The organism is Campylobacter concisus, assembly GCF_003049735.1.
GTDB classification, from domain to species: Bacteria; Campylobacterota; Campylobacteria; order Campylobacterales; family Campylobacteraceae; genus Campylobacter_A; species Campylobacter_A concisus_AN.
Window position 1 is genome coordinate 519,045 of record NZ_PIRM01000001.1, and the last position, 115,343, is coordinate 634,387.

Consider the following 115,343-nt stretch of genomic DNA (forward strand, 5'->3'; position numbering starts at 1 on the left):
ATAGGCTTTTAAAAAAATTATTTTTCTTAAAACTAATTGGCTATAAGTTTATTGATAAAAATTTTCTTAGTCTAAGCAATTATCATGATTACAACAATATTGATGAGCTAAACCGCGAAGTAAAAAAATGCTCTCTTTGCTCTTTGCGAAATAGCTCAAAAGGCGTAACAGCCGGTATCGGCAATGAAAATAGCAAAATCATGTTTATATTATTTTCTAAAAAAAATGATTCTTATGAAAATAACAGTAAAAAATTTTTAGAAAATGCCATAAAAAATAGTTTGAATTTAGATATAAAAGAAATTTATATAAGTTCTCTACTTCGGTGTGAAATTTCACAAAATGATGATAAAAGTCCGATTTTAAGCCGTTCTATTGAACTTTGTCGTCCTTATTTGCTTGAAGAGATTAGGCTGATAAAGCCAAAGATAATCGTGACTTTAGGAGAGAAAGCTTTTATGCATTTATATCCAAATTTATTATTAAAAGGCGGATTTGCAAGCATAAGAGGTAGTATTTTAAAAAATGAAAATAGCCTTATTTTGCCAACGTTTTCGCCAGAGTGGATCAGCAAAAATCCTAGTTTTGAAAATATTTTTATAGATGATTTAAGAAAGATCAAAGGAGTGATATGAGAAAAATTTTACTTTTTTTAGCCATTTTTTCGACTATTTTTGCATCGCAAGATGAGATAAATTTTGAGAGTAATATTACAAAAAACCAAAGTCTATCAAGCATACCTCCAGCAAAGATTACTTATATAAATTTAGAACCAGAATTTTGTGATAATGCCTGCTTAAATGAGCTTATCAAGGCTGATTTACTGGCTAGTTTTATGGCGAGATTTGAGCCAGCAAAAATAGACGATAACACTCTTTTAGAGCTTTATATCTCTCTTGGTGGTGAAGCTATTTTAAAAGTTAATAAAAGCGGCAAAATCGCTGTAATCATTCCGCAAAAGATTATAAAATCTTATGCAAATGTTGTATCAAATGCAGTCTTAAGCTATGTCTTAAAGCAAGACGCAGATATCGAGATCAAATTTATAAATAGCAACGATGAAAGCCCACAAAGTCTTACAAATGCTATGCAAACGGCTAGAGCCCAAGGTTTTAATTATTTTATCGCGGCCCTTACATCAAATGGTGCAAACATTATAAATTCGCTAGTTCTATCAAATGAGCTTATCTACATTCCAAGCGTTCATAGCTCTTTTATCATAAATCCAAAGCCAAATTTGATCTTTGGTGGCATTGATTATAAAGACCAAATTTCAGCTTTGCTAGCTTACTCGAACGAAAAAATAGTTGCATTTGATGATGGTAGTTCATTAGGGCAAAAGCTAAATGAATATGTCCGCATGCAAAGTAGCGATTATCATGAAGCCTCTATCGTAGGCAAAGATATAAATTTAAACGACACTTTAAGTAAAAAATCCAAATTTGATAATGCAAGTATATTTTTAAACATCCCAATCGTCAAAGCTTCTCTTGTAGCAACGCAGATGAGGGGCTTTGAGATAAAGCCATACGCACTTTTAAGCACACAGATAAATTTTTTACCAAATATCTTTAATGCCATCGCACAAAGAGATAGACAAAATCTTTTCATTGCAAACTCACTAAATCCTGTTAACGACTTATTTTTGGGGCTTGGTGATCTTTTTGATGTAGATTTTAGATATTCACAAATCGGCTATTCAAGTGCTTTTGGTGCCGAGTATATATATACAAATTTTATAGATAAAAGTGCTGATAGAATTTTTACCGAAAGAGTTGAAAACTCTCAAGTCTTATATGGAGTTAAAATTTATAACGCAAAAGGCGACCACTTTGACGAAGCAAATCAAGAAATTTTGCTCGATCAAAATAGCTCAATGTAAAGGCACAAAGTGGCTAAAGTCAAATTTCTAAACTTAGCCACGATCTAAAATTTAGAATTCTCCAAAAATTTCTTTATCTCGTCATTTATCTTAGCAAGCTTCTCTTCTTTCATAAAGGCTAACGTAATCGTCGCTCTAAAAAGTAGCTTTTCGTCATTTTTGTCATCAAATTTATAAATTTCTTGCTCCAAAACAAGGCTAGCTTTTTTAAGCTCTAAAATTTTGGTTCTAACAAATACTTCATCGCCAAGCACAGCAGAAGCTATAAATTTAGCCTCCAGCGACGAAACTACAAAGCATCCACCCTCTTTTGTGAAATTTAATCCAGCCTGAAAAAATGCTTCACTTCTAGCTCGCTCGCAAAATTTAATGTAGTTTGTATGATAGACTATGCCGCCCACATCGGTATCTTCGTAGTAGATTCGTATTTTCACAGTATTTCCTTAGACTTTTACATTAAGCCCAATTTTACTGAATTTTCTTAAAAGCCCCATTATATCCGCCTCTTTTTTTCCTCATGTGTTTTTAAATTTTGCCCGCGCGCACCGCTAAAATCGAAATTTGCATTCGCGTTAAATTCGTTTAAGCCGCTTATCATATTAATCCTTTTAAGCCTTTATATCCACGCTCTTATCGTTAAATTTCATCATCGCCCGAAGTTCTTCTAAATTTTTTCTAGTATTTTGCTCTAGCTCTTTGTCGTATTTTCTGTTTTTACCCAGCATCTTTTGCGTTCGCTTTTCTTGCTCTATTAGCTTTTCTAGACGTTTTTGCGCCTCTTTCATATCCTCTTGCATTATTTCAAAGAGGCTTTTTGATTCTTTGCCGTCGGAAGTTATGTTAGAGTTGCCGCTTAAGGCAGTGCTACCGGGTAAAAGCGACTCTTGCATTTTTTGAAACGTTAGTACATATTCTCGGTAATCCTTGCTAAGCCCGTCAAGCTCGCTTCCTTTGATGCCGTAGATATTGCGCGAATCAATAAAGGCGTCCAGCTTTTGTCTGTATTCTTTGCCGCTTATGCTTTTGTCATAACCTTGCATCTTGCCCCAAACCGTAGTTTCGCCCTCTCGTACGTCTAAATTTGAGTTTATTACGGCTGCTATCAAGCCTCCTTTGGTTATACTACCGTCAGAGTTAGTGTATCTTTCGCCGTGAGGATTTATAAACACGCTCACATTTTCGCTCTCTTTGCCGCCGTTATTGTTATCAAAGATATTGGTTGACGGCTTATATTGCGGCGTCGTTGTTAACTCATGATATGAACTATTAAAAAATAGTGTTTCCATGTTGGTTTTCCCAGACTTATCGTCAAAGGCGCTACGTGCCGACGCATAGTCGTAGATGTTTTTATTTACTTTAGTTACTTTTAGACTTGATTTCTCGTACTCGTATCCTTGAGGAAATTTGGCAAGGTCTTCTTTAGTAAAGCTCTCTTTTGAGTTTAGTAGCTCGTCGCCCGCTACTTGGGAGAGAATTTTATATGCATTATGGGCGGTTTTTGCTATGTCGATTTTTGAAAACATTTTATTAAATGCAATAGCCTTATCATTTACGTTCACGAGCGATTTTAAGGTATCTGAGTGGATTTTGTAGTCCTTTGGGATACCTGCGGCTTCATTAAATTCGGACGTAAAATATCCGTCCTCATCGACTTTATAGCCTAAAACTTCGTTAAATTTGTGCTCGACCGTATCCGGCTGCGAGATTTCATTTTTATATATGATTTGACTCTTTATGCTATGTTTTTCATTTAACTGAAAATTTTTAGCAACACTAGAAAATCCACCGATACCGCTTAGCATCATAAATCCTTTTAAAATTTAGTTTTAAGCTATATCGGCTAAATTGAGAAAATATCTAGTAAAAATAATAAAAACTATCAAAAAGCCATACAAAATTTCTATGCCGAAAGTTAAAATTACTCGCGCGTCTTCCTCGCCGCTAGATCACACTTGGCGCCGCGAGTAATCATCAGTGACTGATCGTAAAATAAAATAAGCACCACAGAGACCCCGACGCCAAGGGCTAGCGAGACCGTCGTAGTCGTGATCGCGTTATCGAAAAATATGATTAGGTATTCGTTTTTCTTAGCGATATCAGGCTCGTTTAGAAACGAAAATAGCGCCAAAATGCCCTTATACGCGTAAACTCCAGGTACCATCGGCAAAAGCGCGGGAAATGCGATGATCTCGGCGGGCACTTTTAGCCGTTTGGCAAAGAGCATACCTAAAATCCCGCTTAAAAATGAGACGATAAGAGTAGCGACGCTGATGTTAAAAAATCCCATCTGCATGATCCAAAAGCGGCTAGCGTGCGCAAATGCCGCAAGCAGCGCGCAAAATACGAGAGTTCTTTTAGGCGGCGAACTAGCATAGGCAAAGCCAAGCCCCGCTACCGCCGCAAAAGCGCCGTCTATGAGAGTCGCGGTAAAAAGCTCAAACATGTAAAATCTCCGCATTGCTAAGCGAGAGCGTGATATAGACGCCCACTGCGATGCAAAGTATCAGGATGCCCGTGCTCACGGCCCTGCTGATGCCTACGAGCGTGTTGTCGTTTATGATATCAAAGACCGAGTTTATGAGAAAAACGCCCGGCATCAAAAATAGTATCGACGAGCCGATCGCCACGTCGCTAGTGTGCGTAAAGCCGTAAAATACGCCAAGATAAGCGATAAACGAGACTACGAACGAAACTAGGACGTACTGGATTTTTAAATTTACGCCCATTTTAGCAAGCGCAAATCTAAGGCTATAGCCCACGAGCGTCGCAAAAAATACGCAAGCTACCGAGCCCGCATCGCCGCCAAAAAGCCTGCAAAACGCCGCATTTGCAAGGCTTATTAAAATAAGCGAGCTTGTAAATTTATTTGCCCCGATGCGCATGACGCCCTCAAACTGCTCTTTAGCCTCGTCTAGACTCAAATTTTCATCCAAGATCCGCCAGCTAAGCGACGAAAGCTCGGAAATACGGTTAAAGCTCACCTGCCCCAGAGGGATCTTCTTCACGTAGGTTCGGCGCAGGGAGTTGTCGGCCGAGTCCATGACGCTAATGGTAAAATACTTCACAAAAATCGTCACGCTAACGTCGTAGCCGTAGTGTTTAGCTATGCGATCTACGCACTTTTCTACGCGTGCGGTGTAGGTGCCAGCACTAACCATTGCTGTCGTGTATTCGGCCAAAAAATTTGTTAAGACTTGAATATCAGGCTTTGCGTTCATTTTGACTAATCTTAAATTTCACAAAAAATAAAATAATTTGTAAAACAAGCATGATTTTCATCACATATTCACTCGCACTATGCATTTTGGCAAATTCAGCCGTCTGTGTCGCGTCAACACCCAAATTTTGAGCGTAAACTATAAAAGGTGTAAAGAAAAATACAAAGCTAAAAGCTAAAGCCAAATTTAAAAAAGCAAGCATTAACATGCTAAATTTTAGTGAAAAAATAAGCTTTTTTCTAAGATCAAATAGCTCGCTAATCATTATAACTATGCTTATAAAAAGCAAAATATAATTAAATTTCAAAAATATCTTTGTCATCATTTGACCGCTCATAAAATGCGTAAGTATGCCATCTCCTATGATGTTTTGCGGGAAAAATATGACTGGCGCCACCAAGATACCAAGCGTTAGCTCAGCTCCCATAAGTACTGCCAAAAGCAAAAAATAAACTCCTCTCAAATTCTCTCCTTTATATTTTTAACTTCGCGCAAAAGCCTCTATCAAAGCCGGCTAAATCTTTGTAAAAACTATACTCAAAACCATTGGCCTCTAAGAATTTTTGCATACTTGCTTTTTGATCGTATCCCATCTCACAAGCAACGTTTTTGATATTGCGATCTTTGGCTATGAGAATAATGTCTTTTAAGATTTCATCTCCTACTTCGCCTCCAAAGAGCGCACTTTCTGGCTCATTTAGTACAAATTTACTAAGTTTATAGCCTCTTGCAATATATGGAGGATTTGAAACCAAAATATCAATATCTTCTAAAATTTCATCCACATAAGAGCAGTTTAAAAATTTGATACTCCCACCTACATCAAATTTATCTGCATTTTTTTTAGCAAGCATCAAAGCTTTTTCGTTGATGTCTGTCGCTACGATATTTGCCTTTGTTTTTAGAGCTAGCATGATACTAATAATTCCGCTTCCTGTGCCTATTTCTGCGATCTTTGGCTCTTTATATTCACTTGAAATTTCTATTACTTTATCTACCAAAATTTCTGTTTCAGGTCTTGGGATCAGCACTCCACTTTCCACGTAAAAATCAAGCCCATAAAAGCTAACTTTACCAGTTATATATTCAAGAGGCTCGTAGTTTTCATACCTTTTAACTAGAGCAAAATAGCCACTCTCATCAAATTCTTTTTTTTGATTTAAGAATACCCATTCAATACTTACGTCAAGATAGTTCATAAGCAAAATTTTAGCAACTCTGCTTGGATTTTGACAAAGTGAGCTTAGCCTTAAACTAGCCTCATTAAGAGCTTCTTCAATTTTCATTTTCCAGCTCGTTTATACGCTCAAAAAGGCTTGGGTGCGAGTGATAGACGAACGCGTAGATCGGATGAGCCTTCGGAAAGGCCTTGTTTTCGCTGCCTAGTTTTTTTAGCGCGCTTATCATATCGGTTTTGTTTGAGACCTCGCTAGCGAATCTATCGGCGCCAAATTCATTCGCGCGGCTAAAATACGAGCTAACCGGCGAAAATAAAAATCCGAAAATCGGCGAAAAAAGTAGCAAAAACACGATCGTTCCGCCGCCTCCGCTATGAAGCCCCAACGCTTGATACACCGCGTCAGGGATGTTGCCGAATATAAAAAACATCGCAAAAAGCATAACCGCGCTTAGAGCTATCATTTTTAGGATATCTTTGTGCTTAAAGTGCCCGAGCTCATGCCCCAAAACGGCGATTATCTCCTCTAGGCTTAGTTTTTTAACGAGCGTGTCGAAAAGCACCACGCGTTTAGTTGCGCCAAGGCCACCGAAATAGGCGTTTAAGCGGTTATCGCGCTTGCTGGCGTCTATCGTAAAAACGCCGCTACTTTTAAACCCGCACTGCGCTAAAAGTCCTTCTATACGGCTTTTTAGCTCTCCCTCTTCTAGCGGCTGCATTTTGTTAAAGATAGGCGCGATGAGCGTCGGGTAAATTAAATTTATCACGAGCGCGACGCCAAAGCTGAGAAAAAACGCCCAAAACCACCAAAAATCGCCCAAAAATCTAATGCAAAGCAGCACCAACCACACAAATAGCGTGCCAAACACCAGCGTTAGTGCGAGCGTTTTAAGCAGATCAAGCGTAAAAATTTTAGGCGTTACGTTTGAAAAGCCGAGCTTTTTATCTTTGACGAAGGTTTCGTAGATATTTAGCGGCAGTTCTAGCAGCGACGAAACGAGCAAAAATACCATAACCATAAAGACGTTGTCGCCTATATCTCCCGTTTTATAAGCATGCCCCGATATCGCGCCAAGCCCCCAGCACGCCCACATCATAAATATCGCGGCGTGATAAAAAAGGCTTGCTATCTCAAATTTTTGATTCGTTATCGCTGCAGCGGCGGCGGTTTCGTATTCATTCTGCTCTAGCACGACGGCTGGCTTTTTAGCCTCTGCGCGGATAAAGTTTATCTGCAAAATCGCCAAAATTGCCTTTGCGGCAACGTAAAAAAAGTAAATACCGAGTAAAAAATAAAACATATTTTTACGCCCTATTTTAAAAAATTATCGTAAAACGAGCTGATAAAAAGCACCAAAATGATAAACGGTACGACAAATTTGATATACCAAAACCAGACATTTATTAGTTTTGCATGTTTTTCACTACCTTGCAAAATTTCTTTTTTTGCATCATCTTTTAGCACCCAGCCTACGAATATTGCACAACCAAATGATGTAAATACAAAAAATATTGTTGCGCTTATTGCATCATATGCATCAAAAATATTCTTACCAAAAATGCTTACGTGACTTAGTATGTTTGTAGCCATCAGCGAAGGCAAATTTCCTAAAATAAATATACCTCCAAGGACTAAAAATATTGCTTTCTTGCGTTTTATTTTAAATTTTTCTTGAAGTGTTGTGATTATTACTTCATATATTGGTAGCGATGTTGTAAGTGCAGCGATCATTAATAGTGCAAAAAACGCAACCGCGAAAAAACCACCAAATGGCATGTGTGAAAAAACGATCGGCAGGCTCTTAAACACGAGGCTTGGGCCGCTATCTGGCGATACGCCGTAGCTAAAAAGAGAAGGAAAAATCATAAATCCTGCAAGCACGGCGATTACCGTATTTAAAATGCCCGTGATGATAGAAATTTTAACCAAACCCTCATCCTTTTTCACAAAGCTAGAAAGAGTGATCATCACACCAAATCCAAGCGAGAGCGCAAAAAATACCTGTCCCAAAACATCAACGAAAAGCTTTAAATTTATCTTTGAGAAATTAGGCGTTAAGTAAAATTTTACGCCTTCTATTGCACCATCAAGTGTGATATTTTTAGCAATCATAATAAGCATTAAAATAAAAAGTAGTGGCATTAAAAATTTCGCTGATCGCTCGATACCGCCGACCGCACCCTGCACCAAAATAGCGTAATTAACCAGCACAAAAACAAGAGTCGCAAAGCTGATAGCAAGTGGATTGCTTACGATATTTTGCTCATAAAACGCACTTGTCTCCTCAAAACTAACCACATGCGAGAGATCAAGCAAACCAAATGAAATTTGGGCGATGTAGTTTAGCACCCAGCCACCAATAACCATGTAGTAAGCCATAATGCCAAATGCACCAACAAGCCCCATCCAGCCAACGATCTGCCACTTTTTGCTGATCTTTTTGCCATTTATCGATCCACCAAAAGCATCCACAGCGTTGCATTTTAGGCGTCTGCCGATCGCGTTTTCAGCCAAAATCATCGGTATGCCAATCACGATCATCGCGATACAAAACACGAGTACATAGGCACCACCGCCGTTTTGCCCGACTAAATACGGAAAACGCCACGTCGCACCAAAGCCAACCGTAGCTCCTGCAACAGCTAAAATATATGTGAGCCTTGAACTCCAAGATTTTCTATCCATCTTTTTGCCTTTGTGAAAAATAGGGATTATATAAAAAAATTGATTAAATTTTGCTAGCAACAAGCGGTGTTAGGATGCAAGCTCAGTTTTTTGTTAATTCTAAGAATTTTTACGAATAATTTTTATTTCACGTTTTGTTTTTATTGACAATTTTAGACAACTGCTTAAAAATAAATTTATTAGCGCAAAACACCAAATTCTACATATCCCTCTGTTGCAATAAACAATATCCAGCCCTCCTTGGGACTACAAAAATAGTGATGTTCTGGGATATTTTCAACTATAAATTTTAAAAAATCATAAAAATACTCGGGTGCAAATTTAACCTCTATGCTTGTTATATTGTCGCCGATGTAGCTTATCTCGCCACTTAAAATTTTACTTTTGACGCTTGGATCTGAGCTGAGAAATTTTTTAATGTCGGCAATTTTTTTATATTCAGCCGTTTTGTAACCTTTTAAATTTTGCAAAACTGGCTTTGAGCCGATAAAGGTCAAATTTTGTTCTATAAACTCCGTTCCATCGTTACTCACGCACCACTTATTGCTAAAATTTGATAAAAAAGCGAGCATCTCATCGTCAGCTGAGATAAAATTTGAAATAGGATTTTTCTGGCTCATTTGCCTCCTTTTTATAAAATCTAGCAAAACTACCCATAATCCTTTAAAAACAAAGATTGCATAAAAATTAATGTAGGATTGTGGATAATTTTTTATCGCTAATTCGCACACAAAACTGGTTCAGGTTTTAGCTTCACGCTTGGAGCTGTTTTACTAAAGCTTATGAGATCCTCTGTCGTTTGGATACTAAAAGGTAGACGTGTGAGGCAGACTTTAAAAATTTCAGCTGCTGCTATTGCGTCATTTAACGCTCTGTGGTGGGTATTGTTTATGCCAAGAAGCTCTTTTAGCGAGCCAAGTCCGTATTTTTGAGAAGCGATAGTGCGGCGACTAAGATCGATGGTGCAAAGCTTTCTATTTAGCAACATACCAAGACCGATCTCATTTAGGCTGTGAGAGATAAAGCCATAGTCAAAATTTACGTTATGAGCGATAAAGACGCTAGTTCCTAGAAAAATTTTAAACCGCTCAAGCACATTTAGTAAATTTGGCGCGCCAACTAAATCGCTAGCCTTTATGCCGGTTAGCTCGGTGATATTTTCAGGTACCACAGGAGCTGCCACAAAGCTTTCAAAGCGCCCTATCTCAATGCCATTTTTCATTTTGATCGCACCGATTTCAATGATCTGTCCGCTCGTTGTACCACCAGTCGTTTCGATATCAACCACACAAAATTCCTGCTCGCTAATATCTCTAAACCTTGTGCCAAGCTCTATCTCATTCTCTTCATTTCTGGTGATATCAAGCCCAAGGGTTCGCCACATATCAAGGTCGCGCACGTCAATTAGCAACGAAATTTCTTCTATATCGCCAAATCTTAAAATAAACTCATGATAGCTTAAATTTTGCCTAGCTAAAATTTCTATGCTATTTTCTAAACGCTGTTTTTTTGGTTTCAAAACTCAAGCTTTATGGCGCGGATGGCTTGTTCGTAAGAATTTGATGAGAAGATGTAGTTGCCAGCCACCAAAATATCAGCTCCGGCCTCTTCAAGATCAGGTGCATTTAGTCCATTTACGCCGCCGTCCACTTCAATGAGACACTTGGCGTTTTTACGCTCTATTAGCTCTCTTAGCGCCCTTGTTTTTTCAAGCACAACTGGCATAAATTTCTGACCGCCAAAGCCAGGATTTACACTCATCAAAAGCACCATATCGACTTCATCAATGATATGCTCAATCGCACTAACTGGCGTGTGTGGATTTAGCACGATGCCAGGGCTAACGTCATTTTTCCTGATGTGATCAATGAGTCTCATTGGGTGCTTCTCTTCTTCGATGTGAAAGGTTAGAAATTTTGGCTTTAGCGGTAAGAAAAGGTCAGCAAAAAATGAGTTATTTTCAACCATCAAATGTATATCAAGCGGCTTTGTAGCGGCCTTTGCAACGGCATTTACCACAACTGGTCCGATGGTTAGATTTGGCACAAAATGCCCATCCATAACATCAACATGCACCAGATCGCACCCAGCCTCGCAAATGGCTCTTATCTCAGCTGCCAAATTTCCAAAATCAGCCGATAAAATACTAGGTGCAACGTACATTTCTTCTCCTCACTTGGTTACAAATACAAAGCCTATTTCATCATCTTTTACATCTAGTCTATTCATGATGCCTACACTATTGTGATCGAAAAAAACATCATCAGATAAAATTTTAGGCAAGCTAACTTTTACTTTTATGCCTTTTTGCCAAAGATGAGTCAAAAATTTATCTGTAATGATACTAAAAATTTGAGAATATCCACTTAAATAATCATTTGAATCATTGCCTTCAGGCATAAAAATAGAGCAAATTTTATCTAACTTATCTTTTTTTACACCAAATAGCACTCTTGCGTAAATATCACCATAATACTGAACACAAATACGCAAATAATCGCACTCGTCCTCTATGTCAAGCGCACTAACTTTGGTATCAACACACAAAATTTCTTCTTCTGCTAACTGTGAGATAATTTTGCTCGCAATTTGCGTCACATAAGATGAAATTTGAGCAACGCTCTTGTTGATATCTACTGGCTCTGCATCAAACTCTCTTTTTTTAAGATAAAAAATAGTGTCGTCTTTGTAAAAGTCATTTAAATTTTTATAGATAAATATATTTGCATCTTTAAGGTATGTTACTAATTCGATAGATAAATTTGATTCGTTTATGCCACAAAGCGAAATAAATGCACCTGATCTTTTGCTAATGCTAGCAAGTTTGATTAGAAATTTTGCACCCCTTATATTTAAAGCACCAGAAATATTTACCCATAAAATAAAAAATTTATATCCGATTTTTAGCATAATGTCATGAGCTGACATATCAAAATCTTCAATAAAATCTGAGTCCATAAAACTTTTTATGGCATAAATAACGACACCATCTTTTATAAAAGTATCTATCTGATTTTGCTTTAATCTCACATGATTTAGCTGCGATACTGCATGACTATATAAATTCTTTTTTTTATTAAACTCGGTCGCATCTCTAGCCTCAACCACATCAAATGAGCGATTTTTGAGATAATTAGCCAAATAGTGCTTATACTGCTCAGTTGAGTTGTAAATGAAAACTTTGTCATTTGCGTTATTTAGAAATTTATTTAAAAACAAGCTTGCGATATTTTCACTTTCAAACATCGAGATATTTAAAATATTCTTAACTGTTTTCATCATCAATTCATAAAAAATTTCATTGTAATCGCAAATCGCAAATACCACGCCAAGCTTTTGTGCTTCTTCGCTTAAATTTTCAATTATTCTACCAAGCCAAATAGGACTAAAAAATGTAACATTTTTTAGTGAAAGCAGTATAGCGCTGATGTCACGCGATGAAATTTGGTTTATGTATTTTTCACTTAATTTTAATGGAACATTCTCTGCTTCCAAAAAACCAAAAGGCCTTATAATAGCCATTGAACCATTAAAAGTTAATTTCATTTTTGTAGAGCTTTTTTAATAAATATAATGGTTTGCATCTCTGGATAAACATTGATATCTAAAATTTTATCAACTCCAAAATCATAAAATTCAGGCCTACTGGACTCATAAGAGAGTAAAATCTCAAAAAAGCAAAGCATCTCTTTATCAATCTTGCTTAATGATTGCTTATTCATATTCATTGCTTTTAAAAAAATATCCCAAAGACTAAAGCCATATTTTTTTTGCAAAATTTTATTATAGCTTACATCAGAATACGAAATAACATCTGACATGCAAGATGGATATTTTGAAAATAAATTCTCACACACTATAATACAGGCCATAGAATATGGAGCAAGCGATAAATAGTTATAGTGCTTTTCTTTAAAAGAATTTAATACCTTTAGCCAATCTGATAAAATTTTGGCATTAAGCTCGATCAAATCAACGATTTTAAAATTAAATACCTTATAAATTTTTGGAGATTTTAAAAATATAAAATAAGAAAGCACTATCGCTTTAAAAGTATCAATGCCAAGCATATTTGCTATTACTACCAAATCGTTGCCATCATAAGGAATATCAAATTTTGCACGTTTAAAAATGGAGCTAAAATAAGTTTTAAAAGATGCTATATTTTGTAAAGTAGCAACTGCTTCAGTTACATTACCAGCTAGCAAAAAATGCTCGACTTTTTCAAAAAGAGTTGGCATCTGTAAAACAAAATCAACATTTTTTTCGATCAACTCTTTACTAAGCATTTTGTATCACTCAAGATTTCTAAATATTTTTGCTATTTATAATTATAGGCAAAAGCGTCATTTTATCTAGATTATTAATAAAAATCAATTCTTTTAAAAAAGAATCTATTTAAGCATTACTTTTGTTTGTTTTAGATAAAATCAGCAGAAATTTTTGTTTATAAGGAAAAAAAATGTCAAAAAGATGTGCGATAACAGGCAAAGGACCGATGATAGGCAACAATGTGAGCCACGCTAACAATAAAACTAAAAGAAGATTCTTGCCAAATCTTAGAACGATTCGTGTTACACTAGAAGATGGTACTACAAGAAAGATAAAAGTTGCTGCTTCTACTCTAAGAACGATGAAAAAACAATCAAACTAAGAATATAAAATGAAGAGGAATTTATGTCTTTTCTCTCAAGACTTTTAAAATTCCTCAACTGGTCAAACTCTACAAAACCAGAAATAAGCCTAGATACTGAGCTTTACGAACAATTAAAACCTTTTAGATTTCCACTAATTTCAGTCGTATTGCTGTTACTTTTTGGAACATTAGGTTATGTCTTAATAGATAATTTCTCGCTAATAGATGCCTTTTACCAAGCTGGCATGACTTTTACAACAGTTGGTTTTACCGAAGTTGCTCCAATAACTCCAAAGGGCAGAATTTTTACTATCACTTTTATACTTATTGGTTTTATTATATTTACACTATCGATTGGTATTGTGGTTGAGGTTTTAAAAAGAGGTACATTAATTAGCATTTTAAAGGAACGACGCATGCTTTATAGGATCGCAAGACTAAAGAATCACTTCGTTATTTGTTATCACAATCTATACACAATCGAACTTAGTGCTCAATTTCGCGAAAATCATATACCTTTTGTAGTGGTCGATGATAGAGAAGATATCGCAGAGCTGGCTCAAATTTATAAATACCCATATTTCATAAAAGCTCAGCCACACACACAAATTGCCTTTTTAAAAACACATCTATCAAGCGCAAAAGGACTTATAACTCTTAGCTCAAATATTGCTGATAACATCGCCCTTATAGCATCTGTAAGACTTTATGAAAAAGAGATAGGTCGCAGAAAGCCTTATCATATCATCACAAACGCAGAGACAGAAGACGATACGCAAAGATTAAAAAAATTAGGCGCTGACAATGTGGTAAGCCCATCTCGCTTAGTCGCGCAACGGTTAAGTGCCATGAGCGTAAGGCCGGACATGGAAAATTTATTAGAGCAGTTTTTGTATACAAAAAATTCACCCATCGATATAGAAGAAATTCTTGTTCCTGATTACTCTTGGATAAGATTTAAAAGACTAAAAGAGACTCATCTACGAAATATCACGAATGCGGACATAGTAGGTATTAGAGATATAAATAATAATTTTGTACCAATGCCAAATGGTGACACATTAGTAGGGACAGGATCAAAGCTTCTAGTCATCGGTACCGTTGATGGAATACGTCTAACCAAGCGTGTTGTAAAAAGCAAACACAAACCTGAAGAATTCAAATACGTATAAAATAAATTTTCTATTCGCTCTTTTTAAAAATTTAAGCAATGGCTTGGTACCTTTTTTATATCCAAGCATTTACAAAGTCTTGATAAAATTTCTCAAATTTTTATAGGAGCCGATATGTTACATGAATATACAGACCTTATAAATGAGCTAAAGAAAACCGATGCTCGTTTTGCTGCTCTTTGCAAAAAGCATGATGAACTAAATAAAAAAATAGACGACAATCTAGCAAAACCATCTGAAATTGATAATTTAAAGAAAGAGAAGTTAAAGCTAAAAGACGAAATTTACGCTCAAATTTTAAAGCATAAAAAGTAAGAATAAATTTATCTAATCTTTGAGATTAGATAATAAATTCTGGCTCAAATTTTGTCCCATTTACTCGAACTATTCTTGCTGGTATACCAACGACTGTCGCGTTTGCTGGGACATTTTTTAGCACGACCGAGTTTGCGCCGATCTTAGCATTTTCGCCAATCGTTATGGCACCTAGTATCTTTGAGCCAGCTGCAATAGTCACACCATTTTTTACAGTTGGGTGCCTTTTGCCACACTCTTTTCCGGTGCCTCCAAGTGTTACTTGATGATACATCATTACATCATCGCCTATCTCAGCTGTCTCACCGATAACCACACCCATGCCATGATCTATAAAAAATCTCCTACCGATCTTTGCTCCAGGGTGTATCTCGATACCAGTTAAAAATCTTGCAATCTGCGAGATGAGTCTAGCTAGAAAAAAATGTTCTTTTTTATATAAAAAATGAGAAATTTTATGAAACAAAACCGCATGGATGCCAGGAGTGTTTATAAGTATTGCCAAAAAGCAACACTTATGTACCGATGGGTCTTTTTCACGAACAGTTTGAACTAGCTCCTTTAGACTCTCCCACATATTTTTATGCTCCGTAAAGCTCTGTGCTTAAGTATCTTTCGCCATTATCTGGAGCTATGAAAAGTACTTTTTTGCCAGTGCCAAGTCTTTTAGCCACTCTTTTTGCAGCCACGTAAGCGGCACCACCGCTTATACCTATCATCAAGCCATCGCTTTTTGCGATTGATCTAGCTGCGTTTAGTGCGTCATCGTTGCTTACTTTTTCTACTTCGCCAACTAAGCTCATATTCATAGTATTTGGTAAAAATCCGGCTCCAATGCCTTGAATTTTATGTGGTCCTGGGTTGCCACCACTTAAAACCGGCGATGCTTCAGGCTCTACTGCGATGATCTTAGTGTCATAGCCCTTTTCTTTTAAAATTTTTGCTACGCCACTTATTGTGCCGCCTGTGCCAACACCAGCTACAAATGCATCAAGCTTGCTAAAATCAGCCACAATTTCAGCAGCTGTTGTTAGCTCGTGAGCTTGTGGGTTATACTTGTTTTCAAACTGGCTTAACATTACGTGATTTGGCTGAGCTGCTAGCTCTGTAGCTCTTGCGATCGCTGCTTTCATACCACCAGACGCTGGAGTAAGCTCAAGCTGTGCACCATAAGCAGCTACTATTTTGCGTCTTTCTATACTCATGCTCTCTGGCATGCAAAGTATCACTTTAAAACCAAGTGCAGCACCGCACATCGCTACACCAATGCCAGTATTTCCGCTCGTTGGCTCAACGATAGTATCACCATGTTTTAGCGTACCGTCAGCTAGCATTTTGGTTATCATATTAAATGCGATCCTATCTTTTACAGAGCCACCTGGGTTAAAAAACTCTAGTTTTACGTAAATTTCGGCTTCATCAGCATCTGTTTTTACCTTTACGATAGGTGTATTACCAATCGTTTTAACGATGTTATCGTAGATCATCACTCCTCCTAAATTAAATAAGATAAATTTTGTGTAAATTTAGCACAGAATTTTAAAATAGATTATAAAAAGCCCCGATCTTTGGCAAATTTATAAATAGTTGTTACATATTAGTAGTTTAATTTTTAATGCTGCTTAATATTTTTTGACCATTTTGGCTTAAAATTTTACCTTTGAAATTTTCTTTACAAAACTCCAAAATAAGAGCATGATAGAGTTTTAAAATTTCAACCTCATCAAATTCCTCACTATCAAGAAATTTATAAATTTCATCATAATCAAGCGAGCTAAACCACTCAGCAGCCTCATCGTAGCTCTCAAAAGTATAGTCAAAATACGCCATTATCCTAAGTGCGTAAGCATCAACGACCATGTAAGGCTTGCCGCAAGCATATGCCAGTATCGCGTCGCAAGTCTCGGCTCCAACACCTTTTACGCTTATGAGCCACTCACGGCTGGTATTTTCTTTAAAATTTTCAAAGCTCTCGAATTCATTTTTTATAGCTAGGCAAAGCGTTTTTAGCCGTTTTGCCTTTGTGTTATAAAAGCCACTTGGCTTTATAAGCGTGGCAAGCTCGCTGTTTTCAAGAGAACAGATGCCTTCTAAACTATCTTTGCCAGCATTTTTTAGATTATTTAATGCTTTTTCTACGTTTTTCCAGTTGGTATTTTGCACCAAGATAGCACCCAAAATAACCTCAAAAGTACCATCACCTGGCCATTTTAGCTCGTCTAAATTTCTACTTTTGTGATTTAGCAGGGCTAAAAACAGATCAGTTGATCTCATTTTAAATTTTCTTTAAAAGTTAGATAAAACTGCTTTGCTGTCCTGCCACTTCTACTAGCTCTTAACGTGGCAAAATTTTTAGCAAGCGTGTGAAGCTCCTCTTTGTCGCCTATGTAATCCTTAAAGTAAAAATCAACCATTTTTAGGTACTCATCGTAGTTGCCTTGATAAAAGCTGATCCAAAGGCCAAAGCGATCTGAGAGAGAAATTTTCTCCTGGGCTGCGTCGCTGTAGTGGATTTCGCCGTCAATTAGCTCTGAGTTTTCATTTTCACTTTTAAACTCGCTTATTAGATGTCTGCGGTTTGACGTAGCGTATAAAAGTACGTTTTTTGGCGGCTTTTGGATAGAGCCGTCCATTATAGGCTTTAGAAATTTATACTCATTACTGCCATTTTCAAAGCTTAGATCATCGCAGAAAATGATAAATTTAAACTCACTCTTTCTGATCTCATCAATGATGTCACCAAGGTATTTTAGATCCTCGCAGCCGATCTCAATAATGCGAAGCCCAGCTTTATAAAATTTAGTAAAAACAGCCCTTACAAGGCTTGATTTGCCACATCCTCTCTCGCCCCAAAGAAGCACGTGATTTGCGTCTTTACCTTCTATAAAATTTAGAGTATTTTTTAGCAAAATTTCTTTTTGTTTATCTAGCCCGTAAAGTGAGTCGATATCTACAAAATCAATATCATCAACTGGTTTTAGCATGCCTTTTGTGCTTCTATATATCGCTGCATACTTCACGCCCCAATCTATCATTTCTTATCCTTTCTTAGATAGACCAAAATTTCAGCCAAAACATCGTCATCGTCCTTGCTACGTAACTTTAGCCTGATCTTTTCATCATCATTTTTTGTTATTAGTATGTTTTGCTCGCTATTTGAGATCATTTTTATGCCAGCTTTTAGAGCTAAAATTTTAATGATAATGACATCTAAAAACTGCTTTGTAAATGTATCCATCTTGCCAAATCTATCCTCAAGCTCGCTTTGTATCTCATAGACCTCGCTAACCTCTTTGCACTTGCTAAGGCGCCTGTAAATTTCAAGCCTTAGTCTATCTTCTCTTATAAATTCTTGATTTAAAAAGGCGCTCACACTAAGCTTTAGATCTATTTTGTCAAGCTTTGCGGAATCTTGATTAAGAAGCTTATTTATCTCATCTTCTAGCATCTTTAGATATAGCGAGTAGCCAATAGCCTCGATGTGGCCGCTTTGTGCCTCTCCGATGATGTTACCACCACCTCTTATCTCAAGGTCGTGATATGCTAACACCGAGCCAGCGCCCAAAAATGAGTTGCCCTCAAGTGCAACAAGTCGTTTTAGCGCGTCTTTACTAATGGCATCTTTATCTTCCACCAAAAAGTAGCAGTATGCCTGCTTGTCACTTCTGCCCACGCGACCGCGGAGCTGATGCAGGTCAGCCATGCCAAATTTATTGGCATTTTCTACGATTATGGTGTTTGCATTTGGCAAGTGGATGCCGCTTTCAACGATGCTGGTACAAAGCAGCAAGTCGTACTCGCCCCGCTCAAATTTCATCATCTCATCTTCAGTAACTTTCGCATTTACCTTTGAGTGAAGTATCAAAATTCTAAGCTTTGGCAAAATTTTTCTTAGATCATTTGCTGTCTGCTCTATGTCTGCGATGTGGTTGTGGATGTAAAAGGTCTGCCCACCACGTCTTAGCTCACGCATGATCGCCTCTTTGATGACCTTCTCGTCCCACTCTCTCACGCTTGTTCTCACATCCAGCCTTGAGCTTGGCGGAGTGGCTAAAATACTATATGTTTTTATCTTGCTAAGCGCCATATTTAGGCTTCTTGGTATCGGCGTAGCGCTCATGCTTAAGATGTGCGAGTGCTGAGAAATTTCTTTTAGCTGCTCTTTTTGCTTAACGCCAAATTTATGCTCCTCATCAACGACGATAAGCCCCAAATTTTCAGCCTTTACACCAAGAAGTGCATGTGTACCCACGCAAACTATGGGCTCATTTTCTTTTAGCGCTTTTTGTAGGCTCGCCTTTTCTTTAGCACTTGAGAAGCGATCTAGTCTAAAGACCTTTATGCCAAATTTGCTAAATCTTTGGCTTAGCGTCTTGTAGTGCTGCGAGCTAAGAAGCGTTGTTGGCACGAAGAAAAACGCACTAAAGCCTGATTTTATGCAGGTAAATATGGCGTTCATCGCAACTTCAGTCTTGCCAAAGCCAACATCACCGCTAAGCAGCCTATCCATCACCTTGCCGCTTTTTAGCTCATCTTTTATATCATTTACCGCTTTTTGCTGATCGCTCGTGTATGAAAAGCCAGCGTCTTGGACGAAATTTAGATAAGAGATATCCTCTTTTTGTAAAATTTTGCCTGCGATTAGCTCCCTTTTTGCAGCCATTGCTACGATCTTTGAGGCGATCGCGAATAGTTTTTCTCTAACCTTCTCTTTTATCTTGGCAAAATTTGCCTTACCTAAGCGATCAAGCACCGCCATAGAGCCATTTTGAGCGATGTAGCGGTCTATCAAATTTAGATGTTCAACCGGCAAAAGAAGCTTGTCGTCATTTTGGTAGGCGATAACCACAAATTCTTTCGTCGCGCCCAAAACCTTGATCTTTTCAAGGCCCAAAAAACGTCCTATACCATAATCTTCATGCACGACGTAGTCATTTACTTTTAACTCGTCCACCACAAGACTTGAGCGTTTAACTCGCCTTTTTTTCTCAAATTTATTTAGTGAGACTACGATCTTATCACTTGAGTTTAAATTTACTACAAGGGGCGAAATTTCAAGCTTTACGTTGGCAAAGCCATCAAGCTCATAGCCCTTAAAAAGCCCTTCATTTCTTGAAAGAACGGTTATGCTTTTGCTCTTATTTAGCTCAAAAAAGTCAAAATTTAAAGTAACCTCAAGATCTTTATAAACCTTTGGCTCGGGTAAAATTTCAATACCCTTAAATTTATCTTCAGGCACATCATAAATTTCAAAATCGATCTTTTTAACAAGCTTTGAGTCAAATTCTTTTAAATAGTCACTAAAGCTATCTATCGCCCAAAATCCAAGCGAATTTAGGTCATTCACCAAGGCATCGCTTTGCATATCCTCGATCTTTTGGCTAACTTTTTCAAACTCATCTTTGCTCAAATTTGCGATAAAAGGAACTATCTCGGCCTCGCTTAGCTCGGCTTTGTTGCTAATTTGCGTGGCGGTGTTATAATTTCTTATGCTCTCCACCTCATCGCCAAAGAGCAAAATCCTAACAGGATCATCCATATTTACGCCGTAAATGTCAACCACTTCGCCACGAATGCTAAACTCGCCAACGCTCTCAACGATATCGACGCACTCGTAGCCAAAGCGTATGAGTAAGTCGGCAAATTCGCTTAAATTTAGATTATCTTTTAGCTTGATCGTTGAGCTTTTTAGGTTTTTTTGCGTTGGAAGCGGGTTTAAAAGTGTGCTAAATGGACTTATGATGATCTTTTTGCCATCAAATTTATAGTATTTGCTAAGCACGGATGAAATTTCAAAAAGCTCTTCGTTAAAGCTTCTTAGATCATCGCCCTTTTTAGCTCTAAAATCAGGTAGTTTAAAAGCGCTAAAGCCAGCAAAACTGGCCGCATCAGCGCAGAGCGCCGCCTCTTTATCATCTTCACAGATGAGAATTTGTGGGGCGTGTGTTAAAAGATACTCATAGACCTTTGCTTGCATAGTACTCTTTTAAAAAGGCTTCGGCCAGGTGAAACGAGCCAAATGCTAGGTAAATTTTGCCGTTTTTTGCCTCTTTTATATCGTTCATATCGCTTGGCTCAAACTCTCTATGCGAAATTTCAAGCTCGTTTAACGCTTTATTTATAAGCTCTCCGCCAAGCTCCCTGCCCTCGCAGTGGTAGTGATAAAGCAGCACATCCTCAACGACTGGCTTTAGAGCTGCCAAAACCGCCTTGAAATCTTTATCTAAAAATGAGTTATAAACTAGAGTTAGCTTCTTGTCACTAAACTCTTCTTGGCTAAATTTCTTAGCCACAGCCTTTGCGCCAAGCTCGTTATGACCGACATCAACGTATAAATTTGAAGCGATCTTTTCACATCTGCCACGAAGTGATAAAGCGCCAAGCTTTTTGATATCTATGCTGCTATCTAAAATTTTAGCCGCAGCGTAGGCTAGAGTTAAATTTGATCGTAAAAACTCTGGCAGATTAAATTTATCTGCATAGTTTGAGATCTCGTTTAAATTTTCTTTTGTTAAAATTTCTCTTGGAAAGCTCAGAGTTGCGCCTTTCTCGCTTGCGATCTCTTTTGCGATAGCCACACTTATCTCGTTCATCTCATCATTTAAAATAGCTCTTTTCCCCATGGCTTCAAATTTGGTGCGTGAAATTTCTTCTAAGCTATTGCCTAATATCGCTGTGTGATCAAAGCCGATCGGAGTAAAGATGCTTAGCTCTTTTTCAAAGACATTCGTCGCATCCAGCACGCCGCCCATGCCAGCCTCGCAGACAAAGTAGTCACAACCCTCAAAAAGCACCGCAGAAAGCAGTGTCATATACTCAAAATAGCTTGTTTTTATCTTGTACTCGTCACTTAAAAGAGCTTGCAAACGCTCGTGAGCTGCTTCTAAAATTTCATCGCTAGCAACCTCACCATTTAGCCAAAATCGCTCGTTAAATTTAAATATATGTGGGCTCGTGTAGTGCCCTACTTTTGCACCATTTTGGCTTAAAATTTGCGCTAAAAAGCGTCCAGTACTTCCTTTGCCATTTGTGCCTATTATGTGAATAATCTTAAATGGCTTTATGTGCTCTTTTATAGTCGCATACGCTCTAATAATTCTGCCATAATCAATCTCTTTGTAGTAAAGTGGTTTGCCATCAAGAAATTTAGCTAGGCTCATTTTTCCTCGATTATCTTTGGCATTACTTGATTTCTACCATTTTCTTTTGAGAGATAAAGCATCTTATCAGCAGCTTCAAGCGTCATCGTCTCGCTTAAATTTGCACTTCTTGTCGCTATGCCAGAACTAATAGTAACTTTAATGCGTTCATTTTTATAGATAAATTTAAAATTTTCTATCATACTTCTTAGCTTATCCCCAAATTTAACACTATCTTTTAAGCCAGTACTTGGAAGTAAGATTACAAATTCTTCACCGCCATATCTACCAACAAAATCAACCTTTCTAGCATTTTTCTTAAGTACTTGAGCCACTGCTGAAAGAATAACATCTCCAGCCTCATGCCCATAAGTATCGTTTATGCTTTTGAAATAATCAATATCAACAAAGCATATAGAGTAATCAGTCCCATAGCGTTTATATGCCTCTTCGATACGTTGAATCTCATTCATCAAAGCACGCTTAGTAGATACTTTTGTCAAAAAGTCTTCTTTGCTCTCCAGTTTAGCTTCTTCAAGCTCTTTTTCAAGACTATTCACTCTATTTTGAAGCTCTAAAATGTTAGCTTGCCTATTGTGCATCTCGATACCAAGCTCTTTGCTCTCGATCTCCAAAGCACCAGCGATCTCAATAAGCATGCTTTTTACTTGATCAATACTGTTTGTATTTAAATTTACATTTTTAAGATCATTTTTAATGCTTTTTACTTTATCAGAACTACTTTGCGAACTAACCGCAATATCAGAAATTCTCTCGCTTATATTTTGCAAGACATTATTTAGCGAACCAACTTTTTCTATGATCTCTGTTCTATCTTCTTCTATTCTGCGATCAACAAATGCCTTTACCTTTTCTTGAAATTCTTTGCTATTTAAGGTTTTAGGATTTTGCTTCAAAGTACTTCTTATCGTGCTAAGCTCTTCATCAAGATCCTTTGTAATAGAAGGCTCAAGAGTAAGGCTTAAAAGCTGAATCAAAACATCCTCTTCGCCATCTTCATCTTTTTGTGTAAGAAATTTTTCAAGTTCAGAACTCATTGTCTTTAAATCATCAAAATTTCTAACACCATAATATTTCAAAAATTCTAAAAATTCAGTGTCATACGAGCTAACAAAATCAAACCATCTAAGGCACATTTCTTCAAGATTTTTCTCATCATATCTTCTAGCAAGTAGCTGCATACTTTGCTCTGCTAAGCTTTTTGCGTCTTTATTGTGAAGCATTGAGATAGCTTGGAGAATTCTTCTAGCAAATGCGCTTAGTGATTGTAGTTTTTTATCATCAGCCGCAAGTCCTGCTCCTTGTTGAGCACCTCTAGAGAGCCTAGCAGTCATAAAAGCAACAAGCTCATCGACCGTCTTTATATGAAGACTAAAGGCTTGATTTTTATATTCATCACCAAGCCTTGAGATATATTTTTCTATCTTTTTACTCTCTTCTGTTGTAAAGCCATGTTTTTTAGAAATTTCATTATAGACTTCAGTGTAATTCTCTGGCGTTAGCATCAAATGGCGATCTTTGATCTCATTTAAGGCTTCCTTGACTATTTGACTAACGGTTACTGCTGCCATTTCTATATCCTTTTACCGCTAAACTTGCGATATACTCATCAAAGGCCTCTTTTGATGCCTCTTTGATAGCTTCGTATTTTTGAGTATCACTAAGAACGCTATCAGCAAATCTTACATCTTTTTGACGTCTTGCGACACTAAAGTCATACTCGCCAGTGGCTGGAATATCAACCACGCTACCATCTTTAAATTTAGTCTTATAATTTAAGCTTAAATGTGCTTTATATGACGTAATGTAGCCAAATTCATCATAAATGATCGCTTCATAGCTTAAATTATTAACTGAAACTATTATCAAAGTATCAGCACTCTCTTTACTTGATAAATCTTTATTTAGCCTTGCGACCATACCCTCTTTTACGGCGTCTTTTATCCAGACACTATTTTTTGGCTCTTCTTTGCTGATAATCACATCAACGTAAATTTTATCGCCAACTAGATCATGTGTGATCTTTGAAACTGGCTTATAACCACACCCGCAGATAAATATCGCAATAAAAAATGCTAAAAAATATCTCAAAATTTATCCTTTAATGACAAAATTTACTAATTTGCCTTTTATATAAATCTCTTTTAAAATTTCTTTTCCTTCAAGCCATTTAGCTACGTTTTGCTTAGCTAGTTTTAAAATTTCACCCTCGCTCTCGCTTGCTGCCACTTCAAACTCAGCCCTTTTTTTGCCATTTACCGTAACTGCAAGAGCGATGCTATCTTTTACAAAAACCTCTTCTTTTACGGCTATCTTTGTGAAATTTTTTCTGCCAAAAAGCTCTTCGCTAAGCTCATTTGCGATATGCGGTACGATAGGCTCAATTAAATTTAAGATGATAAAAAAGCCCTCAGCATTTACATCTTCGTTATCTTGTGCATTTATGGCGTTTAGCGCCTCCATGCAAGCAGCGATTAGCGTGTTAAAAGCAAATGTATCACCAAAGACCTCAGTTGATTTTTTAAGCGCTTCATAAATTTTTAGCCTTGCAAATTTCTCATCTTTGTTTAAGCTTTCATGGTCTATCTCAGGCAATTTATCTATCTTTTTAATAGTTTGTGCCTTCTCCCAAAGCCTATTTAAAAACCTAAACGCGCCTTCAACTGCGCTGTCATTCCACTCAAGCTCTTTTTGAGGAGGCGCTGCAAAAAGGATAAAGAGCCTTGCCGTATCGGCGCCATATTTATTGATAATATCGTCAGGATCTACGACATTGCCCTTACTTTTGCTCATCTTTTTGCCATCTTTTAAGACCATGCCTTGAGTTAGTAAATTTTCAAACGGCTCATCATCTCTTAGATAGCCTAGATCTCTTAAGACCTTTTGAAAAAATCTAGCGTATAAAAGGTGCAAGATCGCATGCTCGATACCGCCGATATACTGATCTACATTCATCCAGTAATTCACGCTCTTTTCATCAAGCGCTTTTTGCTCCCACGTCTTCTCATCGCTTGCAAATCTAGCAAAATACCAGCTACTCTCCACAAACGTATCCATCGTATCAGTCTCTCTGATCGCATCCTGTCCGCATTTTGGACACTTTGTAAATTTCCAAGTTGGATGTTTATCTAAAGGATTGCCCTCGCCTGTGATCTCGACATCTTCAGGTAGCGCGATAGGCAAATTTTCCTCTTTTTCAGGCACTACGCCGCAGCATTTGCAGTGCACTACTGGTATTGGCGCACCCCAATATCTTTGACGAGAAATTCCCCAGTCTCTTAATTTGTAGTTTGTGATCCTTTTGCCCAAACCATCTTTTTCAAATTTTTCTATTATGAAATTTTTAGCTTCTTCAGAAGTAAGTCCATTTATAAGCTCAGAATTTATAGAAATTCCATACTCAGAATATGCTTTTGAGCCATCACTTTCACCCTCGAGTGGCTTTACGACTGGTTTTATAGGAAGATTAAATTTACTTGCAAACTCGAAGTCTCTTTGATCGTGCGCAGGCACAGCCATGATAGCGCCACTGCCGTAGTCAGCTAGGATGAAATTTGCAACCCAAACTGGGATCTTTTCATTTGTGAGTGGATGAACGACATAAATTCCTAAAAATTCTCCGTCTTTTTCGCTCGCTTGACGCTCTCTTGGGCTTTGATTTAGGATTGTTTTTATCTTTGTCTTTTTATTTTCATCAATTTTATCACTCTCAAGCAATGCTTTTACGATAGGATGCTCAGGTGCAAGGGCTGTGTAGCTAACGCCGTAAATCGTATCAGCTCTTGTAGTAAACACTTCAAAGCTATCAATTTTACCATCTAAAGCCTCTTTTGAAGCTTCATCAAGATAAAATTTAAACTCCAAGCCGTAGCTTCTGCCGATCCAGTTTTCTTGCATTGTGATTACTTGATTTGGCCATTTACCTTCAAGAAGCTTCAGATCATCAAGTAGCTCACTAGCGTATTTTGTGATGTTAAAGTAATATCCTGGAAGCTCTTTTTGCACCACTTCATTACCACATCTCCAGCATTTGCCATCCTCCACCTGCTCGTTTGCAAGTACGGTTTGATCGTATTCGCACCAATTTATAATTGCATTTTTTCTATAAACAAGCCCTTTTTCAAACATCTTTATAAAAAAGCTTTGCTCCCACTTAGTGTAAAGTGGATCAGACGTGGCTAAAATTCTCTTTTTAGAAAACGAAAAGCCAAGACTTGCAAGCTCTTTTTTCATATAGTCGATGTTTTCGTAAGTCCAAATTTTAGGGTGAATTTTATGTTTTATGGCTGCGTTTTCAGCTGGCATACCAAAGCTATCAAAGCCGATAGGATGAAGCACATTATATCCGCTTTTTCTATATGACCTAGCCAGCGCATCGCCGATAGAGTAGTTTCTCACATGCCCCATATGTATGCGTCCGCTTGGATAAGGAAACATACTTAGGATATATTTTTTTGGCAAGCTTAGGTCATCTTTTGGTTCAAATTCTTCATTTTTATCCCAAATTTCTTGCCATTTTTTTTCTATCTTTAAAGGCTCATATTTTCTCTTTTCAGCCATTTTTTCTCCTAAAATTCTTCTTGAGCTTTGCTTGATTCTATTAAAACCAAGGCTAGTGAAAATATATTTGCGATGACTGCACCGATAGCTAACGAATAGCTAAGTGTTATATTTTCAGAGACTTGCAAAATAACAAAAGCTGGTATAAGGTGTAAATCAGCAACCAGCGAGCTTGCAAAAAGCTCAGCTGAGAGTAAATTTTTAACACCGATCTTAAGTAGCGTTGAAACCAAATTTATACTAGCTGCCACAAAAAGGGCAATCTCGTTTTTATCATATAAAAATTCTGCCGTAGTCGTAAGACTCATCAATGCAAAAAATATGTAGATAACTTTTCCCCAGTTCATTATCCCTCCTTACACAACGCCTTTCTCAAACATAGCACGCTCTTTTTCGCGCTCTTTTTTTATCTTTTGCTTTTCAGTTTCTCTACTTCTAAAATGCTCGATGCTAAATTTAAACCAGATAAGAAACGGCGAAGAGATGTAGATCGAACTGATCGTTCCTATGACAATACCAACGATAAGAATAAATGAAAATCCATGTATCATATCTCCACCAAATAAAAATAACACAAGAACTGTCATCATCGTAGTTGCTGAAGTTAAGATAGTTCTTGAAAGCGTAGCAGAAACTGACTCATTTATAACACCTTCAATATCAGTTCGCTTGCTCTCTTTGATACCCTCTCTGATCCTATCAAAGATAATAATCGTATCATTTAGAGAGTAGCCAAGCACCGTTAAAACAGCCGCTAGCGTGTCCAAATTTACATCGATATCAAATAGCGAAATAGCACCAACAGTTATAACGATATCATGAATTTCAGTTGCAATCGCAGCTAGCGCAAAACGCCACTCAAATCTAAATGTGATGTAGATTAATATACCAATTAGTGAAATTCCAAGAGCCATCAAACCTTTTTCTCTAAGCTCATCACCAACTTTTGGTCCAACGATATCAACACGTCTTACTTCAAAATTTCCAGTATCTTTTAAAATTTGCTTTATCTCAGTGCCGATGTCACCAGTTAAATTTGAGCTTGAACCTGAAAATCTAATAACAGCCTCATCTTCACTTCCAAACTCAGTAACAGAGGCGTTTTTAAGCACTTCATTTGTGCCAAAAGCGTCGCGGATTTTATCAAGTGGCGCTTTGGTGTCGTATTTTAGCTGAATAAGCGTACCACCAGAGAAATCAATGCCGTAGTTTAACCCCTTTGTAGCAAGTAAAACAATAGAGCCAACAAATAAAAATATAGAAAATGCTAGTGAAGCAAATCTAAAACGCATAAAATCATAAACTTTTGCTTTAGTAAAAATTTGCATCATTAGCTCCTTTTATAACCAAACCAAAGTTTGGTATTTCCACTTTTTTCTATCTTATCCATAGCAGCATCAAACATGCCATGAGTACCAAGTATAGCTGTTAGCATCGAAGCCATGATACCTATCGCCATTGTTACTGCAAAGCCTTTAACTGGGCCAGTGCCATAAGCGTAAAGCACCGCAACTGTAATGATAGTAGTTAAGTTTGAGTCAATAATCGCGCTCATAGCGTGCTCATAGCCCTTTTGCACAGCTGTCCTTATCGCTACACCTTCACGCAAAAGCTCACGTATACGTTCATTTATGATGACGTTTGCATCAACAGCCATACCGATCGTTAGCACGATACCAGCCATACCAGGAAGTGTAAGTGTTGCTCCAAAAAGCGCCATAACAGCTACCAATATAACGACGTCGGCAACTAGTGCGATATTTGCAAAAATTCCAGAAATTCCATAATAAACTAGCATAAATAGTACGACTAAGATAGATCCGGCAGCAAGTGCTACCATGCTTTGATTGATACTCTCTTGTCCTAAAGATGGACCGACACTTCTTTTTTCCAGCATCTTAACAGGAGCTAAAAGTGCACCGCTTCTAAGAGCGATCGCTACGTCGTGAGCCTCATCAAGGGTAAAGCCGCCACTAATCTGACCGCTGCCACCACCTATTCTTTCATTTATAACAGGAGCTGAATAGACCTTGCCATCAAGCACGATAGCAAGTCTTTTGCCAACATTTGCGCCAGTAAAATCACCAAAAATTCTAGCGCCTTCTGAGTTAAGAGTGAAATTTATAATAGGCAAGTTATTTTGCTGAGAAAATGCAACCTTTGCGTCAGTTAGCATCGAGCCGTCAAGCACTGGGATATTTTTAACGACATATTTCACGCGGTCATTTTTAGCATCTTTAAAGATCACATCGCCGTAGCTTTCAGCTTCAGCCTCGCTCATCGTATTAGCCTGATCTTGCCTTTTATCATCAACTGCCATAAGCTGTAAGTGAGCAGCCTTTGCGATAAGATCTCTTGCTCTTTGCTCATCCTCTTCAGTCTTTATACCAGGAAGCTCAACTAGGATATTGTCTTTGCCTTGTCTGGCAACAGTTGGCTCAGCTAGACCAAACTGATCGAGTCTATTTCTAATAGTTTCAACAGCTTGCGAGATCGCATACTCGATCGTATCCGTTCTTTCTTGCTCGGTTAAAGATATGCTGTAATTTAAACCATCTTTTTTAATATCAAGCCCCTTTATCTCGGCTAGTGCTTTATCTACTTTTGGAGCCTCGTCGCCATCAAGGAGAGTAAAGTCAATGTTCTCTTCTTTAATCTTAAATTTATCAATTAACACATCTTCTTTTTTAGCATAATAATTTATACTTCCGGCTATTGATTTTATTTTTGAGTGAATAGCTTCGCTCGTTTCAACACCAAGCAGCATATGAAGGCCGCCTTGAAGATCAAGGCCAAGTGAAATTTTAGCCCCATTTTGAGTTTGAAAAAAAGATGGCACCGAAAAGCCAAAACCAAAAATCAAGGCTAATATTAAGATAACTAGCCTATATGTGACTCTTGCGTTACGCATTATTTATCTTCGATCTTTTTAGCTACAAACTCGCGAGCTATACGAACGATTACATCATCGTTAAGTTTAACTTTGATAAAATCATTTTCGGCTTTAATCACTTCGCAGATAAGTCCGCCATTAGTTATTATCTTATCACCTTTATCAAGAGCTGCGAGCATTGCTGCATGGGCTTTTTGTTGTTTTTGTTGAGGTCTAATAACCAAAAAGTAAAATATGGCGAAAAGCACAACAAGAGGTAGTAATGATGTTAAAAAATCAGCGTTTTGCATGGATTTCCTTATTTGTAAGATTTTTAAATGGGCATTTTAGCACTAAAATTATAATAAAAGCCTTTGTCGGTGCTTTTTTGCTTTCCAACTTTATTTTTTTAAGCCTCTTCGAAAATTTACTCTTAAATTTCATCTCACCGTTTCTAACTTTGACTGGAATTTACATCATCATAAATTTAAGCAGAGCTGGTTTTTTTGCGGCTGGATTTTTCACAGGAATTTTGTGGTTTTATTGGATCAGCTTTAGTTTTATCTACTATGATTTGATCTGGCTTATACCATTTGTCATCCTCTTTGTAGCCATTGTTTACGGATTTATGTTTTGGGTGGCTTCTTTTCCCAGTTTTGTCGTGCTAAGAGCTGTTTTACTATTTTTAGTAAGTTACGTTCATCCATTTGGCTTTAACTGGTTTAATCTTGAAGCAACGCTTGCTTTAGGTGCTTTTGAGCCAAATATTAGAGGGCTTATATTTATATTTTTAGCAGCCATTTCTTTGGGTTTAAAAGGTAAAATTTTAAAATTTATCCTAGCTTTTATCTGCCTCATCGCCGCTTTGCAGTTTAAAAGTAACGAGGCGAAAACTCTACCATTTGACATGGAGCTAGTAAATACTAATGTCGCCCAAAGGGTGCGCTGGGATAAAAGCTTGCGCATGAAATTTACAAATGAAAATTTAGACTTGATAAATAGCGCCATAGCCGAGCAAAAACGCCTTATCGTGCTGCCAGAGAGCGCGTTTCCATTATTTATGACAAATGAGCCACTACTTGTCGATGAGCTAAAAGAGCTTTCAAAACAGATAACTATCGTAGCTGGCGCGCTTGCTTATGAAAATAAGCAAATTTACAACTCCGCCTTTTTGTTTCAAGATGGCAATCTTAGGCGAATGGATAAGAAATTTTTAGTACCATTTGGAGAAGAAATTCCTCTGCCAAATTTTATGCAAGATGCAGTAAATAAGCTATTTTTTGGCGGAGCTAGTGACTTTAAAATGGCTGAAAATTTTAGCGACTATGAAATAGACGGAGTAAAAATTAGAAACGCTATCTGCTATGAAGCGACAAAAGAGGAGCTTTATAAGGGCGAATTTGACGTGGTCGTAGCTATCACAAACAATGGCTGGTTTGTGCCAAGTAGCGAACCTGTGCTTCAAAGGCTGCTTATAAAACACCTTGCTACAAAATATAATAAAGCAGTCTATCACAGCGTAAATGGCTCAAAAAGCGAGATCATAAAACCTAAAAAAGTATTTTGGGATGAGTTTTAGAAAGAGAAATTTAAAGTGGCTTTTTAGATAAAGCCACTTTTTTGATTATTTTTTTAGTAAAGCCTTGAAAGTATCAACCGCATCAAGCTTTTCCCAAGGGTATTTTGCATTTCCCACTTGACCTTTTGCAGCTACTTTTGCGTATAAAAAGGTCTCTTTACTTGGTTTATCAAGACCAAATTTATTTGTTATCCAGCGAGGTGTCAGAGAAAAATGCTCGCTTACAAAATTTGAAAGCATATCGTCATTTACGCCATTTGCATGAGTTCCCATGGTATCAACGCTAACTGAAGTTGGCTTTGCAACACCGATCGCGTAGCTTATCTGGACGATACATTTTTTAGCAAGTCCAGCTGCGACGATATTTTTAGCTATCCAGCGCGCCGCATAAAGTCCGCTGCGATCAACCTTTGTGTAGTCCTTACTTGACTGAGCACCGCCGCCTATTGGACTATATCCACCAAAGCTATCAACGATTAGTTTTCTACCTGTTAGGCCGCTATCGTGAAGTGAGCTGTGATTTACATATCTGCCTGTTGGGTTTATATAGATGATCGTTTTTTCTTTATTATATAGCTCTTTTGGAAGGCCAGTTTCGTCTATTAATTTTTGTATTAGTGCGCGAAGCTCTTCTATCTTCATGCTCTCCACGCAAGGGGCAGAAACGACGATAGTGTGGATACTTTGAGGTTTGCAGTTTTCAAAGTTGTCTTTGCTACCGTAATCAATCGTAACTTGCGTTTTAATATCAACGCCAAGCTTATCAGGGTTTGCTTTGGCAAATTTATATACTTTTTCACAAAGCATTCTTGCGTAAGTTATAGCTGCTGGCATAAATTCTTTTGCTTCGCAGCTTGCAAAACCAAACATAATACCTTGATCGCCTGCTCCGATCTCACCACTACTTTGATCAACACCTTGATTTATATCTGGGCTTTGTTGATTTAGGCAGACTTTGACCTCGATATCATCTGGGTGCAAGCACTGCTCTTTTGTAAAGTTGCTCTTTCCATCATATCCGATATGCGCAAGAGCGTCTTTCACGATCTTTTCGTAGTCCTTATATGAGAGTTTTACCTTTGAGTTTATCTCTCCGCCTATTACTATGTTTTTTCCAGCCACAAAAACTTCGCTTGCAACACGACCATTTGGATCTTGTGTCAAAATAGTATCCACTATGCTATCAGCGATTATATCAGCACATTTATCTGGATGACCTGGACTTACAACTTCAGAGGTAAATAGATACATTTTAATCCTTTTTTCTTGACTAAATTTTGTGCAATTGTAACAAATCTATTTAAAAAGCTTATTAATCTTTATCAAATTCTTTATATTTAAAAATTGTTTAGCTAAAATCAACAAAAAACTAATTTATTAAGGTGTCAAATGAATATGCTTAAAAACATAGCAAGAAGATACGCCGATGGAAATTTGATAGTTCAAATTTTGGTTGGTATCATCCTAGGTGCCCTAGTTGGCTTTTACACACACTATGAAGTAGCTCCTTATAACAAGATCTCAGCTAAAATTCAAACTATTCAAAACGAAAGTGGTTTGAGCGTAGATGAAGTTATAAAAACTCGCCTTAGTCAAGATGAAGCCAAGCAGCTAAATGAAGCCAAAGAAAAAGCTAGTTCAGCCGATTCTATCGCAGCTTCAGCTTCAGTTTTAGGCGATTTATTCAAAGGTGCTTTAAAAGCTATCGCACCAATTCTTGTCTTTGTTTTAGTGGCAACATCCATCATTTTAAGAGATTTTGGTCATACAAAAGGTATGCAAAAGATCATTACACTCTATCTAATTGGTACGTTTTTAGCAGCCGTTGTTGCAGTTATTGCTAGTTTCTTATTCCCAGTGGAGCTTTCTTTAAAAGGTCTTGCAAGTGCTGATATGTCAGCACCTCAAGGAATTACCAATGTCTTAAAAGATCTCATTTATAAAATGGTCGAAAATCCGATAAACGCCCTTGCAAATGGTAACTATATAGGCATCATCACCTGGGCAGTTGGTAGCGGTATAGCACTTAGAAATTCCACAGCTGAGACCAAAAAAGTATTTAAAGACATAAGCGATGGCGTGACTCATATCGTTAAATTTATCATTAGACTAGCTCCATTTGGTATTTTTGGCATGGTAGCTATTAGCATTCATGAAACTGGATTTGAGGTACTTGCAGGATATCTAAAACTAATTTTAGTTCTTGTTGGGGCAATGCTTGTTGTCGCATTTATCATCTACCCAGCCATGGTTTTTGTATTAACTAGAAAAAATCCTTATCCACTTGTCATGATCTGCCTAAAAGAGAGCGCTATTTCAGCATTTTTTACAAGAAGCTCGGCCGCAAATATCCCTGTAAATATGGCACTTTGCAAAAAGCTTGGTCTAAAAGAGGAGCTTTACTCGATCTCGATCCCACTTGGAGCTACCATAAACATGGGCGGTGCGGCAGTTACCATTAGTATCCTAGCGCTTACTGCGGTAAATTCTATCCCATCTATCACAGTTACATTTGGCGATGCGCTACTTCTTTGCTTTATCTCAGCTCTTGGTGCGTGTGGTGCTTCGGGCGTGGCTGGTGGCTCACTTCTTTTAGTGCCATTAGCGTGCGGTCTTTTTGGTATCAGCAATGACATAGCAATGCAGTTTGTAACAGTTGGCTTTACTATTGGTGTTATCCAAGACTCAGTTGAAACCGCGTTAAATAGCTCATCTGATGTACTTTTTACAGCAGTAGCTTCAGAGACTTCAAACTAATCTTCATAAAATTTCAGCTAAATTTTGGCTGAAATTTTACTTTTATCCATTTTTTTGTAAAATGTCCCAAAAATTTAAAGGATAAATATGCAAATTTGGGATCTAAAAGCACTTTTTGCAAACGAAAAAGAGTGCGAGCAAAACGCACTAAATTTACAAAAAGAGTGCAAAAAATTTAAAGATAAATACCTTGAAAATTATGAAAATTTAAAAACAGACGAGTTTTTAAAGGCATTTTCTGAATATGAAAATTTGATAGCTAAAATTTCAAAAGTAATGACTTACGCATTTTTAAATTTTGCCAAAGATACAAGCAAGGGTGCATTTTATGCAAAGATCGATGAGATAGCGACAAAAGCAAATGAAAATTTAATATTTTTTGAGATCAAATTTAATGAGTTTAGTTCTAAAAAACAAGAAGAGATCATCAAAAGCTCTAAAAAATATGGCTACTATCTAAGCAATCTCGCTAAAGCAAAACCACACCAACTAAGCGTTGCCGAAGAAAGAGTCTTGCTTCGCACTGCAAGCACTGGGGCTGAGGGCTTTTCAAGGCTTTTTGATGAGAGCATGAGCAAAATGAGGTTTAAATTTAAAGGCGAACTTTTAAACGAAGAGGAAATTTTAGCCAAGCTTCATGATAACGACCAAAACGTGCGAAAACTAGCTGCCAAAAGCCTCTCAAACGAGCTTAGCAAGCACCAGCACCTTCTTGGCTACATATATAATATGATAAAAACTGATCTAAAAACAAGTTGCGAGCTTAGAAATTTCAAGCTTCCTGAAGAGCCAAGACACCTTGAAAATCAAATCACCAAAAAAAGCGTTGATTCGCTCATTGCTGTAACTGAGAAAAATTTTGATCTAGTTGCTAAATTTTACGAGCGTAAAAGAGAAATTTTAGGCCTTAAAAAGCTTTATGACTACGATAGATACGCGCCTCTTAGCAGCGAGAGCGAGTATAAATTTGATGAGTGCAAAAAGATAGTTTTAAAGGCGTTCGGGGCGTTTTCACCTAAATTTGGCGAGATAGCTAAAAGTGCCTTTAATGACGGCTGGATCGACGTTTATCCAGCGCCAAACAAGCGAGGTGGCGCGTTTTCTCACTCAGGATCAAGTGACACACACCCTTATGTTTTGCTAAATCACACCAATCAACGAAGAGACCTTTTCACGCTAGCTCACGAGCTTGGCCACGCCGTGCATCAAAAGCTCTCATATAGTGTAAGCTACCTAAACTCAGATACGCCACTAACCACGGCTGAGACAGCTTCAGTATTTTGCGAGATGCTAGTTTTTGATCACATTAAAGACGGTCTTAGCAAAAAAGAGAAAATTTCACTGCTTGCTGGCAAGATCGAGGATATATTTGCCACGCTTTACCGCCAGATAAATTTCACCACCTTTGAAAGGGCCGTGCACGCACATGAAGGTGAGATCAGCCTAGATGAGCTAAATGAAATTTGGCTAAGAGAGAGCAAAAAGATGTTTGGCAAAAGTGTCACGCTAAATGACTACTACAAAATTTGGTGGAGCTACATCCCGCACTTCATTCACACGCCATTTTACTGCTACGCTTACTCTTACGCGCAGCTTCTTGTGCTTGCACTTTTTGGTCTTTATAAAAGCGGCAAATGCAAAAATTTTGTCGAAATTTACACCGAGTTTTTGAGCCTTGGTGGGAGCCTTAGCCCAAGGGAGCTTGTAGGTAAATTTGGCTTTGACATAGATGATAAAAATTTCTGGCAGATTGGTATAAATGAGGTTAAAAAGCTAGTAGATGAGTTTTTAGAAATTTCAAAGGATTAAGATGTTAGACGAAATTTTAGATGATGAGAAATTTTCGCTCTTGATGAAGATGCACGTCTATGAGTGCATTGATTTTTTGCTTGAAAAAGGGGTAAATTTCTCAGTTATGGCAAATTTACCGCTAGTTAGCTTTGAGCCAAGCTTACCAGATGAGATAAGTAGAAGCTTTAGCATGCCTGTCATTATGTTTTCACTTGGTGGCTATACGCTTGAGAGTGCAAAGTTAACGCAAGATGAGCTTAGTTTTGAGGCTGGCTTTGGTAGTGAAAATTTTGCCTCTGTGGTCTCCTTTCCGCTCGGTGCGGTGGTTCAAATTTTGGTTGAAAATAGCCCGATCCTTGTAAATTTTTCTATTCATAAGCCAAAAGAGAAGCAAGCGGACCACACAAAAAAATCGGTTTCAGTCTTTTTACAAAATCCTAAAAATAAAGATATATTTAAGAAAAAATAGTAATTTTAAGCATTTTTGGCTAAAATCAAAAGAAAATTTAAAAAGCAAAAAATGGAAAATTTACTATCAAATTTAAACAAAGCCCAGCGCGAAGCAGCTACCCACATAGACGGTGCGATGCTCATACTAGCAGGAGCTGGCAGTGGCAAGACAAAGACCATCACAACTAGACTTGCCTACCTCATCGGCGAGGTCGGCATAGACGCAGCAAATACACTAACTCTTACTTTTACAAACAAAGCCGCCAACGAGATGCGTAGTAGAGCCATGGCGATGCTAAGCCAAAGTGGCAAAAACTACTCGCCACTGCTTTGTACATTTCACAAATTTGGACTTTTGTTTTTAAAACTATATATTGAAAAGCTTGGTAGAAAAAATAACTTCGTCATAATAGACACAGACGATAAAAAACGTATCATCAAAAGCTTTGAAAGTCCAGTTGCCACGGCGATTTTGTCAAGCGAAATTTCAAACTACAAAAACTCACTTTTAAGCGTCGAAGAGGTCTATAAAAACGCAAATTTCTCTTCATTTGACAAGAGCAAGGATAACTTTTACAAACAAGCTGCTCAAATTTATGAAAAATATGAAGATTATCTCAAAACTAATAATCTTGTTGATTTTGACGATTTATTGGGGCTTACATATAAAATTTTAGACGAAAACGAAGAGCTAGCTAGAGAAATTTCAAACCGCTACAAATACATAATGGTCGATGAGTATCAAGACACAAACGATCTTCAGTATAAACTGCTAAAAAAACTCTGTCTATGCCACGAAAACATCTGCGTCGTAGGCGATGATGATCAAAGCATCTACGGCTGGCGTGGCGCAAAGATAGATAATATCTTAAATTTCAAAGATCAATTTAAAGACGTAAAGATCATAAGACTTGAGAAAAACTACCGCTCAAGCGAGGCGATACTAAAGGCTGCAAACGAACTAATAGATCATAACCGCAACCGCCTTGGTAAGAAGCTTGTGGGCACAAAAGGCGAAGGCGAGGCCGTAAATTTGATAGAGAGCTTTGATGAGAGCGTTGAGGCTGGTAAGATCGCAAAATGTATAAAAGAGCTTTTAAGCAAAGGCGTGCAGGCAAAAGATATCGCGATCTTATACCGCATAAATGCGCTCTCTCGCTCACTTGAAGATGGACTAAATAAAGAGCAGATCGCTTATAAAATGGTCGGCGGAGTTAAATTTTACGAAAGAGCAGAGATCAAAGATATCATAAGCTACTTAAGACTGATAAACAATCCAAATGATGACTTTTCAATAAGACGCATCATCAATCGCCCAAAACGCGGCCTTGGCAAAGTTAGTCTTGATAAGCTTGAAAAGATGGCCTTTGAAGGCAAAATTTCCATTTACGAGGCAATCTCAAACATCTCTGATAACGACGAAGCCTTTAGCAAAAAGGTAAAATCAGCCCTTGTTGAGTTTGCAAACAACCTAAAAGAGCTTCAAGAAAGCAGCTCGGTTTTTGACCTAATAGATAAATTTGAAGCTAAATTTGGCGTGAAAAAATACTACGAGAGCTTGCCAGATGGTGCTGAAAGAGCGGCGAACATCGACGAGTTTTACGCTGTTTTAAAAGATCAGATCAAGCAAAATCCAAGCTTTGATCTAGAGGAATTTCTAAACGAGATCACGCTAACAAGCGAGCAAGACGGCATCAGTGACGAGGCTATTAGCATTATGAGCGTGCATGCGAGCAAGGGGCTTGAGTTTGAGCACCTTTTTGTGATCGGCCTTGAAGAAGGATTTTTCCCGCTCATTGGCGATGGAAGCGACATCGAAGAGGAGCGCAGGCTTGCGTACGTGGCGATAACAAGAGCTAAGAAGACACTTAGCCTAAGCTTTGCAAACTCACGCTTTTACAAGGGTCAGCGAACAAGACTAAATAAAAGTAGATTTTTAAGCGAAAGTGGCATAACACATGGCTCGCTAGTTATCGAGCAGAGTAATGAATTTAAAAAAGGTGACCTCGTTAAACATAAAATTTTTGGTATCGGCAGGGTAAGCGCGGTTAGCAAGATCAAAAAAGAGTTTAAACTGACCATAAATTTTGGTGGCAATGTAAGAGAGATAATGTCAAGCTTCGTGGAAAAGGCCGTATGAACGCCATCTTCGTGGCAAACAAGCCAGCTAGCATGAGTTCAAACCACTTTTTAGGGCGACTAAAGAGAAAATACGGCGTTAAAAAGGCTGGATTTTCAGGCACACTTGATCCATTTGCAAGCGGTTGTTTAATAGTCGCTTTTGGCTCGTATACGAAATTTTTTAGATTTTTAGACAAAAGTCCAAAAATCTATGAGGCGACTATTTGGCTTGGGGCGAGTAGTCCTAGCATGGATAATGAAAATATCACTGAAATTTCAAATGTAAAAGAGCTAAATTTAGAAAAACTTGAAGCCATTAGAGGCGAGCTAATGGGCAAGATAAGCTATGTCCCGCCAAAATTTAGCGCCAAGCATGTAAATGGCATAAGAGCTTACAAGTTAGCAAGAAGCGGCGAGGAATTTGAGCTAAAGACAGAAACGATGGAAATTTTTGATAGCCAAATTTTAAACTATTCTCACCCATTTTTAACCATTCGTCTAAGCGTAAGCGAAGGAAGTTATATCCGTTCGTATGCAGAAATTTTTGGAAAAAGGCTTGGTTATAATGTAACTTTAAGCTCATTAAAAAGGATAAGTGAAGGCAAATTTTGCTACGAAAATGAAAAATTTTTGAATATTTGTGATTTTTTAAACATTCAGGAAAATATATACTTTGGGGATATAAACGATATTCTTGATGGTAAGAAATTAAAAATTAACGATTTTGAAACACAAAAGCAAGGAATTTATTTGCTAAATTATGATAAATTTATGAGCGTAATCCAAATCACGGATGATACTATAAATTACACTCTAAATAAGGTTGAAAAATGTTAATCCTAGCAAGAAAAGAAAATGAAGAAATTTTAATAGGAAATGACATAAAAGTTGTCATAGTAAATATTTCAAAAAATACTGTTAAACTCGGTATCGAAGCACCACGAAATACAATGATACTAAGAAGTGAACTAGCAAATGATATCAAAAACGAAAATATCCATGCCACAAAAACTGCAAGTGAAGCCGATATCCACGAGCTAGCTAAAAAAATCGAGAAATGAAAAGCTTTGCAAAGATAAATATATTTTTAAAGATAGTTGGCACTAGAGGCAGCTACCACGAAATTTTATCGCGCTTTATCCTCTGTGAGCAGCTTTTTGACGAAATTTATTTTAAAAAGTCAGATTCATTTGCCATAGAATGCAGCAACTGCGATATAAAAGAAAACATCATCCAAAAAGCGATAGATGAGCTAAAAAAAGCCGGCTTTTCAAACGAGCTCGATGAGTTTTTTAGCTCCCATAAAATCATCATCAACAAAAATATCCCAATTGGTGCTGGTCTAGGAGGAGGTAGTTCAAACGCTGCCACCTTTTTGCTAATGGTAAATGACGAACTAAATTTAAATATAAAACGCGAGAATTTGATACAAATAGCCTCCAAAATCGGTGCAGATGTGGCTTTTTTCGTAAGTGGCTACAAGGCAGCAAATGTAAGCGGTATAGGCGAGATCATAGAAGAATTTGATGACGAAGTGCCAAATTTAAATATTTTCACGCCAAATGTTTTTTGCTCCACGCCGATGGTTTATCAAGAATTTAGAAGCAATTTCTTACAATACATAGACGTTAATGCTGCAAAAAAAATGCAAAATTTAAAGAGCAAAGAGCTACTTGAAATTTATAAAAACGGGGAGTTAAACGATCTTTTTGCCCCATGCTTTAAGCTCTATCCACAGATGAATGAGTTTAAAGATAAATTTCTAAGTGGTAGTGGCAGTAGCGTATTTAGCGTAAAATAAAAGGTAAAATTTTGATAAAAGATCTAGCAAAAAACAAGAAAGCTCTGCACGACTTTAGCATACTTGAAACCTTCGAGGCTGGCATCGTTTTAAAAGGCAGCGAAGTCAAGGCTCTAAGGGCTGGTAGAGCAAATCTAAAAGATAGCTTTGTACGTGTCATAAAGGGCGAGCTTTTCTTACTAAACGCCCATATCAGCTATCTTGAGACCACACATAGCGCATTTCGTCCAAATGAGCGAGCAGCCAGAAAACTTTTGATGCATAGAAAGCAGATTGATAAAATTTTCGGTCAGGTTTCACAAGATGGACTAGCGTTAGTTGTTTTGGCGCTTTATCTAAGCGATAAAAATATCGTAAAAGCAAGGCTTGCCCTTGCAAAAGGTAAAAATTTACACGATAAACGCGAGACTCTAAAAAGACGCGAGGCAGACAAAGAGGCAAGAGCTGCCATAAAAAGATATGTTTAAGGGATAAGATGAAAAATTTACTTGTTTTAATAATCGCTTTATTTTCTTTTTTTGGTTGTGGAGAAGATGAGAGCAGTAGTGTAAATTTTAAAGAATTTAGCCCAAATGAAGAGATTAAACTTGTAGACGTAAGCGGCAAGGAGCTTACTTTAGTTCGGAAAGATCACGGCTTTGCTATCAAAAATGATGAAAATAAAGTTTTTATGATCGACATTTTTGGTACATTTTGCCCACCTTGTCAAAAAGAGGCAGCTGAGCTTACAAAATATCAGCTTGAAAACAAAGATAAATTTACACTAATTGGGCTAACTCATTTTGAAAATGTCACAAATGAGTATGTTTTACACGAATTTATGCAAAAATTTAACGCCTACTACTTCATAACAAACGATCAAAAGATAAATGATAGACTTGCCGAGCAGATCGTAAGAGACATCGAATATAAACACGAGATTGCACTACCTTTTAAAGTAGTGATAGAAAATGGCGAATATCAAATTTTAACAGACGTAGATAGCGGACAATACGGGGTAAAATACTATCTTGGTGGTATAAAAGTCACAAAAATGAAAGAAGATCTGGCAAAAATTTATGAGACAAAATAAATTTGCCCTATATTTGGAACATCGTTTGCTTATAAAAATGTGAAATTTCATAAGGATTTTAAATGTTTGTTTTAGATAAATCAAAATCTAGCCCACTTGTTGAATCAGCCCTTGCAGGTAGAGAGTTACGTCAAAAACTAATCTCTGGCAATCTTGCAAACGTTGATACACCATTTTATAAAGCTAGAGATATAAGATTTGAAGATGTTTTAAAAGAAAAAGCGAATGAAATTTATAACGTTTCAGAGAGCAAAAAACTAAATTTAGCTAAAACAAACGAAGCGCATATGGCTGCGGTTGATTTTCCAAAAAGCGACACAGCTCAAATTTTCTTGCGTGACGGTCACATGGCTAGAAACGACGCAAATACAGTCGACCTTGACGTGGAAACAACAGAAATGGGCAAAAATACAGTTATGATAAACGCCCTTGATAACGCCTACAAGGCTCAAAGCAATATCTTTAAAAGCGTAATAGACGCAAGTGCTAAGAACTAGGAGAGATAATGTCATACTTAAATGATTTTGATATTAGCGGATATGGACTAAGCGCACAACGTTTCAGAATGAATGTCATCAGCTCAAACATAGCAAATGCTCAAACCACAAGAACAGCTGAAGGTGGCCCTTATAGAAGGCAAGAGGTCATCTTTAAAGAGATGAATTTTGATAAAATTTTAAACGATCAACTTAAAAGCTCACAAAGTCTACTCGAGTATGAAAATCCGCTTGACGATCCAAGCTCACCAAAAAACGCTCACCCTACCCTAACTAGCGTGATCGTGGATAAAGTGGTGCGCGACGATAAGGACTTTCAGCTAAAATATGACCCGAGCCATCCAGACGCAAATGCAAATGGCTACGTCGCATTTCCAAATATAAATCCGGTTATTGAGATGTCTGACCTACTTGAAGCAACAAGGGCATACCAAGCAAACGTGGCAGCCTTTCAAAATGCAAAAACAATAGCACAGAGTGCGATATCACTTATTTCAGGACAAGCATAATGATAAATAGTATAAATTTAGACAAAATAAATAAAAATGAAAATTCAAATAAAATAGCAAAAGCAGGCGAAGAAGGCGGCTTTGAAAATGCTCTAAACGACTCTTTAAAAGAGCTAAATAAAATCCAAATCAATGCAGATAAAGCCATAGCTGACCTTGCAACTGGCGAGGTAAAAGATCTTCACCAAGCTGCTATTGCGATAGGTAAAGCAGAGACTAGCATGAAGCTTATGCTAGAAATTCGCAACAAAGCGCTAAGCGCATACAAAGAAATTTCAAGAACGCAAATTTAAGCCATTGAATGAATTCCAGAAAATCAAAAATAACCATACTTTTTTTATTAATTACTTTTGGAATTTCAATATTTGTGCTTGTCATATTTTATAGAGCAAGTATCGAGCGAAAGCTTCCTAGGCTTCAAACAAGCGATATAAACACAGCAATTCGTGGCAATATAATCACAAAAGATGGCTTTAGCATCTCTTCAAGCCAAAAACTCTACAAAGTGATGCTTGATACTAGAAATATTGATCCTAATAAAAAAGAGATGTTTATCAAACTATATTCGCTTTACAGCGGCGACGATCCAAACAAAGTAAGAAAGATCATAAATGGCACAAAAGGTATTGTTACGCTCTCATATAGCATTGATGCAAAGGGCGCTACCTACCTTCAAGAGCTCTCAAGAAAGCTAAATCGTAAGAGCATTTTGGTTTCATATCTTGACCCAAAAACAGGCCTTGCTTCATTTCAGGGCATGAGAGTAATGGAGAGCGGCCAAAATCGTAAATTTATGTCAAAAGATGCTCTCACACCAGCTATTGGCTACGTGAGCAAAACTGAAAGTGACGCACTTACAAAAAGTAAAGGCGTAAAAGGTCTTGAGAGATATTATGAAGATTATTTAGCTCCTATACAAAATGCAAAAATTTTAGGGCCTCGCGATATTGGAAATAATATTATTTTAACAAGTGACTCAAATTTAGCAACAAGAGTAGATGGCTACAATGCGGTGCTCTCTATACCATTAAAATTTCAAACCAAACTAGAGCAAATTCTAGATGAAAAGCGTGAATTTCTAGATGCAAAAGAGTTAGTTATATGCATAATGAATAGCAAAAATGGAGAAATTTTAGCCCTAGCTTCTAGCTCAAGATATGATCCTTCAAACATAAGAAAGCAAGATTATAGCGCTCTAAATTCGACCGTTAGTGAATATGCTTATGAAGTTGGCTCAGTTTTTAAGCCATTTATATTTTCCATCTTGCTTCAAGAGAAGAAAGTAAATCCATTCGAGCTTGTAAATACCTATAATGGCCGATATCAACTTGGCAAAAGGATAATCAAAGATACCCATCCAGAGCCTTTTATGAGCGCTGAAGATATAATCGTGCACAGTTCAAACATCGGCATGATTCAGCTTGTTGAGCGTTTAAATGGGCCACAAATTTATCAAGGACTTTTAAATTTTGGATTTTCAAGAAAAACTGGCATAGATCTACCTTACGAACAAGTAGGAATGATGCCAACAGTTACAAAGCTAAATTCATCGACATATAAGGCGACTGTGAGCTACGGATACGGCTTGCAAGCTACATTTATGCAGCTTTTAAAAGCCTATAATACATTTAACAATAAAGGCATTGAAGTTACTCCTCACATGGTTGCCTACTTAGAGAGAAATGGAAAAAGATATGATTTGCCAAAGTCCGAGCCAGCTCAAGTTATATCACAAGAGACCGCAAAGATAATGAAGAGAATTTTAATAAAAACGGTTGAGAAAGGTACTGGACTAAAAGCCTTTACGCCAGGACTTGAGATAGGTGGAAAGACTGGAACTGCACACATTGCCTCAGGTAGTGGTGGATACAGCAATACCTACAATGGCTCATTTTTTGGCTTTGTAAATGATACAAGAGGCAATAGCTACACAATAGGCGTTTTAGCAAGGGATCCTAAAAGACCTTACTACTACTTCGGTGCTCAAAGTGCCTTGCCTATGTTTAAAAAAGCAGTTGATCTGATGGTTGAGGATGGATATTTATTTCCTGATGCAAATGTAATAGCTGAGTTTGAAGCCAAAAAAGATAAGCTTAAAAACGATAAGACAAAACAAAAGCCTGCTTTGGACTAAAATTTTAAAGACAAAAAGGACCTAAAAACCAAGCAAAAGCTAAATATAAAAATTTCTCTTGCTTTTTTGGCATTTTCTCTAATTGCAAAACCTTTAATGCTCTTAAAATACTTTTACTTTCTAATAGCAATTAAATTATAAATAGAAAATCTAAACTGATCGAAAAGATTTAAGTCTTTAATATTTTTAGAAGTTATCTCTTTGTCATCTTTGTAGTTTTTTCCACCTAAAAAGAGCAGATAAATAAGCGGGGTAACATAATTAAATCTTAAGAAAAGCGCTACGATACAATGAAAAAAGCCGTAGTTATATCTGATACAAACATAAAAACCATAAATTATATAAGCTATCATTAGAATCAAAAAAGCATAGAATATAAAGCCTAAACCAACATAATCTGAAATATTTAAAAAGCTACAAACTAAAATAAAAGTACCTACCAAAACAGGTAATATAATGATTGGAAAAATTAGATGAAGTCCGATTAGATCAAATTTACTCGCATAAACCTTTATGTTATATCTACCTGCAGGAATTATCAAAAATATAGGCAATACGATTGAAAAGAGAATAAGAAATATCACATACATAGAATCAATATCATAAGAACTCATTTTTTATCCCAAGCTTGATTTTAAGATATTTCAACTACACTTTTTTGAATAAATTTATCTACGATTTTTGCGATTTTCTATGCCGATTTTTTCACTCTCTTCTATTTCGACAATGTAGCTTGGATTTTTCTTTTTAGCCTCTTTGTCTAAAAAACTAATGAGCTTCGCATCAGAATTTTTATGAGAGCAGATTAAAATTATGAAATTTATATAGTTATTTGCTTCTTTTGGCATGATTTGGTTATTTTTGGCTGGTATACTAAAATTTCCTACAAAGATTTGAATAAGTTCGAAAAGCTCGTTTTTACTTAGGCTATTATCACCGGCAAGCTTTTCAAGCTTTTCGATCGTTATCTCTTCTTTTTCTAATGCAAGCTCCTTTATTTCGGCGCTATAATCTCTATTTCTTAAAAGTAGATAGATTAATACGCAAATTGCAATTAATAGCAATACAATAAAGAAAACTATTAGACCTTTTATTAGCATCTAAAGCCTTGAGCAAAGTGATCGCTTTGTAAATGCCAAAACACTCATAAGCACCATTATCACAATACTAATCCAGACAAAATCAGGCACTGGCAATGGATCTCCTGCTGCATATGAGTGCATGCCAGCTAAATAAAAATTTACACCAAAATAAGTCATAATAATCGACCAATAAGCAAAGAATGAAGCCACTGCAAACGCATATTGATTGTTTAGCTTTGGAATAAATCTTATATGAAGAACTGCGGCATAAACAAGTATCGAAACTAATGCCCAAGTCTCCTTACTATCCCAGCCCCAATATCTGCCCCAGCTCTCGTTCGCCCAGACACCGCCTAGGAAATTTCCAAGAGTAAGCAAGCTAAGTCCTAGTATCATAGCCATCTCATTTATACGGGTAGCTTCAAGAATATTACGAGAAATTTCTAGATTTGGCTTTTTCTTATTTTGTAAAATGATAAGCAATAGTGTAAAGCCACCAAGTAACGCGCAAAGCCCTAAAAATCCATAACTTGCAGTAATGACAGAGACATGTATTGTTAGCCAGTAGCTTTGAAGCACTGGCACAAGTGTAGTGATCTGCGGATCCATCCAGCTAAGGTGCGCAACAAATAATGTAACGCCAGCCAATATAGACGTAAGAGCAAGAGCGATAGGGCTACGTTTTGCAAAGACGATACCAGAAAACCCTAGAGCCCAAGCGATATAGACCATCGATTCATAAGCGTTACTCCAAGGCGCATGTTCAGCAATGTACCAACGAAGCCCAAGCCCAACAGTATGAGCAAGAAAAGCCAGCAAATTTACGATGTATGCAACTCTTACAATGCCATTTATCTGGACCTTTGGGGCTAGCATTTTGACAAAAACAAAAAATAAAAGTGCAAGGCCAGCCAAAAGATAAACCGGCGTCAATCGCTCAAAAATTTGAATTTTATTAAACAAAATTTCTATATTTATCTTTTCTTCACTTGGCATTACAGCAGAGCCATACTTTTGCTGATAGGCTGAAATTTTATCAAGTGCAGCATCAGCCTTGCTCCAATCATTATCTTTTGTTGCCGCATCAACTGCTGCAAAATACTCTCTCATCATATTAATGACTAGATCGGCCTCTTTAGGCGGAAAGTACATCATTGCACTAGCAGGCGAATACCAAGAGTTTGATGGATCATCTTGTTTTGGAAAAATTTTAAAAATTTCACCAATAAATATCATATAAAAAACATTCAATCTCTCATCGATCTTGATTACGTCTTTATCAAACGTATTGCGCGATCCAGGATGCTTGCGATTAGCAATTTCGGCAAATTTTGTGAGTTTATATTCACTTCCGCCATCTTTTGTGGCTCTAAAAAAATCATTAAAACTTGCATACTTTGCATTTTCATCTATGCCAAGCTCTTTTTTTAGCTCCTTACTTTGTCCAAGTGAGATAATTTTTTCACTTCGCCAAAAATCAGGCGTTACCATTATTGAAAGCGTCGCTTGGTTTGAATTTAGACCGCCTATACTCTCGCCTCTGTGAATTTTGTTTAAAACCTCTTTACTAAGCGTATCAAATGGCTTCATTCTACCATCTGAGCTTTGCACAATAAGCCTAGAAAGCTTTTGTGTGTGCTCTTTGCTGATATTAGGTAAAAAGTCTTCAGCCTTTAATGAGCTAAAATTCAAACTTAAAAGCATAATGGCAATGATAGCAACAACCTTTTTACCACCTTTTGTTGATTCATTGTCGATTAACTTAGCTAGCTTTCTAAAACGACTACCAGGATTTACAACATTTAACACAAAGCCAAATCCAAGCAAAAAGTAGCCAATATAAGTTGGTATCTTGCCTGGATCTTTATTGACAGAGAGAATGGTTCCTTTTTCATCTGTATCGTATGAACTCTGGAAGAATCTATAGCCATCATAGTCAAGCACATGATTCATATAAATTTTATAGTCAAGCCCCGACATGTTTGTATCATCTTTTACAATAACTTCACTTGAATAGCTCATAGGCGAATTTGAGCCAGGATATCTTTTAAGCTCAAAGTCTTTTAAGTATAAGCTAAACGGAAGTTTAACTTGCTGTGCGCCCCATGAAGCATTAAATTTTTGTCCAGCCACAGCCAAGCGTGAAGGCTCTGTTAGGTTATAAAAAATATGCATCTCTTTACTCTCGCCTTTATAATTTAATTCAGCTATCAAGGCGTTAAATTCGCTATCTTTTGTGCTAACTAGCTTTCTTAAAGCATGAGTCGAAACTAATCTTGGAGCAAAATTTATATTTGAAATAGTATAAAGACTGCCCATGCCAAAATCATTTACACTACCAGCTTTTAACTCAGTTTTTGAGCTATCACTCATTGTAAATTTTGAAAGATCAGTATTTGAAGTAACTGTGAAATTTCCGTCCACTAATTTAAAAAGCACATATTTTTTACTCTCATCTGGCTTAGCATTAAAGATAAAACTAATATCTGCAACCCTTGCCTCCTCCTCTTCTAATAAGAAAATTTCTTCACTTTCACTCTCGTTTGAAACCACAAATTCCACTACTGGTTGCCCGTTTTTATCATCCACAAACTTATAGCTTGCATTTGGCACAAATTCTTTAAATTTTAAATTAGCTTCATTATCTGCTATTTTTAGCTTTAGATCAAAACCTTTTTTTGCATCAGAAAGTCCTAGTGGTAAAGCAGCGCTTATCTCTTCTCCATTATCGTTTAATGCGGTTAAATTTAAATAGGATATTTTTGTCGTAACGATATTTGACTGAGTTTTTTCTCTTATATGCATGTCAGCCTCAAAGCCAAGATATCTTGTTATTCCAGCACCGATTAAGATAACGATAAAACCAAGGTGGAAGATAAGCGAAGGGAGTTTTTTTGGATCTATTAAGTTATATCTAAAGATATTATAGGTCAAATTTATGCCAAGAAGTAGTTGAATGAGTGCAAACCAGCTGGCACCATAAACATAGTACCATGCAGCTTCTGTGCTAGTTTTACTTTCTATTATCGTAGCGGCTCCGCTAGCTATGGCAAAGATTATCATCAAAATGATAGCTGAGCCCATACTTAAAAATAATGATTTTGGATTTAACATCTGCTTCCTTTTATTTATATTATGACAAAGCTATCAAAGTGAAACTTATCTTAAATAACTGCCTTGCTTTGTTTGAGTAGAGACTGGTTTGTTTTCATTTGCATCTTGTTCAGCAAATGCATCTTTACCTTTTAGATAGGCGAGAATCGCGCCAAGATCATTATTTGAAAGAATTTTAGCTTGGTTTTGCATTACATTTTTACCGCTTCCGCCAAAACTTGAGTCACTTCTATAAGAGATGATGCTATCTTCAATATCTTTAGCATCCATATTTTTTAGAGGTGTTGAACCAAATGGCCTTTTATCAGCATTCTCGCCATGACAGCTAGCACATTGCTTTTCATAAAGCTCCTTACCTAAAGAAACACTATATCTGCCCTTTCTATCAACGCCTAATTTTAAAATTCTATTATCTTTATAACGTCTTGGATCTTCATCAACATAGACATTTACTTTTTCATTTCTATCATTAGCCTGCTTTTTTGCCATTTCGGCAAGTTCTTTACCAAACTCACCACGAGCTTCTATATAGTAGACTTGTGAAGCTGCAAAGGCATTTGCCACCAAAAAACACGCCAAAAAAGAAATTTTAATACTTTTCATAATTTTCCTTGAAATTTTGCTCTAAATTTAAAAATCCCGGATCAGATTGCTTCCGACCCGGGATTATATCATAAGTTGATTAATTAGCTACGATTAAAATGAGTATTTAGCTTCAAATCTGAATTTATCTTCTTTTGCTTTAACATCATTAGCAAATTTATGTGTTTGGAAAGAGTAGAATGAGCTAAATTTCAACTTCTTGCTGTATTGATAAGCAAATCTTGGAACAAATTCTTCTATTTTCTCTTTTACATCTTGATTATTTGCTCCTGCAGTTTTTATATTGCCTTTTACATAATCCAAGCCAACTGTAAATTTATCAAATGCATATGCACTTGTTGCATAGAAGAAGTTACCTTTGCCTTCTGCATGTGTCCAGTCAAATACATCTTCGCCTGCATCAATTAAGCTTCCTTGATCTTCAAATGAAAAAGCTGATATGCCTTTATCTTGAGATTTCCAACCGATATAACCACCAGCTAAATCAAAACCAAATAGTGAAGTTGAAAGTTCTCCAGCATAGAAGTTACCATCATTATATCCTAGCTTGCTTTTAGCGCTAGCATCAGCCGTACTATTTACATAGTTAAGTCTTGCGCCCAAAGAAACATCATCAGTAATAGCAAAATTTGCTGAAACATCAGCTGCAAGTAAGTCAGCTAAATTTGTTAAGCTAGCATACCATAGTTGGAAGTTAATAGGATCATATGCTCCAGCAATACCAGCTGCATATAGATTACCAACATCATACTTATTCAATTGATCAGTTACACTCGCATCATATAGATCACCATCGCTCTCACCACTGCCTTCAAGTGCATCAAATGCTAAAGCTGTAAGTGTAAGACCTTCGATGTCTTCATTTACTACTCTTACGCCTGTGCCAACAGCATCATCAGTAAAGTATGAACCTATAACTTGTTTACCAGCTGTTATAGTAGTAGCACCTACTTTGTATCCTAGGTAAAATTGGTAAACTCTGAATGGATCAGTTGTATTTGTTTTATCTGTACCATCTGTATTAGCTGTTCCAGCATTATCGCCTGAACCGTCATTTGCATTATATCTTAGGCCAACAACACCAAAAAAGTTATCATCGATAGCAGCTTTAAAATTTGTGATCATTTTAAAGTTATGTTTTGCATCATTAGCTTTTTTGACATTTTCTTGTTGTTTGTCATACTCATGAGTGTGAGTATATCTATATCTTGCAAATCCTGAAAGATCTACATTTTTTATAGCTTCTTCAAGTGGAGTAGCACTTGCTACGCTTGAAAATGCACCTAAAGCAACCAAAGCGGCTAAACTAATTTTTGTTAGTTTCATTTTTTCTCCTTTTAAGGTTTTGTGCTGACGATTATAATCAATAAAATTTAACATGAAGCTTAAATTTTTAATTTCAGTTACCGATCGTTTACCGTAATTAATCAAAAATAGATAAAAGTTGATAATTTTAAATAAAACAAGGACAAAATTTTAAAGAAGTAAAAAGAAAAAGGGGCTGTTGCTTTGCCCCTTAAAAGGAGTTCTAGTTTTGATTGCTGTTGAAATTATATAAGCAAGCAGTAAATCAACGGTAATTAAAAAGAAATTTTTTCCTCTTTTGGCACTTCGATATTTGTTTTTACATTTTTTCTTTTAATAATCACTTCATTTTGCGGCTTTTTTATACCATTATATAAGCCACTAGAGCCGCCCTCTTTTATAAGAAGCATATCTATAAGCTTATCTGCATAAAAGGTCGCATAGACCAAGTCGCCTTTATCATAATAGTATCTATTTGCACAAAAATTTGCTTTATTGAGTTTGTGATTTTTTGTATCGCTCGCCACTATTTCATAGCAGTATTTTGAATCTTTATATGTAACCTCTTTTATAAAACCTTTGATCGAGCTTTTTACTGGTGTATTTTGCATGACCTGTCTTGGCTGTTTTCGCACTGGTGGGTTATCCTCAAAAAATGAGCAACCCAAAAACATGATGGTAGTTGCCAGTGGAAGTAAAATTTTAGCTTTCATCTCTTCTCCTTAGTGTAAAACGGCGAAGTATAACTTTTAAGATTAAATAAATTTTGCGGGAAATTAAAGGCTCGTATCTAAATTTATATACACGATCATATAAATTTATCTTAGGCGAGCCTGCTTAAGATAGTTAAGCTGAAACATTTAAAACGTTACCGCCAAGCTCGGCGATCTTTTTATCAAGTGTCTCAAGGGTCTTTTCAATAGTCTTTTGTGAAATTTCAGGAAGCTCACCTCCCCAAATTTTCTTCGCATCCTCAAAACCCTTTGCCACACCCTCTCTACCAGCTTTTAGTTTTTCCACGTCATCGCCTGCACCATTTAGCACAAAGCTAGCTATCCTATCAGCCGTATTTGCGATACCAAAAAATCCATTCTCACTAATAAGATCATTTGCCTCGTCACTAGTTAGCTCGTTTAAAGATTTACCATTATAGCCGATACTTGCAAGATCAAGTCCTGATAAAATTTCTGATAAATTTTTAGGCACATTAAAGCTTAAGCCACCTTGGGCTAATAAATTTGAACTACTACTTTGAGCGATCTCTTTTTGATACTGCAAAAAATAGCTATTTGAAATGTCTTTGGCCGTTAAATTTGTAATTTTAGACTCTTTTTTAGAGATATCCTTTTCATCTTTATGAAGTGAAATTTCTGATTTTACATTTTCTTTTAGACTTGAACTATTATATGAGTTTGCGATTTGAGAAATTTTCATTTTGGCTCCTTAAATTTTATAAAATCAATATCGCCAAAAAGTAGAATTTATTTAGATAGAGCGGGAAAACTCCCGCTAGTAGTTATTTGCTAAGTGTTGCGTTTAGCATCCAGATCGCTTTTTCAAATTTTGCGATTTGATCTTGTGCATACATTTGAGTTGTTGTATCGCCTTCTGCAAGCTCGTCAAGCTTTTTAAACTCACCCAAAAGGTGTTTATAATCAGCCAAGACAATCTCTAAAACCTCAGTTGGAGTGTAAATTTCTTTTGGCTCGTGTTTAATATGAGTAACTTTTGCTAGCTCCTCAGCCTTAACTATAGGTCTGCCACCAAGCATAAGAGCTCTCTCAGCTGCATCGTCAAATATCTCACTCATATCTTCATAAGCTTTTTCTGTATATTCATGAACGCTAAAAAATTGAATACCTTTTACATTCCAGTGAAGATCGTGAAATTTAATATAAAGTGCATTTGCATCAGCCTGAATAACATTTAATTGTAAAATAACTTTTGACATTTTGTCTCCTTCTTTATTATAAATATGATGAAATTATATATAGTTAGAGTTAATCAGTGGTTAATTAAATAATAAATTTTATTATTTAATATAAAATTTGACTACAAAATAAATTTATCTTATAGTCAAATGTAGGATTACAAAATTTGTTTATTTTTTATAAGGCGTAGTTTTATAGCCTTGCTCGATCAAGCTACTCATACCTCCATCTAAATTTATTATCTTAAGATCTGAGCTATCTATCGCTGCGGCTGCTGCCGTACTTCTTCTGCCGCTTCTGCAAACAAGAGCAATAGGTTTTTTAATATCAACTGCCTTTGAAAGCTTCTCCAAAAATGCACTCTTATCGTTTGGATTAAAAGTTATAGTCTTTGCACCTGCGATAACGCCAGTCTCTTGCCACTCAGATGGAGTTCTTATATCGATAATCTGATCATATTTTTTGATCTCATCTGGGCTTATATTAACGGTTTTAACATCAGCTGACAACATACAACAAACAGCTCCTAAAAGTAAAATTTTTTTCATCTACTCTCCTTAAATAAATTTTTGAAATGTTAGCACGGATTATTAAATATATAAAAATTTTTGTTGATAAAATTTATTAGTTTAGATAAAAATTAATAATATAACGTGTTGATAAAAAACTAAACCCACTACGAATGCATATATAGATAAACCGACTAGATTAATGAAAATATAGTCATTTACCATTACGCTTTTTATAAAATTTTCTTTGATATTAGTGATCTTGTTTGCATATAACTTATAATCTTTTTTATAAAGTCCATTCTTTGTATTTTCTCTTTTACTCTATTTGCTGATCAGTATAAGAGCATTTTTATAAATTGTTATATCTTATTATACGTTTTAGTATATTTAAAAAACACTTGTTTGAGCACTTTGTATTTTATAAAGGCGATTGTATGATGGTGTCCCCAACAGGATTCGAACCTGTGACCTTAGAATTAGGAATTCTACGCTCTATCCAGCTGAGCTATGAGGACAATTCATATATTTTGTAGATAGATTTTATAAGAATTTAATTTTTGAAGGACAGATTACTCTGCCCTTCTTTGGTTAATTAGCCATTTCTCTTTTTAATGATCTCATCACTTACGTTTTTAGGAACTTCTTCGTAGTGATCGAATTCCATTGAATAAGTTGCACGCCCTTGAGTCATTGAGCGAAGATCTGTTGAATAGCCAAACATTTGAGCTAATGGACAATAAGCTGCAATGATCTTCACACCATTTCTATCATCCATTGAATTTACTTGGCCACGGCGTTTATTAAGGTCGCCTATAACATCACCCATATACTCTTCTGGAGTTTCTACTTCAACTTTCATCATAGGCTCAAGAATAACAGCACCTGCTTTTCTAGCACCTTCCTTAAAGCCCATTGAAGCAGCAAGTTTAAATGCCATTTCAGACGAGTCAACTTCATGGTAGCTACCATCAAATAGTGTAACTTTAACATCTTCGACTGGATAACCAGCAAGAACACCACTTTGAAGTGCCTCTTTACAACCTTTTTCAACAGCTGGAATATATTCTTTTGGAACAACACCACCTTTGATATCATTAACAAACTCAAATCCACTAGCAGCTGGGAGCGGCTCAATACGTAAAAATACGTGACCATATTGACCACGACCGCCTGATTGTTTAGCATACTTATATTCCTGCTCAACTGTCTTACGAATAGTTTCGCGATAAGCAACTTGTGGTTGTCCAACTTCAGCATCTACCTTAAATTCACGAAGCATACGATCAACTATGATCTCCAAGTGAAGCTCACCCATACCGCTAATAATAGTTTGACCACTCTCTTCGTCTGTACTAACTCTAAAACTTGGATCTTCTTGAGCTAGTTTTTGAAGTGCTATTGCCATTTTTTCCTGGTCTGCCTTTGTTTTTGGTTCAACTGCAACACTAATAACTGGCTCAGGGAAGTCCATTCTTTCAAGGATAACTTTATCTTTCTCGCTAGCTAGAGTATCACCTGTTAGAGTATTTTTTAGACCAACAACAGCACCGATCTCACCAGCAAAAAGCTCAGTAATCTCTTCACGTTTATTTGAGTGCATTTTTAGCAAGCGACCGATTCTCTCTTTGCAGTCTTGAACTGTGTTGTAAGCATAGCTACCACTTTCAAGGCTTCCTCTATAAACACGAATAAATGTTAGCTGTCCAACAAATGGGTCAGTCATAATCTTAAACGCAAGAGCGGCAAATTCGCCATCATCTGTACTTTCAACAGTTACTTCAGTGCCATCTTCATAAACACCATTTATCGCTGCGATCTCATCTGGAGCTGGTAAATAATCAACAACAGCATCAAGTAGAGGTTGGATACCTTTGTTCTTAAACGCAGTTCCGCAAAGCATAGGCGTGATAGTCATTCTTAAGCAGCCTGCTTTTATACCTTTTTTAATCTCTTCTTCAGTTAGTTCTTCACCTGCAAAGAATTTCTCCATCAAGCTATCATCTGTCTCAGAAACTGCTTCGATTAATTTCGCACGATATTCTTCTGCCTTATCTTTAACTTCAGCTGGAATTTCTTCTTCAACATAGTCAGTTGGCTTTTTCTCATCATTCCAAACGTAAGCTTTCATTCTTACAAGGTCAACCACACCTCTAAAGTTATCCTCAGCACCTATAGGAATTTGAATAGGAATTGGGTTTGCTTTTAGTCTTTCCCTAATCTGCTCTTCAACTCTAAAGAAATTTGCACCTATTCTATCCATTTTATTAACAAAAACGATTCTTGGTACGTGATATTTATTTGCTTGTCTCCAAACGGTTTCTGATTGTGGTTGAACACCACCAACAGAACAAAATACTGAAACAGCACCATCAAGAACACGCATAGAACGCTCAACTTCGATAGTAAAGTCAACGTGTCCCGGAGTGTCTATTAGGTTTATTTGATAACCCTTCCAAAATGCCGTAGTTGCAGCTGAAGTAATAGTAATACCACGCTCTTTTTCTTGTTCCATCCAGTCCATGGTAGCAGCACCATCATGAACCTCACCTATTTTATGGCTCATACCAGTAAAAAATAAAATTCTCTCACTAGTAGTTGTCTTTCCAGCATCAATATGAGCCGCAATACCGATATTTCTTACCTTATGTAAAGGCGTTTTTCTCTCTGCCATACTAATTCTTTCTTACCAGCGGTAGTGAGCAAATGCTTTATTAGCCTCTGCCATCTTGTAAGTATCTTCCTTCTTCTTGAAAGATGCACCTTTTGAGTTTGCCGCATCTAAGAGCTCATTCGCTAGTTTATCTATCATAGTTCTTTCGCTTCTTTTTCTAGCGTAAGTTATAAGCCAGCGGATAGCAAGAGCTTGTTGGCGAGCTGGGCGAACCTCAACTGGTACTTGATAAGTAGCACCACCAACACGGCGTGATTTAACTTCTAAAATAGGTTTTACATTTTCAATAGCATCGTTAAAAACATCGATGCCTTTAACCTCAGCATTTTTCTTTTCTATGGCTTTAATGGCACCATACATTATCTCAGTAGCGACGCTTTTTTTGCCATCATACATAAGAGAATTAATAAATTTAGTGATTATTTTATTTCCGTAAATCGGATCAGGTAAGACTTCCCTTACAGGGGCTTTTCTTCTTCTCATTTTGATCTTTCCTTCAAATTTTTATGAAATTTTACTCAAACGTTTGCAAATTTTAGCAACGTCTGCGAACCTAAATTTTTACTTTTTTGTTGCAGCTGCAGCGCCAGCTTTAGGGCGTTTCGCACCATATTTAGAACGAGAAACTGTTCTTTTTGCAACACCAGCAGTATCAAGTGCACCACGAACGATGTGATATTTAACGCCTGGTAAGTCTTTAACCCTACCGCCGCGAACTAAAACGATACTGTGTTCTTGTAGGTTGTGACCTTCACCACCGATATAGCTGATGACTTCAAAACCACTTGTTAGCCTAACTTTGGCAACTTTCCTCAAAGCTGAGTTTGGTTTTTTAGGAGTTGTAGTATAAACCCTAGTGCAAACTCCTCTTCTTTGAGGGCACTCTTTTAACGCTGGAGATTTTGACTTAACAGTCACTTTCTTGCGTTCTTTTCTGACCAATTGATTTATGGTTGGCACAATAATTCCTTTCAACTAAATTTATTAAAAAGACCTAATTTTATTTAAAATAAACTTAAATAACGGTTAATAAGTTAGACTTACTCATCTAATTCTTGATTTTATAAAAACTCTGCTGTCTTTATTTTGTATTAGTCTTGTTTGACAGCATATTTGCCACTACCTATCAAAAGAATACAAAGTGAAATAGCAATATAAAGGTAAATAAGCTCTGATTTAAAGCCGTTAACCTCATTTAATGCAAATAAATTTGCAAATCCATAGTATGAGTATAAAATAGTAATACTAGTACCTAAAACTAGGATAGCGCCTACCCTTGAATAAAAACCAATAATTAACATAATTGGCGCTAAGACCTCTCCAAGGTAAGAAAAATATGCCAAAAATCCAGGTAAACCAGCATTTACTAATATACCTTTTACCCCACTAAGTCCATGTAAAATTTTACCAAAACCATGCATAAAAAGGCAGATACCAAGTCCTAAACGTATAAATAAAAGTCCAAGATCAACGTTTTTCATAAATTCTCCATGATGTGATTTAAAGATAAGGATTTTATTAGGTGATAATTAATAGCTTGTAAATTTTTAATTGATTTAATTCTATAAAGAGGTTAAGCCCCAAAAATAGGGGCTTAAAGGACTAGTTTTCTTTGATTTTTACTTTTTTATCCTTATAAAAACCAGTTCCAACCGGGATCATACGTCCGAGGATAACATTCTCTTTTAGATCCTCAAGATAGTCAAATTTAGCAGCAATCGATGCTTCTGTTAAGACTTTAGTTGTCTCTTGGAATGATGCAGCAGAGATCACACTATCACTTCCGATAGCCGCTCTTGTAACACCAAGAAGAATCGGCTCAGCAATAGCTGGCTCACCACCCATGTTCATAATGCGCTCGTTCTCTTCTTTAAATTTATTTCTTGAGACCATATCGCCAACTATGAAATTTGTATTTCCACTATCAACGATTTTGACTTGGCGAAGCATTTGTGATACGATGATCTCTATATGTTTATCAGCGATCGCAACACCTTGGCGGCGATAAACTTGCTGAATTTCACTGATCAAATAGTAGTGAAGCGCTTTTTCGCCAAGAATTCTTAAAATATCGTGGCTTGAGATTAGTCCATCAGTTAGTTTCTCGCCAGCATGGACAAATTCCCCATCTCTTACTTGTATCTGACGACTTTTCTCGATCAAATACTCAGCAGTTGTGCCATCTTCAGCTTGGATGATTATGCGCTCTTTTGAGCGAAGTGGCTTGTCAAATCTAACCACACCATCAATCTCTGCAACGATAGCTGTATTTTTAGGGCGTCTTGCTTCAAATAGCTCACTAACTCTTGGAAGACCGCCGGTAATATCTTTTGACTTAGCAACAGCTTTTGGGGTCTTGGCCAAAATATCAGCCTGTGCTACTTCATCTCCGCTTGAAACAAAGATCGCAGTTTTTGGATCAAGCGGATACTTGATTAAATTTCCTTTTTTAGTAGCGATAATAATCGCAGGTTTTACACCGCTTGGCAAATACTCATTGATAACAAGACGTCTTTGTCCAGTCGCCTCATCTGCTTGCTCAGTCGCACTATATCCTGGTTCAATATCCTCAAAGCTAACCACACCAGCTTCTTCAGCAATAGTTGGAGTTGAGTATGGGTCCCACTCAGCAATAATCAACTTATCATCTTTTTCAGGTAACGAAACCACTGTCGCTCTCTCAACTGTATCATTATCAGAAACTTGAATGATAGAATTTCTTGGGATATAATGGCGAACCGCCTCACGTCCATCTTTATCAGAAACAACTACAAAGAAACCTTTTTCAGTTACTTTGTGACCTTTTTTGATATCTTTAACCCTATCAAGATAATCACCTTTTAATATGAAAAATTTAACTACACCATTTGCGTCAGCTAAAATTTTACGAGTTACCGGATCTCCGTCTGAAATTTTAAGTTCACTAGCGTATGGGATACGATTTGGGATATTCCAACCCTCTTTTATGATCTCAACGATACTTTCATTCTCTTTTACTTTATCGCCACTTACATAAGGTATATACATCTTCCCTTCGATCTTTCCGCTAACACCAGCTAATTCATTTGGCTTAGCAAGATCGTTTCTTCTAATTGTATATTTAACCTCTTCTTTTTTACCTTTTATCACGATATTTACATCTTCGTGGGCATATTCGATCTCTATTTTGCCATCAATCGTTGATTTAATCTTTGGCTCAACAAGTAGCACAGCTGCGCTTCTTCTATTTGCAACGATCTTCTTATCTCCGTTATCATAAGTATTAAGGTTGTAATATCTAATAAAACCTTCTTTTTGAGCGATTACTTGGCGATCTTGTTGTTCAGTAGAAGCCGTACCACCGATGTGGAATGTTCTTAGTGTTAGCTGTGTACCTGGCTCACCGATAGATTGAGCTGAAATGATACCAACTGCCTCGCCTGGTTTTACAAGCTTACCTTCACCCAAATTTAAGCCGTAGCATTTTGCACAAACGCCTTTTGGTGCCTTGCACGTGATAGGCGTTCTAATGCTCACTGATTTTATACCAGCCTCAGTTATAGCTCTAGCTTTTTCTTCATCAAGTAGCGTGCCTTCGCTAAATAAAATTTCATTTGTTATAGGATCGATCACATCATCTGCTAAAACACGGCCCAATACTCTCTCTTCAAGGCTTTCTATTAGCTCGCCACTCTCTGTAATATCTGTGATTTCAACACCCTCGTGCGTACCGCAGTCGTGCATTGTTACTTTAACGTTTTGAGCAACGTCGATTAGTTTTCTTGTTAAGTAACCGGCGTTGGCTGTTTTTAGAGCGGTATCTGCAAGACCTTTTCTAGCTCCGTGAGTAGAGTTGAAGTACTCCATTATATTTAAACCTTCACGGAAGTTTGAAATGATCGGCGTTTCAATAATTGAGCCATCAGGTTTTGCCATAAGACCACGCATACCAGCTAGCTGGCGAATTTGCGCAGCACTACCTCTCGCACCTGAGTCAGCCATCATATAAATTGAGTTAAATCCGCCCTTATCACTTTGTATGAGCTTCATCATCTCGCTTGCAACGCTATTGTTTGTATCTGTCCAGATATCGATGATCTTGTTGTATCTCTCACTATCTGTTAAAAGACCAGCGCCGTATTGTTTTTGAATTTCACGAACTTTTTTCTTAGCTTCATCGATATATTTTTGCTTGCTATCTGGCACGATGATGTCTGCGATAGAGATAGAAATTCCCGCTTTTGTAGCATATCTAAAGCCTAAATTTTTAAGCTTATCAAGGAAGTCAGCCGTTACTTCAAGGCCGCCATTTCTATAAACATAATCAACCAAATTTGCAATGTCTTTTTTCTTCATGATCTTATTCCACATATTTTCAGGGACAAAATCAGGAAGTATCGCTCTTAAGATCAAGCGACCAGCCGTCGTAAAGATGATCTTATTATCAACCATTGTCTTAATTTTAGCGTGAAGACCAAGAGTATTAGCCTCTTCAGCGATCATTACTTCATCAACGCTTGAGAAAATTTTATTTGCGCCTTTTTCGTCATTTCTCTCTAGGCTTAAATAATAAATTCCTAAAACCATATCTTGTGAAGGAACTGTGATGGCCTTACCGCTTGCAGGAAGCAAGATGTTCATTGAACTAAGCATCAAAATTTTGCACTCAGCGATAGCTTCCTGCGATAGTGGTACGTGAACAGCCATTTGGTCGCCGTCGAAGTCAGCGTTGAACGCCGCACAAACTAGTGGATGAAGCTGGATCGCCTTGCCCTCAACAAGCACTGGGTGAAATGCCTGGATAGAAAGCTTGTGAAGTGTTGGAGCACGGTTTAGCATAACTGGATAGTCTTTAACGACCTCTTCTAGGCACTCCCAAACCTCATTTGTCTTATCTTCTATCATCTTTTTAGCTTGCTTAACAGTTGTTGCATAGCCTTTTTCTTCAAGGCGAGCAAGCAAATGTGGTTTAAATAGCTCTAGAGCCATTTTCTTTGGAAGACCGCACTGATCCATCTTTAGCTTTGGACCAACGACGATAACAGAACGTCCAGAGAAGTCAACACGCTTACCTAGCAAATTCTGACGGAAGCGGCCTTGCTTACCTTTGATGATCTCGCTTAGTGATTTTAGTGGGCGCTTATTTGCACCTTTTACTGCATTTGCTCTGCGGCCATTATCAAATAGCGCATCAACAGCCTCTTGAAGCATTCTCTTTTCGTTTCTGATAATGATCTCAGGTGCGTCAAGCTCAAGTAGACGTTTTAGACGGCTATTTCTATTTATTACGCGGCGATATAGGTCATTTACGTCTGAAACAGCAAATTTACCACCATCAAGGCTGACTAGCGGTCTAAGATCAGGTGGAAGAACTGGTAAATTTGTTATCATCATCCACTCTGGGCGGTTACCTGAATTTAAAAAACTCTCGATAACTTTTAGACGTTTTACTATAGTTTTTTTCTTGGCTTCTGAATTTGTAGACTCCATCTCTTCTTTTAGTTGATTTAAAATTTCCATCAAATCAAGCTCAGCTAGCATGTCATAGATGACCTCGCCACCCATTCTAGCTGTAAAACCAGTCTCTTCATATCTTGAAGCTAGGCTTTGATATTGCTCTTCATTTAAAACGTCGTATTTCTCAACTTTTTTAGAATTTTCATTGTCGTAATAAGCCTCACCAACATTATCAACAATGTATGCTTCATAGTAAAGTACACGTTCAAGATCTTTCATCTTAATACCAAGAAGTGCACCAATACGGCTTGGCAAGAAATTTACATACCAAATATGAGCCACTGGAGTTACAAGCTCGATGTGACCCATGCGAGAGCGGCGAACCTTAGATGTCGTTACTTCAACACCGCATTTTTCGCACTTGATGCCTTTATAACGCATCTTTTTATATTTGCCGCAAAGGCACTCGTAGTCACGGATCGGTCCAAAAATTTTGGCACAAAACAAGCCGTCACGCTCAGGTTTTAGCGTGCGGTAGTTGATAGTTTCTGGTTTTTTAACCTCACCATAACTCCAAGATTTTATCTTCTCAGGACTTGCTAAACGAAGTTGAAAAGCTTCAAAATCACGAGGTCTATGCTCTTCTTTTATCTCAACTGGTTTTAAATTAGTTAGTTTCATTTGTCTCATCCTCATCATATACTTCTACATCAAGAGCCAGTGATTTTAGCTCGTTTGTTAGAACAAAGAACGTCTCAGGGATACCAGTCTCAGGAACGTTTTCGCCTCTTGTTAAAGCTTTGTAAGCAGAAAGTCTTCCCTCAACATCGTCTGATTTTACAGTTAACATCTCTCTTAGTGTATGAGCAGCACCGTAAGCCTCAAGTGCCCAAACCTCCATCTCACCAAACCTTTGACCACCAAATAGCGCCTTACCTCCAACTGGTTGTTGTGTAACAAGACTGTATGGTCCAGTACTTCTTGCGTGAACTTTTTCATCAACCAAGTGGTGAAGTTTTAGCATATACATACAACCAACATTAACACGTTCTCTTATCTTTGAGCCTGTGCGTCCATCGTATAGCTCAGTTTTACCATCGCTATCTATCTTTGCCATCTCAAATAGTTTTGCAAATTCGTCAGCCTTAACGCCTTCAAAAATCGGAGTTGCAAATCTTACGCCATTACTCCAATCTTTTGCATATTCAAGAAGCTTCTCATCGCTCATCTTACCAAGAGCTTTTTTAGCGTCCATTAGCTTAGCAACACCTGCTATCTCTATCATCTTAGCTCTTAGCTCTTTTATCCACTCGCCTTTTTTAGTTTCAAAAATTTCATTGATCTGCTCACCTAAGCGGTAGCCAACAAGACCAAGGTGGCTCTCTAAAATTTGACCGATATTCATACGGCTTGGAACACCAAGTGGGTTTAGCACGATGTCTACAATCTGACCGCTTGGGAGATAAGGCATATCGACTTCTCTAACTATATTTGAAACGATACCTTTATTACCGTGACGTCCAGCCATCTTATCGCCGACTTTTAGTTTGCGTTTTGTAGCTATGTAAACTTTTACAAGTTTTACAACACCGCTTGGTAAAATATCGTCTTTTTCTAAAATTTCTATCTTAGCATCGTGCTCTTCTTTGAGCTTTTTCTTCTCGTTTTGGAAGTAATTTTTTAGCTCATCATATTTCTTTTGAATATCTTTTGAAAAGCTTTTAACGATAGCGTTTAGAGTAAACCTATTTATATTTTCAAGATCAGCCTTATTGATCTTTGAGCCCTTCTTATACTCTTTTTTATTTACCTCTTGATCGCTTGCTAGTGGATTTTTAGAAAGAAGTGCTGTAACTTTTAGCATCTCTTCGCGGTCTAGCATAAGTAGTCTATCATGATGTTCTTTTTCTAAAAGAGTTTTCTCTTCTTCGTAAGCTTTATTTGTTCTGCTATCTTTTTCATAACCTTTTTTGGTAAAAATTTTAACATCAACAACCACGCCTTCCATCGAAGCTGAAGCGTAGAGCGATTTATTTACAACGTGACCAGCCTTTTCACCAAAGATCGCACGTAATAGTCTCTCTTCTGGAGTTGGCTTAACCTCGCCTTTTGGAGATACTTTACCAACAAGGATCATACCAGGCTTGATCTCTGTACCAATTTTGACAATACCACTCTCATCAAGGTGCATAAGCTCCTCTTCTTTGACGTTTGGTATATCTTTTGTTATCTCCTCAACGCCGTCTTTTAACTCACGAGCCTCGATCTCTTTTTCATAGATATGAACACTCGTAAAGGCATCTTCACGTATCATTTTTTCACTAATGACGATTGCGTCTTCGTAGTTGTAGCCATTCCAAGGCATAAATGCAATTAGTGCGTTTTTACCAATGGCTAGCTCGCCTTTTTCCATACTTGGACCGTCAGCAATTATTTGACCAGCAACGATCTCATCACCTTTTTTAACTATCGGATGTTGAGAAAAAGTCGTATTTTGGTTTGTTCTTAAATTTTTCTCCAAAGAGTAATGATCGATATATGGACCAGCTTCGTCTTCGCCTAAAATGAATATATTTTTATTATCAACCTTTTCAACCACACCACTACGTTTTGCTTTTACGCTTTCCCATGCATCTCTTGCAATAACGCTTTCCATACCTGTTCCAACAATAGGAGCAGTTGAGCGAAGTAGTGGCACTGCCTGACGTTGCATGTTTGAACCCATGAGAGCACGGTTAGCATCATCATGCTCTAGGAATGGAATAAGTGAAGCCGCAACACCAGCTATCATACCAGAACAAAGGTCGATCAAAGCAACATCTTCTCTACGGGCAAGCATCATCTCGCCATCTTTTCTAACCTCAATCAAGTCCTCAACAATGTGTCCATTTTCATCAAGTTTAGTTGATGCCGGAGCTATAACATTGCCCTCTTCTTGAGTTGCGGTTAAGTAAACTATCTCATCAGTCACTTTGCCATCTACAACTTTTTTGTAAGGCGCTTCAACAAAGCCAAGATCATTCACTTTTGCATAGGTTGAAAGCGTATTGATAAGACCAATATTTTGACCTTCTGGAGTCTCAACCGGACAAATTCTACCGTAGTGGGTTGGGTGAACGTCACGCACCTCAAATCCAGCACGTTCTTTTACTAAGCCACCCTCGCCAAGCGCAGATAGACGGCGCTTGTGAGTAACTTCGCTAAGTGGGTTTGTCTGATCCATAAACTGGCTTAACTGTCCACCTGTGAAAAATTCCATAATTGTTGCAGTAATCATTTTTGGGTTAATGAGATCGTATGGCATAATTTCTTCGGTATTATTACTTAAGCTTGTAAATTTGTCGCGGATTGCCTTTTGCATCTTTACAAAACCGAGGTGAAGTTCGCTAGCAAGTAGCTCACCGATTGATCTTATACGGCGGTTGCCAAGGTGATCTCGGTCATCAATGTGACCTTGTCCGTTTTTAACTTTTATAAGATATTTCGCAGTTTTTATGATATCTTCGCTTGTTAGTAAAGTAACGTATTCTGGCACATCAAGAGAGAGCTTATGATTCATTTTCATACGACCAACTTTTGTTAAATCGTATCTCTCAGGGTTAAATAGCATATCATTTACAAAACTCTTTGCAGCCTCTTTAACAACTGGCTCTCCTGGTCTCATGACCTTATAAATTCTAATAGCCGCAAGATCATTTTCATCATCCACACCCTCAGTTTGTTTTAAAACCTTAAGCATATCGTTGTCAGCTATAAAAGAATTTATAATCGCATCATCAACACCAGCAGCAGAGTTATTTATAATCTCAATACTTTCATGTTCAGCTAAGATTTTCGTAAGTTTATTCTCGTCAAGAGCAGATAGTGTATCATATAAAATTTCTCCACTCTCTGTATTTATTACAGGATTTGCCAAATATCTACCAATAAGTGCTTCAACTGGGTATTCAACAAATTTTACACCATCTTCAATCAACTTATCAGCTTTTTTCTTGGTTAGACGTTTGCCTGCTTGATGAAGAATTTCTCCATCTTCGTTTTTTATATCATATTCAACTCTTCCCAAATAATCTTCAGGATTAAAAAGAATTAAGAATTTGTTATTTTTAATAATTAAATTTTGTATTGGATAAAACAACTTAATAATGTCTTGTTTTTTATATCCAAGCGCCCTAAATAATATAGTTACTGGCACTTTTCTACGTTTATTTATCCTAACATATAAAATATCTTTTGTGTCATATTCGAAATGTAGCCAAGAGCCACGATCAGGTATTATTTGAGCTGTATAAATTAATTTATTTGCAACAGTCGCGCTCTCTTCTTGTTTAAAAATAACACCTGGACTTCTATGGAGTTGATTTACAACAACACGCTCAACACCATTTATAATAAATGAAATTCTATCAGTCATTAGTGGAATTTCACGTATAAAAATTTCTTGTTCTTTTATATCTTTAACACCAACTTTATCACCTGTCTTATCATCTTTCTCATGAACAATAAGACGTATTTTCATCTTTAAATTTACAGAGTATGTAAGACCTCTTTCTATACACTCTCTGATTGTATATTTTGGTTTTCCAATTTCTGAGCCAACATATTCTAAAGTCAAACGATTTTGCGGATCATGTATTGGAAAGATTGATTTAAAAACTTTTTCTATACCGCTTTCTGCTTGATTGTTATTTAGATTTAAAAAATTATCAAAGCTCTTTTTTTGTAGTTGTAGTAGGTTCGGAACGTCTATCTCCTTAACGACATTAGAGAAGTCAACCCTAAGACGATTTCCTGAGTATAAGCTATTTAACATTGCATCTACCTCGTGGTAATTTTGAAAGAAAAGTATAGCCTTTTAACAAGGCATCTAAAATTTAAAAAAGAGAGAGACTGTGCCCTCTCTTGAAATATTAAGCTCAAATAATAAAAAATTATTTAAGTTCAACCTTAGCACCAGCTTCTTCAAGCTCTTTTTTAGCTGCCTCAGCCTCATCTTTGCTAACGCCTTCTTTAAGAACAGATGGTGTTCCCTCAACTGCATCTTTAGCTTCTTTAAGACCAAGACCAGTAAGCGCTCTAACAACTTTAATAACGTTGATTTTCTTATCACCAGAATCAACCAAAACAATGTTAAATTCTGTTTTTTCCTCTGCTGCAGCTGCTGCACCACCTGCCGCAACAGCGCCACCAGCTACCATTACAGGAGCAGCGCTAACACCAAATTTCTCTTCGAACTCTTTTACAAGTTCACTAAGCTCAAGTACAGAAAGATTAGATATAAACTCTAATACATCTTCTTTAGTAATTGCCATTTTTAATCCTTATTATTTTTTAATTTTAATTAAGCTGATTGTTCTTTTTTCTCTTTAAGCGCATTCAAACCAATTGTGAAATTTTGAATCGGCGCATTCCAAACTTGTAAAAGCATCGCAATAAGCTCATCACGGCTAGGCATTTTAGATAGAGCTTTAACTTTATCAACGCTAGCAACTTCGCCATCAATATAAGCTGTTTTTATTTTGAAAAGATCAGCATTAGACTCTTCAAATTTTGCGGCTACTTTAGTTACTGCTAATTGATCTTCGCTCCAAAGATAGATATTTGTATCTTTGAGTTCCATTCCGACTTTATCAGAATTTTTAAGAGCAATATTTGCAAGAGTATTTTTAATAACCTGAACTTTTACATTTTGTTCTTTAGCAGAATTTCTTAAAACTTCAAGTTTCTTTACTGAAAGGCCACGATAGTCACAAACTACAATAGCTTCAGCAGTTTTAAATTCACTCTCTAATTTTGCAACAACTTCAGTTTTTTCGTTACGTGTCACTTTTTCTCCTTTCCGACCGGTAATTTCAAGCAGAGCGGGTCGAATCAATTAAGCCCAATGGCCTCGGCTATCTCCAATCTAAGATATAAATTTTAATTTTTAGTTTTATTTTAAGTCCATAACTTCTTGGGTATCAAGAGCTATAGATGGGCTCATTGTCAGAGACAACGAAGCATTTTTAACATATCTACCCTTTGCGGTTGCAGGCTTATGTTTATTGATCGCTTTAATAAATGTTGAAATATTTTCATTTAATTGTTCTTTAGTAAAATTAACTTTACCAAGACCTGCATGTATATTTCCTTGCTTATCAACACGGAAATTTACTTGACCACTTTTTGCATTATTAACAGCTTGTGCAACATCCATTGTTACTGTACCAGTTTTTGGATTTGGCATTAATCCTTTTGGTCCTAAAATTCTACCGACCTTACCTACGAGACCCATTAGATTTGGAGTAGCTATAAGAACATCAAAATTCATTATACCTTTTTGAATATCTTCGACCAAATCATCTGCACCAACAATATCAGCGCCAGCTACTTTAGCCTCATCAGCTTTAGCATCTTTAGCAATAACAGCAACTCTTACAGTTTTACCTGTACCAGCTGGTAAAACTACTGAACCACGAACCATTTGATCAGCATGTCTTGGATCAACATTTAATTTTAATGCAATCTCAACTGTTTCATTAAATTTAGCAGAAGCTAGAGTTTTGACTGCATCAATAGCCTCACTAAGGTTATAAATTTTATCTTGCTCTACTTTTTTGAGCAATTCTTGAAATCTCTTACTAGTTTTTCCCATAAATTTCTCCGCATATATATTGCTTCCGTCTTTTGCTAATCAACCTGACGGTAAAGGTTTTAGTCTATTACTTCGACACCCATTGATCGAGCTGAACCAGCAATAATTTTAGCTGCTTGCTCTTTATCATTTGTATTTAAATCAACAAGTTTTTTCTCAACTATTTCTAGAACTTGAGCTTTTGTTAGTTTGCCTACTTTATTTTTTAAAGGATTATCGGTTCCTTTTGTTATACCTGCAGCCTTTTTAATAAGATCTGTAGCAGGAGGCTGTTTTGTAATAAATGTAAAACTTTTATCAGCATAAACAGTTATAACAACTGGAATATTAAATCCAACCATATCTTTTGTTCTTTCATTAAAGGCTTTACAAAATTCCATAATATTAACACCTTTTTGTCCAAGAGCTGGACCAACCGGTGGACTAGGATTTGCTTTTGTTGCAGCAATTTGTAATTTTATTTCACCTATAACTTTTTTAGCCATTTCTTGCTCCTTAAATTATCTTCTCAACTTGTGAATACAAAATATCAACAGGGGTGCTTCTACCAAAAATAGAAACATTAAGCCTAAGTTTTCCATGTATCATGTCATATTCTTCAACAATACCTGTAAAGTTAGCAAAAGGACCTTCTGTTATACGAACACTCTCACCATCCTCAAAGAATATCTTAGGTTTTGGCGCAGCTCTTTTTTGAACTTTTTCCAAAATAGTATTAATATCTTTTTCAGATAATGGTGTAGGTTTTTTAGCTTCACCAATAAAACGTCCAACTTTTGGTAAAGATTGAATCCTGTGCCAAAGAGCTGTATCAAGGTCTAAGCATGCAAAAGCATAACCTGGATAAAGAGTTCTTTCGTTGATTTTTTGCTTGCCATTTTTTATTTCAATTACGTCTTCTGTAGGAACTATAACTTCTTTTAGCTGATCTTCTATTCCATGATCTTTTACTAAATTTTCAATTCCTCTTTTTACTGCCATTTCGCTTCCAGCGTAAGTCTGTATAGCATACCATTTATGTGACATTACTTTTCCTTATATCATATAACTTTAGATAGAACAAAGGACATAATAACATCGACAAGGGCTAAAAAAAGTGATACAACAGCAACTACGATAAAAACTGCAAAAAAAGCATTTCTAATTTGTTCTTTTGTAGGATAGATAACCTTCATTATTTCCAATTTAGAAAGCTTAATATAATTTATAATTTTCTCCATAATCTTAACCTTAGTCGTGGCAGGGCAAGAGGGATTCGAACCCCCAACCATTGGATTTGGAATCCAGCGCTCTACCGTTGGAGCTATTGCCCTAATAGCTTCTTAATTAACTTTTTAATTTAACTTCTTTATGTATAGTATGTTTTTTTAATCTTGGGCAATACTTTTTAAGCTCAACTTTATCCGTAGTAGTTTTACTATTTTTAGTTGTTGTATAATTTATATCACCACTTTCAGAGCATTTTAAACCAATTTTAATTCTCATATAAGTCCTTTTCAAAATATCAAAGGGAATATTCTCCCTTTGACAAATTTTTATAAATTAACCAAGTATTTTTGAAACAACACCTGAACCAACAGTTCTACCACCTTCACGGATAGCAAAACGAGTACCTTCCTCAAGTGCTACTGGAGCAATCAACTCAACTGAAATTCTTACATTATCACCTGGCATAACCATCTCTGTTCCTTCTGGAAGCGTAATTGAACCAGTAACATCAGTTGTTCTTACATAGAATTGTGGTCTATAGTTATTAAAGAAAGGAGTATGACGACCACCTTCTTCTTTTGTCAAGATATAGACTTCACCTTCAAATTTTGTATGAGGAGTAATTGATTTAGGTTTGCAAAGAACCATACCACGCTCAACATCCTCTTTTTTGGTACCACGGAGTAGAACACCAACATTATCACCAGCTTCGCCTTGATCCATTTCTTTTCTAAACATTTCAACACCAGTAACTGTTGTTGTTTGAGTTGGCTTAATACCAACAATTTCAATTGTATCACCAACCTTAATAACACCTTTTTCGATTCTACCAGTTACAACTGTACCACGACCTGAAATTGAAAAAACATCTTCAATCGGCATAAGAAGGTCTTTATCTGTCGCACGAACTGGAGTTGGAATATAGCTATCAACTGCATCCATTAATTCCATAATTTTTGCCGACCATTCACCATCTTGACCAGCTTTTGCTTCTTCAAGAGCTTTAAGCGCTGAACCAGAAACAATAGGTGTATCATCGCCTGGAAAATTATACTCATTAAGTAATTCGCGGATTTCCATTTCAACCAATTCAAGTAGCTCAGCATCATCAACCATATCAGCTTTGTTCATGAAAACAACAATGTATGGAACACCAACTTGACGTGATAACAAAATATGCTCTCTAGTTTGTGGCATTGGGCCATCAGCCGCAGAAACAACCAGAATAGCTCCATCCATTTGCGCAGCACCTGTAATCATATTTTTTACATAGTCGGCGTGACCAGGGCAGTCAACGTGGGCATAGTGGCGTTTCTCTGTCTCGTACTCAATATGTGAAGTAGCAATTGTAATACCACGCTCTTTTTCTTCTGGAGCATTATCAATATTATCATAATCTTTTAGCTCAGCAAGTCCTTTGCGTGAAAGAACAGCAGATATTGCAGCTGTTAATGTAGTTTTACCATGATCTACGTGACCAATAGTACCTATGTTTACGTGCGGCTTGTTACGTGAAAATTTTTCTTTAGCCATCTTTTCCTCCGTATGTGATATATGTCTTTTTTCTTACCAAATTTGTATAATCATAATAAAATCATATTAACCAGTGGAGCTCATAGCGGGACTTGAACCCGCGACCTCTTCCTTACCAAGGAAGTGCTCTACCTCTGAGCCATATGAGCGAAAAACGCTTGGCAGAGATGATTCCAATTAAATAATACAAACAACTAAAAATTTTGAAAATAAAGTAAGGAATAACTGTGTTTAGTAAAATCTAGATACAGCTCCCAGTTTATTTTCCCAAATTTTGGAGCGGGAAACGGGGCTCGAACCCGCGACCCTCAGCTTGGAAGGCTGATGCTCTAGCCAACTGAGCTACTCCCGCATAACAATGGTGGTGAGACGTGGATTCGAACCACGGAAGACATAGTCAGCAGATTTACAGTCTGCCCTCGTTGGCCGCTTGAGTATCTCACCTTAAACATTAATAAACTATTTTGGTATTTTCTGGTCAAACACTGTTACAAAAATGGAGCTGGTGAACGGACTTGAACCGCCGACCCACTGCTTACAAGGCAGTAGCTCTACCAACTGAGCTACACCAGCACCTGTTTTGTGAAGTGGCAATTATATATCAAAACAAGGTAAAAGTCAAGGGAAATTTAAAAAATTTTCATAAAAATTAAAATCATAAAATACAGCCATTTAAGAATACAAATTTTTATTAGATTTAAATCCATAATACATCATTAAATATTTATGAAATATGTATAATTTTTATAGTTTTATTTTTTTTAAAAGCTAAAATTTCTATAATTACAAAAAATATATAAGGATTTAATATGCAATTTTTACCTTGGGCGATAATTTTATTACTAATTTATGTAATTTATTTTCTAATGATACGTTACGAGAAAAGAATATCGACTCTTAGCAAATTAATTGAACAAAATAGCGATGGCATTAAAGAAAATAGGGATTTGATTGGACAAAATAGATCACTTATTGAAAAAAATAAACACGATATCGAAAAAAATACAAAAGACATCATAACAAATGTTGAAAAAGTAGATATCGATTTGGAAGACTAAAGTTTCTGATTTCTTATCTAGGCTGTTAATAAATTTGCTAGAATTTTTTATTTAAGATTTTAGCAAATTATTTTTTATTTAAAAATTTTATATTTATTGTATTCTTCAGCTAGTAAAAGTTGTGTATGTATCTGTTGTGGTCGGATGTATAAAAATTTATAGTTTTTAAAGAAGAGTCTTAATTTTTTCAAAAAAATAAGTCAAGACTTTATGCGTCAAGCTGCTTCATCAAAAGCACAAGCCCTATTCTATCCTTTACATTTAGCTTACTATAAATCGAGCTTGTATGTGCTTTGACTGTTCTTAGTGTAATACCTATTTTTTCTGAAATTTCATTATTTGTTAGACCCTGATAGATTAAATCTGCAACTTCTCTTTCCCTTGAACTAAGCTCAGAGAGATCGGTCTTTTTGTCTACCTTTTCACTTTCACTATTAATATATGAGCCGGTTAGCTCACTAATCATTGCCTGAACAAATTCTTGGTAAAGCCATATATTTCCATTAAAAATAGTTTCAAAAGCATCTTCAAAGTGAGTCTTCCTCATGTGAGAATTTGCATAGCCCTTGATTCCAAGCGTAAGCAGGTGCTTGCCTTCGTTTATCGTTGGCCTATTTGAGAGTATGAGTATTTTTATATTTGGAGACTTTTCAATTATATTTTTTATAACATCATCAATATTATCTTTAAAAACATCAATATCAATGCCTATAATATCAACATCATCATTTATATGAGAAAAAAACTCTTTTCTATTATGTATAAATTTCACATCGCTATTGCCAGTAAAATAGCTTCTCCAAATATTGTTTAATGCACTATTTTGTGTAAATAAAATAACTTGCATTACCTTTCCTTGGATTATTTATATAATTCTTTCATAAATTTTTTTATTATTTATAAAAAATTCTACGTGACGACTTTCGCCATTTTTATGTATCTTGTAATCTATCGATGATAAAAATTTAGTAACCACAGAAGGTTTTTCTTCTAAAAAAATGGTCATTTCAAAAAAATCTTGTGATATAGCATATTTATAAGGGGTATTTAAATTTAAAATTCCAGGATCAAAGTCAAATTTATCCAAACTCTGGTCATAGCCTTTTATTAAAATTTTAATGCTTCTTACTATATCATCTTGAATTTTTATATTTTCAAATAGTTTTTTATGTCTACTAGCAACATCTACTAATTGTAAAAATTCTATTTCACAATCACTAAATTTAAATCGTTCAATTTCATCATTAACTATATCGCAATAATGATCATCTTTTATGAGATAGAAATTTTGTAAATTTTGAAATTTTTCAATCTCATATTCACCAAATTTCTTATCATAAAAAGCGATCTTACCCATCACCTCTCCGTTAAGGCATTTTGTTTTGCCTTTAAAATAGGCTTTAATAAATAATCAAGTATTGTCTTTTTACCGGTAATGATATCAGCTGAAACTATCATACCAACTTTTATCCTAAGCGGTTTTTCTTCACTACCAAGATAATTTTTCTCAGTTTCTATCCTAACTAAATAATAGCTCTCGCCAGTTTTTTCATTAGTCTCTGTATCAGCACTAATCTGCGTTACTTTGCCTTTTAAACCACCGTAAATACTAAAATCATAAGCCGTAAATTTAACCATCGTATCAAGCCCAGGTCTCAAAAACGCAACATCGGCTGGTTTTACTTTTACTTCGGCAACCAATTTATCCTCAAGAGGAACGATCTCGGCAATATTTTCACCAGGCTTGATAACTCCTGATACGGTATGAACCATCATTTTACTAACGATACCATTTACTGGAGATCTTACATATGTTCTTTCTACTCTATCGCTTAGACTGATTTGTGATTCATTTATCCTTGCGATCTCTGCTGAAACTTCATTTAGCTCTTTTTTTGCATTATTTTTAAATGCAAGTTTTGCTTCTTCGATCTTATTTTTTGCCTCTTTTATGGTTGATTCGACCCTTGGCACGGCAAGCACAGATGCGTCAAGCTCGCCTTTTAGGTCATTTACGCGTCTTTGAAGCTGGATATACTCGACCTCGCTAACAAGACCTTTTTTAAAGATAGGCTCCATGATAGCTTTTTCTTTTAAAACAAGGTTGTAGCTATTTTGAGTTTGAGAAATTTTATTTCTAAGCTCATTTAGCTCACTTTGGCGTTGATGGATCTGCTCTGTTAGAATTCCTATTTGCTCATTTAAGTGATCGATGTTTGAGTTGTGCAAGCTTATCTCGTATCTTATGGCCTTGCTATTGTTTGCATCTCTAGCTTCATCATAGTCAAATTCCTTATCATTCGCCTCAGCATCAAGTCTCATAAATTTTGCTTGAAGTTCGTCAAGTCTTAGCTTTGACTCACCATAACTACTCGTAAAATTTTTATTATCTAGCCTTATTAGAATTTGATCTTTCTTGACTTCGTCACCCTCTTTTACAAAAATTTGATCGACTATACCACCTTCAAGATTTTGTATCGCTTGGTTTTTTCCAGATGGGATGATTTTACCACTACCTCTTGTAATCTCATCTATCTGTGCCCAAGAGGCCCAAATAAGAAGCCAAAACATAGTTATAGCAACTGTATAGAGTATCTTTTTAGATGTAGATGGGGCTTTAGCCAAAACAGCCTCAGAAAGACTTGACATAAATTTCAAATCATAAGCATCATAATTTTTTGTTTGAAGATTAGACTTTATATCATCTACACTATTTAAAATTTTATTACTAGCTTCCTCTTGTTCTTTTATACTATTTTCAGAAATTAATCTCTTTTCAGTTTTTAGATTTTCATTTTGTTTATTCTTGATATCTTCTTGCATGATCACTTCCCACTAAGTCTTGCTAAAACTTCATCTCTTGGTCCGTCCAATAAAATTTTGCCATTATCCATAACTATAAGTCTATCAACAAGATCTAGCATCGACGTCCTATGTGTGACAAGCAACATCGTTTTATTTGCTGTATTTGTCTTTAAATTTATTTTTAACTTATTTTCAACTGTATTATCAAGAGAATTTGTTGGCTCATCAAGCAAAATAATAGGACTATCTAGCAAAAATGCCCTAGCCACAGCTATGCTTTGGCGCTGTCCGCCACTTATGCCGTCACCTCTTTCAAAAACTGGCATATCAAATCCAAGCGGATGAGCATTTACATATTCATCAACTCCGCTTACTTTAGCTGCTTTTATAATCTGAATATCATCAACATATGGCGCTTTTTGAACAATATTTTCTCTAACCGTTCCTTTAAAAAGCACAACATCTTGCGGAACGTAGCCGATGTTTCGCCTAAGATCAGCTGGGTCGATTTGATTAATATCAATACCATCGATTAGCACTGAGCCTTCAGTTGGTGAGTAAAGTCCCAAAATGAGCTTTTGTAAAGTAGTTTTTCCAGAGCCATTTTTGCCTATAATGCCAACTTTTTCACCTGGCTGAATGACAAAATTTATCCTATCAAGCGAACCTTTTGTGGTATCTGGATATGTAAAGCTTACATTCTTAAACTCAATCTTTCCATCAAAAGAATTTCTTCTAACAAATTTTTTACCTTCTGGCCTTTCAACAGGCATTTGCATAATCTTACTAAGACTTTGATATGCTGTTTTTGTCTGCTCAAAATTTGCAGCTAGTGAAGCTACCTGTCCCATAGGAGCGATAGCACGAGAGCTAAGCATAACCGCAGCGATAAGACCACCCATTGTAAGATGTGTATCTTGTATCATATAGACACCAAGAACGATGATGGCAATAGTATTTAATTGTACTAAAAAAGATGTAACAGTCGTTATCGAAGTTGTGATAATTTTTGATTTAATGCTTCTATTTGCTATCTCACCGGTTGCCTCTTCCCAGTTCCACTGTATATGTCCGCTAGCACCAAGAGTTTTGATGGTTTCAAGACTGCTAAGGCTCTCTATCAAAATTCCATTTTTTATAGCTGAAGCCTCAAATGTACTTTTAATAGCATTTTGAAGTGGATCTTTTATAAAAAATGTATAACATAAAATAGCTATCATGATAACAATTGGCACGAGTACGATATAGCTTCCTATAAAATAAGTAACTATCAAGAAAATGATCGCAAATGGAAGATCGACAATGGCTGCCAATGAGGCTGATGAGAAGAAATTTCTAACCGTATCAAACTCTTTTAGATTACTAGCAAATGAACCAACAGATTTTGGTTTATTGCTAAATTTCATATCCATAACACGCTCAAATAAAATGGAGCTCATTATGATGTCACTCTTTTTGCCAGCAATCTCAAGAAAATATGATCTTACAAATTTTAAAAAAAGATCTATGCCATAAACTACACTTACGCCAAGTGCTAAGACCCAAAGTGTCTCAACCGCATTATTTGGCACAACACGGTCATATACGTTCATCGTAAAAAGCGGACTAGCAAGAACAAATAAATTTATAATAAAACTTGCAAGAACAACATCAAAATAAATCTTTTTTGAACGTTTTAGAGTTCCCCAAAACCAGTGGTCATTGCCCGCATCAATTAGCTTTGTTGAGCTAGTATCCTCTGGAACAAACTCGCGCTTTAGATAGTATGCATAGCCTAAATATTCTTCTTTTAATTTACTTATTTCTATCGTGCTAGTACCAGTTGAAAGTTCTGGCGTTATGATATTTGCTGTCTTTTTATCTTTACTAAAAGATTGCAAGATGCAAGCTTTTTTGCCTCTAAGCATTAAAATGCAAGGTAAAACCAAAGGAGAGATTTGCTCAAGATCTTTTCTTACAAGAGTAGAAGCAAAGCCAGCACGAGAAGCAGCACGAGAAAATAAAGATCTTGAGCTTTTAAGTGAAAAAAGTTCAATTTCATCACCATCTTTTACTGGCAAGCCAATAGTTAAAGCATCAGCACTGTATGGATTATTATGGAGCTTGGTAAAAATAACCAAACATTGAAGCAGCTCATCTTTTATCTTATCACTATGCATCTATCATCCAATGTTCTTGATTTCATCTATATAAATTCCTTGCATATTTTTAATGCCAAGATCGATTAACTTTTTCTTCTGCTCTTCGCCTTCAACGCCGATTGCGATCAAAATAATGTCTTTTGAGCTTAAAACAACATCAAGTGATTGTTTTGTGTTTATTCCTGACTTATCACTTAAGAAGTCAATCAAAACATTTGACTGAATTTTTACATAATCAGGGTTAAATTCTTTTAGTTTCTCGATACCTTTTGCGTTAAGCTCGAAGTGGTCAAAACCAAATCCAAAGCCAAGTTCTTTTAATTTTTTAGTAAGCTTAACTATACTTTCTATGCTAATATCGTCTTTATTTGGAATTTCTATATAGTTTTTATATTTTGAAATTTGACTTATCCTTTTAAGTGTAGCTTCAAGTTTTGAAAAATTTTCATCTGAGTTTAATATCTCTTTTCCCAAATTTATGGCTAAATTGCCACTTGGCAGGATATTCTCCGGTAAAATTCTGGCTACCCTATTTAAGATATGAAGATCAAGCATTGCACCTAAATTTAACTCATTTACCATCGGCATGAAATATGAGGCCATACGCCATACACCATCTTTATCAACAAGCCTCAAATAAAGCTCATACTGCTCAAAATTTGAATCAAGATCAATCACTTTTTGAGCTGCAAATTTAAATTCATCCTCTTTTATTGAGTCAAAAATAAGCTCTTTATACTTCTCTTTACCAATCACTAAAGTATTTTGATTTTCATTAAATACCTTGTATGTAAAGCTTCCAGCAAGTCTTGAGCTAGCCAATGTAACGTCAGCTGAAGTAAGAAGTGTCTTGATATCAGTATTTGGTGAATACTCAACTATCGCAGCATTTACTGGATACTCGCTATCATTTAGCGCAAAATTTGCATAAAGCTTTTTAAACTCGTTCATAATTTCATCACATAGAGCCAAGAAATTTGATGAATTTCTACCATACGAAAGTACAATGAAATCATTATCATTAAGCCTTGCAACAATCGCATTTTTATCATTATGAATTGATTTTTCTTGTAAAATTTGAGCTATTTTCATTACAACGCTTTGCCATTTTTCAAAACCAAGCGTACTTTTTAAATTTATTAGATCTTTAAAACTAACAAGCAAAGCAACACCACTTGAATATTCTTCACTTGCTAGATACTCACTAAATTTAGTTTGAAAAAATCTTCTGTTATTAGCACCACTCATTGTATCTTTATATAAAAGCTCTTGATATTTACTGAGTGTGGCTGCCTCTCTCTCAAAAATGTCTTTTACTTTACTAACCATAGAGTTCATAGCTAGAACCATTTTTTTAAGATCGGCTGTAAATGGAATTCTTTTCTGAATAATAAATTTATTATCAAGTATGGCCTCAGCCTGATCTTGAACCTTCATAAGCGGTCTAAAAATAGCTTTTAAAGCGAAATATGCCACTACAAGAGTGACAATTATCATTAGAAGAAGAAAATTAAAAATATTTTTTGAGTTGGTATAAAGCTCATTGTAGGCAAGTGCGGTGCTGCCTTGAACATAAAGCGTGCCAAATTTTGCCCAGCCAGTCATAATCTCGCTATCTGCTATTGGCGCTTCAAACTTGGCTATTTTGTAAAACCACTCAGGAATATCTTTAACAACTGTTTGTTGAGAATTTTCAATAAGAACCTTGCCATCAACATCTTCAAGCTTGATAAGCTTGTATCTACCACTGTCAAACATAGAATTTATCATTGTTTGAGCCAAGGACATATCGTCTGGATCGATAATAGGTTTTAAAGCAAGTCCAAGCGAATTTGCTGTATGTCTTGCGTTTTCACCAAGCTGGTCATTAATATATCCATTTAGGCTCTTAAAATTTAAGTAGCCAACAGCCATAAAAATCATGATACCAAAAGTTATCACGGCGATCATAATTTGTTTAAATAGCGTCATAAATCCTCTTTTCCTATCCTATCTATTAGTTCCATCCACTTAGGATTTTGTTTTTTATTTCCACCTGGTATTGCTTGACCAAGACCTTCTTGTTTTGCCAAGTATAGCGAATCACCATTAAAACTATAAACTGGAACAAGGTCTGTCCTTTGAGTTGCGATTTTTATTTTACCATTTATGTTATCTAAAATTAATGGAATAGATTTTGGTGTATCATAGTATGCTAAAACCATATGAGCTTGATTGTATCTTAAGGCTTTAACATATGTAAAGTATAATTTTTGAGTTGGAATTCCTAGCTGCTTTAGTGTAAAATATTTTGCGATAACGTAGTCTTCGCAGTCACCAGCACCTTTTCCTATAAATTCCATTCTAGTAGCCCAATAATCCTTTTTGTGCCAAAGCTGCATATCATCAACCCATCTAAAAGAGTTAAAAAAGTCATTTACTTTTATTAATTTCTCTTGTTCAGTTGCATCTTGCAATGAAGTCATTAAAGAATTTAGAGCAGAAGCCCTTCTTCTTGCATCTTCTCCATAAATTTTAGCTACCTTTGCTATAGTTGTTGATTTTATAAAATCTCCAATAGCACTTGCTAATAATAAAAAAAGGACGCTTACAATAAGCGTCCAAAAATTTGTCTTGACCCTCATGGTCATTACTTTTTACATTTTTATCTTAAATCGTTTTGAATGCTGCAAGCACCTTGAATGTATCTCTTTGCAAAACCTGGTTCAAAGCTATCTGAGATCATTCCCATATTATCTAACAGTCTATATTTTGCATAAGATAGTGCTGTCTCAGTTGTAGCGATCTCTTTTAATGCAGAGTTATATTCATTTTCAGCATCAAGCAAGTTTATAAGATCACGACGACCGATTCTAAACTCATCCTGATAAGCATCAAGTGTAGCTTTAGCATACTCAACGTGTTGATTTAAGTATCCCATTTTTTCTTGGTTAAGAACATAATTTTGCCATGAAAATTCCAAAGATTCTTTAAGTTCTCTTACAAGATTATCCAAAGTTTGTTGCTCTTGTTGAACGGCAAGTTGGCTTTTTTCTTTATCTAGTTTATCATTACCTTTATTGTAAAGGTTATAGTTTAGTCTTAAAAGTGCGTCGAATGTTTGTTCTTCATAATTGTCATATAAAACATTTGAATGATCATACGCACCAGATACAACAAGATCTAGTTTTGGTAAGAATGGCGCATTTTTCTCTTTTACAACTGACTCTGCCATAGCAATATTTGATTTTTGAACTAAAAGTGATGGGTTGCAAAGAATTGCTTTGTTATAAACAGCCTCTTTTGTGCTAGGCAAAGGAAGGCTAAACTCAGGCATTACTAAATTTTTAGCTGCAACTTTTTTTCCATATAATTTCTCAAATGTAGAAAGTGCATCTTCATAGTTATTTTTAGCAGCTGTATAGTTTGATTGAGCTAAAGTATAGCGTGATCCAGCTTGTCTCTCTTCAGAAGCTACGCCATAACCTGACCTTGCTCTATCTTTAATTTGGCTATAAATTTCCTCATGACTCTTTACATTTTCTTCTTCAATATCTAAAATTCTCTTAGTTTGAAGAACTTGCAAGTAAGCATTTGTAGCATTTAATGTAAGTCTATCTGCAGCTTGTGCTACTGAATAAGCAGCTGAATCAAGCCTTGCACTTTGAGAATTTATTCTATTTTTATCAGCACCACCATTGTATAGATTTTCAACCAAAGTTAGAGATGTACCAGAAATTCTTCCATCTCCTCTTCTTGTAGAAACTCCATCATCAAGGCGTTTTTTCTCATATCCCACTCTAGCAGCAGCGTCAAGTGTTGGATAATAGGCATTCTTTGCTATTTTTAGATCTTTACCAACTTGTAGATAGTTAAATTCTGTAGCTTTTAAACTTGGATTTTCATTTAAAATAGTCTTTATAACTTGATCTAAAGTCAAAACTCCATCATCAACTTGTGCTACTGGTTTTACTTCAGTTGATATAGCTTGTTCTATATTAGATTTTTTTGTTGTTTGAGTATCAGCCACAGGTGCTTTTGCTCTCATTAAAGCATCTTTATAGCCTGATTCGTTTTGAACTTTAACTAATAGACTATTAGCTTCATCCTCAGAGACTGGAGTTGTGTCAACATATAAAAATTTTCGTCCGCCAACCTCATAGATACCTGTAGTTAGTCTGCTGTCAGAGATTTTGTTATTGACTTTATTAACAGCACTATCAATTCTAGCCTGATTATCATCTTGTGCAAATGAAGCTAGAAAAATCCTATAAGGAACATCTTGAGCAGACAGCAATGTTGCTGCAGCCAAAGCACTAATTGCTAACATCTTTTTCATAACTAAGATCCTTTTACCTTTTTTATTATTAAGTCTATACTTAAAATTTAATGCGAATTATACACCAAGAAATATTAAATGCATTTTAAATATCTTATGACAAAAAAATAATTTTTATATAGTTTTAGAAAAACGCCTTAAATTCTCGGGAATTTTCTTTAGATATTCATCAAAACACATTGCAATATTTCGTATTATCAATGTTCCAGTTTCATTTACGCTGATTTTATCTACTGTAATATTGACAAATTCACTTAAATTTTTAAGCTCCTCAAGCTCTTCCTTAAAGTGTTCAAAGAAATTTATATGAAATTCATTCTCGATAGCTTTGATATCAAGCCCAAAATTACTCATTAAGTTCATAATCACACTCTTTCTAAGCAAATCTTCATCACTTAGATAAATTCCCTTTGCATATGGCAACCTTCCACTATCGATCGCCTTTTCATACTCGTCCATATCTTTATGATTTTGTGCGTAGTGTCTTTTGCACTCACCGATACTTGTCACGCCTATACCAATAAGATCAGCGCCACCCTTTGTCGTATAACCTTGAAAATTTCTATGCAAAGTACCATTTGCAAGAGCACCAAAAAGCTCATCGTTTGGCTTTGCAAAGTGATCCATTCCTATCATTTTATAGCCACTTTTGGTTAAAAACTCAGCTGTAAATTTTAAAATTTCAAGCTTCACTTCTGGATTTGGCAATGTGGTTTCATCAAATTTACGCATTGATTTTTTTATCCACGGTACATGAGCGTAGTTAAATACCGCAAGCCTATCTGGATCAAGTGTGAGGGCTAGTTCAAGCGTCTTTTTAAAGCTCTCTAGGCTTTGATACGGCAGGCCATAGATTAGGTCCATATTGATTGATTTTATGCCCTTCTCTCTAGCCATTTTTACAGCATTTTGAGTGATCTCATAGGGCTGAATTCTATGAATTTCTTTTTGTACTTTTTCATCAAAATCTTGTACACCGTAGCTTATGCGGTTAAAGCCATGAGATATGAGCACGTCAAGCTGCTCATTTGTCAAAAATCTCGGATCTATCTCGCAGCTTATCTCAGCCTCTTTTGAGAAATTTTTAAATTTAGATTTGATTAGTTTTATGATCTCATCAAGCTGAGCGGCATTATAAAATGTCGGTGTACCGCCACCAAAGTGCATCTGTAAGACCTCAGCGCTAGTATCCAGGTGGCGAGCTAAAATTTCAAGCTCTTTTTCTATATATCTTATATATTTCTCTTTGCGATCCTCTTTACTAGTATAGATGACATTACAGCCACAAAAATAACAAGCACTTCTGCAAAATGGCAAGTGCAAATAAAGCGAAAGCGGTCGATTAAGATCACGATTTTCAAGTTCTTTTATATAAGCTTCATAGCTAAATTTATCACTAAACTCTGGTGCTGTCGGATAGCTCGTATATCTTGGCCCTGGCCTTGAATACTTCACATAAGCACTAAAATCAATCATCTGCCCTACTCCTTGCCATTTGAATCACCTCTTTTATGTCTACAAATAAATTTGGGTGTTCTTTTTTGATATTTTTTACCAGCTTGTCAAGATCAATATTAAATTGTCTGCTTTTTTTATCGCTTGCTATCTTTTTTATCTCATCCATAGCAACCACCCAAACATCGCTAAAATCAACTGGAATGTTTTGCCAGATCGTCTTTTCAAGCCTTAGATCAAAATTTTCTTTTTGAGACTCTTTTAAGGCCTCGATCAAAGCCGAAAGCGATTTTACAGAGATTACCGTGTGTAAATTTTGATTTTCATCAATACCAAACCACGGCTCTTTTGAGTCCCAAGAGCCACTTTTTAAATTTAAAATATGCTCATTTGGATTTTTGGTTGACACTATCTCAAAGATCGTTTTTTCAGGGCTACTCAGCCCAAGGTTATTGCCGATCTCATCTATCTCATCATATATATTTTTCTCTTTACTCATCTTCTTCTCTCATCCAGCCAGACCATCACGCCTTTTTGGGCATGGAGTCTGTTTTCAGCCTCGCTAAAAATTTCATCTGCGTGCTTCTCAAAAACTGCCTCGCTCACCTCGTAGCCCCTATAAGCTGGCAAGCAGTGCAAAAATATCGCATCTTTTTTAGCTAGGCTCATCAAATTTTCATCCACGCAGTATCCAGCAAAGTCTTTTAGCCTCTTCTCTTTCTCGGCCTCTTGCCCCATCGATACCCAAGTGTCCGTAGTCACTACATCGGCACCATTTACCGCTTCTTTTATATCATTTGTGATAAAAATTTTCGCACCTGAAATTTTTGCGTTTTCATTAGCTATCTTTAAAATTTCTGCATCCACTTCGTAGCCTTTTGGCGTGGCGACTCTTAGCTCAAGTCCAAGTTTGCTAGCTAGCATGAGCCACGAGTGAGTCATGTTGTTGCCATCACCTACATACGCGACCTTCTCGCCGGCGCTAAATTCTAGCATCGTAAGATAATCTGCCATGAGCTGCACTGGGTGAAATTTATCGCTTAAGCCGTTTATCACTGGTACGCTTGAAAATTTAGCAAATTCTTCTAGCGTCTCGTGCTTATCGACCCTTAGCATAGCCATATCACACATCCTGCTTATCACTCTAGCAGTGTCACGTATAGGCTCACCACGTCCTATTTGTATATCATTTTTGCTTAAAAATAGCGCATATCCGCCAAGCTCATGCATGCCCACATCAAAGCTCACTCTAGTTCTAGTTGAGCTTTTTTCAAATATCATCGCAAGCTTTTGATCTTTTAGATATGGCTTAAATTCTCTAGCCTTCGCCTCTTTTTTGATCTTGCGGGCTAAATTTATCATCTGCTCGATTTCATCTTTACTAAAGTCATTTAGTGTCAAAAAGTGCCTCATCTTAGCCCTTTAAAATTTTAGCCGCTTCTTTTGCATGATAGGTGATGATCAAATTTGCCCCTGCTCTTTTAAAGCCGATTAATGTCTCCATCATGACGCGCTCGTAGTCGATGATACCAGCTTTTGCGCCAGCTTTTAGTAGTGCGTACTCGCCACTTACGTTATAGACGCAAAGTGGCAGAAGTGTTAAATTTCTAAGCTCTCTAACGATGTCAAGATAGGCAAGCGCTGGCTTTACCATCAAGATATCAGCGCCTTGCGCCTCATCCTGCAAGCTCTCATTTATGGCTTCCAAGCGGTTTGCGCTGTCCATTTGATAGCTCTTTCTATCGCCAAAGCTTGGAGCGCTTTGCGCCACGTCACGAAATGGTCCGTAGTAGGCTGAGGCAAATTTAGTCGAGTACGCCATCACTGGTAAATTCTCAAAGCCGTTGCTATCAAGCGCCTCTCTTAGTGTTGCAATTATGCCATCCATCATACCGCTTGGTGCGATCATGTCGGCGCCATTTTGAGCGTGTATCAAAGCTTGTTTAGCTGAAATTTCAAGCGTTGCGTCGTTGTCGATGGTGTTGTGTACATGGTCGATTATGCCGCAGTGGCCGTGGTCTGTGTATTCGCAAAAGCAAAGATCAGTGACGACTACCAAATTTGGGAATTTATCTTTTATCGCTCTAAGCGCAGTTGCTATGATGCCGTCATTGCTTAGTGCGTCGCTACCAACGCTATCTTTTAGGCTTGGTATGCCAAATAAAATGATCGATTTTATGCCTAAATTTACTATCTCTTCGCACTCTTTTAAAATTTCATCGATACTCATTTGATAGACGCCTGGCATCGAAGCGATCTCGTTTTTAACGCCTTTGCCCTCGACTACAAAGAGCGGATAGATGAAGTCATTTACGCTAAGGCTAGTCTCTCTTACCATGTCTCTTAGGGCTGGATTTATTCTTAATCTTCTAAAACGTTTAAACATATTTTTGCCTTTTCTTTGTTAAAATGCGTGATTTTTAGCTAGTTTAGCACAGTTGGAGTAAATTTAAAATGAAAATAGAAATTTCAAACGCCGCAAATCTACCTTCAAGATTTGGCACTTATAAGGTTCAAGCCTTCAAAGAAGGGGCAAAAGAGCACCTTGTGATCTACAAAGAGCCTTTAAGCGAAGTGATAAATCTTAGAATTCACTCCGAATGCCTAACTGGCGATGCGATCGGAAGCCTAAAGTGCGACTGCCGCGACCAGCTTGAAGCGAGCCTAAAATATATCGAAGAAAATGGTGGCATGGTCATCTACCTGCGTCAAGAGGGCAGAAATATCGGGCTTTTAAACAAAATAAACGCTTATAGCCTCCAAGACAAGGGCTTTGACACGATAGAAGCCAATCACCAGCTAGGTTTTAAGGCCGATGAGAGGACATACGAAGTGGTTGATTTTATCCTAAATCATTACGGCATAAAAGAGGTAAATTTACTCACAAATAACCCATTAAAACTTCACGGACTAAGCTCAGTAAAGATCGTAAAACGCGTGCCTATCGTCATCAAGCCAAATAAATTCAACGAAGGCTACTTGAAAGTAAAAAAAGAGCAAATGGGGCATATTTTGTAATGAAAAATGAGCTTTCTCTGCCAGCTGATTTTGACGAAAAAATAAAAATTTACGCTCAAATTTTTACTAAATTTAACAAGGTTCATAGCCTAAGCAACTATAAAGATATAAGCGAACAGGTGCTTGATAGCATAAAGCCGCTTGAGATTTTTGACCTAAGTGCCAAAACGGCGATCGATGTTGGTAGTGGGGCTGGCTTTCCAGCGATATTTTTAGCCCTTGCGATGTCTCAAACGAAGTGGCATCTTTTTGAGCCAATAGCCAAAAAGTCATCATTTCTAAGCTATGCTAAGATCGAGCTTGGCTTGCAAAATTTAGAAGTTCATAGCCAAAAGATCGAGCTTGCAGATAAATTTATAGCTGATCTCATCACCTCAAGGGCGCTTAGCAAGACAAAAGAGCTCATAAAAATTTGCGAGGGATTTTACGATGAAAATACTAAATTTCTCATCTACAAGGGCTCAAGCGTTATGGATGAAATTTCAGGCATAGACGCGCAAATTTATAATGAAAAAAATAGAAACTACATATATTTTAATTTCAAAAAACATGGAGAAAAACATTGAAATACTTGCTTTTTGTAGCGATTTTGGTTGCGATTTACATCATATTTTTTAAAAATAGAAAAAATAGCGACAAAATAAGCACCAGTAACTTCGAAGAGTGCAGCAAATGCGGTGTCTTTAGCGACATCGATCAAATGGTGCTGCGAGACGGAAAATACATCTGTAAAGAGTGCATAAAGGGTGAGGGATGAAAATTTTGGGTGATGAGCTGATCAAATTTGAGCCATTATATCTTTGCAAAAGTGAAGATGAAATTTCAAACGGCAGGCAAAATCTCTTTAAATTTGATAGAAATTTGATAAAAAGGGCGTTAGAAGCTGGAGCAAGCTTTAGCATCATCGCAAATGATCTAAACGAAGCTATCGTTGCAAACGCGGCTGGAGCAAAATTTATTATCGCAGATATTGACATTGCAAAAGATCTAGCAAAGATAGCTGAGAGTTATCTATTTGACGCGCTTATAGCTGTTTTGATAAAAGATGAAAGCGAGCTAGCACAGCTTGCAAAATTTAACATCGATGCCGCAATCTTGCCAAACGCTATAAAAGAATAAGGACAAAAATGGAAATTTTCAAAACCGCTTTTTTAATGGTTACTTTAATGCTGATTTTTATCGCTGTTGGCGGATATATTGGCGGTGAGCAGGGTATGATGATCGCCTTTTTGATAGCGGCTGGCACAAATATCTTTTCATATTTTTTTAGTGATACTCTGGTGCTTAAAAGATATAACGCTATCCCAGTCGATGAGAGTAACGCTCACGGGCTTTATGAGATCGTATCTCGTCTCACACAAAAGGCAAATTTGCCTATGCCAAAAATTTACATCATACCAGAAGAGGTACCAAATGCCTTTGCCACGGGCAGAAACCCAAGCCATGCAGCCGTTGCAGTAACCGAGGGGCTTTTAAAAATTTTAAATGAAAACGAGATCGAGGGTGTGCTAGCTCACGAGCTAAGCCACGTAAGGCATTACGACATCCTAACTGGCTCAATCGCTGCCATACTAGCTGGCGCTATCGCAATGCTTGCAAATTTTGCTAAGATTGGTGATATTGCTGGGCAAAGCAGCGGTTCAAGAAGAGGTGGCGGTAATGCCATCGTTATGCTAGCACTTGCTATACTCATGCCAATAGCTGCCACAATCATCCAAATGGCGATCTCAAGGGAGCGCGAGTACAAGGCGGACAAAGGCGCAGCCTATCTAACAGGACACCCAGAGTGGCTTGCAAGTGCTCTAAGAAAGCTTGAGAGCTACTCAAATTCTTACGTTATGCAAAACGCAAGCGAACAAAGTGCTCATATGTTTATCGTAAATCCATTTGGCTCGCTAACTAACAAGCTTGGCGTACTTTTTAGAACGCATCCAAGCACTAGCGATAGGATTGCTGAGCTTGAAAAACTTGAACAAGAGATAAAAAGAGGCATATAAAAATTTAGTCCTTAGTAAAATTTGGGCTAAATTTCTTCTTTCTACTATCTTTTTTGGCCTTAAATTTATAAATTTACAAAAATTTTAAATTTCATGAGCGAGTAATTTCGGCTCTGATTTTAGTGGCAAACTTTTCGAGGCCTAAAATCAGTAGTCGATTCTTGTAAGTAAATAGAATTTTAAAATTGTAAAGGATTAAATTTACAACCAAAAACTGAAATTTAGCCCCAGGTTTCACTGCAATTTCTTGCAGTCGCGATCTTCTATAGTGTACTCAAAAATAAGCTCACCATTTTCTGAATAGAAAAGCTCATCCAAGGTGACACCGATGCTTAGCATATTTAAGATCTCTTTATCCTTGCAAGCAGTTCGTAAATTTTCCTTTTTGATAGCTTCGATAAATTCTAAAAGCTCTTTTTCCTCAAGTCTTTTGATCTCTTGTTTTCTTGCGTATTTGATGGCATATCTATAAATGAGCGTATCGCCGACATTTAGGATGTCGTTAAGCGTAAGTGTTGGCGTACAGATAAATGGAAGCTTTTTTTTGTAGTAAGTTGCATGATTTTTCGCTGCCATATCTGGCGTAAGAGCCAGGGCAAGCGAGTAAAAAAACAGTAAAAAAATGACTACTCGCAACTACTTTTATCCAAATTTATATCAAAAAAATGCCTACCCTCAAAGCCGTAACTACCACTTAGCGTGATGCCACGATTTAGCACAGCTCTAGCCATGCCTGAGTTACAAAGCGCATCTTTTCCATTTTTATAAAACTCATCTTTTAAAGCTAAAATTTGAGCTTTGTTGTAGCCTTTTATCTTCTTTGCCTTGGTCTCGTTTAAAACAAACTCACCGTGTATGTTTAGCCCGCTACTACTCACATCTTTTAGCGTGATCATCTCATCGACTCTGCTTGGTAAATTTGGCTTTGCGGTTTGGACGACAAAAGCTGGGATCTGCTTAGTGTCAAGCTGATTTAGTATCTGCTCATAAATCTTAAACTCACTCTCTTGCACACCAAAAGCAAGGCTAGCAAGAGCTAATAAAACGATCTTTTTCACATATTTCCTTTATATAAATTTCCTAGTGATGTTTGGCGAGAGCTTTACTAAAATATCATAACTTATCGTATCAAAAAATTTCGCCCAAACATTTGCATCCTCAAAGACACAGACCCACTCGCCGCTATCTTTACAACTAAAGCTATCCATTGAAATTTTGCCCAGTATTGGCTCGTTATTGGCAAGTCTTAGCTCGCCACATCCATTGTATCTTAGCAATCCATCGCCATATCCAAGATCATAAGTGGCTACATTTATATCTTCTTTTGCGCTAAATTTAGCACCATATCCAACACCTTGACCATTTTTTAAAATACGCCTACTAACTCTTCTTGCCCATAGCGAAAGTACTGGCTTTAAGTCCAAACTATCACCAAACTGAGCGTATCCATACTGAGCGATACCAACGCGCACCATATCATCATCGATTTTACTTGCTCTTTCAAGCGCAGCTGAGTTGTGAGAGTGAAAGATCGGTTTTTTTATACCAAACTCATCGCAAAGAGCTAAAATTTTCTCTTTTGCAGCCCTAAAATTTTCCCTTTGCACAAAATAATCAGCATTTAGCTCATCACTTGCGCGAAAATGAGTATAAGCTCCAAGAAGCTCTAAATTCCTTCTTGTTAAAATTTCAAAGGCGTAATCAAGCTCGCTAATATCAAGCCCATTTCTATGCATACCAGTGTCGATTGCAAGATTGATTTTTGAGCCATCTTTTATCTTTAAAAGTGCCTCTATGTCGTTTATCGAGTAGATAAATTTACTACTTTCATTTCCGGTTGGGATATGTGAGAGAATGAGAATATTTTCAAATATGTCAGAAATTTCATTTGCCTCAAACTCACTTTTTACAGCACAAATTTCTATGCCAAATTTTTTAGCTTCATTTGCAATAAGCCTTGCGCCATGGCCATAAGCATTGTCTTTTAATACAACTATTACTTTCTCTTTGCCACCAGCTTTAGCACAAATTTGAGTGAGGTTATGGATATATGAAGCTTTATTTAGGCGTATTTCAGACATTAAAATTCACATTAAAAGCAGTATAAACATCCGGTAAAAGTTTTCTTACGTTGTAGTCAAATGCATAAAATTTAGCGTAAATTTCTTTCAGATCAGCCTCTTTTACTTTGCTAAAATCAAAAACATCAGTACCATCTTTCTTTGGAACTTGGCGGTCAAGCTCAGCAAAAAAAGCAGCTCTTGCCTCTAAAATTTTTTCGATTTTTTCTTTTACTTCTTGAGATTTTTCCACTTTTACTCCTCTATAAAAATTTTCATATCATCGTTATAAAGCTTCACATAAAGCGTCTTTTGCCCAGCAAATTTATGTGTATCTGAAACATAATCCTCATAAAAACTCACACGAAAAAGCCTATCATTTTTAAGATTTGGATAAGGCGTTATGAGAAAATTTGAAAAACTAATGCGTTTTTTCTCTTTTTTAGAAAAAATAGCCCGCTTCATACTTTTAAATTTTTCCAAGCTCATACCATCGTATCGCTCAAAGTTTTTATCATAAAATTTAAGATAGTTTTCAATGTCGCTCTCGCTCCATGTCTTTTTCCAGCCCAAAAGCCCAGAAATGATCACTGCAATATCTTTTGCACTAGCTTCTGGACGCTTATCTTCGTAGATAAATGCAAGTGTTTTTTTGTGATCCACTACATCATCAAATTTCATCAAAGTATCATTTTGCATAGCCACGCAGCCTTTTGTTTTTAGCTCGTCTGTCCTTTGACCATCAAGCGGGTAGCCATGTATCCAAATGCCACCACCATTTCGCTTTGCAAGCTTATCAAGCAAATTTGGGTATGAAAGCGAAAATGCAAGTGGGCCAAGATATCTATCATTTGGCGTAAATCTACGTGTAAGCTGATACACTCCAACCGGTGTTTTTAGATCGCCTTCAAGAAGCTTATCACCATTTTTGCCAACTATAACACTTGAGCTAAAAAGCTTTTTTGTAATGCCGCCATTATAAGAGATCACTTCAAGCTTTTTTTTAGTTTTATCAACTACACTTAGAAGTATCTCGTTGTCATAATATCCATATCTTACATCCTTGCCTTCAAGCTTTTTTAGCCAGTAATCCTTACTTAAAATATTTTTTTCGATGGCATCAATGACAGCAGCTGAGCCATTTTTTAAGTAAATTTCTTCGTAATTTTGGGCAAAAAGACAAGGCGATAACGCGATGAAGAAAAATATAATTTTTTTCAAGTGAAATATCCCAAAAAGTAAAATTTAGTCCGTCATTATATCCTAAAAAATTTATATTTTTAGGTTTTAAAGGTAAATTAAGTAATCCTAAGTGTATAATGTGAAAACCATTATTAATTTTATCACAAAGGAAAAATATGAAAAAAATCGTTTTTGGTGCGATGCTTGCAGCTTCTGCTCTTATGGCGGCTGATATCAGCCTAGAAAATGTTAGAGCTAGAGATACAAAACCTGGCACAAACAATAGTGCAATTTTTATGGATATAAAAAATACTTCAAATTCTGATGTAAAGCTTATTGGCGCTCATTCAAGCGTTTGCAAAAGTACAGAAATTCATACACACAAAATGAATGATGGTATGATGGCTATGGTTCAGATTGAAGATGCAGTGATACCAAAAAAAGGTGAAACAAAACTAGCTCCTGGCGGTTTACACATTATGCTTATGGATCTAAATAAACCATTAAAAGATGGTGATAAAGTTGATTTAGAGCTAAAATTTAGCAATGGCGAGAGCATAAAGCTTGATAATATCGGAGTAACTAAAAACTTTAAATAATGAAAAAAATCATAATTATTTTTTCATTTATCTTTATTGTTCTAGGTGCTTTTTCGATAGGCTATAAGCTTATGACAACAAGTAAGGAAGATCCACCTGAATTTGCTGATCTAAACACATCGCTAGATCCTTTAAAATGTGATCTAAACAATAAATCTTGTGAGATGGAATTTAAAGGCGTAAAGCTAAAAATAGACATCTCGCCAAGACCTATTTATGCTATGAGACCTTTTAGCTTTAAAATCATTAATGGTAAAAATTTAGGGCTAAAAAATCCAAGTCTTGAAATAGACGGCATAAATATGAATATGGGATCGATCAAAGCAAGACTTGAGCCAAGAGGCGATAACTTAACTGCCCAAGTAGTGCTAAGTGCTTGTGTTGTCGAGCTTATGAGATATCGATTTAAAGTGCTTGATGACGAAAAAGAAACTGGTTTTTTTGTAGATCTTGATCTAAAATTATAGAGGGTAACGATGAAAAAGGCATTTTGGGGCTTAATAATAATCTTAATTTGTATAGGTGTTGCACTTTTGCTAATAAAGCCAAACAAGTATGATTTTAAGGCACTTTCACAAAATGGTGAAGTAAGTCTTAAAAATTACGACGGAAAGTACAAAGTTATATATTTTGGTTATCTTTTTTGCCCCGATGTCTGCCCTACTGCGCTCTCTTTGATTGGCGATGAGCTAAATAAACTAAAAAGAGATGACTTTGAGTTACTTTTTATTACACTTGATCCTGAACGCGATACTCCTGAAAATTTAACTCTAATGGCAAAAAATTTCTATAAAGATGCTGATGGATTAAAACTAAACGCCTTAAAAGAAGTGGCAAAAACCTATGGTGTAAAATTTCAAAAAGTCCGTCTTGAAAACTCAGCCATGGGCTACTCTGTTGCCCACAGCTCTTCAATATACTTAATAGACAAAAAAGGAAATTTTTATAAAGAAATTTCAAATCTAACAAATGAAAACATTGGAGAAAATTTATTAAATTTGATCAAAGATAGACCTTAGGCTAGAAAATTTAGTAAGCCAAAACTGACCTACTAAAATTCTTTATGCAAATATCATCTCAAGATCTTCTAAACTAAAATTAATTCACTTGTTATGTTTTTGATTTTAATGCTCGCTGAGTGATTTTTTCACCCAAAATCTATTAACCCTTGAACATAAATTTAATCTACAAGCCAAACAAAGTTGATTAAGTGAGAGCAGTACTAGCAACAAATTTATTAAGAAGATCTATACAAAAGGTGGGCTTTTGCACTATAAATTTTAATCATAATGCAAAAGCCAGAAATTTGGTTTTGCTATTTCACTCTATGATGCACGCTGCCGCCATAAGTAATATCCTCAGCCTTTACCTCATCACTTGTTAAAATTTCACTTATCTTGCCATTTTCTTCTAGCTTTTTCCTATTTTCTTCGGCATCTTCTTGATAGCTATAAACCATCGCAACACTCACTACTCCACTGATAGCTTCTATATTTTTAAAATTTTTTATCTCATCTTCAATACTATCTGAGCTAACTACCACTACGATTCTATCGTCTGCGTCAGTTATTATTTCACACTCTTTTAGCTTTTTTATCTCATTTTTTACACTTTCATTTTTATTGTCCGTATAAACTATTAAACTTGAAATATTCATTTAATTCTCCAAAACAAAATTTTATTCTCATAGGCTGAAGTTACGACTTCATTATCGCTTATAAAAACTATGCTATTTATCGTACTTTGTCCAGTTTTTAGCATTGCGATATTTTCTAAGCTTTTGCTATCAACTAAATTTACATCGCTCATCTCATCACTCATATAAGCCGCCACTCTACCATCATCGCTAAGGCCGACACCATAGACCAAAAAGCCGGTATTTATCTTTTTTAGGCTTCCAGCTGAAAATATCCCCACTATCCTGTCGGTGCCTCCGCTGATCATGACTCCATTTTTATATGAGATGTCGTAGATATTATCTGTATGAATGTCTAAAATTTGATCCATTTTTTTAGCTTTTATGTTATAAAAGTAGACCTTCCCACTCTCGCAAGCGATAGCTAGCGTGCTTCTATCTTCGCTTATCTCCATATCTGAGAGCATTGCGATTGAAATTTTAAAGCTATCATAAATTTCGCTACTTTTTAGGTTTAAAAAGTAAATTTCATTGCTAATTGAAGCAAGCACAACATGCTCATTATCTAAAAATAATGCCTTTTTTATTGCTTGATTTGGTATTTTTATGCTTTTCATCTGTCCATTTTCTCTTATATAAAGCACCTTTGTAGCATAGTCACCCTCACTTAGGATGAGTATCTTGCCATTTAACTCATCAACGTTTAAAATTTTTGGTCTTTCATGATCGCTAACGTAGGTTTTTATATCATCCATTTTGATGATCTCTTCAAATTTATCTTCTTTAGGATCATAAATTTCAACCGTCCCTCCATCAGTCGCGATAAAGAGTTTGCCATTTATTAGCGTTGTGCTTAGCACATTTGCACTAGCCTCTATTTGCTTGTATGGCGTAGTGATCTCGCTTGCAAAGATAAAATTTAATAGACAAAAAATAAAAAACAAAGCTCTCATAAGGCCTCCATTTGAAGTGAATTTTTAAAGCAAACATCAAAGCACTCGCCGCAACTTACGCAGTTTTGATTAACAATAGGACGAAAAACGCCAAGAAATTCGACTGCTTTAAATTTGCAAGCATCAAGGCAGTTGTAGCAGATCGTATCATTCCACGCTAGACAGCTAGAAACATCGATGCTAACTTTTGCATTTATACTCTTTGGTGAGTTTAAGCTTAATGTCTTTTTACCAAGACTCTCACAAGCTCTTACGCACTCTTCGCAAAAGTCACAGCCCAGCTTTTTAACTTTAAAAACTACCCTTTCATTTTCAAAGCTAAGAAGCTCTTTTTCACAAGCATTTACGCAGCTAGCATCGCATCCACCGCAGTCAAACTCACCGCTAAAAAATGGCGGAGTTATAAATTTGGGAGCAGATTTTGCCCCCAAAATTTTACTAAAAAGCTCTCGCCTGCTTTGCATTATTTAACACCATCGTTTAAAACATCTAGCAAGTTTGACTTATGAGTGCCGTTTTTATCTCTAAAATCAGGCTTAAATTTATTACCGACTAGCTGAGTTAAGCCAGTTTGTTGCTCAACGTGGCATGTTGTGCAGTTATATCTTTCATCATCAAGCTTGCCTGCAAGATCTTTTTTATTTCTGATGTCATAAAGATGAGATGATGGTATCGGTGTTGCTCCACTATCTTTTGCAAACTCAGGCATATGGCAGGTTACGCACATATTCATATCCTTTGTGATAGGTACTAAACCCTCAGTATCGTGTGGGATAAATGGCGGTGCATTTTCAAAAGACCTATCAAATTTCTTTGACATACCAGCTGGCTCTTTTGTGTAGTTCACATCTTTTAATACAACGTCTTTATCGTCTAGCAAATCGATATTTCTAAAGCCGATTTGCGAATCACTAATACTTGGATTATTAAAAGTACATGCCGCAAAAAACGCAGCACACAATCCTCCAAGCATCATTATTTTTATTTTCATTTTTCTCTCCTTAAATTTCTAATACTAAATTTCAATGCCCCGTCTCCACAAACATCAATACACCTGCCACAGCTTATGCACTCGCTTGAGCTAACCGAGCGGCTCTCTTTACCGATCATGTCAAGCACTTGCATCTCTGGACAAATAAGCTTACATTTCATACATTTTGTGCAAGCCTGGGCATCATGTTTTACTCTAATTAGGGCAAATTTTGAGATGATGGCATAAAAGGCACCAAGCGGACAAACGTGCGAGCAAATACCACGCTTTAACACAAACATATCAAAAGCAATGATCGCAACCGCTATGCCTAAAGCACTAGCTGAGCCGTAAATAATGCCACGCTGAATAATGCCAATATAGTTAACGCTCTCAAATACTGGATAAGATAAAGCAAGGCTTAATATAAGAGCAAGAGCCAGCAAGTAATAACGTAAATTTTTACTCACATTTAAGACTTTTTCGCCCTTAAAGCCAAATTTCTCTCTTAGTTTAAAAGCGATATCAGTTAGCAAATTTATCGGGCATATCCACGAACAAAACGCTCTTGGAGCAACTAGTGCGTAAAATGCAAAGATAATGCCAGCTCCAATAATTGCATTTATGCCGGCACTAAAGCTTGCAAGTAAAATTTGAACCAAAGCAAATGGATCGCTTAGTGGAATTTTTCCAAAAAGCAAAGATGAGCTTAAATTTCCGCTAAGTATCTTAACTCCATAAAAATTTCCTAGGATAAATAGTGCTAGGATAGAAATTTGAGTTATTCGTCTTAAGATTAAAAATTTCATAGCTCACCACCATTTAGATAATCAGTCGCTTTTTTAATGTCAAGCTTTATTTTGCTGTCCGCATCATCTATGCGTCTTTCATCTTCTTTTATCCAGCCTTTGACGTAGTTATCGCCTACTTTGCCAAGCACCGCATCGCGGTTTAGCACGGTAATGGCTGCTTTTTTAGTGATACAGGCTCGCTCGCATAGGCCACATCCGGTGCAGATGTCGCTATCGACCACTGGAAGTAAAAAGGCATGCTTTTGCGTCCTTTCGTTGCGGCGATACTCAAGATACAAGGCCTTATCTATGAGCGGACAGGATCTATAGCAAGCATCGCACTGTATTCCCCAGTATGCCACGCAGTTTTTCATATCAACCACCGCAACACCCATTTTGGCCTTATTTATGTCAAGCTTGCCTTTTGTGCTTACTAAATTTACGTCCAAAGCTCCAGTCGGACAGGCTGGCACACAAGGGATATTTTCACACATATAGCAAGGAATTTTTCTAGGCTCAAAATAAGGCGTTCCAATGCTTATGCCATCTTCTAGCGATGAGAGCTTTAGCGTATCAAATGGACAAGCCTCTACGCAAAGCCCACACCTAATGCAGCTTTGTAAAAATTGCTTCTCTTCTTTTGCACCAGGAGGCCTAAGAAGCATAAGTGGCGAGGCTTTGGCACTAAGCGACCAAACAAAGCCTCCGCCAAGAGCTAAAAGCGCTACTTTTGCTCCAAATTTTAAAGCCTCTCGCCTACTTGAAAATCCCATATCGCTCACCTATGCTTTGTAAATTTTAACCGCACACTTTTTATAATCAGTCTCTTTTGAGATTGGGCAAGTAGCGTCAAGACATACTTTGTTTATATATACGTTTTCATCAAAGAAAGGCACATAAACAAGACCTACTGGCGGCTTATTTCTACCTTTTAGATCTACTCTTGCTTTTACCTTGCCGCGGCGTGATTCGACCCAAACGATCTCATTTTGCATTACGCCAAGATTTTTAGCATCATCTTCATGCATATAGCAAAGCGCCTCTGGAACCGCTCTATAAAGCTCAGGAACACGCATAGTCATCGTACCTGTATGCCAGTGCTCTAGCACACGGCCAGTACATAGCCAGAATGGATAATCTTTACTTGGCATCTCGCATGGATCCATGTAAGGACGGAAGAAAATTTTTGCTTTGTTTGCAAGAGATGTTTTATCTTTATTTGTAACGCCTTTTAGATCGCCTGTTGGAAGGGCTGCGTTTTTGTTGCCATAGAATGCAAATTTCTCATTTGGGGCAGCTTTTTTAGCGTATGGGTCAAATTTAGTATTAAATCTCCACTGAGTCTCTTTGCCATCAACTACTGGCCATCTAAGACCTCTTACTCTGTGGTAAGTATCAAAGTCTGCTAGGTCGTGGCCGTGTCCAACGCCAAATTTTCTATACTCTTCCCAAAGATATTTATGGACGAAAAATCCATATCCTTTAAATTCTTTACCATCTGAGCCGATCACCTTTCTGCTATCGCCAAATACTTCTGTATTGTCGTAGTTTTCTATGATCGGATCGTTTGCACTAAATTTCTTAGCCTCTTCGTTAGCAAAAAGTACGTCAAATAACGTATCTTCTTCGCTATACCCCATAGCTTTTGCCTCTTCAAGCACATTTGGAAGTGTCACTTTATCATTTACTTTTTTCTCACCCCAAACATCTTTTAGCTTAAAGCGTTTACTAAACTCCATCATTTGCCAAATATCAGGCATCGCTTCGCCAACCGGAAGTACTTGCTGTCTCCAGTGTTGTGTTCTTCTCTCAGCATTACCGTATGCGCCCCATTTTTCATAGATCATCGCAGTTGGGAGAATAAGGTCAGCAACTTTTGCAGAAATTCCTGGATAAGGATCGCTTACAACGATGAAGTTATCCATCTCACGAGCTGCTTTGATCCAGTGGTTTGCGTTTGCAGTATTTTGCCACGGATTATTTACTTGAACCCATATAAATTTAACCTTACCATCTTCAAGATCACGCATCATTTTTACGTAGTGAGAAGCGAGTACGCCACTTAGTGTTCCAGTAGGAAGTTTCCAAATTTTTTCAGTTATCTCTCTATGTTTTGGATTCTCAATAACCATATCAGCTGGCAAGCGGTGAACAAATGTTCCAACCTCTCTTGCAGTTCCACACGCACTTGGTTGACCAGTTAAAGAAAATGCTCCTGAGCCTGGAAGTGCTTGCTTACCAAGTAAGAAATGCACCATATAAGCTTGCTCATTTACCCATGTACCACGTTGGTGTTGATTAAAGCCCATCGTCCAAAAACTTACGACTTTGCGGTTTTTCTCGATGTAAAGATCAGCAAGTGCCTTTAGCTTTTTCTTAAATTCTTCTATATCTTCATTTGGATCGCCCTTTGCCACCTTTGCTGTAAAGTCAAGTGTGTAAGGTGCAAGAGCTTTTTTAAACTCTTCAAATGTTATTTGCCAATGTGCGCCAGATTTTGCAGCATTTTTATTTTCTAGCGTATCGCCAGCTTTTAGTCCAAGATATGCAAGCGTAACACCCTCAGCCTCGCTTAGCACCTTTGACTTCTCGGTAGCAGCAGTGTCTAGCTCGCTTGGAGCATATTTTTTATGATTAATGTCTGGACGAAGACCATATCCGATATCGGCTGGACCAGTTGTAAATACACAGTGTTTTTTAACAAATTCTTCATCGATCATCTCTGGGTGGTTATAAACTATCTCACGAGCGATATAGTTCCAGATAGCAAGGTCAGATGACGGAGCAAAGATGATCTCGATGTCAGCTAAATTTGATGTTCTAGTTGAGTAAGTGCTTAAATTTACAACCTTTACTCTATCAGGATCGCTAAGCTTTCTATCGCTTACGCGCGCCCAAAGGATCGGGTGCATCTCAGCCATATTTGCGCCCCAAGCCACGATAGTATCAGTTAGTTCGATATCATCAAAACAGCCTGATGGCTCGTCTATGCCAAAAACTTGCATAAAGCCAACAACCGCGCTTGCCATGCAGTGTCTTGCGTTTGGATCGATGCTATTGCTTCTAAAGCCACCTTTTATAAGCTTAACAGCAGCGTAACCTTCTGGAATAGTATATTGACCAGAGCCTAGAACTCCGATGCCGTGAGGGCCTAGTTCATCATATGCTTTTCTAAACTGAGCCTCCATAACATCAAATGCTTGCTTCCAGCTTACTTGCTTAAATTTTCCTTTTTTATCAAATTCGCCTTTTTCATTTACACGCAAAAGCGGATGAGTGATCCTATCCTCGCCGTACATGATCTTAGCATTAAAATAGCCTTTAATGCAGTTTAGACCACGATTTACTGGTGCTTCTGGATCTCCTTTTACAGCTACTATCTTGCCTTCTTTTGTAGCGACCATGATACCACAGCCTGTCCCACAAAACCTACAAGCGGCTTTATCCCAGCGCCAGTCTTTTTCGGCTTCGCTTGCTGCACTTAGCGAGCTTGGTACGGCTATACCAGCACTAGCGCAAGCAGCACTAGCTGCAGCACTTTTTATGAATTCTCGTCGATTCATTCTTTCTCCTTTAAAGATTTAAAACAAATTTAATTGATATTAACCTTGTAAAACTTATTTACAACTGATTGACATTTACAAAAATTTCAAGAAACTTAAGCCAAAAATGTAAATATTTTTCTACATAAAAATATTAATTTTGTCACAAAGCACGATTTTAAAAGAAAATACTATTTAATAAAATTTAAAAATTTTAGAGTAGTTATCAAAAAAGCTAAATAAAACAAAGTAAAATTGTTTTTAAATATTTGAGTAAAAAAGTAACATAAAGTATTATTAGAAATTTTTATCTTCTTACTGAAATATCAATAATTGCAAGGATAAATTCTAATAATTTTCATTACATTGCGACAAACATAATCTATAAAAATTTAACTAGCAATATCACTATAAAGCTATAAATATTAGATTATTTTTAAAAATTTTATTATATTTATAAAACAAAAAAATAATTTTAAGATTAGAGATAAAAAGGAGTTATTTTCATCCTCAAATTTTGAGGATGAAATATTAATAAAATTTTAGGTGTTAAGCTATAAGGTTAAAATTTATTCTTTTTAACATCAGCTACTATTGTCTTAGCCATTTCATCGATTTGAGCAGTGATTTCATTTGTTGAACTCACGATATCAACATTTTGCTTTGTAATGCTATCTATCTGGCTTACACTTTGATTTATCATATTTATGCCTTCGCTTTGCTCTCTGATGCTCTCGCTCATCTCGTTAATGCTTTGAGTAAGTATATTTGCATTAGTTTCGATCTCACCAAGTGATTTTTGAGTTCGCTCAGCTAGTTTTCTAACCTCATCTGCAACTACAGCAAAACCTCGTCCATGCTCACCAGCACGCGCTGCCTCGATAGCGGCGTTTAGAGCAAGTAGGTTGGTTTGATCTGCTATATCTCTAATAATAACGATGATATTTTTAATCTCTTCAGATTGTTTTATAACATCTACAGTCTTTTGACTAATTGCACTCATTGAGCTGCTCATTTGCTCGATCGCAGCAGCACTTTCTTGGAGAGAATTTGCTTGTGTGCTAGCACCTTGAGTTACTTGCTTCATTGATGCATCTAAATTTTTGGCTTTTTCTTCTAAGAATTGTGCTTGTTTTAGATTAAACGCAAGCATATTAGCTATCTCTTCGCCAAGCTCGTTTGTTACTAGTTCGACATTGCCTTTGGCATCCAAAATTCTTGAAGTAAAATCAGAATTTCTAAAATCATTAAAAGTTTTTTGGATCATATTTAAATCGCTACCGACTCTTTTTTCCAAAACATCTAGCATTTTATTTAAGACATCTTTTAATTCGATTAGTTTTGGATTAGCTGGAACATCTATTATCCTTGCTTTTAAATTTCCATTTTCTATCGCCTTTGCAGTCTCAACAGATTGAGATACCACTCTAGAGTCTTGATCGGCATTGTCAAAAATTTTAGCAATATTATCATTTATTAGTTTGCTCATTACGCCAAATTCATCTTTTGTTGCCACCTTTGAAACAACTGGCTCTTTTATCTCAAAATTTAAAAATCTAAAGAAACTAACCAAAGCATCTGTAATAGTTTTAATAGGATTAAGCGATCTTTTTAGCAAGAAATATACAAATGCAGACAAGACAACTATAAATATAAAGGCTAAAATAATTTGAACTTTTAAAATAGGTAAAGTATGCGAGCTAAAGATATTTTGATCCATAGCTGTTATTGCCAACCAACCTTTATCATTTATCTCTAACATATAGGCATAGACATCTTCGCCTTTTGTATTTTTATATGCTATTAATCCATTTTCATCAAATTTCTTTTCATTATATTGTTTTATAAGGTTTTTAGCGATCTCGTGAGGTTTACCAACTAATTCTTTATTTGGGTGCATTATAACGTTGCCATTTTGATCTGTAACAAAAGCATAGCTGTATTCAGTTTTACTGATTTGCGATATATTATTGCTCAACTCCTCAATAGATGCATCTATACCAGTAACTCCAATATTTTTAATAGGTGCAGCAAAAGTTATAACCATCGCATTTAATGAAGCTGCCATATATGGATCGGTATATATTGGTTTATTCTCGGCTTTAGCTTGTTTATACCATCCTCTAACTCTTGGATCATATCCAGCTTTATTTTGCCCATTTGATCTAAACATAGCCCCATCCTCATATCCAGCGTAAACAAGAGTGATCTCTTTTCCAGATATAGCTTTTGCTTGAGATAAAGCTAAATTTATACCATCAGCATTCATCGAGCCATCACTTTTCTCGCTTATCTTACTAAGAGTCTCAGCCATTTTCTCTATAGCATACTGATTATTGGTAAAAAAGCTATTTAGTGCGATTTTCACATCTTTTAAAATTTGCTTTTGAGTTTGTATTACTAACTCAATGGCTTTATCATGAGCTGTGTTATAGCTAGCTAAAGATATTAGCGAGAATGATATGAATAATGCCAGTATGAGCATTAAAGATATTTTGTTTGCAATTGATCGCATTTACTTTCCTTTTACAAAAAATTTTAAGATGCGATTGTATATTTTTTATATTAAATGGTATTTAATAATATTAATTACAAAATAGTGATGTATACATTAAATAATAATTTTGAATTATTTTTTCATTTTAGGTAGTTAAGATCAGCGAGATAAAATTAGAATTTAGGGGAAGCAAACCCCTAAATTCGGCTCTAAGATTAAAATTTATTCTTTCTAACGTCAGCTACTATCGTCTTGGCCATGTCATCTATTTGGTCAGTAATTTCGTTTGTTGTACCGACAATATCAATATTTTGTTTTGTAATACTGTCGATCTGACTTACACTTTGATTTATCATATTTATACCTTCGCTTTGCTCTCTGATGCTCTCACTCATCTCATTGATGCTTTGAGCTAGAACATTTGCATTAGCTTCGATCTCGCCAAGTGATTTTTGAGTTCGCTCTGCTAGTTTTCTAACCTCGTCGGCAACTACCGCAAAGCCTCTGCCGTGCTCGCCCGCTCTAGCCGCCTCTATAGCGGCGTTTAGAGCAAGTAAATTTGTTTGATCGGCTATATCTCTAATAATAACGATGATGTTTTTAATCTCTTCGCTTTGTCTAGTTACGTCGCTAGCTTTTTGGCTAATGGCGTTCATAGAACTGCTCATCTCTTCTATAGCAGCCGCGCTTTCTTGGATGGAGTCGGCTTGCTTATGGGCTCCGTCGGTTAGGGTTCTCATGGACTCTGCTAGGATTTTAGCTTTTTCTTCTAGGACCTGAGCTTCTTTTAAATTTTCCCTTAGCATATTGCTTACGGCGTCGCCCGCGCTTTGAAGGCCTACTATCATATCTCTTAGATCGCTTTCAAGCTCCGGTTTTAGCTCTAATCTAGGAGTGTAGTCGTTTTTGTTGTAAGAAGCTAAGACTACGGCTATGCCTTTTAAATTTTCAGAAATTGACGCAAAGAATTTATTTAGCAGATCTTTTAACTGAACTAAAGCCGGATTATTCGGAGTAGAGTTAATCTTGGCTCCCATGTGTCCTTTTATCATGAGATTTGCTATACCGTTCATCTCGTCTATTAAGGCGCTATCTTTTTTAACGCCATTAAGGACTTTTTCTATATTTTCGTTAATAGATTCGCTCATTCTGCCAAATTCGTCTTGCGTAGTTACTACTAGCTTTTCCGGAGCGTTAGGGGTTTCGTAGGTGATGAATTTAAACGCGTCTTCAAGCTTGGTTTGAATAGTTCTAATAGGGCTAAGCGATTTTTTAAGAAGAGTAAATACGATAGCCGAAAGTATGACTATAAAAGCTACGGCTAGGATTATTTGAGCTTTTAATAAAGGCAAGGTATTGGACGAAAAAGTATCTGCTCCGATAGCGGCTACGGCTAGCCAGCCTTGATCGTTTATAGGAAGGACTTTGGCAGTTACGTTTTCGCCTTTATAGTTTGTATAAGGGATAAGTCCATTTTCATCAAATCTCTTAGCCGCAAATTCATCGGCCAAATATTTGCTTGCCGGAATCGCTTTACCGACATTTTCGGGATTTGAGTGCATAAGTATTACGCCGTCTTTATTCATTAAATAGACGTAACCGTATTTCGTTTTACCCATTTCGAGAATTTTTTTACTTAAAGTATCTATTTTTAAATCAAGTCCCAAAACACCATCAAAATTTCCATTTTTATTTACAGGAGCAGCAAAACTAATTACTAAAGCATTAAATAAGGCAGCTTTGTAAGGTTCGGTATAGATAGCACCATTTGCGCTCTTTGCTGCTTTATACCAGCCTCTAGTTCTAGGATCGTAGTTATCGGCAGGAGTTGTTTTAGTGCCGTCAGACTGGAAAAAATGTCCATCACTCTCGCGACCATAAAAAATATCAGTAACTAGACGACTAACATTTTCTTTTTGCATTTTTGTTTTTTCCATGTACGAATCATCATTATTTGGTGTTTGTGCTATATCTAAAGCATACTTTTTAGCAACTTCTAAATATTCTTCAAAAAAAGAATCCGTAGTAGCTTTGATGTCACTTAGAATCTGATCCTGGGTCTGGCTAACCAACTCTACTACCTTACTTTCCGCTGTATAGTAGCTAACTGCTGAAATAGCAGCAAACGAAATAACAAGCAGCGAAATTATAATTATCGCTATTTTAGAAGTTATGGACTTCATCTTTCCTCCTTTAAATAAAAATCTGTTTAATCTATCTAAAAAAAATTAAAACTAAAATTAATTTTATACTACATTTAACGACTTTTAAATAATTAATCAAAAATCGATCTATTAAGGTAAAAAAGTGAGTTTTTTTAGTGATTATTTTATCTTTAAAAGTCTGGTAGCTTGGCTTTAAAAAGACTTTATAAAAATTTAATATAACTGATCATTAAAATCTAGAAATTTTTATCTAACAATCAACAAAATTATACCTATCATCTCAACATCCATTGCAAAATAAAATTTTATAGAGCTATAGGGCTTTAAATATAAATTTAAGCTTTTTGTAAATAGAAGATCTGTTTTAAATTTTAAGTTCAAAAGCAGGAGAAGACTCCCCTGCTTTTAATATTATTTAGAAATTTTTGGCCCAGCAAAAGCTGTAAGCTTTAACGCCTCATCGCCTTTATATTTCTCGATATTTACAAGAGCTGTATGGCTGATATTGCCATTTGCTAGCTTGCTTGTTGGGATATCTATGGTTAGCACGTTTGCAGAGCCGTTTTTGCAAATTCCACTATCAAAGCCGTCATACCAAGCGCCCTCAGCTAGTTTTACAACGCCCTCTTTGATATTTTTAGTAACATGAGCACCTGCTAGCACCTCGCCACGTGCGTTAAATACACGCACCAAGTCGCCGCTTTGTACACCAAGCTCTTTTGCGTCTTTTTCATTGATCCAGATAGGCTCGCGGTTTGCGATCGCGTAGTTGTCACGAAGTGAAGTTTGGCTTAGCTGTGAGTGCAAGCGGTCTGTTGGGTGAGCGCTTATCATGTGGAATTTAGCCGGTTTATCTTTCATGCCTAGCCACTCGATCGGCTCAAACCACATTGGGTGTGCCTTGCAGTCGTCGTAACCCATTTTCTCGATAGTCTCTGAGTAAATTTCTATAAGACCACTTGGAGTTCCAAGAGCATTTAGCACAGGATCTTCTCTAAATTCGCCAAATCTCACCCAGTTATCTCTATCTTGAGATGAGGCAAATGTAACTGGCTTGTTCTCGTTCCAAAACTCTTCAAATGGTTTCATATCAGTAGTTAGCTCTGGTACAGCCTTGACCTGGGCGTAGGCTGCGTCATAGTACTCTTTGATCCAGTCAAACTCATCCTTGCCATTATCTGTGTAGGCAATTACTAAATTTTTAGCATAAGCCTTGCAAAGATCGATGAAAATTTGATAATCGTCTCTTGCTTCGTGGTATTTTTCAACGACTTGTTTCATCGGCACTATGTTCATATTTGAGTAGTCACCGGTCATGGTGATATCGTTTCTCTCATACTCTGTAGTGACTGGGAAGACAATATCAGCCATTTTTGCTGTCGGTGTCCAGTATGATTCATGTACGACAACCGTTCTTGGCTTTCTCCACGCTTTTAAATTTGTATTTGTATCTTGGTGGTGTACAAGTGGGTTGCCGCCGACCCAGTAGATAAAGTCAATGTCTGGATAGGTGATCTTTTTGCCGTCGTGGTCGATCACTTTACCAGGATGTAGCAACGCATCTGCAATCCTTGCGACCGGGAAGGCATAGTTGGTTGCTTTTTGTAGCCAACTTTGGCCTGTGCCTGCTGCTGCAGCTGCCTTTGCAACGAAGCGACCTCGTTTATCGAACTCGCCTGTGTCTGTGCCGATAAACTCGCCTTTATCGTTAAATTTACCCACACTTGCGCTATTTACGCCGCCAATGACTGCACCCTTGCATGTTGGTGCGCCGCCGTTTGAGTAGTGGTAGCTTAAACCAAAGCCTCCACCTGGTAGGCCGATCTGACCGATCATAGCTGCAAGTGTCACCATCGCCCAGTGTGGTTGCTCGCCGTGGTGAGCGCGCTGCATACCCCAACCACTCATTATCATCGTGCGGTTTGCGACAAATGTATCGGCTAGCTCTTTTATCACATCTTTATCGATGCCACAAATTTTGCTCGCCCACTTTAAATTTTTAGGTGTGTTGTCTGTCTTGCCAAGTAGATATGGGAGAAATTTATCAAAGCCTGTTGTGTAGGTTTCAATGAAATTTTTATCATACTTGCCACTCTCGTATAGGTAGTGCATCATACCAAGCATCATTGCTGTGTCGGTGTTTGGCACTGGGGCGATCCACTGAGCTTTGTCGAAGTATTGCGCTGTGTCACTCTTGATAGGATCGATGATGATCACTTTGATATCTTTTTTATTTTTGAGCTCTTCAAAGTATTTAAAGCCCTGCTCGTCGGTACTAGTCCAAGCTATGCGAAGTGTTGCAAGCGGGTTTGCACCCCATATGACTACAACTTTTGAGTTTTCAAGCACGACTGGCCAGCTAGTTTGCTGCTCATAGACCTCGATACTACCAACAACGTGAGGCATGATGATCTGGCTAGCACCTGTTGAGTAATCTCCTAGTGAGCCAACAAAGCCACCACTAAGGTTCATAAATCTATGAAGCAAAATTCTTGAGTTATGCACGTTTCCGCTTGACTTCCAGCCGTAACTGCCTGCAAATACACTTTGTAAGCCTTTTTGCGCTCTAGTCTTTTTCAGCTCTCTTGCAACTAGCTTGATCGCCTCTTCGTAAGGCACCTCAACCCACTCATCCTTACCGCGAAGCTCTGGCTTTGGACTATCTGGATTTTCAAGGTAGCTCTTTCTAACTGCTGGACGCTTGATACGACATTTGTAGATCATATCTGGTGTGTAGTGCTGAAGCGGGTTGTAAATTTCACTTGTTTTTTGGATAGGCTCTGACTTTACTGCTACGCCGTTTTTGGTTGTCACTTTTAACATACCCCAGTGGGCAGCTGTGATGACCTCGCTATCTCTTAAAACACTCTTTTTTACGCCATCAGCAAATAAATTTGATGCTGTTACGCTTGAAAGCAAAGGTGTCGCTGCAATTGCTGTAGCACCTTTTTTTAGAAATTCTCGTCTGTTCTCGTTCATCTTATCTCCCTTTCATTTTTAAGTTTTCTTTTGAATAAGCTAAACTTTAATATTTGTTTTTACTCGCCGCTACAAAAGTTTTGCTTATTTACCTAGGTTTACGTCAGATGAGTGTTTTTGAAGGTATTCAACAACCAACCACTCGTCTTTTTTCTCTATTGCGGTTCTGCCGATCATTGATTTTAGAAGTGACGGCCATTGGTTTGCGTTAAAATGTGTGGTTTGAGGCAACGCATGGCAAACACCACAGCTCTCTTTATACATCTTGTCAGCTTTTGCAAACATTGCGTTTACGTCAGTGCTAAAGCCATCTTTTTGAACAAAAACTGTTGTTTCTACTTCATTCCATTTGCCGTTTTTGCCCTCTTTGATCACTTTAATATCAAAAGGTGCAGTTTTTGCAAATGCCACCGAGATAATCCTCGCGCCATCAGCAAAATAAACTACGTTGCTAACGGCTGGATTTTGATAGCCTTTTACTTTAATTTGCGCTCTGTCACCGCTTGTTTGTAAAATTTCAACTGCGTTGGTTGGTAGCAGTCTGCCTATACTTTTTGTTGAGCTAGCATCACCGTAAACATCTTTTACAACATCTGTGTAGTTTACACTAGCACCAAATGCCGCACAAGCCACGATGGCTGAAAAAATGATTTTTTTCATATTTCTCCCTTCAAAATGAAATTGTTCAAATTTTAGGAGCTTTTTAATTAATTACAAATTAAAATTAAAAATATAATTTAAGAATAATGCAGAAAAATTTATTTAAAAATAAGTAAAAACACGCCAGACACGATAAGGCAAATGGCTAAAATTTCTTTTAAATTTAACCTCTCACCAAGAAAGATGACAGCCAAAATGATAGCCAGCACAACGCTAAATTTATCAACCAGCGCCACTTGATAGACCTTACCAACTTGCATCGCTTTAAAATACATGAGCCACGAAAGCCCAGTCGCTATGCCACTTAATATGAGAAAGAGCCAGTTTTTGGGGCTTAGTGAGCTTAGTGGTTGCCATTTTTTAGCCACGCTTAAAAGCAAAACAAGCATCAAAATGACAACGATCGTTCTTATAAATGTTGCAAAATCGCTGTCAATGTCCTTTACGCCAAGCTTTGCAAAGATCGCTGTAAGTGCAGCAAAAACGGCTGAAAGAGCTGCGTAGATAAACCACTCTGGCATCTTTTTCCTTATAAATTTAAAGGGGCATTTGCTTCGCCCCACTGTAAATTTAACCCTCGTACTCGCTTAGCATATCAATAGTCGGCGCAAAAAATAGTGCTCCAGTTACTGGCGTACTAAAGTCAAGTAGCCTATCTGAGTTACCCTTTGGCTCGCCGATAAACATCTTTTTAAGCATAAGCTCAACCGTTGAAAAAGTACTTGCATAAGCGATGAAGTAAGTGCCTGTTTTGCTGCCTTCAGTAAATGGCATATTGCCACGAACGACTTTTTTATCGTCTCCTACGTTTGCAGCAGCTGAGTGTGAATTTGTAGGTTTTACATCTTCGCTCATCTCGATGTCAAGCTCTTTTGAACGGCCTATTACCTTTTCTTGCTCACTTACGCTTGTAGCGTTCCACTCTTTCATATTGTGGAAATATTTTTGTACAAAAACGTAGCTGCCGCCTTTAAATTTAGCGTCCTCATCGCCAACTTTAGCAAAGAAATCTCTCTCCTCGCCCTCAGGATTTTCAGTGCCATCAACAAAGCCAATTATCGCCCTGCCGTCATGATACTTAAAGCCTTGCGTCTCATCTGTAAGCTCTGCAAATTTAAAAAGCACAGCCTTTATCGCTTGAGCCATATCGAAGCAATCAGGTGCATTTAAGGCGCGAATATGTATGTGAATATCGCCCTTTGTGCTAACAGCTTCGTGTTTATCGCCTTTTATCGCTTTAAAATTCACAAGCTCTTTTGGCAATTCTTTTGAAATTTCAAGCTTTTTCCAAGCATTATGACCCACGCCAAGGACGCAGTTTACATTTTCGTTTGCGCCAAATCTAATCTTAGCAGTTTTATTTAAATTTACAACCAAGGCGCAAAGCTCGGCAAACCCCTCTTTACAAGCCTTTTTATCAGCTGTTAAAACCCATGTTTGAAAGACTGTGTTGTTGCCTGGTGTCTGCGTGACTTCTTGTGAATTTACGCTCATTTTTTCTCCTTTTTAAAGTTTTATGCAATATTTTCTAAATTTAGTTGTGAGCTGATCTGCTCATCATTATCGTCAAAAATAAACTCAACTTTGTTTGCCCCAAAGCTTTTAGCTATCGCTTCAAGCGTATCGCGAGCTGATTTATGAATTTTGCTTTGAAGCTGCGAGATAAGGCGAACGCTCATCTTTTTGACTTCATTTCTTGCCTCTTCTATTAGCCTATTTTTATCTTCTTCTGTAAAAGTGCTACCAAAAAAGCCATTTAGCGAGTCAGGCAGCAAAAATGGTATAAATTTGCCGTTTTTCTCATCGTAAAATTTCATATCAGCGATCGAAAATTTATACTTGCAAGGAGGCATTTTTATCTTATAGCTAGAGTTTGCGATCTGCATAATCTCGAGTTTTGGACTGGTTAGATCGTAGATGAAATTTATCTCAAACTCAAATATCATCGAAAGCTTCTTCTCACTTATTAGCCATCTTAGATACTCTTTGCCAAAATTTCCAAACGCATGATCGGTTTTTGTGACAATCTCTTTGCTATACACCTGAAAAACAGATAGCTCGCCGATGCTTTTTAGCTGCGAAATTTCAGTGCTGACTGAGAGGTTTTCGCTATCATCTTTTGCCTTTTTTAACGCCTTATTTGACCTATAAAATGCAAATGCCAAAACAGCTAATAAGATAGCTAATATCAAATTTGCATATTCGCTCATTTTTTCTCCTTTAAAGCTTGCTATTTTAGCTTAAATTTGTAAAGCAGAGATGAAATTCTACTTTTATTAAAAATTATATTTAAATAATTGTTTTAAAGTAAAATCGTAATTAATAATATTTAAGTGATATTATCTTGATCATTTTTTTATATCTTATAGTAAAAATAGCGTAAAAATGGGATTATTAAAGTAAATTTTTATCATAAATTTTAATATTTTAATTAATAATTTATTTTAAGAATATTACAATCTATTTAAATTTTATGCAAAAGGATGAGATGTGAAAAGATCCATTTTAAATAAAAAATGTATTTTTATAAGTGCAGCTTGTTGTGCTCTTTTGTTTGCAAATTCACTAAATGCTAGCGATCAAGAAAGTGGCAAATTTGGTGACATAAACAGTTGGCAGAGCGCTGAATATGAAGCATACTGGGGACTAAAGCGTATAAATGCGGCTATCGCGTATGCTCTTGGAGTGACAGGTAAAGGCGTGACGCTTGGTGTTATGGACTCTGGCGCATTACTTAGCCACCCTGAACTTAGTGATGGTAGGATAAGCGCACTAAAAATTTCTGGCAGCTACTACAAAGACGGACAAAAATATCCAGATACTGAGCACGGTAACTCTCCTTTTTTAAAAAAAGGAAGCACTGACAAAAACAGAGCTGACTTTGGCGACTTTAAAAAAGGTGAAAAATTTGAAGCTGATGGCAACTGGATCGCTGGTGTAAACGACTCGCACGGCACGCACGTAGCTGGTACAATTGCTGGCTCAAGAGATGGCAAAGGGATGCACGGTGTAGCATTTGGCTCAAAACTTATAGTAGGAAATACCGGTGGAACCGACGGTATGACATATGGACCAAACCAAGACTACAACTTCTTTTTAGCATCTTACGAGGGACTAGCCAAAGGTGGCGCAAGAGCTATAAATAATAGTTGGGGTTCAAACCGAAAATTTTATAAAGCTTATGAGGGAGCAACTGGATTTGATGGTGGCAATAGCTTAGATATAAAAGACCTTGACGCAGCCTATAAAAGCTACTATCCATTTGTCACAAATGGTAAAAATTTCATGGATGCCGCTTATGAAGTCGCCAAAAAATACGGCATCATTCAAGTCTTCACTGCCGGAAATAGAAATGGCATGAAAGAGTCATACACAAGGGCAATGCTTCCATATTTTCGTCCAGATGCTGAAAAATACTGGATAAACGTCACTGGAGTGACAGATGGCGATGCACAACATTTTAATACCGCGGGACACTCAAAATGGTGGAGTATCGCAGCACCTGGTAAAAGTATAAAATCAAGCACGGTTGATCCTAAAAATGGAAACGCTGGTTACGAGAGCTGGGATGGTACATCAATGGCGGCTCCACATGTCACTGGCGCACTTGGTCTTGTCATGCAAAGATATCCATATATGAGCAACTCTCAAGCAAGAGATGTTTTACTAACTACGGCAAGACAAGTTAGAGATGAGTTTAAAAAGCCAGCCGATACAAGAAGAATTTCTGGTTTTACTGCGCCACTTGGCGTACCTGATGAGCGCTGGGGCTGGGGAGCACTTGATATGTCAAAGGCTATGTTTGGACCAGGACAGCTACTAGGCGTATTTGATGTAAGTCTAGACACAGATGATCTTTACTCAAATAATATCAGTGATGTAGCTATAAAATACAGAAAGACTGAAGATGAGGCAGAGGCAAAAATTTGGGCTAATCGCAAGGCTGAGCTTAAGAAAATGTCAAATTTAACAGCCGAGCAAAGGGCTGAACTTGATATAGGTAACGCTAGAGAAAAAGCAAGAGAGCAAAGAGCTAGCGAAGGTTATGAAGGAACTCTTATTAAGAGAGGTCTAGGCACTCTAAAACTAGCAGGCACCAACTCATACACTGGCAAAACCATAATAAAAAGTGGCAAGATCACAGCACTAAATCAATCACTAAAATCAAGCGAAGTAGTAGTCGAAAATGGTGGTGCACTTGAGATTGTTAAAGAGATGAGTGTTAGAGAGATTGATAGAAATAAATTTTCTCAAAAGCTATCTTTTAAAGACGTAACTAGAAAAAGTACAAATGATGCAGTAACAGCTACTATAAAAACAGGTGGTAGTTATATCATCTCAAATAACGCAGCAAATTTAAATCTAAAATTTGAAAAGAACTCTATCATAGATATAAGTAAGCCAGATGTAGATATCATGAAAAGACTATATGATGATAGCTCAAAGGCAAAAACTTACGCAGTAACTGGAAATTTTAGTGGCTATAATAACACCATCTTAAGAAAATATGCATTTTTTGACCTTACTAGAAATTATAGTGACAACAAGCTAGAACTAACACTCAAAAAATCAAAAAATACAATAACAAGTATCGCAGCTAGCGATAACCAAAAAAGAGTAGCACAACTCATAGAGAGTACAGCTAGCAGACCAGCACTCCTTGCTTCGCCGTTTAGAAGTAGACCAGCAGTCATCACGAGTGATCTGTACAGACACTTCATCTACGCTACACCAAAAGAAGCAAGTGATACGCTAAAAACATTTGCAAATAATGCAAATTTAGCTCAACATAATGCATTTTTACTAGAAAATATCTTGCTCAAAAATGCAATCATTAATCATGAAATTGATCCATTTGGTGCAAAAGCAATTGATACGAGTGGCATGAAATTTTGGTCAAACACCATGGCTAATGCTATGAAATTTGATGATGTAAAAGCAAACTCATTCACTCAGCTTTTTGGATTTGACGGCAATGTAAATGATGCTTTCACACTTGGTGGTGTGCTTGGTGCTAGCAATGAAAAAGTAAAAGAAGATGGCGATGATGCTTATAAAACAAAAGGTACAAGCATCGGCATCTACGGAAAAAGCCTGATCGCTAGCACAAAACTAGACCTCGGTCTCATATACACAAATGCAAAACGAAAAACGCAAAATGGTGCTACGATTGCTAGCTTTTACTCAGACGAGCATGTAAAAAGCAAGGAAAAAGCACTTACTGCTTACGCAAATTTGGCACTAACAGCATTTAATAGTGCGAATTTCTCACTAAATCCTTATGTGGGCGCAAGCTATCTACGTATGAAAACTGATAGCACTAGCCAAAATGTAGGAATTTTCAGAATGGATGTTGATGAAAAAACTAGAAATTTAGGTGTATTTAGCATAGGTCTAAACCCTAGTGTGCCATTTAGTCTTGGTAGTACAAAGATGAAATTTGAAGCTGATCTAGCCTACAATAGACTAGTTGGCGATACAAGACCAAATATCGGCGTAAATATCGCAAATGCTGGATACTTGGAACTTGAAGGAAAAGAGGTGCGCGATCTTGGCACAGCTAGCCTTGGTGTAAAGGCGAATGTTTATAAAAATATAAATTTAGGCCTATCTTACACAGGTGCTTTTGCTAAAGACGTGAAGTCAAACAGCGTAAATGCGAAATTTGAAATTTTGTTTTAATAGTTAAATATGCTCGCTACTTTAAATAGTAGCGAGCCATTAAATTAAAATAGTTGAGTAAAAGAAAAACCGTTCTTAGTAAGAACTTCTTTGATCTTTTCTTGATGCTCAAGACCCTTTGTCTCAAGCGTGATCGTAATGCTTGCATCGCCATAATCAAGCCTTGTTGAGAAGCGATCGTAGTCGATTTTGACGATGTTTGCGTTTGCTGATTTTAGGCTATCAGTTAGACTCATGAGCGCTCCTGGCTTATCCACAAGCGTTATTTGCAAAGTCATCTTGCGGTGAGACTTGATAAGACCTTTTTCGATGATGATAGAAAGTACCTGTACGTCGATATTTCCACCACTTAGCACCACGCCTATCTTTGCACCTTTTTTAAATTTGATCTTATCATGCATGAGTGCTGCCACACCAGCTGCGCCAGCTCCTTCCACAACGATCTTTTGCGTCTCTAGTAAAAACAAAATCGCAGTTGCGATCTCCTCGTCATCAACTTGCACAAACTCATCAACACACTCAATAATATTTGCCAGCGTGATTTCGCTCGCATCACGCACAGCGATACCGTCAGCTATGGTGCGGACTGATTTTGAGTTTATGCTCTTTTTAGCGCCATAGCTATTAAACATCGCTGGAGCACCTTTTGCACCGACACAGATTACTTTTGTCTTTGGATTAACTTGTTTTATACAGCTTGCCACACCGCTAGCTAATCCGCCGCCGCCAACTGGGACGATGACTATATCAAGATCGCTTATCTCATCAAGCATCTCAAGCCCAACAGTGCCCTGCCCCGCCATGACGTACTCGTCGTTAAATGGATGAACAAAGGTCATACCCTTATCTTTGGCGTAATTAACTGCAAAAGCATACGCCTCATCGAAATTATCACCTTTTAAAATAACTTCTGCACCAAGGTCTTTCGTACCAGCAACCTTTAAAAGCGGGGTTGATTCTGGCATGATGATACAAGCATGCACGCCAAATTCTTTCGCACTTATCGCTACACCTTGAGCATGATTGCCAGCACTTGCAGCCACGACTCCACGCTTTCTCTCTTCGTCACTTAGGCTAGCTATTTTATTATATGCGCCTCTTATTTTATAAGCTCCAGTTCGTTGTAAATTTTCCTCTTTTAGATAGATGCTTGCTCCCAAATTTTTACTAAGTTTTGCACTCAGAGCAAATGGAGTTTTATTTACGAAATGACCGATCGTAATCTTTGCTTGGATGATTTTATTTAGTGAAACCATTTTTTTATTTTTCCTTTTTTAAATTATTCTTTTGCCCTTAGTAGCACGCCACACTCGATGTGATGAGTATTTGCAAACTGATCAAAAATGGCAAATTTTATCACTTTATGGCTTTTACAAAGCTCGCTTAAATTTTCTTTTAGAGTCTCTGGATTGCACGAGATATAGATGATGTTTTTAAAATTTTTGATGAAATTTACAACACTTTCGCTGAGTCCTGCACGGGGTGGATCAACAAGGACGTGAGAGAAGTTAAAGTCGCTTAAATTTATATCCTTTAGTCTATTAAATTCCCTAACGCCAGCAAATGCGCTCATAAGCTCATCAGCATCCATACGCAAAAATTTGATGTTTTTAGCCTTGTTTAGCTCACAGTTTTTAAGGGCATTTGCGATCGAGCTCTTTGAAATTTCAGTGGCGAGAACGTTTTTAAATTTAAACGAAAGCGGAATAGTAAAATTTCCATGTCCGCAGTAGAGCTCAAGGAGGTCAGCACCGCCTTGCACGCACTCTTTTGCCCAAGCAATCATCTTTTCATTTACGGCTCTATTTGGCTGGATAAAGGCATTCTCACTTAGGCTAAATTTATAAATTTCACCGCCAACGTCTAGCTCATCGATCAAATTTAGCTCACCACTTAGTAGCTTTTGCCCACGAGATCTGGCAAGTATGGTAACGTCAAGCTTGCTGGCTAGAATTTTCATAGCCACTTCAAACTCATTATCAAGCTTTTTGTGATAAAGAAGTGTAACCAAAATACCGCTTTTACAAGAGATAAATTCCACTCCAAAAAGCTTTGCGCGCAGTATTTCGTTCTCTTGTAAGCCATAAAGCAAGCTTGGCATAAGCTCTGAAATTTGCTCGCAAACCTTTGGACAATCATCTATAAAGACCTTTTTACCCTTTTCGCTTGCATGCATCGTGTAGCTAAGCTTGCTGCCTTCATGCCAGATACCAAACTCAGCTCTCGTGCGGTAGTGTTTTGGTGTTGAGCTAAAAACATCAAACTCGCCATCATAAAACTCTGAAAAATTTTGTTTTACAAGGTCAGTTTTAAATAAAATTTGCTCATCGTAAGGAGTAAAAAGAGTGCAAGAGCCGCACTCTTTTAAATAATTGCAATCCAAATTTATGCTTCTACTTTCTTTCCAACAAATCTA

112 protein-coding genes, 6 tRNA genes and 2 pseudogenes (2 of these 120 cut by a window edge) are annotated in these 115,343 nt (G+C 36.8%); 29 read left to right on the forward strand and 91 right to left on the reverse strand.

Going from position 1 to position 115,343, the window contains the following annotated elements:
- Both CVS97_RS02625 and CVS97_RS02630 read left to right on the forward strand, forming a co-directional pair.
- Positions 1-635 carry the 3' portion of a uracil-DNA glycosylase gene (locus CVS97_RS02625; protein WP_072594908.1) on the forward strand. It extends 19 nt beyond the left edge of the window, so 635 of the gene's 654 nt are visible here — the last part of the coding sequence; its start codon lies beyond the left edge, outside the window; its stop codon occupies positions 633-635.
- Entirely contained in the window at positions 632-1,882 is a 1,251-nt protein-coding gene (locus CVS97_RS02630) for a hypothetical protein (RefSeq protein WP_107784980.1), read from the forward strand. The genes CVS97_RS02625 and CVS97_RS02630 overlap by 4 nt, the downstream gene beginning before the upstream one ends.
- A 44-nt stretch (positions 1,883-1,926) precedes the next feature.
- Here the strand turns inward: CVS97_RS02630 and CVS97_RS02635 are convergent, their stop codons facing one another.
- From CVS97_RS02635 to CVS97_RS02695, 13 genes are all read right to left on the reverse strand, one after another.
- Complete coding sequence (locus CVS97_RS02635; protein WP_107784981.1) at positions 1,927-2,316, reverse strand: YbgC/FadM family acyl-CoA thioesterase; 390 nt, start codon at positions 2,314-2,316, stop codon at positions 1,927-1,929.
- Between the two features lie 174 nt (positions 2,317-2,490).
- Positions 2,491-3,684 (reverse strand): Cj0814 family flagellar-dependent secreted protein, encoded by a 1,194-nt coding sequence (locus CVS97_RS02640; protein WP_107784982.1) that lies wholly within the window; start codon positions 3,682-3,684, stop codon positions 2,491-2,493.
- 116 nt (positions 3,685-3,800) lie between these two features.
- Entirely contained in the window at positions 3,801-4,325 is a 525-nt protein-coding gene (locus CVS97_RS02645; protein ID WP_107784983.1) for a threonine/serine exporter family protein, read from the reverse strand.
- Positions 4,318-5,100 carry a threonine/serine ThrE exporter family protein gene (locus CVS97_RS02650; RefSeq protein ID WP_107784984.1) on the reverse strand — a complete coding sequence of 261 codons (783 nt, stop codon included), beginning with the start codon at positions 5,098-5,100 and terminating at the stop codon, positions 4,318-4,320. Before CVS97_RS02650 ends, CVS97_RS02645 begins: the two co-directional genes overlap by 8 nt.
- The gene (locus CVS97_RS02655; protein WP_107784985.1) at positions 5,084-5,563 is read right to left on the reverse strand and encodes a DUF4149 domain-containing protein; all 480 of its coding nucleotides are present in this window, start codon (positions 5,561-5,563) and stop codon (positions 5,084-5,086) included. Before CVS97_RS02655 ends, CVS97_RS02650 begins: the two co-directional genes overlap by 17 nt.
- A 10-nt stretch (positions 5,564-5,573) precedes the next feature.
- Positions 5,574-6,386 (reverse strand): peptide chain release factor N(5)-glutamine methyltransferase, encoded by an 813-nt coding sequence (prmC, locus tag CVS97_RS02660; RefSeq protein WP_107784986.1) that lies wholly within the window; start codon positions 6,384-6,386, stop codon positions 5,574-5,576.
- The gene (locus CVS97_RS02665; protein ID WP_107784987.1) at positions 6,376-7,578 is read right to left on the reverse strand and encodes a M48 family metallopeptidase; all 1,203 of its coding nucleotides are present in this window, start codon (positions 7,576-7,578) and stop codon (positions 6,376-6,378) included. Before CVS97_RS02665 ends, prmC begins: the two co-directional genes overlap by 11 nt.
- 11 nt (positions 7,579-7,589) lie before the next feature.
- Positions 7,590-8,963 carry a sodium-dependent transporter gene (locus CVS97_RS02670; protein WP_054196446.1) on the reverse strand — a complete coding sequence of 458 codons (1,374 nt, stop codon included), beginning with the start codon at positions 8,961-8,963 and terminating at the stop codon, positions 7,590-7,592.
- A gap of 179 nt (positions 8,964-9,142) precedes the next feature.
- Positions 9,143-9,583 (reverse strand): hypothetical protein, encoded by a 441-nt coding sequence (locus CVS97_RS02675; protein WP_107784988.1) that lies wholly within the window; start codon positions 9,581-9,583, stop codon positions 9,143-9,145.
- Positions 9,584-9,681: 98 nt separating this feature from the next.
- On the reverse strand, positions 9,682-10,482 hold the full coding sequence (locus CVS97_RS02680) for a 3'-5' exonuclease (RefSeq protein WP_107784989.1): 801 nt from the start codon (positions 10,480-10,482) through the stop codon (positions 9,682-9,684).
- Positions 10,479-11,126 carry a ribulose-phosphate 3-epimerase gene (rpe, locus tag CVS97_RS02685; protein ID WP_103576678.1) on the reverse strand — a complete coding sequence of 216 codons (648 nt, stop codon included), beginning with the start codon at positions 11,124-11,126 and terminating at the stop codon, positions 10,479-10,481. Before rpe ends, CVS97_RS02680 begins: the two co-directional genes overlap by 4 nt.
- Positions 11,127-11,135: 9 nt before the next feature.
- Positions 11,136-12,509 carry an anti-sigma factor antagonist gene (locus CVS97_RS02690; RefSeq protein WP_107784990.1) on the reverse strand — a complete coding sequence of 458 codons (1,374 nt, stop codon included), beginning with the start codon at positions 12,507-12,509 and terminating at the stop codon, positions 11,136-11,138.
- Positions 12,506-13,252: a hypothetical protein gene (locus tag CVS97_RS02695; RefSeq protein ID WP_107784991.1), complete on the reverse strand. Its 747-nt coding sequence runs from the start codon at positions 13,250-13,252 to the stop codon at positions 12,506-12,508. Before CVS97_RS02695 ends, CVS97_RS02690 begins: the two co-directional genes overlap by 4 nt.
- A gap of 173 nt (positions 13,253-13,425) precedes the next feature.
- On the opposite strand from CVS97_RS02695, the gene rpmB reads away from it, so the two are divergent.
- The 3 genes from rpmB to CVS97_RS02710 all read left to right on the forward strand — a co-directional run bounded on the left by rpmB (position 13,426) and on the right by CVS97_RS02710 (position 15,086).
- Positions 13,426-13,617 (forward strand): 50S ribosomal protein L28, encoded by a 192-nt coding sequence (rpmB, locus tag CVS97_RS02700; protein ID WP_021090707.1) that lies wholly within the window; start codon positions 13,426-13,428, stop codon positions 13,615-13,617.
- Between the two features lie 23 nt (positions 13,618-13,640).
- Positions 13,641-14,771 carry a potassium channel family protein gene (locus CVS97_RS02705; RefSeq protein WP_021090478.1) on the forward strand — a complete coding sequence of 377 codons (1,131 nt, stop codon included), beginning with the start codon at positions 13,641-13,643 and terminating at the stop codon, positions 14,769-14,771.
- 114 nt (positions 14,772-14,885) lie between these two features.
- The gene (locus tag CVS97_RS02710; RefSeq protein ID WP_021091004.1) at positions 14,886-15,086 is read left to right on the forward strand and encodes a YdcH family protein; all 201 of its coding nucleotides are present in this window, start codon (positions 14,886-14,888) and stop codon (positions 15,084-15,086) included.
- Between the two features lie 25 nt (positions 15,087-15,111).
- Here CVS97_RS02710 and epsC read toward each other — a convergent pair whose 3' ends face one another.
- The 13 genes from epsC to yajC all read right to left on the reverse strand — a co-directional run bounded on the left by epsC (position 15,112) and on the right by yajC (position 29,989).
- Entirely contained in the window at positions 15,112-15,663 is a 552-nt protein-coding gene (epsC, locus tag CVS97_RS02715; RefSeq protein ID WP_084041512.1) for a serine O-acetyltransferase EpsC, read from the reverse strand.
- A gap of 4 nt (positions 15,664-15,667) precedes the next feature.
- On the reverse strand, positions 15,668-16,573 hold the full coding sequence (gene cysK / locus CVS97_RS02720; RefSeq protein WP_107784992.1) for a cysteine synthase A: 906 nt from the start codon (positions 16,571-16,573) through the stop codon (positions 15,668-15,670).
- Positions 16,574-16,691: 118 nt separating this feature from the next.
- Positions 16,692-17,360: an endonuclease III domain-containing protein gene (locus CVS97_RS02725; protein ID WP_107784993.1), complete on the reverse strand. Its 669-nt coding sequence runs from the start codon at positions 17,358-17,360 to the stop codon at positions 16,692-16,694.
- Positions 17,357-18,121 (reverse strand): ATP-binding protein, encoded by a 765-nt coding sequence (locus CVS97_RS02730; RefSeq protein WP_107784994.1) that lies wholly within the window; start codon positions 18,119-18,121, stop codon positions 17,357-17,359. The genes CVS97_RS02725 and CVS97_RS02730 overlap by 4 nt, the downstream gene beginning before the upstream one ends.
- Positions 18,118-21,063 (reverse strand): transcription-repair coupling factor, encoded by a 2,946-nt coding sequence (mfd, locus tag CVS97_RS02735; protein WP_107784995.1) that lies wholly within the window; start codon positions 21,061-21,063, stop codon positions 18,118-18,120. The genes CVS97_RS02730 and mfd overlap by 4 nt, the downstream gene beginning before the upstream one ends.
- A complete protein-coding gene (locus tag CVS97_RS02740) occupies positions 21,044-22,246 on the reverse strand; it encodes a Mur ligase family protein (RefSeq protein ID WP_107784996.1) in 1,203 nt (400 codons plus the stop codon). The genes mfd and CVS97_RS02740 overlap by 20 nt, the downstream gene beginning before the upstream one ends.
- The gene (locus tag CVS97_RS02745; RefSeq protein ID WP_107784997.1) at positions 22,243-23,817 is read right to left on the reverse strand and encodes a GGDEF domain-containing protein; all 1,575 of its coding nucleotides are present in this window, start codon (positions 23,815-23,817) and stop codon (positions 22,243-22,245) included. The genes CVS97_RS02740 and CVS97_RS02745 overlap by 4 nt, the downstream gene beginning before the upstream one ends.
- Complete coding sequence (gene lptE, locus CVS97_RS02750; RefSeq protein ID WP_107784998.1) at positions 23,798-24,337, reverse strand: LPS assembly lipoprotein LptE; 540 nt, start codon at positions 24,335-24,337, stop codon at positions 23,798-23,800. Before lptE ends, CVS97_RS02745 begins: the two co-directional genes overlap by 20 nt.
- Positions 24,338-24,340: 3 nt before the next feature.
- Entirely contained in the window at positions 24,341-26,806 is a 2,466-nt protein-coding gene (leuS, locus tag CVS97_RS02755; protein WP_107784999.1) for a leucine--tRNA ligase, read from the reverse strand.
- 8 nt (positions 26,807-26,814) lie between these two features.
- Positions 26,815-27,153 (reverse strand): DUF6394 family protein, encoded by a 339-nt coding sequence (locus tag CVS97_RS02760; protein ID WP_021090699.1) that lies wholly within the window; start codon positions 27,151-27,153, stop codon positions 26,815-26,817.
- 9 nt (positions 27,154-27,162) lie between these two features.
- Positions 27,163-28,134, reverse strand: coding sequence for a protein translocase subunit SecF (gene secF / locus CVS97_RS02765; RefSeq protein ID WP_084108307.1), 972 nt, complete (start codon positions 28,132-28,134; stop codon positions 27,163-27,165).
- Positions 28,135-28,136: 2 nt separating this feature from the next.
- A complete protein-coding gene (gene secD, locus CVS97_RS02770) occupies positions 28,137-29,717 on the reverse strand; it encodes a protein translocase subunit SecD (RefSeq protein ID WP_107785000.1) in 1,581 nt (526 codons plus the stop codon).
- Positions 29,717-29,989 carry a preprotein translocase subunit YajC gene (gene yajC, locus CVS97_RS02775; RefSeq protein ID WP_021090619.1) on the reverse strand — a complete coding sequence of 91 codons (273 nt, stop codon included), beginning with the start codon at positions 29,987-29,989 and terminating at the stop codon, positions 29,717-29,719. Before yajC ends, secD begins: the two co-directional genes overlap by 1 nt.
- On the opposite strand from yajC, the gene CVS97_RS02780 reads away from it, so the two are divergent.
- Positions 29,965-31,257, forward strand: coding sequence for an apolipoprotein N-acyltransferase (locus tag CVS97_RS02780; RefSeq protein WP_199905972.1), 1,293 nt, complete (start codon positions 29,965-29,967; stop codon positions 31,255-31,257). The genes yajC and CVS97_RS02780 overlap by 25 nt on opposite strands.
- A 45-nt stretch (positions 31,258-31,302) precedes the next feature.
- Here the strand turns inward: CVS97_RS02780 and metK are convergent, their stop codons facing one another.
- Entirely contained in the window at positions 31,303-32,508 is a 1,206-nt protein-coding gene (metK, locus tag CVS97_RS02785; RefSeq protein ID WP_107785002.1) for a methionine adenosyltransferase, read from the reverse strand.
- 138 nt (positions 32,509-32,646) lie between these two features.
- Here metK and sstT point away from each other — a divergent pair, with 138 nt between their 5' ends.
- The 13 genes from sstT (at position 32,647) to CVS97_RS02850 (ending at position 44,389) form a co-directional block, all read left to right on the forward strand.
- Positions 32,647-34,014, forward strand: coding sequence for a serine/threonine transporter SstT (sstT, locus tag CVS97_RS02790; protein WP_413784178.1), 1,368 nt, complete (start codon positions 32,647-32,649; stop codon positions 34,012-34,014).
- Positions 34,015-34,101: 87 nt separating this feature from the next.
- Positions 34,102-35,823, forward strand: a complete 1,722-nt coding sequence (locus tag CVS97_RS02795) for a M3 family oligoendopeptidase (RefSeq protein ID WP_107785003.1) — start codon at positions 34,102-34,104, stop codon at positions 35,821-35,823.
- Position 35,824: 1 nt separating this feature from the next.
- Positions 35,825-36,274: a hypothetical protein gene (locus CVS97_RS02800; RefSeq protein ID WP_103580571.1), complete on the forward strand. Its 450-nt coding sequence runs from the start codon at positions 35,825-35,827 to the stop codon at positions 36,272-36,274.
- Positions 36,275-36,325: 51 nt separating this feature from the next.
- Positions 36,326-38,395 (forward strand): ATP-dependent helicase, encoded by a 2,070-nt coding sequence (locus tag CVS97_RS02805; RefSeq protein ID WP_107785200.1) that lies wholly within the window; start codon positions 36,326-36,328, stop codon positions 38,393-38,395.
- The gene (gene truB / locus CVS97_RS02810) at positions 38,392-39,213 is read left to right on the forward strand and encodes a tRNA pseudouridine(55) synthase TruB (protein ID WP_107785004.1); all 822 of its coding nucleotides are present in this window, start codon (positions 38,392-38,394) and stop codon (positions 39,211-39,213) included. Before CVS97_RS02805 ends, truB begins: the two co-directional genes overlap by 4 nt.
- Positions 39,207-39,437 (forward strand): carbon storage regulator CsrA, encoded by a 231-nt coding sequence (gene csrA, locus CVS97_RS02815; RefSeq protein WP_021090864.1) that lies wholly within the window; start codon positions 39,207-39,209, stop codon positions 39,435-39,437. The genes truB and csrA overlap by 7 nt, the downstream gene beginning before the upstream one ends.
- Positions 39,434-40,177, forward strand: a complete 744-nt coding sequence (locus tag CVS97_RS02820; protein ID WP_107785005.1) for a 4-(cytidine 5'-diphospho)-2-C-methyl-D-erythritol kinase — start codon at positions 39,434-39,436, stop codon at positions 40,175-40,177. The genes csrA and CVS97_RS02820 overlap by 4 nt, the downstream gene beginning before the upstream one ends.
- 14 nt (positions 40,178-40,191) lie before the next feature.
- Positions 40,192-40,644, forward strand: a complete 453-nt coding sequence (smpB, locus tag CVS97_RS02825) for an SsrA-binding protein SmpB (protein ID WP_035170093.1) — start codon at positions 40,192-40,194, stop codon at positions 40,642-40,644.
- A gap of 8 nt (positions 40,645-40,652) precedes the next feature.
- A complete protein-coding gene (locus CVS97_RS02830) occupies positions 40,653-41,249 on the forward strand; it encodes a thioredoxin (RefSeq protein WP_107785006.1) in 597 nt (198 codons plus the stop codon).
- A 62-nt stretch (positions 41,250-41,311) separates the two neighbouring features.
- Positions 41,312-41,746 carry a flagellar basal body rod protein FlgB gene (flgB, locus tag CVS97_RS02835; RefSeq protein WP_107785007.1) on the forward strand — a complete coding sequence of 145 codons (435 nt, stop codon included), beginning with the start codon at positions 41,312-41,314 and terminating at the stop codon, positions 41,744-41,746.
- Between the two features lie 8 nt (positions 41,747-41,754).
- Complete coding sequence (gene flgC / locus CVS97_RS02840) at positions 41,755-42,255, forward strand: flagellar basal body rod protein FlgC (protein ID WP_103559303.1); 501 nt, start codon at positions 41,755-41,757, stop codon at positions 42,253-42,255.
- On the forward strand, positions 42,255-42,548 hold the full coding sequence (gene fliE, locus CVS97_RS02845) for a flagellar hook-basal body complex protein FliE (protein WP_107785008.1): 294 nt from the start codon (positions 42,255-42,257) through the stop codon (positions 42,546-42,548). The genes flgC and fliE overlap by 1 nt, the downstream gene beginning before the upstream one ends.
- An 8-nt stretch (positions 42,549-42,556) precedes the next feature.
- Complete coding sequence (locus CVS97_RS02850; protein WP_072594993.1) at positions 42,557-44,389, forward strand: peptidoglycan D,D-transpeptidase FtsI family protein; 1,833 nt, start codon at positions 42,557-42,559, stop codon at positions 44,387-44,389.
- Positions 44,390-44,502: 113 nt separating this feature from the next.
- Here the strand turns inward: CVS97_RS02850 and CVS97_RS02855 are convergent, their stop codons facing one another.
- From CVS97_RS02855 to CVS97_RS02995, 29 genes are all read right to left on the reverse strand, one after another.
- Positions 44,503-45,003, reverse strand: coding sequence for a hypothetical protein (locus CVS97_RS02855; RefSeq protein ID WP_234401444.1), 501 nt, complete (start codon positions 45,001-45,003; stop codon positions 44,503-44,505).
- 54 nt (positions 45,004-45,057) lie between these two features.
- Entirely contained in the window at positions 45,058-45,489 is a 432-nt protein-coding gene (locus CVS97_RS02860) for a fatty-acid--CoA ligase (RefSeq protein WP_107785009.1), read from the reverse strand.
- On the reverse strand, positions 45,490-48,585 hold the full coding sequence (gene ccsA / locus CVS97_RS02865) for a cytochrome c biogenesis protein CcsA (RefSeq protein WP_107785010.1): 3,096 nt from the start codon (positions 48,583-48,585) through the stop codon (positions 45,490-45,492).
- 45 nt (positions 48,586-48,630) lie between these two features.
- Positions 48,631-49,188 carry a c-type cytochrome gene (locus CVS97_RS02870; protein ID WP_021090538.1) on the reverse strand — a complete coding sequence of 186 codons (558 nt, stop codon included), beginning with the start codon at positions 49,186-49,188 and terminating at the stop codon, positions 48,631-48,633.
- A gap of 93 nt (positions 49,189-49,281) precedes the next feature.
- A complete protein-coding gene (locus tag CVS97_RS02875; protein ID WP_107785011.1) occupies positions 49,282-50,514 on the reverse strand; it encodes an OprD family outer membrane porin in 1,233 nt (410 codons plus the stop codon).
- A gap of 254 nt (positions 50,515-50,768) precedes the next feature.
- On the reverse strand, positions 50,769-51,206 hold the full coding sequence (locus tag CVS97_RS02880) for a hypothetical protein (protein WP_107785012.1): 438 nt from the start codon (positions 51,204-51,206) through the stop codon (positions 50,769-50,771).
- A gap of 133 nt (positions 51,207-51,339) precedes the next feature.
- Positions 51,340-51,927, reverse strand: coding sequence for a hydrogenase-4 component G (locus tag CVS97_RS02885; RefSeq protein ID WP_107785013.1), 588 nt, complete (start codon positions 51,925-51,927; stop codon positions 51,340-51,342).
- A gap of 82 nt (positions 51,928-52,009) precedes the next feature.
- The gene (locus tag CVS97_RS02890; RefSeq protein ID WP_021090517.1) at positions 52,010-52,444 is read right to left on the reverse strand and encodes a Dps family protein; all 435 of its coding nucleotides are present in this window, start codon (positions 52,442-52,444) and stop codon (positions 52,010-52,012) included.
- A 150-nt stretch (positions 52,445-52,594) separates the two neighbouring features.
- Positions 52,595-52,972, reverse strand: a complete 378-nt coding sequence (locus CVS97_RS02895; RefSeq protein ID WP_107785014.1) for a rhodanese-like domain-containing protein — start codon at positions 52,970-52,972, stop codon at positions 52,595-52,597.
- A gap of 402 nt (positions 52,973-53,374) precedes the next feature.
- A tRNA-Arg gene (locus CVS97_RS02900) sits at positions 53,375-53,451 on the reverse strand.
- Positions 53,452-53,528: 77 nt separating this feature from the next.
- Positions 53,529-55,607 carry an elongation factor G gene (gene fusA, locus CVS97_RS02905; RefSeq protein ID WP_103640703.1) on the reverse strand — a complete coding sequence of 693 codons (2,079 nt, stop codon included), beginning with the start codon at positions 55,605-55,607 and terminating at the stop codon, positions 53,529-53,531.
- 12 nt (positions 55,608-55,619) lie between these two features.
- Entirely contained in the window at positions 55,620-56,090 is a 471-nt protein-coding gene (gene rpsG / locus CVS97_RS02910) for a 30S ribosomal protein S7 (RefSeq protein ID WP_021090980.1), read from the reverse strand.
- A 78-nt stretch (positions 56,091-56,168) separates the two neighbouring features.
- Positions 56,169-56,567 carry a 30S ribosomal protein S12 gene (gene rpsL, locus CVS97_RS02915; RefSeq protein WP_021090705.1) on the reverse strand — a complete coding sequence of 133 codons (399 nt, stop codon included), beginning with the start codon at positions 56,565-56,567 and terminating at the stop codon, positions 56,169-56,171.
- A gap of 131 nt (positions 56,568-56,698) precedes the next feature.
- The gene (locus tag CVS97_RS02920; RefSeq protein ID WP_087585693.1) at positions 56,699-57,088 is read right to left on the reverse strand and encodes a DoxX family protein; all 390 of its coding nucleotides are present in this window, start codon (positions 57,086-57,088) and stop codon (positions 56,699-56,701) included.
- Between the two features lie 121 nt (positions 57,089-57,209).
- Complete coding sequence (gene rpoC, locus CVS97_RS02925) at positions 57,210-61,724, reverse strand: DNA-directed RNA polymerase subunit beta' (RefSeq protein WP_107785015.1); 4,515 nt, start codon at positions 61,722-61,724, stop codon at positions 57,210-57,212.
- Positions 61,711-65,856, reverse strand: coding sequence for a DNA-directed RNA polymerase subunit beta (gene rpoB, locus CVS97_RS02930; protein ID WP_107785016.1), 4,146 nt, complete (start codon positions 65,854-65,856; stop codon positions 61,711-61,713). Before rpoB ends, rpoC begins: the two co-directional genes overlap by 14 nt.
- Before the next feature lie 118 nt (positions 65,857-65,974).
- Complete coding sequence (rplL, locus tag CVS97_RS02935; protein ID WP_021090592.1) at positions 65,975-66,355, reverse strand: 50S ribosomal protein L7/L12; 381 nt, start codon at positions 66,353-66,355, stop codon at positions 65,975-65,977.
- A gap of 29 nt (positions 66,356-66,384) precedes the next feature.
- Complete coding sequence (gene rplJ / locus CVS97_RS02940; RefSeq protein WP_021090459.1) at positions 66,385-66,870, reverse strand: 50S ribosomal protein L10; 486 nt, start codon at positions 66,868-66,870, stop codon at positions 66,385-66,387.
- A gap of 105 nt (positions 66,871-66,975) precedes the next feature.
- On the reverse strand, positions 66,976-67,677 hold the full coding sequence (gene rplA, locus CVS97_RS02945) for a 50S ribosomal protein L1 (protein ID WP_107776043.1): 702 nt from the start codon (positions 67,675-67,677) through the stop codon (positions 66,976-66,978).
- Between the two features lie 59 nt (positions 67,678-67,736).
- Positions 67,737-68,162: a 50S ribosomal protein L11 gene (rplK, locus tag CVS97_RS02950; RefSeq protein ID WP_084040690.1), complete on the reverse strand. Its 426-nt coding sequence runs from the start codon at positions 68,160-68,162 to the stop codon at positions 67,737-67,739.
- Positions 68,163-68,172: 10 nt separating this feature from the next.
- The gene (gene nusG, locus CVS97_RS02955; RefSeq protein WP_054196403.1) at positions 68,173-68,703 is read right to left on the reverse strand and encodes a transcription termination/antitermination protein NusG; all 531 of its coding nucleotides are present in this window, start codon (positions 68,701-68,703) and stop codon (positions 68,173-68,175) included.
- A 14-nt stretch (positions 68,704-68,717) separates the two neighbouring features.
- Positions 68,718-68,897: a preprotein translocase subunit SecE gene (gene secE, locus CVS97_RS02960; protein ID WP_072594862.1), complete on the reverse strand. Its 180-nt coding sequence runs from the start codon at positions 68,895-68,897 to the stop codon at positions 68,718-68,720.
- Between the two features lie 17 nt (positions 68,898-68,914).
- A tRNA-Trp gene (locus CVS97_RS02965) sits at positions 68,915-68,990 on the reverse strand.
- A gap of 13 nt (positions 68,991-69,003) precedes the next feature.
- Positions 69,004-69,162, reverse strand: coding sequence for a 50S ribosomal protein L33 (rpmG, locus tag CVS97_RS02970; RefSeq protein WP_035167196.1), 159 nt, complete (start codon positions 69,160-69,162; stop codon positions 69,004-69,006).
- Positions 69,163-69,219: 57 nt separating this feature from the next.
- Positions 69,220-70,419 carry an elongation factor Tu gene (gene tuf / locus CVS97_RS02975; RefSeq protein ID WP_021090663.1) on the reverse strand — a complete coding sequence of 400 codons (1,200 nt, stop codon included), beginning with the start codon at positions 70,417-70,419 and terminating at the stop codon, positions 69,220-69,222.
- Positions 70,420-70,493: 74 nt separating this feature from the next.
- Positions 70,494-70,568: transfer RNA gene (locus CVS97_RS02980), tRNA-Thr, on the reverse strand.
- 126 nt (positions 70,569-70,694) lie between these two features.
- Positions 70,695-70,771: transfer RNA gene (locus CVS97_RS02985), tRNA-Gly, on the reverse strand.
- 7 nt (positions 70,772-70,778) lie between these two features.
- Positions 70,779-70,863, reverse strand: a tRNA-Tyr gene (locus CVS97_RS02990).
- Positions 70,864-70,916: 53 nt separating this feature from the next.
- Positions 70,917-70,992 (reverse strand) — tRNA-Thr (locus CVS97_RS02995).
- A 236-nt stretch (positions 70,993-71,228) separates the two neighbouring features.
- Here CVS97_RS02995 and CVS97_RS03000 point away from each other — a divergent pair.
- Complete coding sequence (locus CVS97_RS03000; RefSeq protein ID WP_021090800.1) at positions 71,229-71,477, forward strand: hypothetical protein; 249 nt, start codon at positions 71,229-71,231, stop codon at positions 71,475-71,477.
- A 208-nt stretch (positions 71,478-71,685) separates the two neighbouring features.
- Here CVS97_RS03000 and CVS97_RS03005 read toward each other — a convergent pair whose 3' ends face one another.
- From CVS97_RS03005 to hemB, 11 genes are all read right to left on the reverse strand, one after another.
- The gene (locus tag CVS97_RS03005; RefSeq protein ID WP_107776042.1) at positions 71,686-72,324 is read right to left on the reverse strand and encodes a response regulator transcription factor; all 639 of its coding nucleotides are present in this window, start codon (positions 72,322-72,324) and stop codon (positions 71,686-71,688) included.
- Between the two features lie 18 nt (positions 72,325-72,342).
- A complete protein-coding gene (locus tag CVS97_RS03010; RefSeq protein ID WP_107785017.1) occupies positions 72,343-72,834 on the reverse strand; it encodes a DUF5416 family protein in 492 nt (163 codons plus the stop codon).
- Positions 72,834-74,300: an HlyD family type I secretion periplasmic adaptor subunit gene (locus CVS97_RS03015; protein ID WP_107776040.1), complete on the reverse strand. Its 1,467-nt coding sequence runs from the start codon at positions 74,298-74,300 to the stop codon at positions 72,834-72,836. Before CVS97_RS03015 ends, CVS97_RS03010 begins: the two co-directional genes overlap by 1 nt.
- A 2-nt stretch (positions 74,301-74,302) precedes the next feature.
- Positions 74,303-76,441, reverse strand: a complete 2,139-nt coding sequence (locus CVS97_RS03020; protein ID WP_084040698.1) for a type I secretion system permease/ATPase — start codon at positions 76,439-76,441, stop codon at positions 74,303-74,305.
- 3 nt (positions 76,442-76,444) lie between these two features.
- Positions 76,445-78,394 carry a LapD/MoxY N-terminal periplasmic domain-containing protein gene (locus tag CVS97_RS03025; protein ID WP_107785018.1) on the reverse strand — a complete coding sequence of 650 codons (1,950 nt, stop codon included), beginning with the start codon at positions 78,392-78,394 and terminating at the stop codon, positions 76,445-76,447.
- Positions 78,391-79,047 carry a transglutaminase-like cysteine peptidase gene (locus CVS97_RS03030; RefSeq protein WP_054196396.1) on the reverse strand — a complete coding sequence of 219 codons (657 nt, stop codon included), beginning with the start codon at positions 79,045-79,047 and terminating at the stop codon, positions 78,391-78,393. Before CVS97_RS03030 ends, CVS97_RS03025 begins: the two co-directional genes overlap by 4 nt.
- 20 nt (positions 79,048-79,067) lie before the next feature.
- Positions 79,068-80,741: a TolC family protein gene (locus CVS97_RS03035; RefSeq protein ID WP_107785019.1), complete on the reverse strand. Its 1,674-nt coding sequence runs from the start codon at positions 80,739-80,741 to the stop codon at positions 79,068-79,070.
- A gap of 114 nt (positions 80,742-80,855) precedes the next feature.
- Positions 80,856-82,217 (reverse strand): oxygen-independent coproporphyrinogen III oxidase, encoded by a 1,362-nt coding sequence (gene hemN, locus CVS97_RS03040; protein WP_107785020.1) that lies wholly within the window; start codon positions 82,215-82,217, stop codon positions 80,856-80,858.
- Positions 82,210-82,695 (reverse strand): DUF2603 domain-containing protein, encoded by a 486-nt coding sequence (locus CVS97_RS03045; protein ID WP_084040706.1) that lies wholly within the window; start codon positions 82,693-82,695, stop codon positions 82,210-82,212. The genes hemN and CVS97_RS03045 overlap by 8 nt, the downstream gene beginning before the upstream one ends.
- Entirely contained in the window at positions 82,692-83,609 is a 918-nt protein-coding gene (argF, locus tag CVS97_RS03050) for an ornithine carbamoyltransferase (RefSeq protein ID WP_107785021.1), read from the reverse strand. Before argF ends, CVS97_RS03045 begins: the two co-directional genes overlap by 4 nt.
- Position 83,610: 1 nt before the next feature.
- Positions 83,611-84,582 carry a porphobilinogen synthase gene (gene hemB, locus CVS97_RS03055; protein ID WP_107785022.1) on the reverse strand — a complete coding sequence of 324 codons (972 nt, stop codon included), beginning with the start codon at positions 84,580-84,582 and terminating at the stop codon, positions 83,611-83,613.
- Between the two features lie 68 nt (positions 84,583-84,650).
- On the opposite strand from hemB, the gene ribA reads away from it, so the two are divergent.
- Genes ribA through htpX form a run of 5 tightly spaced genes read left to right on the forward strand, consistent with a single transcriptional unit; the run spans position 84,651 to position 87,211 of the window.
- Complete coding sequence (gene ribA / locus CVS97_RS03060) at positions 84,651-85,214, forward strand: GTP cyclohydrolase II (RefSeq protein WP_103620789.1); 564 nt, start codon at positions 84,651-84,653, stop codon at positions 85,212-85,214.
- Positions 85,214-85,780: a 16S rRNA (guanine(527)-N(7))-methyltransferase RsmG gene (gene rsmG, locus CVS97_RS03065; RefSeq protein ID WP_107785023.1), complete on the forward strand. Its 567-nt coding sequence runs from the start codon at positions 85,214-85,216 to the stop codon at positions 85,778-85,780. Before ribA ends, rsmG begins: the two co-directional genes overlap by 1 nt.
- Complete coding sequence (locus tag CVS97_RS03070) at positions 85,777-85,971, forward strand: hypothetical protein (protein WP_107785024.1); 195 nt, start codon at positions 85,777-85,779, stop codon at positions 85,969-85,971. Before rsmG ends, CVS97_RS03070 begins: the two co-directional genes overlap by 4 nt.
- Positions 85,968-86,333, forward strand: a complete 366-nt coding sequence (locus tag CVS97_RS03075; protein ID WP_107785025.1) for a hypothetical protein — start codon at positions 85,968-85,970, stop codon at positions 86,331-86,333. Before CVS97_RS03070 ends, CVS97_RS03075 begins: the two co-directional genes overlap by 4 nt.
- A gap of 8 nt (positions 86,334-86,341) precedes the next feature.
- On the forward strand, positions 86,342-87,211 hold the full coding sequence (gene htpX / locus CVS97_RS03080; RefSeq protein WP_107785026.1) for a zinc metalloprotease HtpX: 870 nt from the start codon (positions 86,342-86,344) through the stop codon (positions 87,209-87,211).
- A 234-nt stretch (positions 87,212-87,445) separates the two neighbouring features.
- On the opposite strand, the gene CVS97_RS03085 is transcribed toward htpX, so the two are convergent.
- Genes CVS97_RS03085 through CVS97_RS03105 form a run of 5 tightly spaced genes read right to left on the reverse strand, consistent with a single transcriptional unit; the run spans position 87,446 to position 90,492 of the window.
- A complete protein-coding gene (locus tag CVS97_RS03085; RefSeq protein ID WP_199905999.1) occupies positions 87,446-87,787 on the reverse strand; it encodes a hypothetical protein in 342 nt (113 codons plus the stop codon).
- 50 nt (positions 87,788-87,837) lie between these two features.
- Positions 87,838-88,269 (reverse strand): peptide deformylase, encoded by a 432-nt coding sequence (locus CVS97_RS03090; RefSeq protein WP_107785027.1) that lies wholly within the window; start codon positions 88,267-88,269, stop codon positions 87,838-87,840.
- A gap of 9 nt (positions 88,270-88,278) precedes the next feature.
- Positions 88,279-89,292, reverse strand: a complete 1,014-nt coding sequence (locus CVS97_RS03095; RefSeq protein WP_107785028.1) for an alanine racemase — start codon at positions 89,290-89,292, stop codon at positions 88,279-88,281.
- Positions 89,285-89,524, reverse strand: coding sequence for a CmeU family protein (gene cmeU, locus CVS97_RS03100; protein WP_021091016.1), 240 nt, complete (start codon positions 89,522-89,524; stop codon positions 89,285-89,287). Before cmeU ends, CVS97_RS03095 begins: the two co-directional genes overlap by 8 nt.
- Positions 89,525-89,526: 2 nt before the next feature.
- Positions 89,527-90,492, reverse strand: coding sequence for a L,D-transpeptidase family protein (locus CVS97_RS03105; protein WP_021090919.1), 966 nt, complete (start codon positions 90,490-90,492; stop codon positions 89,527-89,529).
- 137 nt (positions 90,493-90,629) lie between these two features.
- Between CVS97_RS03105 and CVS97_RS03110 the strand changes: the two genes are divergently transcribed.
- From CVS97_RS03110 to CVS97_RS03120, 3 genes are all read left to right on the forward strand, one after another.
- The gene (locus CVS97_RS03110) at positions 90,630-91,052 is read left to right on the forward strand and encodes a copper chaperone PCu(A)C (RefSeq protein WP_107785029.1); all 423 of its coding nucleotides are present in this window, start codon (positions 90,630-90,632) and stop codon (positions 91,050-91,052) included.
- Positions 91,053-91,123: 71 nt separating this feature from the next.
- Positions 91,124-91,519, forward strand: a complete 396-nt coding sequence (locus tag CVS97_RS03115; protein WP_199906000.1) for a hypothetical protein — start codon at positions 91,124-91,126, stop codon at positions 91,517-91,519.
- Positions 91,520-91,528: 9 nt separating this feature from the next.
- A complete protein-coding gene (locus CVS97_RS03120) occupies positions 91,529-92,071 on the forward strand; it encodes an SCO family protein (RefSeq protein WP_054196383.1) in 543 nt (180 codons plus the stop codon).
- Positions 92,072-92,367: 296 nt separating this feature from the next.
- Here the strand turns inward: CVS97_RS03120 and CVS97_RS03125 are convergent, their stop codons facing one another.
- The 16 genes and pseudogenes from CVS97_RS03125 to CVS97_RS03190 all read right to left on the reverse strand — a co-directional run bounded on the left by CVS97_RS03125 (position 92,368) and on the right by CVS97_RS03190 (position 109,455).
- On the reverse strand, positions 92,368-92,709 hold the full coding sequence (locus CVS97_RS03125) for a chaperone NapD (RefSeq protein WP_087576818.1): 342 nt from the start codon (positions 92,707-92,709) through the stop codon (positions 92,368-92,370).
- Complete coding sequence (locus CVS97_RS03130; RefSeq protein WP_107785031.1) at positions 92,706-93,641, reverse strand: WD40 repeat domain-containing protein; 936 nt, start codon at positions 93,639-93,641, stop codon at positions 92,706-92,708. The genes CVS97_RS03125 and CVS97_RS03130 overlap by 4 nt, the downstream gene beginning before the upstream one ends.
- A complete protein-coding gene (locus CVS97_RS03135; RefSeq protein ID WP_107785032.1) occupies positions 93,638-94,105 on the reverse strand; it encodes a 4Fe-4S ferredoxin in 468 nt (155 codons plus the stop codon). The genes CVS97_RS03130 and CVS97_RS03135 overlap by 4 nt, the downstream gene beginning before the upstream one ends.
- Positions 94,105-94,632 (reverse strand): nitrate reductase cytochrome c-type subunit, encoded by a 528-nt coding sequence (locus CVS97_RS03140; protein ID WP_084108411.1) that lies wholly within the window; start codon positions 94,630-94,632, stop codon positions 94,105-94,107. The genes CVS97_RS03135 and CVS97_RS03140 overlap by 1 nt, the downstream gene beginning before the upstream one ends.
- Positions 94,629-95,420: a quinol dehydrogenase ferredoxin subunit NapH gene (gene napH, locus CVS97_RS03145; RefSeq protein WP_107785033.1), complete on the reverse strand. Its 792-nt coding sequence runs from the start codon at positions 95,418-95,420 to the stop codon at positions 94,629-94,631. The genes CVS97_RS03140 and napH overlap by 4 nt, the downstream gene beginning before the upstream one ends.
- Positions 95,417-96,175 carry a ferredoxin-type protein NapG gene (gene napG / locus CVS97_RS03150; protein ID WP_107709516.1) on the reverse strand — a complete coding sequence of 253 codons (759 nt, stop codon included), beginning with the start codon at positions 96,173-96,175 and terminating at the stop codon, positions 95,417-95,419. Before napG ends, napH begins: the two co-directional genes overlap by 4 nt.
- 9 nt (positions 96,176-96,184) lie before the next feature.
- Positions 96,185-98,965, reverse strand: coding sequence for a nitrate reductase catalytic subunit NapA (gene napA, locus CVS97_RS03155; RefSeq protein WP_107785034.1), 2,781 nt, complete (start codon positions 98,963-98,965; stop codon positions 96,185-96,187).
- Positions 98,966-99,506: 541 nt separating this feature from the next.
- Positions 99,507-100,706 carry a methyl-accepting chemotaxis protein gene (locus CVS97_RS09610; RefSeq protein WP_413784185.1) on the reverse strand — a complete coding sequence of 400 codons (1,200 nt, stop codon included), beginning with the start codon at positions 100,704-100,706 and terminating at the stop codon, positions 99,507-99,509.
- A pseudogene (locus CVS97_RS09615) lies at positions 100,689-101,459 on the reverse strand (cache domain-containing protein); the annotation flags it as partial. The pseudogene CVS97_RS09615 and the gene CVS97_RS09610, both read right to left, overlap by 18 nt.
- Positions 101,460-101,656: 197 nt before the next feature.
- Positions 101,657-102,589 carry a methyl-accepting chemotaxis protein gene (locus CVS97_RS09620; protein WP_413784186.1) on the reverse strand — a complete coding sequence of 311 codons (933 nt, stop codon included), beginning with the start codon at positions 102,587-102,589 and terminating at the stop codon, positions 101,657-101,659.
- Between the two features lie 303 nt (positions 102,590-102,892).
- Positions 102,893-103,624 (reverse strand): annotated as a pseudogene (locus CVS97_RS09625) (cache domain-containing protein); the annotation flags it as partial.
- Positions 103,625-104,017: 393 nt separating this feature from the next.
- Positions 104,018-106,585, reverse strand: a complete 2,568-nt coding sequence (locus tag CVS97_RS03170) for a molybdopterin-dependent oxidoreductase (RefSeq protein ID WP_107785037.1) — start codon at positions 106,583-106,585, stop codon at positions 104,018-104,020.
- 84 nt (positions 106,586-106,669) lie between these two features.
- The gene (locus CVS97_RS03175) at positions 106,670-107,245 is read right to left on the reverse strand and encodes a cytochrome C heme-binding protein (RefSeq protein WP_021090680.1); all 576 of its coding nucleotides are present in this window, start codon (positions 107,243-107,245) and stop codon (positions 106,670-106,672) included.
- A gap of 98 nt (positions 107,246-107,343) precedes the next feature.
- The gene (locus CVS97_RS03180; RefSeq protein WP_107785038.1) at positions 107,344-107,766 is read right to left on the reverse strand and encodes an EamA family transporter; all 423 of its coding nucleotides are present in this window, start codon (positions 107,764-107,766) and stop codon (positions 107,344-107,346) included.
- A gap of 49 nt (positions 107,767-107,815) precedes the next feature.
- Positions 107,816-108,739 carry a Dyp-type peroxidase gene (locus tag CVS97_RS03185; RefSeq protein ID WP_107785039.1) on the reverse strand — a complete coding sequence of 308 codons (924 nt, stop codon included), beginning with the start codon at positions 108,737-108,739 and terminating at the stop codon, positions 107,816-107,818.
- 20 nt (positions 108,740-108,759) lie between these two features.
- Positions 108,760-109,455 (reverse strand): DUF4230 domain-containing protein, encoded by a 696-nt coding sequence (locus CVS97_RS03190; RefSeq protein ID WP_107785040.1) that lies wholly within the window; start codon positions 109,453-109,455, stop codon positions 108,760-108,762.
- Between the two features lie 280 nt (positions 109,456-109,735).
- On the opposite strand from CVS97_RS03190, the gene CVS97_RS03195 reads away from it, so the two are divergent.
- The gene (locus tag CVS97_RS03195; protein ID WP_107785041.1) at positions 109,736-112,927 is read left to right on the forward strand and encodes a S8 family serine peptidase; all 3,192 of its coding nucleotides are present in this window, start codon (positions 109,736-109,738) and stop codon (positions 112,925-112,927) included.
- A gap of 44 nt (positions 112,928-112,971) precedes the next feature.
- Here CVS97_RS03195 and ilvA read toward each other — a convergent pair whose 3' ends face one another.
- The 3 genes in view from ilvA to CVS97_RS03210 are tightly spaced (at most 23 nt apart) and all read right to left on the reverse strand, a layout consistent with a single transcriptional unit that may run on beyond the window.
- Positions 112,972-114,183 carry a threonine ammonia-lyase gene (gene ilvA, locus CVS97_RS03200; RefSeq protein ID WP_021090937.1) on the reverse strand — a complete coding sequence of 404 codons (1,212 nt, stop codon included), beginning with the start codon at positions 114,181-114,183 and terminating at the stop codon, positions 112,972-112,974.
- A 23-nt stretch (positions 114,184-114,206) separates the two neighbouring features.
- A complete protein-coding gene (gene trmA / locus CVS97_RS03205) occupies positions 114,207-115,310 on the reverse strand; it encodes a tRNA (uridine(54)-C5)-methyltransferase TrmA (protein ID WP_107785042.1) in 1,104 nt (367 codons plus the stop codon).
- A 2-nt stretch (positions 115,311-115,312) separates the two neighbouring features.
- Positions 115,313-115,343, reverse strand: partial view of a Na+/H+ antiporter NhaC family protein gene (locus CVS97_RS03210; RefSeq protein ID WP_107785043.1) — the 3' end only. The gene runs 1,664 nt beyond the window's last position; the window shows 31 of its 1,695 coding nt (coding positions 1,665-1,695); its start codon lies off the right edge, out of view; it ends in the stop codon at positions 115,313-115,315.

What these genes read in the sequence shown, in the direction of transcription:
- CVS97_RS02630 (WP_107784980.1), top strand. Translation starts at nt 632, where the DNA reads ATGAGAAAAATTTTACTTTTTTTAGCCATTTTTTCGACTATTTTTGCA.
- CVS97_RS02640 (WP_107784982.1), bottom strand. Translation starts at nt 3,684, where the DNA reads ATGCTAAGCGGTATCGGTGGATTTTCTAGTGTTGCTAAAAATTTTCAG.
- CVS97_RS02645 (WP_107784983.1), bottom strand. Translation starts at nt 4,325, where the DNA reads ATGTTTGAGCTTTTTACCGCGACTCTCATAGACGGCGCTTTTGCGGCG.
- CVS97_RS02650 (WP_107784984.1), bottom strand. Translation starts at nt 5,100, where the DNA reads ATGAACGCAAAGCCTGATATTCAAGTCTTAACAAATTTTTTGGCCGAA.
- prmC (WP_107784986.1), bottom strand. Translation starts at nt 6,386, where the DNA reads ATGAAAATTGAAGAAGCTCTTAATGAGGCTAGTTTAAGGCTAAGCTCA.
- CVS97_RS02665 (WP_107784987.1), bottom strand. Translation starts at nt 7,578, where the DNA reads ATGTTTTATTTTTTACTCGGTATTTACTTTTTTTACGTTGCCGCAAAG.
- CVS97_RS02670 (WP_054196446.1), bottom strand. Translation starts at nt 8,963, where the DNA reads ATGGATAGAAAATCTTGGAGTTCAAGGCTCACATATATTTTAGCTGTT.
- CVS97_RS02675 (WP_107784988.1), bottom strand. Translation starts at nt 9,583, where the DNA reads ATGAGCCAGAAAAATCCTATTTCAAATTTTATCTCAGCTGACGATGAG.
- rpe (WP_103576678.1), bottom strand. Translation starts at nt 11,126, where the DNA reads ATGTACGTTGCACCTAGTATTTTATCGGCTGATTTTGGAAATTTGGCA.
- CVS97_RS02690 (WP_107784990.1), bottom strand. Translation starts at nt 12,509, where the DNA reads ATGAAATTAACTTTTAATGGTTCAATGGCTATTATAAGGCCTTTTGGT.
- CVS97_RS02695 (WP_107784991.1), bottom strand. Translation starts at nt 13,252, where the DNA reads ATGCTTAGTAAAGAGTTGATCGAAAAAAATGTTGATTTTGTTTTACAG.
- rpmB (WP_021090707.1), top strand. Translation starts at nt 13,426, where the DNA reads ATGTCAAAAAGATGTGCGATAACAGGCAAAGGACCGATGATAGGCAAC.
- CVS97_RS02705 (WP_021090478.1), top strand. Translation starts at nt 13,641, where the DNA reads ATGTCTTTTCTCTCAAGACTTTTAAAATTCCTCAACTGGTCAAACTCT.
- CVS97_RS02710 (WP_021091004.1), top strand. Translation starts at nt 14,886, where the DNA reads ATGTTACATGAATATACAGACCTTATAAATGAGCTAAAGAAAACCGAT.
- epsC (WP_084041512.1), bottom strand. Translation starts at nt 15,663, where the DNA reads ATGTGGGAGAGTCTAAAGGAGCTAGTTCAAACTGTTCGTGAAAAAGAC.
- cysK (WP_107784992.1), bottom strand. Translation starts at nt 16,573, where the DNA reads ATGATCTACGATAACATCGTTAAAACGATTGGTAATACACCTATCGTA.
- CVS97_RS02725 (WP_107784993.1), bottom strand. Translation starts at nt 17,360, where the DNA reads ATGAGATCAACTGATCTGTTTTTAGCCCTGCTAAATCACAAAAGTAGA.
- CVS97_RS02730 (WP_107784994.1), bottom strand. Translation starts at nt 18,121, where the DNA reads ATGATAGATTGGGGCGTGAAGTATGCAGCGATATATAGAAGCACAAAA.
- mfd (WP_107784995.1), bottom strand. Translation starts at nt 21,063, where the DNA reads ATGCAAGCAAAGGTCTATGAGTATCTTTTAACACACGCCCCACAAATT.
- CVS97_RS02740 (WP_107784996.1), bottom strand. Translation starts at nt 22,246, where the DNA reads ATGAGCCTAGCTAAATTTCTTGATGGCAAACCACTTTACTACAAAGAG.
- CVS97_RS02745 (WP_107784997.1), bottom strand. Translation starts at nt 23,817, where the DNA reads ATGGCAGCAGTAACCGTTAGTCAAATAGTCAAGGAAGCCTTAAATGAG.
- leuS (WP_107784999.1), bottom strand. Translation starts at nt 26,806, where the DNA reads ATGGCTGAAAAGAGAAAATATGAGCCTTTAAAGATAGAAAAAAAATGG.
- CVS97_RS02760 (WP_021090699.1), bottom strand. Translation starts at nt 27,153, where the DNA reads ATGAACTGGGGAAAAGTTATCTACATATTTTTTGCATTGATGAGTCTT.
- secF (WP_084108307.1), bottom strand. Translation starts at nt 28,134, where the DNA reads ATGCAAATTTTTACTAAAGCAAAAGTTTATGATTTTATGCGTTTTAGA.
- secD (WP_107785000.1), bottom strand. Translation starts at nt 29,717, where the DNA reads ATGCGTAACGCAAGAGTCACATATAGGCTAGTTATCTTAATATTAGCC.
- CVS97_RS02780 (WP_199905972.1), top strand. Translation starts at nt 29,965, where the DNA reads ATGTTAAAAAATCAGCGTTTTGCATGGATTTCCTTATTTGTAAGATTT.
- yajC (WP_021090619.1), bottom strand. Translation starts at nt 29,989, where the DNA reads ATGCAAAACGCTGATTTTTTAACATCATTACTACCTCTTGTTGTGCTT.
- metK (WP_107785002.1), bottom strand. Translation starts at nt 32,508, where the DNA reads ATGTATCTATTTACCTCTGAAGTTGTAAGTCCAGGTCATCCAGATAAA.
- sstT (WP_413784178.1), top strand. Translation starts at nt 32,647, where the DNA reads ATGAATATGCTTAAAAACATAGCAAGAAGATACGCCGATGGAAATTTG.
- CVS97_RS02795 (WP_107785003.1), top strand. Translation starts at nt 34,102, where the DNA reads ATGCAAATTTGGGATCTAAAAGCACTTTTTGCAAACGAAAAAGAGTGC.
- CVS97_RS02800 (WP_103580571.1), top strand. Translation starts at nt 35,825, where the DNA reads ATGTTAGACGAAATTTTAGATGATGAGAAATTTTCGCTCTTGATGAAG.
- CVS97_RS02805 (WP_107785200.1), top strand. Translation starts at nt 36,326, where the DNA reads ATGGAAAATTTACTATCAAATTTAAACAAAGCCCAGCGCGAAGCAGCT.
- truB (WP_107785004.1), top strand. Translation starts at nt 38,392, where the DNA reads ATGAACGCCATCTTCGTGGCAAACAAGCCAGCTAGCATGAGTTCAAAC.
- csrA (WP_021090864.1), top strand. Translation starts at nt 39,207, where the DNA reads ATGTTAATCCTAGCAAGAAAAGAAAATGAAGAAATTTTAATAGGAAAT.
- CVS97_RS02820 (WP_107785005.1), top strand. Translation starts at nt 39,434, where the DNA reads ATGAAAAGCTTTGCAAAGATAAATATATTTTTAAAGATAGTTGGCACT.
- CVS97_RS02830 (WP_107785006.1), top strand. Translation starts at nt 40,653, where the DNA reads ATGAAAAATTTACTTGTTTTAATAATCGCTTTATTTTCTTTTTTTGGT.
- flgB (WP_107785007.1), top strand. Translation starts at nt 41,312, where the DNA reads ATGTTTGTTTTAGATAAATCAAAATCTAGCCCACTTGTTGAATCAGCC.
- flgC (WP_103559303.1), top strand. Translation starts at nt 41,755, where the DNA reads ATGTCATACTTAAATGATTTTGATATTAGCGGATATGGACTAAGCGCA.
- fliE (WP_107785008.1), top strand. Translation starts at nt 42,255, where the DNA reads ATGATAAATAGTATAAATTTAGACAAAATAAATAAAAATGAAAATTCA.
- CVS97_RS02850 (WP_072594993.1), top strand. Translation starts at nt 42,557, where the DNA reads ATGAATTCCAGAAAATCAAAAATAACCATACTTTTTTTATTAATTACT.
- CVS97_RS02855 (WP_234401444.1), bottom strand. Translation starts at nt 45,003, where the DNA reads ATGAGTTCTTATGATATTGATTCTATGTATGTGATATTTCTTATTCTC.
- CVS97_RS02860 (WP_107785009.1), bottom strand. Translation starts at nt 45,489, where the DNA reads ATGCTAATAAAAGGTCTAATAGTTTTCTTTATTGTATTGCTATTAATT.
- ccsA (WP_107785010.1), bottom strand. Translation starts at nt 48,585, where the DNA reads ATGTTAAATCCAAAATCATTATTTTTAAGTATGGGCTCAGCTATCATT.
- CVS97_RS02870 (WP_021090538.1), bottom strand. Translation starts at nt 49,188, where the DNA reads ATGAAAAGTATTAAAATTTCTTTTTTGGCGTGTTTTTTGGTGGCAAAT.
- CVS97_RS02875 (WP_107785011.1), bottom strand. Translation starts at nt 50,514, where the DNA reads ATGAAACTAACAAAAATTAGTTTAGCCGCTTTGGTTGCTTTAGGTGCA.
- CVS97_RS02880 (WP_107785012.1), bottom strand. Translation starts at nt 51,206, where the DNA reads ATGAAAGCTAAAATTTTACTTCCACTGGCAACTACCATCATGTTTTTG.
- CVS97_RS02885 (WP_107785013.1), bottom strand. Translation starts at nt 51,927, where the DNA reads ATGAAAATTTCTCAAATCGCAAACTCATATAATAGTTCAAGTCTAAAA.
- CVS97_RS02890 (WP_021090517.1), bottom strand. Translation starts at nt 52,444, where the DNA reads ATGTCAAAAGTTATTTTACAATTAAATGTTATTCAGGCTGATGCAAAT.
- CVS97_RS02895 (WP_107785014.1), bottom strand. Translation starts at nt 52,972, where the DNA reads ATGAAAAAAATTTTACTTTTAGGAGCTGTTTGTTGTATGTTGTCAGCT.
- fusA (WP_103640703.1), bottom strand. Translation starts at nt 55,607, where the DNA reads ATGGCAGAGAGAAAAACGCCTTTACATAAGGTAAGAAATATCGGTATT.
- rpsG (WP_021090980.1), bottom strand. Translation starts at nt 56,090, where the DNA reads ATGAGAAGAAGAAAAGCCCCTGTAAGGGAAGTCTTACCTGATCCGATT.
- CVS97_RS02920 (WP_087585693.1), bottom strand. Translation starts at nt 57,088, where the DNA reads ATGAAAAACGTTGATCTTGGACTTTTATTTATACGTTTAGGACTTGGT.
- rpoC (WP_107785015.1), bottom strand. Translation starts at nt 61,724, where the DNA reads ATGAAACTAACTAATTTAAAACCAGTTGAGATAAAAGAAGAGCATAGA.
- rpoB (WP_107785016.1), bottom strand. Translation starts at nt 65,856, where the DNA reads ATGTTAAATAGCTTATACTCAGGAAATCGTCTTAGGGTTGACTTCTCT.
- rplL (WP_021090592.1), bottom strand. Translation starts at nt 66,355, where the DNA reads ATGGCAATTACTAAAGAAGATGTATTAGAGTTTATATCTAATCTTTCT.
- rplA (WP_107776043.1), bottom strand. Translation starts at nt 67,677, where the DNA reads ATGGGAAAAACTAGTAAGAGATTTCAAGAATTGCTCAAAAAAGTAGAG.
- rplK (WP_084040690.1), bottom strand. Translation starts at nt 68,162, where the DNA reads ATGGCTAAAAAAGTTATAGGTGAAATAAAATTACAAATTGCTGCAACA.
- nusG (WP_054196403.1), bottom strand. Translation starts at nt 68,703, where the DNA reads ATGTCACATAAATGGTATGCTATACAGACTTACGCTGGAAGCGAAATG.
- secE (WP_072594862.1), bottom strand. Translation starts at nt 68,897, where the DNA reads ATGGAGAAAATTATAAATTATATTAAGCTTTCTAAATTGGAAATAATG.
- rpmG (WP_035167196.1), bottom strand. Translation starts at nt 69,162, where the DNA reads ATGAGAATTAAAATTGGTTTAAAATGCTCTGAAAGTGGTGATATAAAT.
- tuf (WP_021090663.1), bottom strand. Translation starts at nt 70,419, where the DNA reads ATGGCTAAAGAAAAATTTTCACGTAACAAGCCGCACGTAAACATAGGT.
- CVS97_RS03000 (WP_021090800.1), top strand. Translation starts at nt 71,229, where the DNA reads ATGCAATTTTTACCTTGGGCGATAATTTTATTACTAATTTATGTAATT.
- CVS97_RS03005 (WP_107776042.1), bottom strand. Translation starts at nt 72,324, where the DNA reads ATGCAAGTTATTTTATTTACACAAAATAGTGCATTAAACAATATTTGG.
- CVS97_RS03010 (WP_107785017.1), bottom strand. Translation starts at nt 72,834, where the DNA reads ATGGGTAAGATCGCTTTTTATGATAAGAAATTTGGTGAATATGAGATT.
- CVS97_RS03015 (WP_107776040.1), bottom strand. Translation starts at nt 74,300, where the DNA reads ATGCAAGAAGATATCAAGAATAAACAAAATGAAAATCTAAAAACTGAA.
- CVS97_RS03020 (WP_084040698.1), bottom strand. Translation starts at nt 76,441, where the DNA reads ATGCATAGTGATAAGATAAAAGATGAGCTGCTTCAATGTTTGGTTATT.
- CVS97_RS03025 (WP_107785018.1), bottom strand. Translation starts at nt 78,394, where the DNA reads ATGACGCTATTTAAACAAATTATGATCGCCGTGATAACTTTTGGTATC.
- CVS97_RS03030 (WP_054196396.1), bottom strand. Translation starts at nt 79,047, where the DNA reads ATGAGGGTCAAGACAAATTTTTGGACGCTTATTGTAAGCGTCCTTTTT.
- CVS97_RS03035 (WP_107785019.1), bottom strand. Translation starts at nt 80,741, where the DNA reads ATGAAAAAGATGTTAGCAATTAGTGCTTTGGCTGCAGCAACATTGCTG.
- hemN (WP_107785020.1), bottom strand. Translation starts at nt 82,217, where the DNA reads ATGATTGATTTTAGTGCTTATGTGAAGTATTCAAGGCCAGGGCCAAGA.
- CVS97_RS03045 (WP_084040706.1), bottom strand. Translation starts at nt 82,695, where the DNA reads ATGAGTAAAGAGAAAAATATATATGATGAGATAGATGAGATCGGCAAT.
- argF (WP_107785021.1), bottom strand. Translation starts at nt 83,609, where the DNA reads ATGAGGCACTTTTTGACACTAAATGACTTTAGTAAAGATGAAATCGAG.
- hemB (WP_107785022.1), bottom strand. Translation starts at nt 84,582, where the DNA reads ATGTTTAAACGTTTTAGAAGATTAAGAATAAATCCAGCCCTAAGAGAC.
- ribA (WP_103620789.1), top strand. Translation starts at nt 84,651, where the DNA reads ATGAAAATAGAAATTTCAAACGCCGCAAATCTACCTTCAAGATTTGGC.
- rsmG (WP_107785023.1), top strand. Translation starts at nt 85,214, where the DNA reads ATGAAAAATGAGCTTTCTCTGCCAGCTGATTTTGACGAAAAAATAAAA.
- CVS97_RS03075 (WP_107785025.1), top strand. Translation starts at nt 85,968, where the DNA reads ATGAAAATTTTGGGTGATGAGCTGATCAAATTTGAGCCATTATATCTT.
- htpX (WP_107785026.1), top strand. Translation starts at nt 86,342, where the DNA reads ATGGAAATTTTCAAAACCGCTTTTTTAATGGTTACTTTAATGCTGATT.
- CVS97_RS03085 (WP_199905999.1), bottom strand. Translation starts at nt 87,787, where the DNA reads ATGGCAGCGAAAAATCATGCAACTTACTACAAAAAAAAGCTTCCATTT.
- CVS97_RS03095 (WP_107785028.1), bottom strand. Translation starts at nt 89,292, where the DNA reads ATGTCTGAAATACGCCTAAATAAAGCTTCATATATCCATAACCTCACT.
- CVS97_RS03110 (WP_107785029.1), top strand. Translation starts at nt 90,630, where the DNA reads ATGAAAAAAATCGTTTTTGGTGCGATGCTTGCAGCTTCTGCTCTTATG.
- CVS97_RS03115 (WP_199906000.1), top strand. Translation starts at nt 91,124, where the DNA reads ATGACAACAAGTAAGGAAGATCCACCTGAATTTGCTGATCTAAACACA.
- CVS97_RS03120 (WP_054196383.1), top strand. Translation starts at nt 91,529, where the DNA reads ATGAAAAAGGCATTTTGGGGCTTAATAATAATCTTAATTTGTATAGGT.
- CVS97_RS03125 (WP_087576818.1), bottom strand. Translation starts at nt 92,709, where the DNA reads ATGAATATTTCAAGTTTAATAGTTTATACGGACAATAAAAATGAAAGT.
- CVS97_RS03130 (WP_107785031.1), bottom strand. Translation starts at nt 93,641, where the DNA reads ATGAGAGCTTTGTTTTTTATTTTTTGTCTATTAAATTTTATCTTTGCA.
- CVS97_RS03135 (WP_107785032.1), bottom strand. Translation starts at nt 94,105, where the DNA reads ATGCAAAGCAGGCGAGAGCTTTTTAGTAAAATTTTGGGGGCAAAATCT.
- CVS97_RS03140 (WP_084108411.1), bottom strand. Translation starts at nt 94,632, where the DNA reads ATGAAAATAAAAATAATGATGCTTGGAGGATTGTGTGCTGCGTTTTTT.
- napH (WP_107785033.1), bottom strand. Translation starts at nt 95,420, where the DNA reads ATGAAATTTTTAATCTTAAGACGAATAACTCAAATTTCTATCCTAGCA.
- napG (WP_107709516.1), bottom strand. Translation starts at nt 96,175, where the DNA reads ATGGGATTTTCAAGTAGGCGAGAGGCTTTAAAATTTGGAGCAAAAGTA.
- napA (WP_107785034.1), bottom strand. Translation starts at nt 98,965, where the DNA reads ATGAATCGACGAGAATTCATAAAAAGTGCTGCAGCTAGTGCTGCTTGC.
- CVS97_RS09610 (WP_413784185.1), bottom strand. Translation starts at nt 100,706, where the DNA reads ATGTTAGAGATAAATGATAAAGGTTGGTTGGCAATAACAGCTATGGAT.
- CVS97_RS09620 (WP_413784186.1), bottom strand. Translation starts at nt 102,589, where the DNA reads ATGAGCGAATCTATTAACGAAAATATAGAAAAAGTCCTTAATGGCGTT.
- CVS97_RS03170 (WP_107785037.1), bottom strand. Translation starts at nt 106,585, where the DNA reads ATGAACGAGAACAGACGAGAATTTCTAAAAAAAGGTGCTACAGCAATT.
- CVS97_RS03175 (WP_021090680.1), bottom strand. Translation starts at nt 107,245, where the DNA reads ATGAAAAAAATCATTTTTTCAGCCATCGTGGCTTGTGCGGCATTTGGT.
- CVS97_RS03180 (WP_107785038.1), bottom strand. Translation starts at nt 107,766, where the DNA reads ATGCCAGAGTGGTTTATCTACGCAGCTCTTTCAGCCGTTTTTGCTGCA.
- CVS97_RS03185 (WP_107785039.1), bottom strand. Translation starts at nt 108,739, where the DNA reads ATGAGCGTAAATTCACAAGAAGTCACGCAGACACCAGGCAACAACACA.
- CVS97_RS03190 (WP_107785040.1), bottom strand. Translation starts at nt 109,455, where the DNA reads ATGAGCGAATATGCAAATTTGATATTAGCTATCTTATTAGCTGTTTTG.
- ilvA (WP_021090937.1), bottom strand. Translation starts at nt 114,183, where the DNA reads ATGGTTTCACTAAATAAAATCATCCAAGCAAAGATTACGATCGGTCAT.